At 52.9% G+C, this 101686-nt stretch carries 69 protein-coding genes, 1 tRNA gene and 1 pseudogene; 22 read left to right on the forward strand and 49 right to left on the reverse strand.

The genetic code is table 11. The features are described from left to right. The first annotated feature begins 294 nt into the window (after window positions 1–294). Window positions 295–945 (forward strand): transcriptional repressor LexA, encoded by a 651-nt coding sequence (lexA, locus tag B4B27_RS14270; protein WP_173382866.1) that lies wholly within the window; start codon window positions 295–297, stop codon window positions 943–945. 105 nt (window positions 946–1050) lie between these two features. On the opposite strand, the gene B4B27_RS14275 is transcribed toward lexA, so the two are convergent. Together B4B27_RS14275 and B4B27_RS14670 are read right to left on the reverse strand one after the other, a co-directional pair. Next, window positions 1051–2295, reverse strand: a complete 1245-nt coding sequence (locus B4B27_RS14275; protein WP_349678266.1) for a DUF1015 domain-containing protein — start codon at window positions 2293–2295, stop codon at window positions 1051–1053. A 99-nt stretch (window positions 2296–2394) separates the two neighbouring features. Next, a pseudogene (locus tag B4B27_RS14670) lies at window positions 2395–2880 on the reverse strand (DUF2062 domain-containing protein); the annotation flags it as partial. A gap of 101 nt (window positions 2881–2981) precedes the next feature. Between B4B27_RS14670 and greA the strand changes: the two are divergent. Continuing rightward, window positions 2982–3449, forward strand: coding sequence for a transcription elongation factor GreA (greA, locus tag B4B27_RS14280; protein WP_173382864.1), 468 nt, complete (start codon window positions 2982–2984; stop codon window positions 3447–3449). Then, window positions 3436–4260 carry a TatD family hydrolase gene (locus B4B27_RS14285; protein ID WP_290727346.1) on the forward strand — a complete coding sequence of 275 codons (825 nt, stop codon included), beginning with the start codon at window positions 3436–3438 and terminating at the stop codon, window positions 4258–4260. The genes greA and B4B27_RS14285 overlap by 14 nt, the downstream gene beginning before the upstream one ends. A gap of 9 nt (window positions 4261–4269) precedes the next feature. Here B4B27_RS14285 and B4B27_RS14290 read toward each other — a convergent pair whose 3' ends face one another. Next, window positions 4270–6294, reverse strand: a complete 2025-nt coding sequence (locus B4B27_RS14290) for a putative bifunctional diguanylate cyclase/phosphodiesterase (protein ID WP_290727347.1) — start codon at window positions 6292–6294, stop codon at window positions 4270–4272. Window positions 6295–6548: 254 nt separating this feature from the next. After that, window positions 6549–7898 carry an NADP-specific glutamate dehydrogenase gene (gene gdhA, locus B4B27_RS14295; RefSeq protein ID WP_072801230.1) on the reverse strand — a complete coding sequence of 450 codons (1350 nt, stop codon included), beginning with the start codon at window positions 7896–7898 and terminating at the stop codon, window positions 6549–6551. A 397-nt stretch (window positions 7899–8295) separates the two neighbouring features. Between gdhA and B4B27_RS14300 the strand changes: the two genes are divergently transcribed. Then, window positions 8296–9840, forward strand: coding sequence for an acyl-CoA carboxylase subunit beta (locus tag B4B27_RS14300; protein ID WP_290727350.1), 1545 nt, complete (start codon window positions 8296–8298; stop codon window positions 9838–9840). A gap of 73 nt (window positions 9841–9913) precedes the next feature. On the opposite strand, the gene B4B27_RS14305 is transcribed toward B4B27_RS14300, so the two are convergent. Together B4B27_RS14305 and B4B27_RS14310 are read right to left on the reverse strand one after the other, a co-directional pair. Next, window positions 9914–10699 carry an inositol monophosphatase family protein gene (locus tag B4B27_RS14305; RefSeq protein ID WP_290727352.1) on the reverse strand — a complete coding sequence of 262 codons (786 nt, stop codon included), beginning with the start codon at window positions 10697–10699 and terminating at the stop codon, window positions 9914–9916. Window positions 10700–10716: 17 nt separating this feature from the next. Further along, window positions 10717–13053, reverse strand: a complete 2337-nt coding sequence (locus B4B27_RS14310) for a hypothetical protein (protein WP_290727353.1) — start codon at window positions 13051–13053, stop codon at window positions 10717–10719. Window positions 13054–13192: 139 nt separating this feature from the next. Between B4B27_RS14310 and B4B27_RS14315 the strand changes: the two genes are divergently transcribed. Continuing rightward, a complete protein-coding gene (locus B4B27_RS14315; RefSeq protein ID WP_290727354.1) occupies window positions 13193–13420 on the forward strand; it encodes a hypothetical protein in 228 nt (75 codons plus the stop codon). A 56-nt stretch (window positions 13421–13476) separates the two neighbouring features. On the opposite strand, the gene B4B27_RS14320 is transcribed toward B4B27_RS14315, so the two are convergent. The 12 genes from B4B27_RS14320 to B4B27_RS14375 all read right to left on the reverse strand — a co-directional run bounded on the left by B4B27_RS14320 (window position 13477) and on the right by B4B27_RS14375 (window position 27382). Beyond that, entirely contained in the window at window positions 13477–14121 is a 645-nt protein-coding gene (locus tag B4B27_RS14320; RefSeq protein WP_173381989.1) for a hypothetical protein, read from the reverse strand. A 19-nt stretch (window positions 14122–14140) separates the two neighbouring features. After that, the gene (locus B4B27_RS14325) at window positions 14141–14809 is read right to left on the reverse strand and encodes a hypothetical protein (RefSeq protein WP_173381990.1); all 669 of its coding nucleotides are present in this window, start codon (window positions 14807–14809) and stop codon (window positions 14141–14143) included. Window positions 14810–14918: 109 nt separating this feature from the next. After that, window positions 14919–16376 (reverse strand): IMP dehydrogenase, encoded by a 1458-nt coding sequence (gene guaB / locus B4B27_RS14330; RefSeq protein ID WP_097035637.1) that lies wholly within the window; start codon window positions 16374–16376, stop codon window positions 14919–14921. A gap of 83 nt (window positions 16377–16459) precedes the next feature. Beyond that, on the reverse strand, window positions 16460–17014 hold the full coding sequence (pth, locus tag B4B27_RS14335; RefSeq protein ID WP_290727357.1) for an aminoacyl-tRNA hydrolase: 555 nt from the start codon (window positions 17012–17014) through the stop codon (window positions 16460–16462). Between the two features lie 37 nt (window positions 17015–17051). Beyond that, window positions 17052–18623 (reverse strand): fibro-slime domain-containing protein, encoded by a 1572-nt coding sequence (locus B4B27_RS14340; RefSeq protein WP_290727359.1) that lies wholly within the window; start codon window positions 18621–18623, stop codon window positions 17052–17054. A 12-nt stretch (window positions 18624–18635) separates the two neighbouring features. Continuing rightward, a complete protein-coding gene (locus B4B27_RS14345) occupies window positions 18636–19289 on the reverse strand; it encodes an FISUMP domain-containing protein (RefSeq protein ID WP_290727360.1) in 654 nt (217 codons plus the stop codon). Window positions 19290–19291: 2 nt separating this feature from the next. Then, a complete protein-coding gene (locus tag B4B27_RS14350; RefSeq protein ID WP_290727362.1) occupies window positions 19292–21112 on the reverse strand; it encodes a fibrobacter succinogenes major paralogous domain-containing protein in 1821 nt (606 codons plus the stop codon). After that, window positions 21112–22659 carry a PEGA domain-containing protein gene (locus B4B27_RS14355; protein ID WP_290727364.1) on the reverse strand — a complete coding sequence of 516 codons (1548 nt, stop codon included), beginning with the start codon at window positions 22657–22659 and terminating at the stop codon, window positions 21112–21114. Before B4B27_RS14355 ends, B4B27_RS14350 begins: the two co-directional genes overlap by 1 nt. 154 nt (window positions 22660–22813) lie before the next feature. Then, window positions 22814–23449 (reverse strand): 50S ribosomal protein L25, encoded by a 636-nt coding sequence (locus B4B27_RS14360; RefSeq protein WP_173364898.1) that lies wholly within the window; start codon window positions 23447–23449, stop codon window positions 22814–22816. A 36-nt stretch (window positions 23450–23485) separates the two neighbouring features. Continuing rightward, a tRNA-Gln gene (locus B4B27_RS14365) sits at window positions 23486–23557 on the reverse strand. Window positions 23558–23640: 83 nt separating this feature from the next. Continuing rightward, entirely contained in the window at window positions 23641–24525 is an 885-nt protein-coding gene (gene ispE / locus B4B27_RS14370) for a 4-(cytidine 5'-diphospho)-2-C-methyl-D-erythritol kinase (protein WP_290727367.1), read from the reverse strand. A gap of 34 nt (window positions 24526–24559) precedes the next feature. Beyond that, window positions 24560–27382, reverse strand: coding sequence for a DNA translocase FtsK (locus B4B27_RS14375; RefSeq protein ID WP_290727369.1), 2823 nt, complete (start codon window positions 27380–27382; stop codon window positions 24560–24562). A gap of 206 nt (window positions 27383–27588) precedes the next feature. Between B4B27_RS14375 and B4B27_RS14380 the strand changes: the two genes are divergently transcribed. Beyond that, window positions 27589–30648: a CHASE2 domain-containing protein gene (locus B4B27_RS14380; RefSeq protein WP_290727371.1), complete on the forward strand. Its 3060-nt coding sequence runs from the start codon at window positions 27589–27591 to the stop codon at window positions 30646–30648. 71 nt (window positions 30649–30719) lie between these two features. On the opposite strand, the gene panC is transcribed toward B4B27_RS14380, so the two are convergent. Genes panC through folK form a run of 3 tightly spaced genes read right to left on the reverse strand, consistent with a single transcriptional unit; the run spans window position 30720 to window position 32740 of the window. Beyond that, window positions 30720–31571 (reverse strand): pantoate--beta-alanine ligase, encoded by an 852-nt coding sequence (gene panC, locus B4B27_RS14385; RefSeq protein ID WP_173382000.1) that lies wholly within the window; start codon window positions 31569–31571, stop codon window positions 30720–30722. A 9-nt stretch (window positions 31572–31580) separates the two neighbouring features. Beyond that, entirely contained in the window at window positions 31581–32231 is a 651-nt protein-coding gene (locus B4B27_RS14390) for a deoxynucleoside kinase (RefSeq protein WP_173364894.1), read from the reverse strand. After that, window positions 32231–32740, reverse strand: coding sequence for a 2-amino-4-hydroxy-6-hydroxymethyldihydropteridine diphosphokinase (gene folK / locus B4B27_RS14395; RefSeq protein WP_173382001.1), 510 nt, complete (start codon window positions 32738–32740; stop codon window positions 32231–32233). The genes B4B27_RS14390 and folK overlap by 1 nt, the downstream gene beginning before the upstream one ends. A gap of 224 nt (window positions 32741–32964) precedes the next feature. Here folK and rho point away from each other — a divergent pair, with 224 nt between their 5' ends. The 3 genes from rho to B4B27_RS14410 are packed head-to-tail and all read left to right on the forward strand — an operon-like array spanning window position 32965 to window position 37052. Further along, entirely contained in the window at window positions 32965–34842 is a 1878-nt protein-coding gene (rho, locus tag B4B27_RS14400; protein ID WP_349678265.1) for a transcription termination factor Rho, read from the forward strand. A 47-nt stretch (window positions 34843–34889) separates the two neighbouring features. Beyond that, window positions 34890–35696 carry a pyrroline-5-carboxylate reductase gene (gene proC, locus B4B27_RS14405; RefSeq protein ID WP_173382002.1) on the forward strand — a complete coding sequence of 269 codons (807 nt, stop codon included), beginning with the start codon at window positions 34890–34892 and terminating at the stop codon, window positions 35694–35696. A gap of 18 nt (window positions 35697–35714) precedes the next feature. Then, complete coding sequence (locus tag B4B27_RS14410; RefSeq protein WP_173382003.1) at window positions 35715–37052, forward strand: sigma-54 interaction domain-containing protein; 1338 nt, start codon at window positions 35715–35717, stop codon at window positions 37050–37052. Here B4B27_RS14410 and B4B27_RS14415 read toward each other — a convergent pair. From B4B27_RS14415 to B4B27_RS14480, 14 genes are all read right to left on the reverse strand, one after another. After that, on the reverse strand, window positions 37018–38226 hold the full coding sequence (locus tag B4B27_RS14415) for a bifunctional diaminohydroxyphosphoribosylaminopyrimidine deaminase/5-amino-6-(5-phosphoribosylamino)uracil reductase (RefSeq protein ID WP_290727377.1): 1209 nt from the start codon (window positions 38224–38226) through the stop codon (window positions 37018–37020). The two genes, B4B27_RS14410 and B4B27_RS14415, sit on opposite strands and share 35 nt — an antisense overlap. A 30-nt stretch (window positions 38227–38256) precedes the next feature. Continuing rightward, window positions 38257–38706, reverse strand: a complete 450-nt coding sequence (locus tag B4B27_RS14420; RefSeq protein WP_290727379.1) for a rhodanese-like domain-containing protein — start codon at window positions 38704–38706, stop codon at window positions 38257–38259. A 23-nt stretch (window positions 38707–38729) separates the two neighbouring features. Continuing rightward, on the reverse strand, window positions 38730–40013 hold the full coding sequence (locus tag B4B27_RS14425) for a hypothetical protein (RefSeq protein WP_290727381.1): 1284 nt from the start codon (window positions 40011–40013) through the stop codon (window positions 38730–38732). Between the two features lie 45 nt (window positions 40014–40058). Then, window positions 40059–40805, reverse strand: coding sequence for a hypothetical protein (locus tag B4B27_RS14430; protein ID WP_290727383.1), 747 nt, complete (start codon window positions 40803–40805; stop codon window positions 40059–40061). Continuing rightward, complete coding sequence (locus B4B27_RS14435) at window positions 40789–42189, reverse strand: lamin tail domain-containing protein (protein ID WP_290727385.1); 1401 nt, start codon at window positions 42187–42189, stop codon at window positions 40789–40791. The genes B4B27_RS14430 and B4B27_RS14435 overlap by 17 nt, the downstream gene beginning before the upstream one ends. Before the next feature lie 73 nt (window positions 42190–42262). Next, window positions 42263–43183, reverse strand: a complete 921-nt coding sequence (locus B4B27_RS14440; RefSeq protein WP_173364886.1) for a M23 family metallopeptidase — start codon at window positions 43181–43183, stop codon at window positions 42263–42265. Between the two features lie 107 nt (window positions 43184–43290). Beyond that, a complete protein-coding gene (locus B4B27_RS14445; RefSeq protein WP_290727387.1) occupies window positions 43291–44907 on the reverse strand; it encodes an ABC transporter ATP-binding protein in 1617 nt (538 codons plus the stop codon). Then, the gene (locus B4B27_RS14450; RefSeq protein WP_290727389.1) at window positions 44904–45173 is read right to left on the reverse strand and encodes a PqqD family protein; all 270 of its coding nucleotides are present in this window, start codon (window positions 45171–45173) and stop codon (window positions 44904–44906) included. Before B4B27_RS14450 ends, B4B27_RS14445 begins: the two co-directional genes overlap by 4 nt. A gap of 12 nt (window positions 45174–45185) precedes the next feature. Beyond that, entirely contained in the window at window positions 45186–45644 is a 459-nt protein-coding gene (locus tag B4B27_RS14455) for a S24/S26 family peptidase (RefSeq protein ID WP_290727391.1), read from the reverse strand. Beyond that, window positions 45641–46558: a hypothetical protein gene (locus B4B27_RS14460; protein ID WP_290727393.1), complete on the reverse strand. Its 918-nt coding sequence runs from the start codon at window positions 46556–46558 to the stop codon at window positions 45641–45643. Before B4B27_RS14460 ends, B4B27_RS14455 begins: the two co-directional genes overlap by 4 nt. Further along, window positions 46558–47685: a nucleotidyltransferase domain-containing protein gene (locus B4B27_RS14465; protein WP_290727395.1), complete on the reverse strand. Its 1128-nt coding sequence runs from the start codon at window positions 47683–47685 to the stop codon at window positions 46558–46560. Before B4B27_RS14465 ends, B4B27_RS14460 begins: the two co-directional genes overlap by 1 nt. Window positions 47686–47700: 15 nt before the next feature. Next, window positions 47701–47841 carry a hypothetical protein gene (locus B4B27_RS14470; protein ID WP_173382013.1) on the reverse strand — a complete coding sequence of 47 codons (141 nt, stop codon included), beginning with the start codon at window positions 47839–47841 and terminating at the stop codon, window positions 47701–47703. A 136-nt stretch (window positions 47842–47977) separates the two neighbouring features. Next, the gene (locus B4B27_RS14475; protein WP_290727399.1) at window positions 47978–52285 is read right to left on the reverse strand and encodes an InlB B-repeat-containing protein; all 4308 of its coding nucleotides are present in this window, start codon (window positions 52283–52285) and stop codon (window positions 47978–47980) included. Window positions 52286–52497: 212 nt separating this feature from the next. Further along, entirely contained in the window at window positions 52498–53259 is a 762-nt protein-coding gene (locus B4B27_RS14480; RefSeq protein WP_290727400.1) for a Nif3-like dinuclear metal center hexameric protein, read from the reverse strand. Window positions 53260–53442: 183 nt separating this feature from the next. On the opposite strand from B4B27_RS14480, the gene metK reads away from it, so the two are divergent. Further along, window positions 53443–54633 carry a methionine adenosyltransferase gene (metK, locus tag B4B27_RS14485; RefSeq protein WP_290727403.1) on the forward strand — a complete coding sequence of 397 codons (1191 nt, stop codon included), beginning with the start codon at window positions 53443–53445 and terminating at the stop codon, window positions 54631–54633. Between the two features lie 87 nt (window positions 54634–54720). Here the strand turns inward: metK and B4B27_RS14490 are convergent, their stop codons facing one another. Further along, window positions 54721–56133 carry a glycine--tRNA ligase gene (locus tag B4B27_RS14490; protein WP_088658392.1) on the reverse strand — a complete coding sequence of 471 codons (1413 nt, stop codon included), beginning with the start codon at window positions 56131–56133 and terminating at the stop codon, window positions 54721–54723. A gap of 198 nt (window positions 56134–56331) precedes the next feature. On the opposite strand from B4B27_RS14490, the gene dnaA reads away from it, so the two are divergent. Together dnaA and B4B27_RS14500 are read left to right on the forward strand one after the other, a co-directional pair. Beyond that, a complete protein-coding gene (dnaA, locus tag B4B27_RS14495; protein ID WP_290727407.1) occupies window positions 56332–57660 on the forward strand; it encodes a chromosomal replication initiator protein DnaA in 1329 nt (442 codons plus the stop codon). A 10-nt stretch (window positions 57661–57670) separates the two neighbouring features. After that, window positions 57671–58738, forward strand: a complete 1068-nt coding sequence (locus B4B27_RS14500) for a CapA family protein (RefSeq protein WP_290727409.1) — start codon at window positions 57671–57673, stop codon at window positions 58736–58738. A 183-nt stretch (window positions 58739–58921) separates the two neighbouring features. Here the strand turns inward: B4B27_RS14500 and B4B27_RS14505 are convergent, their stop codons facing one another. Next, entirely contained in the window at window positions 58922–59905 is a 984-nt protein-coding gene (locus tag B4B27_RS14505; protein ID WP_173319773.1) for a diaminopimelate dehydrogenase, read from the reverse strand. Between the two features lie 374 nt (window positions 59906–60279). On the opposite strand from B4B27_RS14505, the gene B4B27_RS14510 reads away from it, so the two are divergent. The 5 genes from B4B27_RS14510 (at window position 60280) to B4B27_RS14530 (ending at window position 64752) form a co-directional block, all read left to right on the forward strand. Then, entirely contained in the window at window positions 60280–61413 is a 1134-nt protein-coding gene (locus B4B27_RS14510) for an FISUMP domain-containing protein (protein ID WP_290727412.1), read from the forward strand. 115 nt (window positions 61414–61528) lie between these two features. After that, window positions 61529–62671, forward strand: coding sequence for an LEPR-XLL domain-containing protein (locus tag B4B27_RS14515; protein ID WP_290727414.1), 1143 nt, complete (start codon window positions 61529–61531; stop codon window positions 62669–62671). A gap of 132 nt (window positions 62672–62803) precedes the next feature. Next, the gene (locus tag B4B27_RS14520) at window positions 62804–63064 is read left to right on the forward strand and encodes a DUF4160 domain-containing protein (protein WP_173555229.1); all 261 of its coding nucleotides are present in this window, start codon (window positions 62804–62806) and stop codon (window positions 63062–63064) included. Window positions 63065–63067: 3 nt separating this feature from the next. Further along, entirely contained in the window at window positions 63068–63304 is a 237-nt protein-coding gene (locus tag B4B27_RS14525; RefSeq protein ID WP_290727418.1) for a DUF2442 domain-containing protein, read from the forward strand. A 101-nt stretch (window positions 63305–63405) separates the two neighbouring features. After that, complete coding sequence (locus B4B27_RS14530) at window positions 63406–64752, forward strand: ATP-binding protein (RefSeq protein ID WP_290727420.1); 1347 nt, start codon at window positions 63406–63408, stop codon at window positions 64750–64752. On the opposite strand, the gene B4B27_RS14535 is transcribed toward B4B27_RS14530, so the two are convergent. Then, window positions 64749–65186 (reverse strand): dUTP diphosphatase, encoded by a 438-nt coding sequence (locus tag B4B27_RS14535; RefSeq protein ID WP_290727421.1) that lies wholly within the window; start codon window positions 65184–65186, stop codon window positions 64749–64751. The two genes, B4B27_RS14530 and B4B27_RS14535, sit on opposite strands and share 4 nt — an antisense overlap. A 236-nt stretch (window positions 65187–65422) precedes the next feature. Here B4B27_RS14535 and B4B27_RS14540 point away from each other — a divergent pair, with 236 nt between their 5' ends. Next, window positions 65423–65764: a P-II family nitrogen regulator gene (locus tag B4B27_RS14540; RefSeq protein ID WP_097034748.1), complete on the forward strand. Its 342-nt coding sequence runs from the start codon at window positions 65423–65425 to the stop codon at window positions 65762–65764. A 57-nt stretch (window positions 65765–65821) separates the two neighbouring features. Further along, the gene (locus tag B4B27_RS14545) at window positions 65822–67087 is read left to right on the forward strand and encodes an ammonium transporter (protein WP_290727425.1); all 1266 of its coding nucleotides are present in this window, start codon (window positions 65822–65824) and stop codon (window positions 67085–67087) included. 99 nt (window positions 67088–67186) lie between these two features. Here B4B27_RS14545 and trpA read toward each other — a convergent pair whose 3' ends face one another. Together trpA and trpB are read right to left on the reverse strand one after the other, a co-directional pair. Beyond that, complete coding sequence (gene trpA, locus B4B27_RS14550; protein ID WP_290727427.1) at window positions 67187–67936, reverse strand: tryptophan synthase subunit alpha; 750 nt, start codon at window positions 67934–67936, stop codon at window positions 67187–67189. Window positions 67937–68009: 73 nt separating this feature from the next. Beyond that, window positions 68010–69284, reverse strand: coding sequence for a tryptophan synthase subunit beta (gene trpB, locus B4B27_RS14555; protein WP_290727429.1), 1275 nt, complete (start codon window positions 69282–69284; stop codon window positions 68010–68012). Window positions 69285–69838: 554 nt separating this feature from the next. Between trpB and B4B27_RS14560 the strand changes: the two genes are divergently transcribed. Together B4B27_RS14560 and B4B27_RS14565 are read left to right on the forward strand one after the other, a co-directional pair. After that, window positions 69839–70726, forward strand: coding sequence for a hypothetical protein (locus tag B4B27_RS14560; RefSeq protein ID WP_290727431.1), 888 nt, complete (start codon window positions 69839–69841; stop codon window positions 70724–70726). Between the two features lie 34 nt (window positions 70727–70760). Then, window positions 70761–71744 (forward strand): FISUMP domain-containing protein, encoded by a 984-nt coding sequence (locus tag B4B27_RS14565; RefSeq protein WP_290727433.1) that lies wholly within the window; start codon window positions 70761–70763, stop codon window positions 71742–71744. Window positions 71745–71788: 44 nt separating this feature from the next. Here B4B27_RS14565 and B4B27_RS14570 read toward each other — a convergent pair whose 3' ends face one another. The 7 genes from B4B27_RS14570 to B4B27_RS14600 all read right to left on the reverse strand — a co-directional run bounded on the left by B4B27_RS14570 (window position 71789) and on the right by B4B27_RS14600 (window position 95197). Further along, complete coding sequence (locus B4B27_RS14570; RefSeq protein WP_290727434.1) at window positions 71789–73297, reverse strand: bifunctional indole-3-glycerol phosphate synthase/phosphoribosylanthranilate isomerase; 1509 nt, start codon at window positions 73295–73297, stop codon at window positions 71789–71791. 68 nt (window positions 73298–73365) lie between these two features. Continuing rightward, complete coding sequence (locus B4B27_RS14575) at window positions 73366–74961, reverse strand: bifunctional anthranilate synthase component II/anthranilate phosphoribosyltransferase (protein WP_073116215.1); 1596 nt, start codon at window positions 74959–74961, stop codon at window positions 73366–73368. Window positions 74962–75085: 124 nt separating this feature from the next. Continuing rightward, window positions 75086–76555, reverse strand: a complete 1470-nt coding sequence (locus tag B4B27_RS14580) for an anthranilate synthase component I family protein (protein WP_290727435.1) — start codon at window positions 76553–76555, stop codon at window positions 75086–75088. A gap of 366 nt (window positions 76556–76921) precedes the next feature. Further along, window positions 76922–77923 (reverse strand): type I glyceraldehyde-3-phosphate dehydrogenase, encoded by a 1002-nt coding sequence (gene gap / locus B4B27_RS14585; RefSeq protein WP_088637415.1) that lies wholly within the window; start codon window positions 77921–77923, stop codon window positions 76922–76924. A gap of 174 nt (window positions 77924–78097) precedes the next feature. Next, window positions 78098–80038 (reverse strand): hypothetical protein, encoded by a 1941-nt coding sequence (locus tag B4B27_RS14590; protein ID WP_290727437.1) that lies wholly within the window; start codon window positions 80036–80038, stop codon window positions 78098–78100. A 1-nt stretch (window position 80039) separates the two neighbouring features. Continuing rightward, window positions 80040–82226 (reverse strand): hypothetical protein, encoded by a 2187-nt coding sequence (locus B4B27_RS14595; protein ID WP_290727438.1) that lies wholly within the window; start codon window positions 82224–82226, stop codon window positions 80040–80042. A gap of 8 nt (window positions 82227–82234) precedes the next feature. Next, window positions 82235–95197 carry a calcium-binding protein gene (locus B4B27_RS14600; RefSeq protein ID WP_290727439.1) on the reverse strand — a complete coding sequence of 4321 codons (12963 nt, stop codon included), beginning with the start codon at window positions 95195–95197 and terminating at the stop codon, window positions 82235–82237. A gap of 3562 nt (window positions 95198–98759) precedes the next feature. Between B4B27_RS14600 and B4B27_RS14605 the strand changes: the two genes are divergently transcribed. Beyond that, the gene (locus B4B27_RS14605; protein ID WP_290727440.1) at window positions 98760–99125 is read left to right on the forward strand and encodes a hypothetical protein; all 366 of its coding nucleotides are present in this window, start codon (window positions 98760–98762) and stop codon (window positions 99123–99125) included. Between the two features lie 1035 nt (window positions 99126–100160). On the opposite strand, the gene B4B27_RS14610 is transcribed toward B4B27_RS14605, so the two are convergent. Both B4B27_RS14610 and B4B27_RS14615 read right to left on the reverse strand, forming a co-directional pair. Beyond that, entirely contained in the window at window positions 100161–101222 is a 1062-nt protein-coding gene (locus B4B27_RS14610; RefSeq protein ID WP_290727441.1) for an FISUMP domain-containing protein, read from the reverse strand. 35 nt (window positions 101223–101257) lie between these two features. Then, window positions 101258–101596 carry a DUF3467 domain-containing protein gene (locus B4B27_RS14615; protein WP_290727442.1) on the reverse strand — a complete coding sequence of 113 codons (339 nt, stop codon included), beginning with the start codon at window positions 101594–101596 and terminating at the stop codon, window positions 101258–101260. Between the last annotated feature and the right edge of the window lie 90 nt (window positions 101597–101686).

A 101686-nucleotide genomic window follows, 5' to 3' on the forward strand; every position in this document is an offset into this window, starting at 1 on the left:
AAGACGCACAGATCCTCGCCTGCGCGAGGATGACTGCAGAAATGCGGTTACCACATGACCAAATGGTGCTTTTCTAATGATAGACATACTCTTCGTTCCTTCTATCCAAAAAATATACATTTTTTTCTTTCGTTCCATATAAATTCAATGGTAAAGTATCCCCCACCCCCCAAAAAAGTGGTGATTTTCGGCAAGTCATAAAAAAATTGCATTTTTGTGCAGTGAACCTATTGACATTTGCCCAAATGTTCATTATATTTATGTAGGTAAACACCAAGCCATAGCGAGGTCCATATGGAAAACAACAGCAAGCGCAAAGAATTGACAGCCCGTCAAGAGGAAATCTACGAGTACATCAAGAAGTACTCCAAAGAAAACCGCATGCCGCCTACGGTCCGTGAAATCGGCAACCACTTTGAAATCTCATCGACAAACGGCGTCCGTTCCATCCTGGCCGCCCTCATCAAGAAGGGCTACCTCAACCGAGCCCCGAGGCTCAGCCGCGGTATCGAAATTGTCGACACCGACGGTTCCGCAGCCGAAACGGCACCGAGCAACACCATCGAAATCCCCATCGTTGGCCGAGTCGCCGCCGGTACGCCCATCCTTGCAGTCCAGAACCTCGAAGGTACGGTCACCATCGACCGCGATTTCCTCGCCTGCCGCTCCGACGTCTTCGCGCTCCGCGTCAAGGGCGATTCCATGATCAATGCAGGCATTTTCGACGGCGACCTCATCTTCGCCCGCCAACAAAAGACTGCCGAACGCGGTGAAATCATCGTGGCCCAAGTAGACAACGAGGCGACCGTAAAGTATTACCAACCGCTCTCCGACCATATCGAACTGCGCCCCGCCAACCCGAAATACCGTCCCATCGTCGTCAACAAGGGAAAGGACTTCTCCATCGCGGGCCGTGTCATCGGTGTCATGCGCAAGGTGAACTAACCCCCGACCAAAGACCAAGACTATAGCAAAAGCCTCCGCAATGCGGAGGCTTTAATGCTTTGACCCTGTTTCCTGCCCATCAATCCGGCAGAACCGGCACAAGCCTTAGTCCAGCGTATGGACCAGGAGGCCGTCGCGCAGCTTGGGCTCGAACCAGGTGCTCTTCGGCGGCATGATCTCGCCCGCATCGGCGATGTTCATGAGCTGGTCGAGCGTGGTCGGGAACATCGCGAAGGCACAGGCGCATTCACCGCTGTCCACGCGTTTCACGAGTTCGCCAAGACCGCGGATGCCACCGACGAAGTCGATGCGCTTGGAGGTACGCGGGTCGTCAATGTCAAAAATCGGCTTCAGCACGAGCTTCTGGAGGAGTGCCACGTCGAGGCTGTCGACCGGGCCCAGGTTCTTGAGGAACTTGTCCTTGAACGTGCAGGCGTACCACTTGCCGCCCAGGTACATGTTCACCTGGTTCTGCTTTGCCGGGTGCTGCATTTCGGCGAGCGGCTCGATATCGAACACGAGGCCCAGTTCTTCCATGAGCTGCTCCGGCGTGCGGCCGTTCAAGTCCTTCAGCACGCGGTTGTAGTCCAGAATCTTGAGCTGCGTGCTCGGGAACAGGATTGCGAGGTAGCGGTTGTATTCCTCCTCGCCCGTGTTCTTCGGGTTCTGTTCCGCGCGGTAGCTTGCAGCGCGGGCTCCGGCGGCACTGCGGTGGTGACCGTCGGCAATGTAGCTCACCGGAATCTCCTCGAAGCTCTTGCGGATGGCGGCAATCTCGGCATCGTCGTCGATAATCCAGACGGTGTGGCCAAAGCCGTCGCCGTCGCTCACGAAGTCATAGACGGGCTTGCGCTTGGTAACGGCACCGAACAGGTCGAACTGGCCGTTGTCGCGGTAAGTGAGGAACACCGGACCGGTATTGGCGTTGGTGTCGAGCACGTGGCGGAGGCGGTCCTCTTCCTTGTCGGCGCGGGTAAGTTCGTGCTTCTTGATAATGCCGTTGAAGTAGTCGGCGGCAGGCACGGTGCAAACAAGTCCGTACTGTTCGCGCCCGTTCATCGTCTGGCGGTAGACGTAGAGGCAGTCCTTCTTGTCGTGCGCGATGACACCCTCGGCAATCATCTTGTCGAGGTTCGCACGGGCATGCGCGTAGACCTTCGGGTCATAGGCGTCAACGCTGTCGTCGAGTTCGATCTCGGCACGGGTCACGCGCAGGTAGGAGTGCGGCAAGCCTTCGGCCATGGCCTTCGCTTCGGCGCGGTTCATCACGTCGTAAGGGAGTGCGGAAATGTCCTTGGCCTCGGCGGGGTTCACCGGGCGAAGGGCCTTGAACGGGTAGATGTGCATCATGGGCTTCTTTCCTTTGTGAGATTCCTTGATTAAAACTTCGTCCTCGGAGATGAGGTTGTGGATATAGCCGGTCTTGCCTTCGATCCACTTCTTCTTGCGGTAACTGACAACGAAATACGCAATGAAGAAGAAGATAAATCCGGTGATAGCGGCAACGATGGTTATACCAATCATGAAGGCGAGCAGGTGACCGGCGGCATTTTCCCAGAGGTTCTTGACAATGTCCAGGCAGTTGCGGACAGACATGCGCTCGAACTCGCCCAGAAAATCGAACTTGATCGGGTCGGGATCGACAATCTTGCAACCGATATAGTAGCCCGAGGGGTAGAATATGCCGAACTGGGTCACCGGGTTTGCAACGAAATCGGCAACGACACCCGGAACTTTCGGCAGGCGGAAAAGAGCGCAAAGAGCAACCGTGAGAATAATGGCCAAACCAATCGTGGGCCAGACACCGATAAACACGCCGATAAACACGGACCACGCCACCTTGAGCGCATCCTGCCTACGCGGGAACATACGGTTGTAATAGATTCTACTCAGCCTCTTGTATTTTGATTCCTGCTTTCTTCTCGATAAAACCATTTTTCCCTAACATCTTTTAAATTTCAGACCGCAAGATAGAAAAATTTACATGACGAAACAACCCAGAAAAAAGAAACTCCACAATTTGCTAAATTTGGGGCATGAAACACCTGATATCCAAGGAAGGATTCGACAAGTTCAAGGCCGAATGGGAACACCTAAAATACGTAGAACGCCCGGCCATGATTAACCAGGTCCAGGCCGCCGCAGCCGAAGGCGATCGCAGCGAAAACGCCGCCTATACCTACGGCCGCATGCGCGTCCGCGAAATCGACCGCAGGCTCCGGGAACTCGACCGCATCCTCGACGGGGCGCAAATTATCGAAACGGCAGCTCCAGACGACGGTTCCATCCGATTCGGAGCCACAGTCAAGCTACGAGACAAAAAAACGAAGCGCGAAAAGACCTACAGCATCGTCGGCGAAAAGGAAATTGACCCCCTCCAAGGCCGCATCAGCATGAAATCTCCCGTCGGAATGGCCCTCATCGGCAAGAAGCAGGGGGAAAGCGTCGAAGTGCAGGCCCCCAAGGGCAAAATCACCTACGAAATCGTGGATGTCGCGTACTAGAGTGGACGCCATGTTTATCGATACCCATTGCCACATCGACTCCTACGAGCGGCACGCCGGAGAAACCTTCGAGGCCCTCCTCGCGCGCCTCCGCTCCCCCGCCGCCTCCGAAAGCGGCCTCGCGCTTCCCGAAGCCTTTGTCCATGTGGCATGCGATCCCGCCGACTTCGCCCGCGGCCGCGAGCTCTCCGAAAAATACGGCAACGTTTATTCCGCCTACGGAATCCACCCGGAATACGTGGAAACGGAAACCGCGGCTGACGAGGCCCGCCTCCTCGAATACCTCGCCCACCCCAAATGTGTCGCCTGCGGCGAATTCGGCCTCGACTACCACTACGGCGCAGAGACGAAGGCCGCCCAGGTCAAGCTTTTCGAACGCCACCTCCAAATCGGCCTCCAGAGCGAAAAGCCGCTCGTGCTCCACCTGCGCGAAGCGGACGACGATGCACTTGCCGTCCTGTCAAACGCCGACCTCCGCGGCCACAAGCTGCATATCCATTGCTTTACAGGCACCCCCGAATTCGCAGAATCGCTCCTCGCCCTCGATGCGGAAATCTACATCGGGTTTACTGGCATCGTCACCTTCAGGAACGCCCAGAACGTCCGCGAAGCGGCAAGCCTCGTACCGTTCGACCGCCTGCTCCTGGAGACGGACTCCCCCTACATGGCGCCCATCCCCTTCCGCGGAAAGCCGTGCCATTCCGGCCTCATCCCCTTTATCGCGCAAAAACTCGCCGAAATAAAAGACGTGCCCATAGAGGAACTCTACAGGCACTGTCGCGAAAACACACGCAACTGCTACGGGATCTAGGGCAACACGCTAGGCGCGCACGACCTGCGCCAGTTCCCTCTCGGCAGCATCTGCCGCAGGAGCCACGGCAGAATCCCCCGCATAATGTAATTTCATATAGTCGAGCGCATCTTCCGGCGAAAGAGGCTCGCTGAAGTAGAAGCCCTGGATCTGGCGGCAGCCTTCCCTACGCAGGAATTCGAGCTGTTCCACCGTCTCCACGCCCTCCGCAATAATGCTCAGGTTCAAGGACTTCGCGATACCGATAACCATCTTCGCAAACGCGGCATCTTCCTCGTCATCCGCCACGTGGTCGATAAACGACTTGTCCATCTTGAGCGTATGCACCGGCAAATGCTTCAGGTAAGAGAGGCTGCTGTAGCCCGTGCCGAAGTCATCGATAGAAATCTGGAGGCCCATGTTCGAGAGCGAGCGCATGATGTCGGCCGCCTTCTCCACTTCGCACGTCGCCGTGTATTCGGTAATCTCGAGTTTCAGGTTGCGCGGGTTGAGGTGCGTCTCTGCGAGAATCTTCTTCACGTCGTCGACCATGCTTTCCATCGAGAACTGGCGCGCCGAGAAGTTCACCGCCACGCGGATATTCTCGTATCCCATGTCGACCCATTTCTTAGTCTGCTCGCAGGCCATGCGCAAAATAAGCGCCCCCATCGGAACGATGAGGCCAGTCTCTTCGGCCAGCGGGATGAATTCAGCCGGCGAAACGATTCCCTGCTTCGAATTGTTCCAGCGCACCAGCGCCTCGAAGCCGACAATCGCGTTGTCCGCGCCAATATCCACGATCGGCTGGTACATCAGCACGAATTCCTGGAACTGGATGGCGCGGCGGATCTCGTATTCGAGGCTGTAGAGCTTCATCGCCTTCTCGCGGATGCCTCCCGTCACGAACTGGATACTGCCGTGATTCACGCTCTTCTTGAGGTTACGGAGAACCGCATTCGCACTCGCAAGGATATCCTCGACGCAGTCGGCATCCGTATTCACGACCACCGCCATCGAGATGCTGATGAACAGGTCGCGGCCGTCGAGCTGGATCGGGGACTTCACCTTGTTGTGCAGCTGCTTGACCGTCGAGAGAAGCCCCGTCTCCTTGTCCGAGAGATCGACATCGTGCAGGATAACCGCAAAGACATCGGGGCCGATTCGCGCCACAGTGTCTTCTTCCTTGCAGAAAGCCTTGATACGTTCAGAGACAATCCGCAGGACGTTATCCCCGAAATTCATCGAATAGGAAGCATTGATGGAGCCGAAGCTGTCGATATCGAGCAGGACAACCGCCAACGTGCTGTCGTGCCTGAGCGAAGCCGCTTCCATGTCCGCCTTGAGCTTCTCGAGGAAGAACTTGCGATTGTAAACGCCAGTCAGGGCGTCCTGGTACACATAGAAGTAGTTCTGGCGTTCCACCGCCTTGCTGTCCATCGCGGTGCTGATAAACCCGATGACGCGTACAGGTCTGTTCTCGGCATCCACCTGCGTGCGGCCCGCGATAACCACCTGGTCGTATCCGTTTGCTCGACGCGACGAGAGGCGCAGCGTACACGAGAAATTGCCGCCTTCGGCAAGCGCCTTCGAAAGTACCGACTTGAATTCCGTCCAGTCCTTCTCCATGATGTAGGACTTGAGCGCATAGAACGAATCCTCGAGGCCGCCCTTCGCGCCCAGGAGTTTCGCCACGCGGTTGGACCAGTAGACCTTCCCCGTCGGGACGCTGTAGGTCCAGAACCCATCCTGCGAGACGTCGATCATCATCTGGAAAATCTCGTCCTGCTCGTGGAGGTCCTTCTCGAAATCGCGGACAGGTTCAGTTTCGACAGAACTCGGAATTTCAATGTCGTTGCGAATTTTTTTCCGGTTCAGCGCCGTAGGGAACCGGTAAAAAATCGACACATAAGCAAGGAACACGATGGCAAGCACATAGGGCACAAGCATCAGGTAATTGTCGGTAAAGTCAAGGATGCCGGGAATAAACGCCGCAAAAAGGACGCAAGCGAACAGAAGGGCGAAGCGCAATATGATGTTTTCGTCGAATAATTTCATTCCAGCACCAATGATAAAAAAATTAAATCAAAAATGTACAATATGGATTATTCCCAATAGAAACAAAATATTTTTGTAAGCAAAAACACGTTCCAATTTCAAGTATTCCAACTTGGAGTATAAGACAAGGGAGGGCGCTGCCCTCCCAAATAAAAAAAAGCCCCCGGCTTTTTGCCAGAGGCTTTTGAGAAAGTCTTTCGTTCAGGCGAAGCTTGAACGGGAGGGCAAACTTTGTTTGCCCGACTTAATCTCGCTTACACAGCGCCCTGCCACTTCATGGCATCGGCAACCTTGAGGAAGCCGGCGATGTTTGCACCCATCACGAGGTTGCCCTTCTGGCCGTACTTGACAGCGGCAGAGGAAGCAGCGGCGTAGATGCTCTTCATGATGCCTTCGAGCTTCTTGTCCACTTCTTCGAAGGTCCAGGAGAGACGTTCGGAGTTCTGAGACATTTCGAGACCGGAGGTAGCCACGCCACCAGCGTTAGCAGCCTTGGCAGGTCCAAAGAGAACGCCAGCCTTCTGGAAGGCTTCGATAGCTTCCGGAGTAGACGGCATGTTAGCACCTTCGGCAACGGCCTTCACGCCGTTAGCGATAAGGGCCTTGGCACCTTCGAGGTCGAGTTCGTTCTGAGTTGCGCACGGAAGAGCGATGTCGCACTTGACCGTCCAAACACCCTTAGAACCTTCGTGGTATTCAGAACCCGGAACCAGCTTGGCGTATTCGCTGATACGAGCACGTTTCACGTTCTTGAGGTCGAGAACGATGTCGAGGTTGATGCCGTTCGGGTCGTAGATGTAGCCGTTGGAGTCGGACATGGTCACGACCTTGCCACCGAGCTGAGTAGCCTTCTGGCAAGCAAACTGGGCAACGTTACCGGAACCGGAAATCACCACAGTCTTGCCCTGGAAGGAGTCGTTAGCGAGGTCCTTGAGCATTTCGCGAGTGAAGTAGCAGAGGCCGTAGCCAGTAGCTTCGGTACGAGCGAGAGAACCACCGTAGGAGAGGCCCTTACCGGTGAGAACGCCCACAAATTCGTTGCGGATGCGCTTGTACTGACCGAACATGTAACCGATTTCGCGAGCGCCAGTACCCTGGTCACCAGCCGGAACGTCCGTGTCGGCACCGACGTGCTTGCAGAGTTCAGTCATGAAGGACTGGCAGAAACGCATCACTTCGTTGTCGCTCTTGCCCTTGGGGTCGAAGTCGGAACCGCCCTTGCCACCGCCCATGGGGAGCGTGGTCAAGCTGTTCTTGAAGATCTGTTCGAAGCCGAGGAACTTCAGCATGGAAAGAGTAACTTCGTTACGGAGACGGATACCGCCCTTGTAAGGACCGATAGCGGAGTTGAACTGCACGCGGTAGCCACGGTTGACCTGAACGTTACCCTTGTCATCGAGCCAAGGTACGCGGAAAGTAATCACGCGTTCCGGTTCGACGAGGCGGTCTATCACGCCGTTGGTTTCCCAAGACTTGTCCTGTTCGAGGACGGGGTCGAGGGATTCGAGGAATTCGCGGACAGCCTGGTGGAAGAGGGCCTGGTCCGGATCACGGGCGACGACCTTGTCATAAACCTTCTGAAGGTAAGCATTCTTGATTGCCATTTTATATATCTCCGTTGAGAGTTTGGATTGTTAATGTTTTAACGTCTGTAAAGATAGCAAAGGGGCATGACAAATAGTGAAAAACGGGCAAAAATCTTCAAAAACTTACATTTTTGTAAGTTAGTATTTTGCAAGTTTTAAAAAGTTTGATTTTTCATAAAATTTAACGGCACAGGCAGACAAAAAACTACATTTTTGTAAGTTTAATATATAACGCACACAAACGAAAACAAAATTTTACAATCAAGATGCTAAAGAAGCATCCCCAGACGACGCAAAATGCCGTTTTTTTGCTTCTTATCGGGTATTTTTAAAACATATTCCTGTAAGCGAGACATTTTTCTACATTTACGCGCGAAACAAAAAAAAAGTAAAAATCCTTTTTACAGGAGCTAATATGTGGGATAAGTCTTATCTCGAGAAACTCAACGAATACAAGGAAAAATCCATTGCGGGCGGCGGCGCCGCACGCGTCGAAAAGCAGCACTCGCAGGGCAAGCTAACCGCCCGCGAACGCCTCGAAATCCTCTTTGACAAGGGCACGTTCCGCGAAATCGGTGCCCTCCGCGTTTCTACGAGCCTCGATTTGCCCGAATCCAAGCGCATTTTTGGCGACGGCGTCGTGACCGGCTACGGCAAGGTGAACGGCAGGACCGTCTACGTGGCATCGCAGGACTTTACCGTTAGCGGCGGCTCCCTCGGGTCTGCCCACGCGAAGAAGATTTGCCAGGCGATGGACCTCGCTCTCGAATCCATGTCCCCGTTCGTGTGCATCAACGACGGCGGTGGCGCCCGCATCGAAGAAGGCGTGAATTCCCTCGACGGCTACAGCGGCATCTTTACCCGCAACACGCTCGCCTCGGGCATCATCCCGCAGATTTCCGTAATCCTCGGACCCTGTGCCGGTGGCGCCTGCTACTCCCCCGCCATTACCGACTTCATTTTCATGACGGAAAAGACGAGCCAGATGTTCATCACGGGCCCGGGCGTCGTGAAGGCCGTGACCGCAGAGACGGTCTCCCCCGAAGGCCTCGGCGGTGCAGGCGTGCACTCCACCAAGTCCGGTGTTTCGCACTTTGTATGTAAGGACGACAAGGAAACCCTCGAAGCCGTGCGCAACCTGCTCAGCTACCTGCCGCAGTCGAACCTCGAGAAGCCTCCCGTCGCCGAGAAGTCCAAGGCTGTCGACAAGTCGAAGGAAATCGAGGAAATCGTCCCCGACAACTTCAAGAAGGGTTACGACGTGCGCAACGTCATCGAGACCTTCGCCGACAAGGAAAGCTTCCTCGAAATCCAGAAGGACTTCGCCCGCAACGTGGTCATCGGATTTGCCCGCATGGACGGCAACGTCGTGGGCATCGTCGCGAACCAGCCGAACTTCATCGCGGGTTCGCTCGACGTGGATGCTAGCGACAAGGCAAGCCGCTTCGTGCGCTTCTGCGACTGCTTCAACATTCCTATCCTCACGCTGGAAGACGTTCCGGGCTACATGCCGGGCACCAAGCAGGAACACAACGGCATCATCCGTCACGGCGCAAAGCTCCTGTACGCCTACGCCGAAGCGACCGTGCCGAAGGTGACGCTTATCCTCCGCAAGGCATACGGCGGCGCATACATCGCCATGAACAGCAAGAACCTGGGTGCCGACTACGTGTTCGCACTCCCGATTGCACAGCTCGCCGTGATGGGCGCTGAAGGTGCCGTCGACATCCTTCATAGGAAGGAAATCGCCGCCTCCGCTACCCCGGCCGAAACGCGCAAGCAGCTCATTGCCGAATACGAGGCGAAGTACCTCAACCCGTATATCGCCGCGAAGAACGGCTACATCGACGAGGTGATTTCGCCCGCGAACGTGCGCGACCGCCTGGCCACCGCCTTCGACTACCTCAAGAACAAGAAGAAGGCAAGGCTCTGGAGGAAGCACGGGAACATCCCGCTCTAAACAAAACTATTCAGCCGCAAATCAAGTTTGCGGCTGGAGCTCATCTTCGATGAGCATTCTATTCTAATAATTATTATAATATATCAACCAGATTCTGGTGGAGCAGGCCGTTTGTAAAGACGGCCTGTTCTGCATCCACGAATTCGAGCGGTTGCCCGTCGATGCGGGTCGACATTCCGCCGGCTTCCTCGACCATCAGCGCGATGGCTGCGATATCCCACGGATAGCTCATGGTCATCACAAAGCAATCGATGCGGCCGCAGGCTGTAAAGCAACCCTCCACAACCGCAGAGCCAAGGCACTTGACACGTTCGAAGGCTTCTGCCTCGCGTGCGAAGTTGCGGGAATTCTGCTCGTTAATCTTCGAGACATCGCCCACGTTGAAATCGCCGTTGCTTACGATGGCATGGACAGAATCCGCCTCGCGGCTCACATGGATCGGGCGTCCATTCATAAAGGCTCCCCCACCCTTCGATGCAGTATAGAGTTCACCGAGCTTCGGGAGGTTAATCGCCGCCACGAGCGGCTTGCCCTCGAAATGGAGCGCGATGGAGATGCCCCAGAGCGGGATGCCGCGACTGAAATTGACCGTGCCATCGACCGGGTCGATAATCCACAGGTAGCGCGGGTCCTCGCCTTCGATAAAGCCAGCCTCTTCGGTACGGATGCAATGCGTCGGGAACACACTTCGAATTCCCTCGACAATCAGCTTTTCGCTTGCGATATCGGCACGCGTCACCACATCCTTCTTGGACTTGTAATGCACATCGCCCAGGTTTTGTTGGATTTCAAGACAGAGTTCACCGGCGCGCTTCGCAAGCGATTCGGCGACAGACAAAAACTTTTCTATTTCGGACATTTTAAGGGATTAAAAATTTATTCTGGATAAGCGCAGCAGCGGAATCCAATCGTCGTGGACTTGTAGAAAGACGCCGCCAGGCGGAAAGGAACCTTCTCGCCCGTCAAGAACACCACCTTGATTTCTGACGGAACATATTTGAGTCCGTTCGCAAGCGTGTCGAGCCAGGCGTCGCCGCCCTTCCTGTATTCGGAATAGAGCGCATAGTCGGTACCGATGGAATTGCCGTTCGAATCCTGGACATCGAAGAACTGCAAAGTATCCTTGAAGTCCTTCATTGTCAAATAGGGTTTCTTCTCGTAAGGCGTCCGAGACGTATCGGCCTGGAACAAGGTATCAACCTTGGTCCCTTCTCGGTACAGGAAAATCGTATCGGTCGAATAAGCCGGGCGCGTAAAGTACGGGAAAGAACGGTTGGTGCAGTAGGCAAGCGACTCACGGTCGAGTCCGTTATAGATCTTGAAGCTGGACCCCTTCACCACGGCAACCGTATCTTCGGACTTGCCGATGACCCATTCCTGGTATTGGCCGGGCAGGTCGCGGATGCCGGCGGGGTTCACGCAGCGAGGATTGCGCTTGGAAATGTCTGCCGCGGAGATGGAATCGTTCGTCCCGACATTGCAGTAGCCGAAAAGGAAGGAACTCGCATCGACAGAAAGTTCGTTCAATACACCATACGAAAGCGAACCACCCGAGAGGCAGACAAGCTCCCAGTCGCGTTCGTTGCAAAGACTCACCTTGAATCCGCTCGCCGAAACAGCCTCGCAGGCGGCAACCGCCTCGGAGTGCCGCACGTTGACAACGAATTCGCCGGAATCGTTCCGGTGTTCGAACTTTTCCATGCAGAACTTCGACGAATCAGAAACGGAAACAGGAACAAACCCTTCCGGACATTCCAGTTCAGACGCGTGCGCGCCCGGAGAGACATAAACGGTATCGACCAACGCGGCGGAATAATAACCGGACTTGTCCTTGGAACGGATGCGGAAAACAATCGTGTCCCCCGGGGAAACCCAGCGGATGGTATCAGTCACAAAAATCCCCGTCGCGGAAGCCACCATGGTATCCCCATCTAGCGCATAGCGCTTGGAGAACCGCCCTGCGGCAAGCGTCGTGTCGTCATAAATCTTCCAGTTCTTGTCCAGGGCGCTATAACGTTCGATGATATAAGTCTGAACCGTATCATAGCACAGCGTAAAAAGACACGTATCCGGAATGAGGACGATGGAATCCGACTTGATTGGGTGCTTGACCTCGTAAGGATCGACGCTCATGCTCCAGAATATGCGGAGCCGGTTGTTGCTGTCGAGGCGCGCCTTTCCGGGGAAAAGGGAATCTTCAAGAATAAAGATGCGAGTCGGCATCACCGGAGCAACAGAATCAGTCGTAATAAAGAGCTGGTTAGTTTCAACCGTAGAAAGTCCTTCCGTCCCGGAGGAATTGCCTGCGGCATCCCAGGCGGACAGGCCAATCGTGTATTCGGACTTGGACTGCAGGCCCCTGATGACCATGCGGAAACGGTTGAGCGAATCGACATCGGCATCAAAGCCCTTGCCGTCGATTATCGACAGGCGCAGATAATTCTTGTCCTTGTCCGTGTGCGACACGGAATCGAACCAGACAGAATCCGTATTCGCGCGGATTCGCGAATGGCGCCTATAGAACTTGGAACCCGTAGAATCCACTCCGTCAGCCGTGGTGAGAATCACCTTAAGGTTACGCAAGTCCTCGTTCTTGTCTGCCGAATAGATAACCACATTGTAGCCGACAATTTCACCGGACAGCTCGGCCGGCTTGTAGAAATCCACCTGGTCCGTTGGACGGAACCATTCGAAAAGAGCCCCGTTCGTCCAGACAGAATCAAATATCGTCACGCGAGAAGGCGGCAGGTCATCGCCAAAATGAAGGAATACGCGCTGGACAGAGCCAGGATCCTTATCATCGGAATACTTGCAGAAAAGAGCCACCTGCAGGCTGTCGTATTTCCCGATGTATTCCTGCACAAGGTCGGTCAAGTCGAGCGTGTCGTAGTAACTCGACGTTCCCTTGGGATATTCGATAAATTGCGTCGCCTTGTCGATCTGTTTGGAGGAAACCGCTTTCGAGGTGTCGTCGACGACAAACGTATCGAGCCAGACGACAAGGCCCGAATAATGTTCACGTTCGATAGGATAATGGTAGCGGATACGGTAGCAGGCCGAAGAGTCCCCTTCGTCGGCACAGCTACGAAGGACGCTCATTTCCATGATTTCGCGGTCAAAAAGGAATTCTGTCCCTTCCTCTTCGTCGGAACAGGCGACCAAGGCAAAAAACAGGGCCGCAAACGCAAAAAATGTCGAGAAAATCTTCCTCATCAATCAAAAAGTAGCAATTTATGACACACAATATTCGCATTTTAGGCATAAAAAGGGCCAAAAAACAAATTTTTTCAAGAATATACGTCCTTTTTATGCGAATAAATTATAGATTAAGAACCAGTTAAAGAGGATGTTTATGAAGAAACTTTTAATTCCCGTACTCGCCATGACTGCTCTCGCCCTTACCGCCTGCGGCGACAGCGGTTCCACCAAGCCATGCCAGAAGCCGGTATACTGCTACAGAACAACAGTGGACGACCACAGAGTCTGTGATACCGACAAAGCCATTCTTGATGCCAAAGCACAAAAGGCAAAAGAAGAAGGCATTTTCAAGGAAGAATTCGAGGACTGCTGGGAAATGTAGCCCAACGGCATTTTTAACTAAAAAGCCTATCCCTGCGGATAGTTTTTTTTTGTACTCTACTGGACAAACAGCGGGGCTTCCTTAGCGAAATCCTCAACCATGTACCGGAGTGACGTTTCCCAGTCGCTCCGTGTAACGGCGAACATATAGCTGTTCCTCCCCCGTGCATAGCCATAGCCTAAATTCTTTTTCGTTCTTGCATCGTAGAAGGCATAAGTGCATTTCATTGTAAAATAGGAATAGGTCGTGGCCATCATCATTCCATTTGCAGTAGTGACATAACGGACCTCTTGTTCTCGACCAATCCAGGTATTTGTCACAACGAGATAGACGTCGGCATCCGCCTGAATATGATCGAAAGAAGGAACCATGAAATCCTTGTCCGCCAACTCACGCCTCTTGTAGCTTACCTCGTTAGGCTGGATCAGTTTCATGGAATACTGGGTTCCGTTTTGCGACCTCGTTATCAAATTTTGCTTCAACTCCGGGCCAAACCACTTCGCAAAATTAGACGTATACTCCGGCAAGTCGTCACTCAAATCGTCCGGCACAACCACCTTGGGCATCGTGAAGACAACCTTGACACTCTTGGGTTGAGGTTTACCCTTCCAGTCTTCATCTATGAAATAACGGGGGGCGCTACAGGCAGAAAGCATAATGCCTGCAATTAACGAGAAAAGAACAAGTTTGATTGAATTCATATAACTCCTAATATAAAAACTAGAAACGCGTAACGGGAGTATTGCCTAGGATTTTCAGCATCAGCTGACGCACGTTTTCGTACCAGCCCTGCTCCATCGCAATTTCCTCGTGGAAAACACTTTCCTCGAGGTGTCCGTACGCAAGCCGCTTGCCGCTTTTCACGTCGTAAACGACATAGTCGGCATCAATCTCGGTAGATTCACCCTTGATCGTGATTCCCGCGGAGGCAACGGAGGCCATTGCGGCGCCACCCGCAGGAACAACCATGACCGCTCCCACGGGAGAGCCACCAACGGTCCTCGAGCTCTCCGAAAAGACCATCTGGACGTTGTCCAGTATCATGTAGATATCGAAACTGTCCGACATCGCTTCGACCTTCGGAATCTGGACTTCGACACCGCTCATGTTCAGCGGTTCATGCGAAATTTTCTTCTTGGAAATTTTTTCCACCACGCACGGAACGTTCGAGTTGAACTGCATGGCATGATCGACCTTCTCCCTGAACCAGTCCGAAATCGGGTCCATCACGTCGGGTAAAGTTTCTTCATCCGAAACAGTGGGTTTCGTAACCAGGATTTTCATCTTCGCAGGTTTCTGGGTCCAGCCAGCATCCAGGAACTGGCGTTCCGACGAGCAACCGACACAAAGCAAGAACAACAGGAAAACCACAAACAACTTTGTTTTCATAAATAATCACCTTTCTGAATGCGAAATATAAAAAACCCTGTCGTAGTTTGTCTACAACAGGGTCGTTTATTTACAAAGCCATAAACTGAGTATACAACTCAGTCCTAACTTAGTCGCCAGTATGGTAGTTCGGGGCTTCCTTCGTGATGGTCACATCGTGCGGGTGAGATTCGCGGAGGCCTGCGCCCGTAATGCGCACGAAAGTCGCCTTCTTGTAGAGTTCGTCGAGGTTTGCAGCACCGGCGTAGCCCATCGCGGAATGGATACCGCCAATCAGCTGGTAAACGGTGTCGCGGAGCGGGCCCTTGTAGGGCACGCGGCCTTCGATGCCTTCCGGAACGAACTTGCGCGGTTCCTGCACGCCACCCTGGAAGTAACGGTCGGCAGAACCGGCCTTCATCGCACCGAGGGAACCCATGCCGCGGTAGCTCTTGTAGCTACGGCCATCGGCAAGAATCACTTCGCCCGGAGCTTCTTCGGTACCTGCAAAGAGCGAGCCCACCATCACGGCGTGACCGCCGGCAGCGAGAGCCTTCACGATGTCGCCCGAGAACTTGAGACCACCGTCGGCAATGATCTTCACGCCAACCTTGCGGGCCATCTTGCCGCATTCAACGACAGCAGAGAACTGCGGGTAACCGACACCGGCAACAATACGCGTGGTGCAGATGGAACCCGGACCGATACCCACCTTCACGATGTTCGCGCCGCACTTGGCAAGTTCCGCAACCGCTTCCGGAGTGCAGACGTTGCCTGCGCAAATCGTGAGCTTCGGGTATTTTTTGCGGACGGTCTTCACCATGTTGCGCACACCGATGTGGTGGCCGTGAGCCGTATCGATAATGAGCAGGTCGACGCCGGCGTCCACGAGGGCGGCGACGCGTTCAAGAGTGTTGGCAGAAGTACTGACAGCGGCACCCACGAGCAACTGGCCGTTCTTGTCGAGGCTAGCGTTCGGGTTGTTTTCGCGCTTCAAGATGTCAGTCATCGTGATGAGGCCCTTCAGTGCACCGGAGGCGTCCACCAGCGGGAGCTTCTCGATGCGCTTTTCGGCGAGGATTTCCTTCGCCTTCGCGAGGCTCACCTTCGGGCTAGCCGTCACCGGGTTCTTCGTCATCACGGAACTGATCTTCACGTTCATGTCGCTCACGGTGCGCAGGTCGCGGCTCGTGAGCATACCCACAAGTTTACCCTTCGAGAGAATCGGGAAACCGCTCACCTTGTTGCGGGCGCGGAGTTCAAAAGCGGCAGAAACCGGCTGGTCCGCATCGAGGGTCACCGGGTTCACAACGATACCGGACTGCCACCGCTTGACCTTGCGGACTTCTTCGGCCTGTTCTTCGACGCTCATGTTTTTGTGGATGATGCCAAGACCACCCTGCAGGGCGAGCGAAATAGCCAAGGGAGCCGTCGTCACGGTATCCATGGCGGCACTGATGATAGGAATGTTCAGCTTGATATTCGGAGCGAGCTGTGTGCTCACGTCGGTCTGGGCCGGCAAGACAGAAGATTCAGCGGGAACAAGAAGGACGTCGTCAAACGTCAAAGCTTCTGGCAAAAGTTTCATAAATTACCTCTTTTGCGCATAGAATATAGCAATTTTACACAAAAGAGGCCAGCAAAAAGACAAAAGAAATACGTAAAAAAAGACTATTTGCCATTGTAGCGTTCCATGCACTTTTCGATGCCAAGCTTAAAGTAGCATTCCACGAGCGCGGGGACTTTCGCGATGGCCTCTTCAAAGACCGGGCGGTCCTCGGGCGAAAACTTCGCCAGCACCCAGTTGGAAAGGTCGAACTTGGGCGGACACTTGCCCACACCGAAACGGATGCGCGGGAACTTGTCGCCCACGTGCTCGATGATGTTCCGAAGCCCGTTCTGGCCACCGTGACTGCCATCCTTGCGGCAACGGATGCGGCCTACGTCCAAATTAATGTCGTCGCTGAAAACCAGCAGGTGGTCCACTTTTACCTTGTACCAGGTCATCAGGGCCTGAACAGCCTCGCCCGAAAGGTTCATGTAGGTCTGCGGTTTAGCAAGCAGGCATTCCTCGCCCGCAATGTTCACCTTCATGGTGAGCGCCTTGTGTTCGCTCTTCCAGTCCTTGTTCGGGTCAGCAAGTTTTTCGACCGCCATAAAGCCCGCGTTGTGATGCGTATTAGAGTACTGAGTACCAGGATTTCCGAGACCGACGATAATGTACATGATTCAGATCCGATAAGGTTAAACCTAGAGAAAAGCGTTACGGGGCGTAGCGGCTAGACGCGACCTCGCCCAGGTTCGTCCGGATAAGGAAATTGGATTCGCCCGTCTGGCGCTTGGCATGGAAGAAGTGGAGATGGTGCCAGGTGTCATCGGCCCAGCCGGTCGCATCGGTCACACCGTCACAGTTCGAATAGTCAGCCAGGGGTTCACCCACATGGCAACCGTGTCCGTTCCGCGCAAGGACAAACATGTCGATGCTGCCGGGCGTCGGGGAATGCGTTCCGCCGAGGTCGATGGCCAGCACGCCGTCCACAAACACCCAGATGTCGTCATCGCCTGCAATTTCGAAAACTTCGGGACTGGGAACCTGGTTTGCCGAGCGGTACTTGAACTTCACGTAGCCCATTTCCGTAAATCCGAAATTACGGAGGTGATGCAAGCCAACATTATAAGGAGCAGCCCCGGCCGCTGCCATAGCCGCATCCGGAGACCTAGGACCGCCATTCACAAGCCATGCCGCGCAGAGAGCATCGGTACTGGCGTTCATCGCATCCTTTTGGTCGGGCGCATACTGGTAATCGTACGGCGGACAGGTAATGGAAAGCGACTGCGGCCCCCACTGTTCACACTGGTCCGTCGTGCATCCGCCATTCTCCTTCGTTGCCACCGACTTGAAACTGAGAGTAACAGCATCGACAACATCCAGAGGGAAATAGCCGCCGTTGCTGTAGTTGTAATCGATAGAATAGGCATTGGACGCATCGGAGGGAATCACGAGAGCCGTATTGGTGCGCTTAGCAAAGGAATTATCGTCACTATACCATTGGTCGAAGAACTGGTTGTCGCAGAGTTCGCCCGCCTTCAGGATTTTCACGCCGTCGAGCATGTCAATTTCACCCGTCTCGGGATCCGGGGTGAACGCAAGGTAGGGCTGCACCATGCCGGGAGTGTAGTACACGGGACTAGACCACATGACATCGGCACACTTGGAGCCACGAACCGCCGCGTCAGCCACCTTCACATAGCCATGACGAGTGCGTCCAGATTCTTCTTTGTCGGCACATTCGCCATACTTGAGCGTATCTGTCGCCGTCGTCCTTTGCAGGTAAGTCGGCAACATCAGGTTCGCCACATTCGGCAGTCCATCCTGGCCAATCCAGGCTCCCGTCTTGGAGTTGACGTTGCCGCAAGTCATATGATAAGCTTCAAGCGCATACCAGGAAGCATCGTACCCCGGCAAACCGGCATTGAGAATCAGTTCGCCACAAAGCCCTGACGTAGCACCCTTGAGTTCGCAATAATTATAGTCTCCCCTGCTCGCATATTCGCTGGAGAAATTCTCGAAGTCCGGGTGCGTCACCGGGAAATCGCGGATGACCAGGTCGAACGTGATACCGCCAGCCTCGGCCGTATTTACGACGGTCTCGGAACTGCTGGAAGGCGTGCCGCCATTCTGGGGATTGCTCCCATGATTCACGTTTTCGTCGGGGCCATTGGGGCCGCCGTAATTGCCGTGCGGCCTCTGCGGGTTATCGTTGCATGCCACAAGCAGGGCCGACATGGCAAGGGGAACGAAAGCAGAAAGAACAAAATTGCGAGGTTTTTTCATGGTACTAATTCTTTAATCCTTGACACAGCGGACAGAAAAAGCCTGTTCCATGTTAATGGGTTCAATGACAACAGATGCAACGGACAACGAACCGGAAATCATTAATGCATATGCATTGGCACCATCTTGTGTCGCGCTCCAAAAATAAGCATAAAAACCCATATCGGTATAATTATCGGCAAATCGTTTTTGTCCTGCAGGATAAGCATTAAAACCGGATGAATTATTTCCGTTCCAGTCATTCGATTTTAAAGACGAGGCATTTGCATCACCACCCGTATTCTTAATCAATATTTCAAACTCTTCAGCAGAAGGCAAATGCCAGCCATCGGGGCAGGCGGCCACAAAGGCATCTTTAAATTCGTACAATCTTCCTGCTACATCACAGTTCCAGTATTCGTTGTCGTAGCAATAGCTCTCGCCTGTATCAAAATTGAGATTTTCGGCCATCCATTCCTGGTCTGCTATATTAACGGTACTATACCAACGGCCATCACGTTCGTCCGTCATATATCCGTACGAGGGCAGAGGATTATCTTCCGTAGTCGCCGACGAACCGCTTGCATCATCCGGTTCGAATTCGTCCTTGATTTGCTGAGCATAGTCGGTACAGGCGCAGAAGCACATCAACGAGAAAAGGACAAGGATGTCAATCAACTTCGTCATAATCAGTCTCTAATGCAACGGATAGATTTTGATTCTTTCGTGTCATTGAGGAACATAGAAGCGGTATCATCGGAATACGAAAAACTCAGTGTATATACTCGATCCACATTTACAGAGGATGTCCAAAATAAGGTCACAGCGGTCTTAGAGATGAAAGCTTCGTTAGTGTTAATGTATCCAGCCGGCAGCACCGTAAATCCAAAATCATCAGTTCCGCCTTCTCCTTTCCCGGTATCCCACCAGCCAGTAGTAGATTTGAGCGTCTTCCCCGCTATCTCATAGCCGCCGGCAACCGTAATTAAAGTTTCGAATTCATCCTTCGACGGCAAATGCCATCCATAAGGGCAAGCGAGCTGCGCATCCTGCCATTTGTAAAGACGGCCATACGTATCGCAACTGGACTCATCGTCATTATAGCAGAGGCTGTTTTCCGTCACAAAATTAAGATTCTGCGCCATCCACGTCTGCGATTCGATCGTCACTGTTCTATATGTCCGTCCGTCGCGATCATCAAAGAGGTCTTCATCCTGGTAAAAGACAACAGATGAAGAAGAGGATTCCGCGCTGCTGGAAGAGCTATAATTTTCGCCATTCATAATGCAACGGACACTGTTTCCATCGGCAGAATCATATTCGCCATGGATTGAAGCATCTCCAAAGCGGTCTATTATCAGATTATATCCAGAAGTACCATTTGAAGCCTTGGCGTTGCTCCAGAAAAACGCCATTGAACCTTCGTCGGAGTAGTTTCCAGAATTCCCCCTAAATCCGCCGGGAAGTGCAGAAAAGCCAAAGGAATTTTTTCCCTCACTGTCTATCCAGCTATTCGTCGCCATCAGTTTCTCGGCCGCATTATTCCCCACCGTCGCAAGCAGAGTATCAAACTCTTCTGGCGAAGGCAGGTGCCAGCCATCCGGACAAGCGTCCTGTGCTGCAGTCCAAACATAGAGGCGACCGTATTTCTCACAGTAGCTCATATCATCATCATAACAATAACTGTCATCCATTTCAAATCTGAGATTTTCGGCCATCCATGTCTGCGAGCCGATTTCTATAGTCTTATAGGTCCGGCTATCGCGATCGTCAAAGAATTCCCCATACAGGTGTTGACTGGATGAAGACTTGGGCCCCAAGCTGCTTGAAGACAGATCGCTTTCTCCATAAAGGCAGCGTATGGAATAACCGTAATTCTTGCTCCCTTGATTCAGACGAACCTCATCATAATCACTGCGCATGATCAGGTAGTCGGCAAGGGTATCGTTATCCCCCTCGGTCGAGCTCCAGAACCCAGCAGTAAGGCCGATTCCATCAAAATATCCTTCATAGCCCAACAAGCCACCAGGTAATGCACCAAAGCCAAAGGAATCCGTACCATTACCCCTATCATCCCATAGTTTGGTATACTTGAGCACTGTCGCTGCCGTAGACCTGTCACCCACATTCTTTATCAGTATATCTATTTCCTCTTTTGTGGGCAAGTGCCAACCGGCAGGACAGGCATACAAAGCGGCATCCCATTTGTAAAGACGGCCATACGTATCACAATTCTGATAATTGTCATCATAGCAATAGGTGTCCACGATATAGTAATTCAGGTTTTGCGCCATCCATTCCTGGCCTGCAATCTTAACTGTCCGATATTCCTGGCCATCACGATCGTCCGTCATGTATCCGTACGAAATTTCCTTAATCTCATTAGCAGCCATGCTAGCGTCATCCGGATCGAACTCGTCCTTGATTTTCTGGGCATAGTCGGTACAGGCGCACAACAGAAGCGCAATCAATGCAAACAAGGACACTATGTAGAATCTCAAATTTTTCATCAGAAATCAATAATCATGAAAGTTGTAGCCAAAACGAAGCCGAACCCACCGACCCCTGTCATTATCCACCCGACATTTCGAATGGTCTGCGAAGACTTCGCCGCATCCATTTTTTCTTTATAGTTTTGCGAATTGGCATACTTGTATTGCTCTGCCGCATCAAGTTCGAAAACTATGCCCAGTGCAAGGCCTACACCCGCAATAACCGCCGACACAGGCAGGAGCCATGTCGCATGATCCATGAGGGTCCACGACGAGGAGCTCGTACTCACGTTCGAGGGAATGCTCGTCCCGGGTTCAGGTTTCGTTTCCGTATTGTCCTGGGCGACGCCACGACGTTTCCTCAGGGGCGCTCCGCCCGAAACGCTACCGCGGCCGCTGGATTCCTGCACGACGTATTCGTAGTCGACGGTCTCCCCGGGAAGCAGCGTAAGGTTGAGGGCAGTCCTGGAGGATCCCTCGCCTATCTCAATCTTCGAGCACAGGGGGACACTTCCTAGGTACGGAGTCTCGCCAACCGAGTTGTCGTTGACGAACACCGGGAGCTTGAGGGGTTCGCCCGAGGACTTGCTGGCCGAAAGCGAGATACCGCTCGCTATCGGCACAAGTGCTTCCCTGAAAGATTCTTCCTTGCCCTTGTAGATTCCGACCTTGAAAGAAGCGGGATTGTAGCAGCGGTGAGAAAGTTCCACGGAATGAACGCCCGGATCAAGTTCGATTTTTCCAGCCTTCACCTTGTTCCCGTCGAGGGTCATTTCCAGTTCATCGAGTGTGCCACCGCCATTGAGCTGCGGTTCGACAACGAGCGTTCCGAAGCGAGGCACGAGGTCGAGAGAAACTTGCTGGCCGTTCCCGGTTATATCGAAAGATCCTTCCGCATCCTCGTAATGATCAAGGACCGCCAGAAAACGATGCCTTCCCGATTCGAGGAGGATCTGGCACGGGGTCGAATTGCACTTCGGCACAGGACGCCCGTCGATACTCAAGGCTGCACCGGGAGGATTAGTCGAAACGTGTATCGCGAAGGACTGGTTGCCGGCCCCGTCAAAGCCAGTGCGGATAATCCCCTTCGCACCGCCGCGAACCTTCCTGAAGAACTCGGGAGCCTTCGCCATAATCACTTCGATCAAGGCCTCGACATCGGCACCCAGTCCGTTGAAGCTGGCGACCAGCTTGTTTGTGGACGTCTCATAGATTTCGGTGCTGATGGAGAACTTGGAGCCCACCTTACCGACACGCGCCTGGCAGATGAAATCGGCGGAAATATTCTTACCCGTTTCCACAAGGCAGCTGCCCTCGCAGTCCTCAATGGCCTTGCCCGGCGGAAGCATTTCCTGGATGTTCTCGCGGGTCATGATGGTGTATTCCAACTCGGCAGGGAGTTCCTTGACCGCCTCTTCACGAAGTGTATTCGTGAGATATATACGTTCCGAAGGAGACAAGAGGTCCTTGGTATCGGAGACTGTCTCCAAGACCGCAACATGCTTAGCAAAAGAGGCTCCCGTAAAGAAAGCCAAAACGAGAAAAATATGGATAAGACGGTTCATACCGCATAAATAAATTTTTTTTTGCAATAAAGCAATACCCAGCGGGCCCCAATGTGAACTTTTTGACACATTTTTCAAAGTTTCCTCCGTGCATGCGAAAAGGGCCCGCCACAAACGGCAGGCCCTTTTAAGCGCTTGTTCAAGCAATCCGAGATTACTTGGCTTCGGCAGCCGGAGCGGCAGCAGCGGCAGCGGCCGGAGCAGCTTCCGTAGCGGCAGCGTCGTCCTTCTTCTTGGACTTCGAGGTAATCGTGAAAATCACCGTGCGCGGGAGGCTGGCGAGTTCGCAACCTTCCGGGAGCTTGAAGGACTTGGCGTAGAACGTCACGTTCGTCTCGAAATCGGAAATATCCATTTCGAGGACGGTCGGGATGCAAGCCGGCTTGGCGGCGAGGTACAGGTAGCGGGTTTCCTGAGAGAAGAGGCCGCCCTGGGTCTTGACACCGACCGGAAGACCGGAAAGCTTCACCGGCACGCGGACCTTGACCTTGGAGTCGTCGCTGATCTTGATGAAGTCGATGTGGGTGATCGCCTGCGTGATGGCATCCTTCTGGTAGTTGTAAATGACAGCGGGATTGCCGGCCTTGCCGTCGATCTCGAGGTCGAGAAGGGTGTAACGCTTGCCCGGGGCGAGAACCTTGCGAACATCGATAGCGCTGACGCTGATATTCACAGACTCCTGACCCTTACCATAATAGACGGCCGGGATCTTGCCTTCCTTGCGGAGACGGGCGCAGTCGCGGCTCTTGCCTAGCACTCTCGAGGTTGCTGCGAGTTTTGTGAGTTCCATTGTAGACTCCAATTTGGTTTATTGTTAAAAGATTCATTGGGGTAGCTGGATTCGAACCAACGAATAACGGAATCAAAATCCGTTGTCTTACCACTTGACGATACCCCAATGGTGGGCGCAAATATAAAAAAAGAATCCCCTTTTTCAAAGGGGAAATGCGCTTTTCATGCCTAAAAAGGGCACTTTTGAGGCTAACCGTGCCAAAATTTTGTGAGGGCGATGTAGCGGGAGTATGCCTTGAGGGTTTCGGCGGCGGTTTCGGCGGTGGTTCTGTCGGCAAAGATTCCGAAGACCGATGCGCCGGAGCCGCTCATGAGGGCGACCCTCGCCCCGAGGTCCAAGAACTTGTCCTTCATCGCGGCAACGAGCGGGTGCTTCGGGAAAACAGAAATCTCGAAAGCGTTGAAGAATGCGCCCGAATCGAGCAGCGGCCCGCCGAAAGAACGTTCCGCATCGGATGCAGTTTCCCATGCGAGCTTGTAGCCTTCCCAGCGGTCAGGCCCGGACTTGGGTACTCCCGCATAGGCATCCTTGGTGGGGACGCTGTCGTGCGGGGTCGCGATAAGCAACACCTCGCCTGCAGGCAGGTCTAACGGGGAGATAAACGATAAACGTTCGCCGATGCCCTCGGCGAAAGCCGTGCCGCCTCTGACCAGGAAGGGAACGTCAGCCCCGAGCTTTGCCCCGACGCGTTCCAGTTCCGCAGGCGGCAACCGCAACTCCCAGAGGCGGTTCAGCGCGCGGAGCGCCGCTGCGGCATCGGCAGAACCACCGCCAAGGCCTGCACCGAGCGGCATTATCTTGTCCAAAAAGATATCTGCACCCAGGTCGTTGTTGCCCACATGCGAGCGCAATGCGACCGCAGCCTTGTACACGAGGTCCGATTCCACGGGGTATTCCTGCGGGTTGCTGTACTCCAGGTGGATTTCTCCGTCGTCGCGGGCGCTGAATTCAAGCGTATCGCCGACATCTACCGTCTGGAAAACCGTTCCCAGGTCGTGATAGCCGTCCTCACGCTTGCGGATGACATCGAGAAAAAGATTGATTTTAGCGGGAGCAAATTCTTTCATAGTCATTTCAAACTTCTCACTTCACACTACACACTTCACATTATCTAAAAGCGCCGGAGCGTTCGAGTTGCATGAGTTCGTCCATGCCGATGAGCATCGCGCGGGGCTTGGAGTTGCCTGTACTGCGGGCGCACAGGCCCATGCCGTAAAGCTGGTCCACGATCTTGCCTGCACGGCTGTAACCCACGCTGAAGTGACGCTGCACGGCAGAGGTAGAAAGGCCGTTCCCGCATTCGATGGCCCACTTGGCCACCTCGAACAGGAGCTTGTCCTTCTTCTCGTTCATTGCGGCATTGCCATCGTCGTCATCGCCTTCCCCGCCCGCTTCCTCGACCTCGAAGGTCTCGAGCTGCGGGTAACAGACGTTCTGGTTGCTACAGGCGTCGGCAAGTTTTTCCGCTTCCTCGTCGCTCAGGAATGCGCCGTGTACGCGCACCGGGTCGGGTGCATTCACCGCCTTGAACAGCATGTCACCGCGGCCAAGCAACTTCTCGGCACCGGCGTGGTCCATCACGGTACGCGCGTCCACCTGGGAGGCCACCTTGAAGCTGATACGCGTCGGCAGGTTCGCCTTGATGTTACCGGTTATCACCTTCACCGACGGGCGCTGGGTCGCAAGCACCAAGTGGATTCCCACGGCGCGCGCCTTTGCGGCAAGACGGCTCACGTTCTTCTCGATTTCCTTCCCGGCGACCATCATGAGGTCTGCCATTTCGTCGATAATCACGACGATAAACGCCATGCGGTGGCCGCGGTCCGTATCGGGCACGTCTTCGGGGAGCAGGCCTGCATCGAATTTCTCGTTAAAGCCGTTGAGGTTACGCACCTTCGCCTTCGCAAGCACTTCGGTACGGCGGTCCATCTCGTAACAGAGCCACTGGAGCGCCTGGATGGCGACTTCGGGCTTGGTAATCACGGGAGCGAGCAGGTGCGGAATGTTCTCGTACATCTTGAGTTCCACCGCCTTCGGGTCCACCAGAATCATGCGCAACTCGTCGGGAGTCTTGCTCAAAAGCATGCTCGCCATGAGGGCGTTAATGCACACGGACTTACCGGAACCGGTCTGGCCCGCAATCATCAGGTGCGGGGCCTTCGCCAAATCCATCGCAAACGGCTCGCCGGAGATATCTTTACCGAGGGCCATGATAATCTTGTCAGGCGTGGGCTTGAACGCCTCGCTCTCGAAGATGTCGCGCCCGAAGATGGTCTGCATCTTGCGGTTCGGGATTTCAATGCCCACGGCGCCCTTTCCAGGAATCGGCGCGAGGATGCGGATAGAGACTGCCTTCAGGGCCATCGCAAGGTCATCTTGCAACGCGCTGAACTGGCTTACCTTCACGCCCGGGCCCGGTTCCACCTCGAAACGCGTAATCACGGGGCCGGTCTCGCAGCCGACCACCTTCCCCTTCACCTTGAAGTTCTCGAGCTTTTCCTCGAGCATGCGGCCAATCGCATTGAGTTCCTCTTCGGTGTAGTCCGCAGGCTGCGGATCGTGCTTGTCCAGAATTTCATCCACCGTCGGAATGCGGTACGGGTCGTAATGCACCGTCGGGTCGGGCTGTGGTATCCCGTTAGCGGCACCACCCGTAAACGTGGTGCCCGAAGAAGATGTTCCAATCTGGTTCGGAGCCTCGTATGTCGGATCCTGTTCCATTGTCGGGTCGCGTTCCGCCTCGTCGCTCGTGACAATCTCGGGCATAAAGGTCTCTTCTTCAGAAGAAGCGTCGCCACCCGCAGCCAGCGTCGGCTCATCATCTTTTTCTGTTCCGGGGAATGCGGCGATCGTCGGAGCCACATCCGGTTGTTTCTGTCCAGCGACCACGGTCCTTTCAGATTCATTTTCTGCGACCACGGTGGCATCATCGCGCGTTTCGGCCGGCAAAGCATCGGGCTGAGTCCCACGAACAGCACCTTTCACCACAATCTTGTTCTGGTGGGCGCGTTCCCAGTTGAGCATTTCGCGGGCACGGCGGATTTCGGCAATCTTGTCCCTGATTTCCTTGATTTCGAGCGCACTCATGTTGCGGTAGTTGTCACGCAGTTGCTGTTCCAGGCGCAAGATTTCAGGATCTTCGCCCGTAAAATCGGGTTCAATCGCCTGGTCCGCAGCCACCGGAGCGGCGGGCATCGTCGGCGCAATCGTCGGAGCGACAGTCGACTCGTCCAGTTCTTCGCCGTTTCCGCGGGCCAACACTGGAGTTTCCATCCAGTTCTTGCGAGCACTAAAGGGTTTGAGCTTACCTTTATGCTTGAGCTTGAAACCGTCCGGTTCCTTGAAAATCGTGTCGTCGTCGAGGAACGTGATGCCCTTGCGCTTCGAAAGCCCGATATTCTCGCTCACCACGCCACTTTCGGTATCATCTTCCTCGGCGGTTTCGTCATCTTTTCCGCGCTTCATGAAGAGCCCTACAAGCCAACGGAATCCGCTTACGACAAAAGCAAAATGCCTCGGTCGCAACCCGAACGAGATGACAAGAATCAGAACCAGCCCCGCAAGAAGCAACAGGAACGGAGCCAGTGCAGACACATTGCCGAAAACGGGTTCCGCAATGTTCTTGCAGAAAAACTGGCCCACGATGCCGCCGTTCATCATCAACACGTCGCGGCCCAGCTGCGATTCTCCATAATTCTTGAGCGCAAGGAGACAAGCAAGATCAATCGTAAGAAGGCTCATGCCGACAGCAAGCCCTATCCCCCGCATCCGTACCGGACGGAGCGCAAGGCAAAGGCCCCAAAGCACAAGAGCAAACGTAAATGCAACAACAGGAAGTTTGCCGAAGATAAAGCAGAACGTTTCGGGAATCAGCTTGCCGAAATAAGGGCCAAGCCAGTTGCCTTCGGAGCCGCTATAGACAGAACTCACACAACCTAACAAAAGCACCAGGCCTACACCGACCAGAATCCATCCGCACAAAATAACTCCGAATGGCAAATCCCCAGGTTCGGTTTCCTTCACAGCCGACTTTGTTTTTGTTTTTTTACCAGAAGTCTTTTTCCGTTCAGCCAAAATACGCTCCTTCGAGTTTACTTACGAAATATAGTTTATATTCTTTTATTATTATTGACAGCATGAACAAGAAATTATTGAAAAAACTGAAGAAAATCGGCGTCGGTTCCGTTATTACTGCAGTCATCATTTTCCTCATTCTTTTCCTTGGTAACGCGCAGGATCCCTATGTCGAGGTGATGCGCTCTACCGCCGAAGACCTCGAGAATTTCTTCTACGACCAGTTCTTCAAGATGAAGACCGGCAAGACATTCGAAAAGCTTGAAAAGGACGGCAAGGTCGCCGTGAGCAAGAGCTTCGACCCGAACATCATGATCGTGGATATCGACGAGCCTTCCCTTACCAAGCTCGGCAACTACAACGAGTGGGACCGTTCCATCCATGCAAACGTCATCAAGAACCTGAGTGACGGCGGCGCATCGGCGATCGGCTTCGATATTCTGTTCAAGGACGCGGACTTCGGCGAGAAAAAGGCGAACCAGGCCATCAGCATCCTCAATACGGTGGACTCCACCAAGCCCTGGGATACGCTTTTCACGAGCATCCGCTCGCACTACAACTTCGACTCGCTCATGGTGAAAAACATCGAGGAGAGCGGGAATGCCATCGTCTGCTTCATGATGGACGAAACGACCTCGTTCAAGCACAAGACCATGTGGGAAAAACTTGCGAAATACGAACGCGCCGAGGAACTCGGGTTCGGTTCCACGTTCGCCGAATCGCAAGTCGATTCCGTAGAATATGTCGAAACGAAGACCCTGCTCGACAACATCTATCCCGAACTCGCACACGCAGGCGCGCAGATGGGTTCCGTGAACGCCTACCCCGACGATGACGGCGTCGTGCGCCACGTTTCGATGCTCTACCGATTCCCGAACCCCTACGTCTACCCCGACGTCCCCAGCCGCATCTATTCCACGATGTCGCTCATGACGACGCTGCACCTTTTCCACCAGAAGCCCGAGAACGTGGTCATCAAGATGGGCAAATACATCGACCTCGGCAAGCCCTTCGGCGTCTACAAGGACTCCACAGACAAGTTCCACGTCACCTACCCGCAGTTCAGCTACCCCATGTTCCTCCAGCTGCGCAATTTCCTCAAGAGCCCGGATGCCATCAAACGCGCGACAAACGAACTCGTCGACATCACGACGAAGGTCGCCGTGCGCAAGAGCGAAAACGGGAAACCCCTGTTCATGCTCTTCGAAGGCCAGTCCCTTGACGAAGACCTCTCTAGCACGCTTCTCAAAATCGCCGATACGATTGACGGGGACGAAATGAACGCAATCGGAGCCGACGAAGAAAAAGAAATTTTCGAAGGCGTCGTGATGAAGCGCGATACCGAGGAGGACGCCCCCGACCACTTCCTCGTGGAAGATTCCAACAATGACGACGAATTCATTATCACCCCCTACATCCTGAACACGATTCGCTATTTCAAGGATTCTCTCGAAAAGATTCCCGAGAACCGCACTATTCACTTTTCCATCGATGTTGACCTCCGCTACGATGCAGATGCCAAAACATGGAAATCGAATCTCGATATCCTGAGCGACAAGGTGCTCCAGGATATCGCCCGAACACCCAACAACAAGGTCGACAGCCTAAAGCCCGGTGAAGAATTCCGCTTCGGCAACCGCAAACGCGTCCCCATCGACAACTACGGCCGATTCCTCGTCAACTACATCGGCCGCTACAACACCGACCCCGAAATGCGTCCGTTCCAGCATGTCGCCTACTACGATGTCACCAACAACCGCCAGGACCCCGGTCTCTACATGGGCAAGGTCTTTATCCTCGGGTCCGCCGCCCCGGCACTGTTCGACTTTGTGCCAGGCCCGCACGAAGAAAACAACCCCGCCGTGCTTATCCACGCAACCATTATCCAGAACATCCTGAACGACAACTACATCGTAAACCTCGCGGAGCACTACCAGCAGATTATCGTCATCCTGCTCGCCATCGTGTGCATGCTGCTCGGCCTGTTCGTCCGCAGCTACATTTCCATCGGCATATCGCTTTTGATGATGGGAGCCTACGCGTTCATCGCGTTCCGCTATTTCCAGGGCGGCATCTACCTGGGCGTCTCTAAGCAGCTCCTCGCCATGCTGCTCACGAACGTCGCTGCACAGGTTGTCCAGTTCTATTTCGAAAACAAAGAAAAGAAGTTCCTGAACGACGCGTTCAAGCAGTATATCTCCCCCGAACTGATCGACGAGATGGTGAACAACGAAGTTATGCCCAAGCTCGGCGGTGAAAAGCTCAATATCACGGCCTACTTTACCGATATCGCAAGTTTCTCCACCTTCTCCGAAAAAATTGGTGACCCGAGTAAGCTTGTCGACCTGCTGAACGAATACCTGACCAAGATGACCGACACGTTGCTCCACAACAAGGGCACGCTGGATAAATACGAAGGCGACGCCATCATCGCGTTCTTCGGAGCGCCGATGCCCCTGCCCAACCATGCGCAGAACGCCTGCGACACGGCTGTCGGCATGCAGAGCGAACTCATGAAACTCCGCAAGAAGTGGGCCGTGGAAACCGATGAGCACAAGAACCAGAAATGGCCCAAGGTGGTCCACGACATGCACATGAGAATCGGCATCAACTCCGGCGACATCGTTACCGGAAACATGGGATCCGAAACCCGCAAGAACTACACCATGATGGGCGATGCCGTGAACCTCGCAGCTCGTCTCGAAAGTGCCGCGAAGCAATACGGGGCCTACATCCAAATTAGCGAGGACACCCAAAAGCACCTCGACGAAGGCCGTTTCATCTACCGTTCTCTCGACACCATCCGCGTGGTGGGCAAGAGCCAGCCGGTCCGTACCTTCGAACTTCTCGAGCGCACCGGATGCGAGAACGAAGCGAACCTCCTCAAGCTCGTCGAAATCTGGGAACAGGCCCGCGCAGCCTACCTCGCCATGGAGTGGGACAAGGCCATTGAACTGTTCACGCAGTGCCTCGACTACGAGCCCCACCATCCCGACCGCGACCCCGGCAGCAAGACGACACCTTCGCACGTCTACATCAAACGTTGCGAAAGCTACAAGGTCAACCCGCCTGTCGCTGCCGGCGAAACCTGGGACGGAGTGTTCACGGCCACCGAAAAATAATCGGTTCAAGGCCCCGAATACAAGAAGCGCCGGCAAATTGCCGGCGCTCTTTTCATATCCGATGGAACACGCTAGTTGAGCTCGATGTTATCGATGAGGCGCGTCTTGCCGAAGAACGCGGCGACGAGAATGACCGCCTTGTCCGACGCCTTGAGGACACCCGAGAACTTCTGGAGGTCTTTCTGGTTCACGACCTCGACGAACTGGACCTGGCCGCGGTTCAAGAGAATCGACTTCACCACGATATCGCGGAGTTTAGCGACACCCTTCTCGCCCGCGACAAACGCGGCCTTCGCATCAGCGAGACCCTTCGAGATTCCGAGCGCCTGGGTGCGTTCTTCTTCGGAAAGGTACTCGTTGCGGCTCGAAAGCGCAAGGCCCGACTTTTCACGGACAATGGGGACGCGCTTGATTTCGATGTCAAAGTTCAAGTCCTTCACCATGCGTTCGATGAGGAACACCTGCTGGTAGTCCTTTTCGCCAAAGTAGGCGCGGTTCGCCTTCGTGATGAGGAACAGCTTCGAGACGACCGTCAGCACGCCACGGAAATGGCCCGGACGGTAGGCTCCGCAGTAGAGGCTCTCGAGAGTCTCGTCGCGCACCATCGTCAGCGGATCGCCGGCCGGATACATCTCAGAGACGCTGGGAGCAAAAACAAAGTCGGCACCCAGTGATTCAGCCAATTTCGCATCCGCTTCGAGACGCTTGGGATACTTGTCCAAATCCTCGTTCTTGCCAAACTGAATCGGATTCAAGAAAACACTGACAACCGTTATATCGCAATCCTTTACCGACGCCTTGATAAGCGCCCCATGGCCTTCATGGAGAGCCCCCATCGTCGGAACAAGACCGATGGTCTTGCCGGATGCCGCGAACGGCTTGAGGGTGTTGCGAAGTGTTTCGATTGAATCAATGATTTGCATATAACCTTCTTAATTACTTTCTGGAACAAAATAAGTCGTTTGCTTGGGACATGCAGCAATGGCGTCGAGCACCAGCTGCAGGTGGTTTTCGTTGTGCACGAAATCGATATGGTCCGTGTTGATAATCAGGACGGGCGCATGCGAGTAGTGCCAAAAATGGTGGTCGTAGCGGCTCTGGAGGTCCTTCAGGTAGTTTCCCTCGATGGCTCTTTCCATGGGGCGGCCCCTACTCTTGATGCGGTTCAAAAGCGTGGGGATGCTCGCCTGCAGGTAGACGACCATGTCCGGTCGGGGAATCTCGTGTTCGATAGCCTTCGATACCTGCTCGTACATGGCGAATTCGCTGTCGGAGAGGTTCTGGGCCGCAAATATGGCATCCTTGTCGTAGGTGTAGTCGCTTACGAGCAGGTCGTGGAAAAGGTCGCTCTGGAGCGCCGAATGCTGAAGTTGCTTGTGGCGTTCGAGCAAGAAGAACAGCTGCGTCTGGAAGGCGTAGGGTTCCGGATTCTCGTAGAACTTTTCCAGGAAGGGGTTTTCCTCGTAATTTTCCTCGATACAGAGGGCGTTCCAGCGCTCGGCGATAATTCGCGCAAGCGTGGTCTTCCCCACGCCGATAACGCCTTCGATGGCGAGAAAGTGAACACCTTTTTCGGTCAGCATTACGGTTCCTCCGCTGTAATAGTACGGAACGGAATCTTGCCTTCGCTTTCGACGAGGATTGCAAGCATTTCCTTCACGGTACAATTGTTCAACGGGTCCACCCAGTCCGGCGCGATGTCATTCAGGGGGACAAGCACGAACTGGCGGTTGGGAATTTCGGCATGCGGAATCGTCGGCCGGCCGGCCATGACCTTGTTGCCGAAATAGAGCAGGTCGAGATCAATTTCACGGGAATTCCAGTGACCGCGGGGCTTGCGTCCAAGTACGACCTCGGATCCCTTGAGGTAATGGAGCAGGCGTTTCGGATCCCCATCGTACCAGAAACTCACGACCTGGTTGAAATAGGGACCTTGCCCTTCCGGACCTACCGGAGGAGTCTCGTAAATCGGGCTTTCAAGCCACCCGCCCGAAGATATGCGCGAAAGCATGTCCCGTCCTTCGGCAAGCCTACGGGAGCGGGGACTTAAATTGCTTCCTAGCGCAACAAAAACGCGGTCTAGTGATTCCACGTGCGTTAATATAGCTATTGCAGAAAAATTTTGAGTCCCGTTTATTCCTTTTTTTTGCCGGATAATCATCTTTTTTTCTTTTTTCCATCGAAAAAAGCAATTTTTATGACAAACATCATTTTTTTTTGTATTTTATACGTGAATTCCGAGGGAACCTCCGAGCGGGGCCCTATCTTCTGGAAAATTTATTCTACCCAACATCATACAAGCCAAAGGAACGAATAGTGCCTAGACAAAAGAAGGTTCAAGACGAACCGCAACTGCTTTCCGACACCATTGATTTAAACTCCCCCATCGACTACGAGAAACTCGGCGACCTAGCGCAGCCGATTCCGAGCGCCGAAGGTGCGGAACCCCAGCCCAAGCGTCGCGGCAGGCCCTCCAAAAAATCAGCCGAAGCCCCGGATCCCAAAGAATCTTCCAAGACAAAACAGCCGGCCTCCGAACAGGCCCCCGAACCGGCACCCGCGGCTGTCGAATCCGCACCCTCGGAACCGAAGGCAGAAAAAGCGGAAGCTCCTGCCGATACAACAAAGCCCGAAGCCGACCCGAACAAGGGTGCACAGGCAAACGGTCAGAACAACCCGCCAAACAACGGCCAGAACAATGGGCAGAACGGCGGCAAGTTCAACAACAATAACAACAACGGAAAGTTCAACAATAATAACAATAACAACGGGAACAACGGCAAGTTCAATAAGTTCAACAAGTTCAAGAACCGCCACAACCGTAACCTCCCGCAAGACGACTTTATCGACGAGAGCATCCAGCTTCCCCCGCCGCCTCCCGAAGTAGTGGCGGCCGCGAAGGCAAAGTGGCGCGAACTCCGCGGGCTCCCGATGTTCGAACTGCAGCAGCGCGCCGAAGAACTCGGCATCGAAGACTACAAGCGCATGCGCAAGCAGGCCCTCGTCTACAGCATCCTTTCTTCTACCGGTGGCGAAGAGACTCCCATATACACCGAAGGCGTGCTCGAGATTATTCCGGAAGGCGGCCACGGGTTCCTGCGCAACCCCGACCACAACTACCTCGCCGGCCCCGACGACATCTACATCAGCAGGAACATCATCCGCCGTTACGACCTCAAGATGGGCGACACCATCACGGGCCAGGTGCGCCAGCCGCGCGAAGGCGAGAAGTATTTCGCCCTGATGCGCATCGACACGGTGAACTTCGAAGCTCCCGAAAAGACGAAGCGCCGTGTGGCATTCGAATACCTCACCCCCATCCACCCGATCGAAAAGCTCAATCTGGAATGGAAGAAGGACGAATACAGCACACGCATCATGAACCTCTTCACCCCCATCGGCAAAGGCCAGCGCAGCATTATCCTCGCGCCCCCACGTACCGGTAAGACGGTGCTCCTCCAGAACGTGACGCAGGCGCTCACCGTGAACCATCCCGAAGTGAAGCTCATGGTGCTCCTCATCGACGAACGCCCCGAAGAAGTGACCGAAATGAGGAAGCTCATCGACCGCCTCAAGGACGATGCCACCAGGGCCGGCAAGAACATCCAGGCCGAAGTGCTCGCCTCCACGTTCGACGAACCGCCCGAGCGCCACATCAAGGTGGCCGACATGGTCCTCGAGAAGGCGAAACGCCTCGTGGAACACGGCAACGACGTGGTGATTTTGCTCGACTCCATTACGCGTTTTGCCCGCGCGAACAACGTTGTCATCCCGCATTCCGGCAAGATCCTCTCCGGCGGTGTGGACGCTAATGCCATGCAGCGCCCCAAGCGCTTCTTCGGTGCAGCCCGCAAGATCGAGAACGGAGGCTCCCTCACCATCATCGGTACGGCCCTCATCGAAACCGGCAGCCGCATGGACGAAGTGATTTTCGAAGAGTTCAAGGGTACGGGCAACATGGAACTCGTGCTCGACCGCCGCATCGCCGAAAAGCGCATTTGGCCGGCCATCGATATCTTCAAGTCCGGCACCCGCAAGGAAGAACTGCTGCTTAGCGATGAGGAACTGCGCCGCGTCTGGGTGCTGCGCCGCTACCTGCAGGATATGACCACCGTCGAAATCATGGAATTCATGCGTGACAAGCTCAAGCTGTTCGAGACGAACCGCGACTTCCTCACTTCCATGAATGGATGATAATTAATTGATAATTGATGATTGATAATTATTAAAGGATTATTGATATGAATCAGAAAATTTTCTTTGCGGGCACGGGCAACATGGGCGGAGCCATCCTGCGCGGGCTCCTGAATGCGAAAGTTGACCCCAAGTCCATCTTCTTCTTTGACCCGAGCGATGCTGCCGCGGCTGCGGTAAGCGCACTCGGCTGCGTCCGCGTGAAGAACTTCGCGGAAGGCGTCAAGAAGGCCGACATCACCTTCCTCTGCGTGAAGCCTCAGATTTTCAAGCTCGTCGCCACCGAATGGAAGAACGCCGTCAAGGCCATCAAGGGCACAAAGACCTTCGTGAGCATCATGGCGGGAGTCGCCCGCAAGAACCTCACCGAAGTTCTCGGCGCAAAGAACCAGGTGCTCCGCGTGATGCCGAACCTGCCGCTCACTGTCGGCAAGGGCACCGTCGCGCTCGCGACGGACGGCGTCAACGAGGCTACCCTGAAGGCTGCCGAAGAAATCTTCGGCAACATCGGCGTCACCTGCCGTGTCGCCGAAAGCCTCATGGACGCCGTCACCGGACTTTCCGGTAGTGCCCCCGCCTATGTGTTCGAGTTTATCGAAGGCCTTACCCGCGGCGGCGTAAAAGCCGGTTTAACCCGCGATGTGGCCCTCAAGCTCGCCCTCGGGACCATCGAAGGCAGCGTGGAACTCGTGAAGCAGTCGGGCAAGAGCCCGAGCGACCTCTGCGCGATGGTCTGCTCGCCTGCCGGTACGACGATTGCAGGCGTGGACGCCCTCGAAGAGGGTGCATTCCGCTCGAGCCTCATCAAGGCCGTAGTCGCCGGTACCGAACGCTCTAAGGAACTGGGCAAGTAGTCCCGGAACAAAAAAGCGATGTCCGCAATCGATCTGTTCACCAAGGAAACGGACACGTCCTCGTTCATACAGGACGTGCTTTCCTCGGTAAACTATTCGGTAGCCCTGCACGACACCGCAAACGCCTCAGAGGCAACGGCACCCATCGTCATCTGGGACCTTGATTCCTTCGCGGCCGACAACGAACGCGAACTTCCGAGAATCCACAGGGAGCATCCCGAAACGATGGTGCTCGCCTACGCCCACAGCCCGGACGCCTACAGTTTTGCGGGGAACTCCTACGACATCATCCTTTCGGTAGAAGCCGTACGTCTCCACCTCATGAGCAAGATAAGCCGCCTCAAGGAAATCCAGAAGGCACGGCTCATCTTCAAGGAACGCATGAGCCACCTCGTGGGCAAGAGCAGGGCCATGCAGGATCTCCGCAAGAAGGTGGAACGCGCCATCCTGCATACGGGACCAGTCCTTATCCAGGGAGAATCGGGAGTCGGCAAGGACCTCGTCGCACGCGCGATTGCCTGCATGTACGACAAGTTCGTGGTCGTGAACTGCAGCGCCATCCCGGACACCCTATTCGAAAGCGAACTCTTCGGACACACGCGCGGTGCTTTTACCGGAGCGCAGAACGAACGCATCGGGCTCTTCGAAGACGCTAACGGCGGAGCCATTTTCCTCGACGAAATCGGGGACATGCCGCTGCATGCACAGGTAAAGCTCCTGCGCGTCATCCAGAACAAGGAAATCCGCCCCATCGGCGCGAACAAGACACGCCATATCGACGTGCGCATCATCGCCGCCACCAACCGCGACCTCCGCGACGAAATTCGCGAAAAGCGCTTCCGCGAAGACCTCTTCTACCGCCTGAACGTGATTCCCGTGCAGCTTTCACCGTTGCGCGAACGCAAGGAAGACATCGAGGACCTCGCAAACTACTTCATAAGGCAATACGCGCCCGCGGGCGAACCCTACACGCTGTCGGAAGATGCGCTCGAGAAACTCCGCAACCACAGCTGGCCGGGCAACATCCGCGAACTCGAAAACGTCATCCAGCGTGCGCTGTGCTTTACTGCGCCCGGGACTCTCACGGCAGACGACCTGCAGATAGAACCCGCAGCCAGTCTCCAGAGCCAAGCACAGGGCAACATTTCTGCTTCGAGCTTCGAAAGCTACAACGATTTTCAAGATTGGCAGCACCAGGAAGAACGCACGTTCCTGATTGCAAAAATCCGCGAAAACGGGGGATCCGTGAGCCTTGCCGCCGAAAAGCTTGGCCTATTGCGCACGACCCTCTACAACAGGCTTTCGCGCCTGGGCATAAACGTCAAGGATTTTCGCCTGGGCGATAAAATACAGTAAGAACGTCGTGCCCCGCCATGTAGGATTCGCGGGCGACCAATTCTTCGGGCATATCAGGACACAAAAGGCCTTCTAGACCGGATTCTTCAAGCCGTTCTTCGACACTGCAGTCGGTGGAACGCCAAAGGTCGAGCCGGTCCCAGAGCCCGCATTCGAAAATCATGGAGGCCAGCTTGGCACCCGGTTCGACCATGAGCCTGTGCATGCCGCGTTTGCCCAGATCCTGGACCATGAATTTCCACCGAGACGCAAAGTCTTCGCCGAGCAAGCGAACGACCTCGGCTTTCGATTCGAGCGCAGGCTGTTCCACACAGGAATAGACCAGGGTCCGGGAATCGCCAAAAACCTTCAGGGAATCAACCTCGCAAGCCGTAAATTCGCGGTACGGCGCCCAGACGATTTTAACGGGGCTGTTTCCATGGACTAACCGAACATCAAGTCCCGGGTTGTCCGACAGGAGCGTCCCCGACCCCACGAGAACGGCATCGCTCATGGCGCGCAATTCATGGTTCCAGCAGTTGGCGGCCTCCCCCGTGATGGGAATCGGCAAATGAGCCCCGCCACGGCCAACGGCGCCCATGAATCCGTCCTGCGATATGGCCATTTTCACCTCGACAAAGGGAGTCGCGTTACGGACAAAATGGTCGTAGCCTTCGAAATAGCGTTCGACGTCGCGATAGACTTCGCGGCCCTCCAAAAGGGACTCGTCCGCCACTCCATGCGACGGCGATTGGCCGGAGGAAATCACCATGCAGCCCTCGGGACAGGATTCGTCGTCCCAATTTTCGGCCACATGCGCACGCGCACAGGCATCCTCGCCCTCGTAGACTTTTATTCCCGCATTTTCGAGAATGCCGCGGCTCTTGCCACGGACAACGGGATTCGGGTCCGCATGCGCGAAATAGACCTCGGAAATGCCGGCCGCGATAATGGCGGATGTGCAGGGGGGCGTGCGGCCCTGGTGACAGCACGGTTCGAGCGTCACGAACAGGGCCGCCCCGCGGGCGAGTTCGCCCGCGTCACGCAGCGCCATGACCTCGGCATGGGCCGAGCCGGGGCGCTGTGTCCGCCCCTTCCCCACGACAATGCCGTCCTTCACGACGACAGCACCGACAGCAGGGTTCGGTCGGCTCACCCCCACGGCAAAGAACGCCTCATCCAAGGCGAGCCGCATATAGTTCGTAACGTTACTCAATTTTCCGCGTTAGTTTTTCGGAAACGCCATGAACCCGCCGACCACGTTGAACACGCGCTCGTAGCCATTCTGGATCAGGATGTTCGAAACAGCCATGCTGCGCTTGCCGCTACGGCAGAAAATCAGCAGGTCCTTGTCCTTCGGGAACTCGGCGAGCCTCTGTTCGGCTTCCTGCAGCGGGATGTTCACGGAGCCTTCGGCGGTCCCTTCCGCCACCTCGCCCGGAGTGCGCACGTCAATCAGCATCGCGCCCGCCTTTTGCATTTCGAGCGCCTTCGCCCAGTCGATATTCGTAATCTGGGCCTTCGGAGCTTCGGGCGCCGGGGCCGGGGCTTCCTTCTCGGCCGGAGCAGGCTGGGCCGGGGCGGCTTCCGCCTTTGCGGCAGGCTTGGCCTGGGGGTCGTTGCAGCCGGCCATCATGAACATTGAACATGCAAGCATTGCGAATAGCTTTTTCATATCATACCTCGTTAAAAGAAAAACTAGCGGTGGTCCTCGAAATCGTACTGGTTAAAGAGGATGGACACGCCAAGGACAAAGACCGTTTCGCCGTTGGCGCCCTTGATGGGGACCATGTTATACATGATGCCCTTGCCGACATTGCCAAAAAAGCCCTTCCACGAGACGCTCCTGCCCGTATCGAAAACTTCCGTCAGGGCACGCATCATCATCGGGAGCGCCTGCTGGTTAACCACGGCATCAAGGCACTTGCCTATCGCATCGTTCGGGCTCATTATCTGGAAATCGGTCACGAAGGCCTGGTTACAGCCGCGCACGATATAGTTCGGGTCCACCCAGAAAACGCGGATATCCGGGAACATGAACATGGCAGAGAACATCGAATCTCGGTAATCCCCCGCATTGAGGACCGCATTTTCGAGAATCATATCCATGCGCCGAGCCGATCCCTGGAACACAAGGTTGTTCCGTTCGTCCGTCGTGAGGCTTCCTCGGAAGCTGTACCACACGAGAGTCTTCTCCGGGCCATACAGTCGCAGCTTGATCGATTCAAACGGGTCGCCCCTCGAACCGAATGTATGGAAATCCTTGACCCTCCTGTTCAGCATGGCGTTCAAGAGTTCCCAATCCGGTTCGGGCATCATCTCGTGGACATTCACGTAGCCCGTAGATTGAGGGATTACGCGGTGTTCCTCGTCGAGAAGCGGAGTCAGGAGCCTGAACTTGCGGTCCTCGACTTCGAAATTCCAGAGGAAGTCGCCCGTATTCTGCAGAAGGTTGTCGAGCCTGGACTGCAAGCGTTCGCGTTCCTTCCTGTTCTCGTTCTCTTTCGTGATGTTCCTGATAAAGCAGACGTAGTCCGTCTCCTGGACAGAAATATGTTCTACCACGGCCCTCATCTCGTACCACTGGATTCCGCTACTTTCCTGGTTCGAATCCAGCTTGGGCAAGTTGATGGAGAAAATGAACGACACATTCTGGTGTTTCTCGACATCGTCGAAGAATAGGGTCATCCTGGCCCAGTCCTTCGGATCCTGAAGGTCCTGGAACGAGCTTCCCGAGCTCAGGCGCTTAAAAAGGGGGTCCGACATATACATCGGAAGCCCGTAGAGGAACTCCATCTTTTGCGAAAATACGACGATGAATTCGTTAAGGTTGCCCGAAAAGCGCTCGTAGAGGTGCTGCCTGCGCATGCTGTCCTTCAAGAGGAAAACGCTAATACCGCAGACGACAAGCAGGATGATCGTCACCAGGAGGAGCACGATAATCCAGTTCATGCCAAATTCACTCGTCACCAATGCATTCATACAACACAAGATAGACAAATTTGGGACCCGTCAGCACGGCCAAAATCACTTGTTGATTCTTTTGACGGCCCAGACTCCGTTCCAGTCGCCGATTTCGTCGCGAATTCCGTGCTCCGCACCGAGCAGAAGCCCGCCCCATGCGACGGAAATCCCGAAATCGAGCCCAAAACCTGGAAAGGCATAAGAAGCCTCAATCGAAAAGACGCCAATCCGCACCGAAGTCCCAAAGGAGACGGACTCAAAGTCGCTCACCGCAAAGGCGGAAAAATTCCCAGTCGACTCCCAAAAGACTCCGACCCACGGAAGCGAAATCTTTTCGTCGACAAAGCCGCTCCACCAAGAAGACAGCGCGAACCGCCCAAGCCGACCGAGCAGGCCGAACTTCACGCGGTACCGGAGCCACGCCGCATCGCCCGGGACCCATTCGGCAACGGGCCCCCAGGCAGCCCCCGCCTTCAGCTTCCAGAATGAAAGCGAAGCCTCAAGCATGGCGTAGGATTGCCGGAACGTCGAATCGAGACTGTAGTAATCGTAGACGAAGGCCCCGCCCAGAACTCCCATTTTCCAGCTTGCGGACAAGGAGGCGGCGCGCTCGGAGGGGCCGGAGCCTCGCCACCAGGTCGAGGCCGCGAGGGCACCCCCGTGTGCCCCCGCAGGGTTGGAGTTCCAACCCGCCGGCCCCCCGGGAACTGCAGAAGCAAAACCGGCAAAAGAAACCGGCGATTCGAACGCGCATGCCAAATCCAGAAGCACGAGCACCGATGCCAACGCAATTCTACGGACGCAAGACAATTCCCACCACCTTCTCGTAATTTCCGGATTTCACACGGACATAGTTCACACCCACGTTCCCGAACTTCTGCAGCGGAATCTCCCGCCATACCGATGAATTCGAATCCGCATTCCCACTCCAGACCTTGCGACCGGCCGAGTCGAGCAAGCCCAGTTCTACGGCCGTTTCGCTCACCACGCGCACCCGCGGAGGCGGCCCCCCCATGCGGAAAATGCGACCCGAAACCGTAAACTCGACCGCACCGGCATCCCCTCCGCGCACCTTCCCCACAAACCCCGGCGAATTGTCGCCCCGGGAGGTCAGCGGGCTGAAACCCGAAGGACATTCGACCGTAGACTTGTCCCACGAGACGCTATCGATGGTGCTCGAATCAAAACAAAGCGACAGCGAGCCGCCCGCGTTGTTGAGGACGCCCATCTTTACCTGCGATATCTTCACGTCGGCAATGCCAAGAAAAGCTCTCAGTTCCAAGGAATCCTTCGTCACGAGAAGAAGCCCGCCCGGGCCGATGGAATCGGCGATACCGCCCAACGCACCACCCCTGCCACAGAACCCGAACCGCGAAAGCGAAAGCGGATGCTGCGACACGTTGTAGATTTCGACCCATTCGGGTTCCGGTTCCTGGGGGCAGTGATGCACCTCGGACACCACAAGGGGGGATTGCCCCGGAATAAACACGAGGGAATCCCACGAATCGTTCGCCGGGTAATCGTCTTCGGGAAGCCGCACCCGAATCCAGGCCGCCCCCTCCGCAGCCACCTCGCTCTCGAAACTTGTAGTCGACGGAAGCATTTCCGTTCGGCTACTCCCCCTTCCGAAAAGCCCCGTCCATTCGAGCGAGACGTCCGTCTCCCCACACCCCGTCAGCCCGCCCGACACGAAGAAGCCGTCCCCTCCCGGAGCGGCAGAGACCAAAACCGAAGCCACGCCGCAATCCTTTACGCCTGTCTCGAAGGCAGGGTTCGCAATTCCAAAAGTCGGGGCCGCAAAGTCCCAGTCGTCCGTCGATCCGCGCCTCTGCATCGACTTGCCCGGCTTGGGAATATCGAGTTCCACCGAATCGGAACAGGCCCCGGCATGCAAAGTCCAAACCGAGCCGCGAGAATTGGGAAGCGACGGCCGCAAGGGGGCGCATGCGACAGCGCTCCGTGCCGGACACGACGCGCTGTCGTGGACCAGGACGAGCCTGGTCCCCGCCGGGTAGGCGTATGCGCCCCGCGTCCCGTCCATCGAAATATATAGAGAATCGGCAGCAAAAGCGGAATCCAGCAGGATTTCTACGAATTCACCCTCGCTGTCCGGAACATCGGTCGGGTCCGGAAAGAACTCGACAAACATCGGGCATGCCGCAGCAGTCGCCGCCGCGAAAAGCATGTATTTCAAGATATCCCCCGAAGGGGTTTACCCCGCCCGCCGCCCCGAAGGGACGCCACCTATACTGGAACAGGCAAAGGTATCAGTCGACCGAATAGTCGCCTGGAAGAATATAGGCAACCGGATTCACCGGATGATCCCCGACCCAGACCTCGTAGTGGAGGTGAGGGCCCGTGGAGCGCCCTGTGGAACCCATATAACCAATTGTCTGGTAGCGCCGGATAAACTGCCCGGGCTTGACAATGAACATCTGCATGTGGCCATAGCGGGTCTTGAGACCGTTGCCATGGTTTATCGCCACGTAGTTTCCGAAAGAGGAACTGAACTGCGCAAGCTCGACGATGCCGTCCGCCGTCGCATAGATCGGGGTCCAGCGGTCGTTGGAAAGGTCTACCCCCTGATGCATCTTGCCCACCTCGCCCGTCACCGGATGGATGCGGGGGCCGAAACCGGAACCCACGTGACCGCGCGTCGGGGCAATAGAGGGAATGTAGCGCCAGCGGGACTGCTGCTGGCCCACATATTCGGAAAGTGCAAGGAAAGACTTGTTGTTGAGTTCAATCTTGTTCTGGAGGCGTTCAGCATTTTCGCGGAGCAGCGCCATCCTCTCAAAAACAGGAGAAGAACCGCGCAAAAGGAGCGAATCGGGGCCGATATAGCCGCCGGTGCCGAGCTCGCGTTCGGCCTCGTTCGGAGGTGTCAACGCGAACTTGGAATGAATCCTCTGCTCGTCCTTGAAAAACACGGAAGACGTCTGGTTCAGGTAATCGATAGAGTTCTCGATCTGGGCCATCTGCTTGTTGAGGTCCATGCGGCCCTTGATGACATGCTTCATCACCAGGTCGTAGCCGATGGTCGCACCGAGCTGGACAACCAGCAGCACCAGTCCGACGACGACGAAGGCACGGATAAAACCGTAACCACGGAACAAGAATTCGGGCAGATGCAAAGTCAGCGACTTCGATGAATTCTGGTAGTGGATGTTTGCCTTCACGAATTTCACGGGAACGAAGATAGAAAAAACGCCCTAAAAAGAAAAGTCCAGGACCGCCGCAATCACCCCAAAAGGGCGAAATCGGGCATCTAGTAATGTTTTTTTAACAGAAAGGCCTAAAAAGTAAGAATTTCGTCACAAAGGCCGGCGACAGTCCCGCGATGAGTCACGAAAAGCATCGTCTTTCCGGGATAGGCATCGAAGAGCCTGCGGAAGAGTTCGCGTTCGGTCTCCTCGTCGAGGGCGGAACCCACCTCGTCGAAAAGCCACACGTTCCCCGGCCGCAAGAGCCCGCGCGCGACAGCTATCCTCTGAGCCTGGCCCTCGCTCAAGCCCAGCCCGCGTTCGCCAAGTTCCGTGTCGAGCCCCTGGGGCATGTCGAGCACAAAATCGGCACAGGCGTCGTGCAGCGCCTTCCGCATTTCGTCCTCCCCCGCCTCCGGGTTCGCGAGCTGGAGGTTGAAGCGCACCGTCCCGCTCAGGAGCGTATTCCCCTGCGGCACGTAGACGAAATTAGAACGGGTCTCTTCCGAAATTCCGACCTCGGACGTGCCGGAATAGAGCGACAGGCGACCGCTTTCCACATGCGCAAGCCCCAGTAGAAGCCGGAAAAAGGTCGTCTTGCCCGCTCCCGTCGTCCCCATGATGGCCGTCTTGGAACCCGGCCGAAAATCGTGGCTGAAACCGTCAAGGACACCAGCACCATCGTGACCGTAGCCAAAACGTAGGCCTTCCGCACGGATTCCCGGTATACCGTCGAGCGTCACGCCCTCGCCGCAAACCGCTGGAGCACCACGCAGTTCCTGCAGTCGGTCGATGCTCGCCGTGGAATGCACCACCTGGGGTACCATGTTGAGAATCGAAAGAATCGGGCCCTGGATCTGCCCCACCAGCTGCAGAAAGGAGGTCAGCATGCCGACCGTGATTGCCCCGTCGCGAAGCCCGAGAGCGCCCCACACGAAGGCGAAAAGGTAGCCGAGCCCGAACGCGGAGCCCAGCGCGAAACGCGAGACCGTCGTAAAGCGAGTCCTTTTCAGCACCTTCGCCTCGAGTTCGCCCTGCATCTTGCCGAGGCGACCCGCCACCCAGCCTTCGCTTTCGAGCGACCGGAGCACCGCATTGAATTCCACGCCCTCCTGCACCTGCATCTGGATGCGGCTCTCGCGGTCGCGGATTTCGAGGGTCATGTTGCGCAACTTGCGCGAGACTAGCTTGCCGAGCACGATCGCCACGGGGGTGAACAGGAGCAGCGCCCAGGCGAGGCGGGCGTCGAACCAGCGCATCAGCAGGAACGCACCCACCAGCTGGAGCCCCGTCACAAGCATCTGCGGCAAGGTATCCATGGCCGTCGTCGAAACGGATTCTATGTCTTTCGAGAGCCTGGAGGCCACGTCGCCCGAATGGAGCTTGTCGCCGCCGTAGAGACTCCGCGAAAAGAGCCCCTCGAAAGCCTCCAGCCGGAAAGCATTCGACTTGCGGACCACCGCGGACGCCGTCATGTAATAAAAAAGGAGCCTGAGGACAATCCCGCCGACCACCGTAAGCACCAGGAAGACCACCATCCGGACGATATCGGTTTCGCTCCCCGTAACGATAGTCTCGTCGATAAAGCGCTTGCTGAGCCAGACCATCAGAAGCCCGAGAGACACGCGGCCGAGACCCGCCAAGACGCGGATAGCAATGTTCAGGCGGAATCCGCCCGTACTATTCCACAGCCACGCGAGGTATCTCATTCGAGCACGTTCACCTTCTGCCATTCGCCGACAATCGCGGCGACATCGGCAAGCGCCCGGGCGGCATCCACGTCATACTCGTCGCAAAGGGCCTTCGCGAGGTCCTCGGCCGTAAAGTCGCCCGCCGCGACCGCACGTTCCCAGAGCCAGGCCGCCGTCTCGTTCAGGCACAGGAGCTTGCCGAAGTCAAGCGCGCCGAGCCCCTCGCCCATGATAACCTTCTCGCCGCACACATCGCGCAGCACGAAACCTTTCTTAATACGCATAGAAAACTCCGTCTAGTTGCCAATCCGGTGGCAAACCCTATACAATTTAAGCAAAATCCTGCGGAACGGCAAAAGCGTCACCCACAATTTGGCGGCCATGCGCATCTGCGCTGTTCCGATCGGAATCCGTTTACCGCCAGGCCGCACCACGTGAGTCACCTTCGCAAGCACGCCGCTTACGCCACAAGTTTCGCGGCCGCAGAGGTTGCCGTCGCCCATGAGCGTCACGCGCTCGCCATCACGAGACACAATCCTGTGGACCACGAAGCGCCCAGTGTCCGTGCGGGCAAGCACCACGTCGAGCCTCTTCACCTCGCCGGGCTTCACGAGCACCACGCTGTCGCGGCCGCCCTCGATGAAGGGACGCATGCTACGGCCGTTCACGGGGAAAGTGACCTCGACACCCTCGTTCACGAGGCGGACCGCCTCCGAAAGGATAACGCCGTCGTCTATGCAGGTGCTCTCGCTCACTTGGCGACCGCCTCCACGCAAACCTTCGCCGCCTCCTCGTCGGGGAGACACTTCAGGAACCAAACCGGGACATTCATCGCAAGCCCGTTCTCCGTCGCATGGAGCCCGTCCGCGACGCCACGGTCCCAGCGCGCCCCCGAAATGCTCGTGATGAGGGCCGCATAGGCCTCTACGCCGCGCAGGCGCACTATCTTGTTGAAAGGAGCCTGTTCCAGGAGCACGATACCGCCGATTTCGGCCTCCTCGTTCCTGTAGCATGGGGTTTTGCCGCTCCACGGCGAGCCGTAGACCCGGACGTCCTTGGAGCCGTCCGGCGATTCAAAGATACGCACCACCGGGTTGTCGTCGTTCAGGAGATCCGAACCCGCGTTGTGCTTGAGCCAGAGACGCGCGTGCGTACTCTTTCCCGTGCCGCTCTTGCCGAGGAACATGTAGCCGCGGCCGCCGTAAGTGACGACCGCAGAATGGAAAAGCGCTGTCCCGAGGCTCGCCGTGGCAAGCGCGTAGAGTACCATCAGGGAATTGTTCAGCGCAAAGCGCGAGAGGTGCAGCACCGTCGGACTATCGCCACAAGCACACAAATAAAGCGTTGCCTCTCTATAACCGGGCGCACACACAAGCACGCCCGCCCTTTTCCCGAACAGGCTGAAGTCGAACACGGACTCGCCCGCCGCCGTACGGCCGCAGACGATGACATCACCTTCCTCTTCCTGGCGCGTATCCTCGTCATACTCCGGAATAGACATTCCAGAGGCCACCGACAATGTAAATATAAGAGAACATCCGTCATTCGGACTGCCGGCCGCGGTCTCCGCCACCTCGAACGGGGCGTAGTTCTGCATCTGGGCGAAGAGGGCCTCCCCAGCCTCTACACGGAACAAGTGGCCCGCAACGCGGAAGAACTTCGAGGCCATCAGAAAAACTCCTTGATTGAGAGCTTGCGCAACCTTATACGCAGCGGAATCGTGCGGAGGAAAAGCTTCCAATAGCCGACCTCGGCCCAGAAGGTCTCCGCCGCGTCGAAGGGGAACATGCGAAGCGAATTCTTGCGGTTCACGAGCCAGCGCATGACGGTACCCCTGTTGCGCTTGCCCGCATAGCGCCCGAAGTTGCCGCCCTTCATGACAACGTCCAGCATCCAGGCACCACGCCCGGGATCCGGCCTGCAGAGCATCTTCGAACGGTCGAGCCCGAACACGCGCTCCAGAAGCCACATCAGGGCTCCGGCCGTATGATAGAACCCAAACTTGCGAAGTTTCGCGGAGAATTCGGCGCGATCAGCCTCGGTCGCCTGCGAAAGCAGCACGTAGTAGTCCATGATCTGCCGCATCCCGATGCCGCCCGCGATAAAATGCCGCTGGATATGCGAAAGCTGCATCGCGAGCGCGAACTTCATCGGCGGCACGTTGAACCCTTCGGGAACCGGTTCCGATTTGGCAATCTCGGCATCCAGGAAACGCATGAGACGCGCGTTGCTGAACGGGTTACGGTTGCCCGACGACGGCTTGTAGTGGACCTCGACCGTTATCCCGTCCGCAGTCCGCGGCAGGTGAAGATGGTGGCTCGATGCCATATTATTGACGCGCGTGGCGACATCGTCGTCCTCGCCCGTTTCGGACAACAGCCCCATGCGACGGAGCAGGGCATCGACGCTTTCGCGGCCCCCCTCGACCCAGATGTCGATATCGCCACACTGGCGCATGAACGTATCGGGATAGAGGCGCGCGTTCGCAGGCCCCTTGAGGATGGCGCTCTTGCGGCCCTCCGCCTCGAACAGCCGGGTAAGCCGCGCCGCCTCGCGATTGATGAGCTTGTTTTGCCCCCTGACGGTCTCCGCCTCGCTCGCCCACTGGAATACGACGTCGAACGGCGGTTGTCTGTCCTTCGGCAACTTGCAGACACCGGCGTATGCGACCCCCAGAAGAGACTGCTGGGTCGCCATACCGTAGAGCCTGGTCCAGTCTTGTGCGGTCAGGACATGCGAGAACTCCCGCGGTTCGCCGAGAGCAACCCGCAGGAGATCAAAGAAACATTCGTCCAAACCGTTCGGCAATGATTAAGCTATACGATCCTGTTCGTGGGGGAAAAGGGATCCCGCTTCACAGCCAGAACCAGAACAATCAAGAAGGCTTGCTTGATGTTTCAGTTCAACCGACTCCATTTTAGGAGCAATGTATTCTTTCTTTTCTTTTTTCATTTTTTTCTCTTTGATTAAATTTTTATGACCTCAATTTCATCTTGACATGGAGGACTATCGCACAAAAGGTGAGAGCGTGGTGCCAACTCGACAACCTTCACCTTAGGCGAATAGTATTTCTTTTTTTCTTGCTGTTTCATTTTACAATGACTCTTTTACCGTTATTGTAATAGATTCCCTTTACTGTGGGCTTGCCATTCAGTTTGCGTCCCTTCATGTCAAACCAGCCATTCATCATCTTGACCTCACCTGTTTGAGTGTTCAGTCGAGCGATAGGAGTTGTCTGTTCATCTTCGTTACCAATAATAACAACATCTATCCATTCCGGCACATCAGAATTCTCTATAGAAGCCATAGAGGACATCGATTTAAAGGCACTTGCAGACATAGGAGCAGGTGCATGGTTAGGTTCCGGATCAGAAGAAGGTAGCGATTCGTAAATCAGGTAGGCACGCATAGGACGAATCCAAGCATCCTTACCAAACTTCGTAAATTTGCCAATCTTTATATCATCAGAGACATCATGTGCAGAGAAGGCGTAGACCTTTCCCAATTCAGGGTCACCTTCTCCCCAAACATGTTTTGTATACGTTCCCTTGAATGTCCACGAACAACCTTCCGCTTCATGTATTGTAGTGGAATCATGCATCTCGCTCGTATTGAATGTTACAGGGCCGTCAAATGTGAGATTTGCCTCCCTTGCAAAGAGAAGGTATGGCGTATTAGCAATCAACTGAGATGTTTTCACCTCGCTAGCGCCAGCAACCCATTTGCCGTTCTGTTTTAGCATACTAACACTATAAAAGTCAGCGCCATGAACCTTATTCGTATCTATAGAGAACGGCAGCACAACTGTCGAATACTTAACCAGCGGGAAGTTGCGGTTAAATGTTACATGATCAACAGTAACATCGCTCGGAATATCGATTTGCAGTTTAGCTTCATCATCAATTTCCGCAGTTGTTCCATCTTCATCGGTAGTGACAGCAATGCCACCATAGTTCACGACCTTAGCCTTGACAGAGATTGTTCCAGGAACATATTCAATGAATCCATCAAACAAATCCGTAATGTCATCATCACCATCCATAATGACTACATTACAGGATGCAGACACTTCCCCATCCTTGACATCAGTTACTTGTTCAGCAGAAGTTGCCGTAAGTGTATATCCCCATGGATTCTCGGTTGTGACTTCACATTCTGCACTATGTGCTTTGCCATCATATTCGAACACTTGCGATTTTGCAGTGACTGTAATCGTCGACAGAACAGGAGTCCACTGAGCAATGAGCGTCCTTTCACCGAAGGAATTCGCCGGGAATGTTCCTGTCAGCACAGAGCCAGTCTTGCTATCAAGCCAGCCGTCAAACGTGAACCCTTCACGAGCATTCGGAGTAGCAAGCGTAAGCTCGCCCGATTCAATCGTGAACGTGAAGGAAACATCGCCATCCATCGATCCGCCATTCACATCATACGTAGCAGTGTATTCCACCGCAGCCCACTTCGCAAAGAAGGTCGTATCACCAGTTGTGCCAGCAGCAATCGAAGCGACCTTGTCACCATTGAATTCGGCATTATTATACCAGCCATCGAATTCATAGCCATCCCTAGTCGGAGCAGCAAGTTCTGTTGCCTCTGCAGCCGTGTATGTATTCGGCGTCAGTTCTGCGGGTTCGCCATCTATATTGTATGCAATCGTGTACGGAACCGGAATCCACTTAGCGTAGAAGGTCGTATCGCCCGTAGAGCCCTTGACAATACCTGTCACGACATCGCCTTCGAAGTTTGCGTTAGTAAACCAGCCGCCGAAGGTGTAACCAGCGCTATCTGCAGGATTCCTTAATGTAATAGCATCATCAACAGTATACAAAGTATCACAATAAGGTTTATCCGTTCCTACATAAGTGATCTTGTATATCTTGTTCAACTTGGCATACAATGTCAAATTTCCAATCGTCCCAGATTCTATTTTCGTCACTTTCTTAGTAAACTGTTTGTCACTAAACCATCCCGCAAACCTATAGCCTTCAGGTGCAGAAGAAGCATACTTAATTCCCGTACTAGTAAGAACCGTATACGTTTCTGGATTCTTAGGGTCATTGACACATCCTTCACACACATAAGTAATCGTGTATACGATTGGATCGCTCCACGACGGGTACAGAGTCAATGCAGCATTTTCTTCATAGTTTGCACCAAATTCATACACCTTTTCTCCGTTCGCAACCGTCGCCCAACCAGTCTGAGCATATCCCTTGCGGTTGAAGTGACCTGCAGATGCAAGCGTAATGGGTAATCCATGTTCCTTGAACTGGTCCGTAATAGCACCCTGGGAACTGTTGTCAGCCAGATACATAATCCTGTACTGTTTCTTGGACCACTTGGCATAGAAGGTCTTGTCGCCCGTCGTTCCCTGGATTACCTGGGTTGCCTTGTTGGTGAAACTAGCATCATAGAACCAGCCCTCAAACACATAGCCTTCAACATCGGCCGGCGCCTTCAGCACAAATGCCGTATCAATGGTATACTTATCAGGATTTTCTCCCTTGCTCCCAACATTATTCATTACATAGGTAATATCGAAATGTTTGAGGCTCCATTTTGCATACAAGATTATGTTTTCATGGATTTCAGCACTAAATGAGTATGAGCTATTTCCTGCTTCATCAGTAAACCATCCGACAAATTCATAGCCATCGTCTGCTATAGGTTCGTCAGGTTCCTCAACAGATTCACCATCGCCGACACGAACATAATCCACCGTTGTTCTACCATGATGATTGGCATTGTAAGTCACCGTATATGTTTCAACGTCGGTCCATACAGCATATAGAATCTTCCCTTGTTCAGCAATAACGGTATCCAAGGAAACTGTGTCGCTTTCGCTCCCACCTTCAGTCAGAGCCCAACCGGTAAAATAAGACCACGTTTTGCATTCATTTTCCGACGCATACGTTTTGCAGCGAGCCGCCGGCAAATCTCCAAGACCTTCAACTGTAATGATTTCTCCTTTTGCTACCAGTTTCGTTTTTTCAACATCACCATCAGAGAAGGAGCCAGGAGCAACATTAAATTTAATTGTGTCGAGAAGAGCCCAAACGGCATAGAATTTTGCAGATTTGGAAACAGTCCCCAAATTTTGGAGTGATTCATTAGCATCGGCAGTTGCAGCCCAACCTTCAAAAGAGAATCCATTTCGTGACGGCTTGCCGACTTCGTTATCGGTAATCGCCATTCCGCTTGCCAAGTAAATATTCTTGGTTACTGCAGAACCGGCAAAAGCACCACCATTTGCATTGAAAATAATCTTGTAGCCGTCGGCACCGTAACCGTTCAAGGAAAGTCCTGTTTGACCTACGGACCAAGGTTCTTCTTTACAGGAACCATCCCCGTTTGTGCCATTCAAAGCGCAAGCAACGTTATCAGCATTGGTTTCATTGACATTTTGCGCGTCAGCATTCGCTATTGAGTTGGCTGCACTTGTAGCATTCTGTTGAGTACATTCGCCTTTCTTACTTTTACAAATTGTTCCTCCAACCCCATTAATGCCTGTTCCTTCAAAATAATTATTATTTGTAGTCAATTTTCCTGTAAAGACATTCCCTGCTATTCCACCAGTCAACCCCTCTGCCCCCGTATTTGTGAGACCAGGGCCAGCATACACACACGAAGAAACAGTAACATCAGTCTTTGTAATACCGATAACGCCACCAACGTAAGAATCACTACCACTTGTATGAATTTCAACAAGACTCAAACAATTTGATATGGTTCCCTTCTTGGCATTACCAACAATACCGCCAACGCCCTGACCATTACCCGTTGTCTTAATTGTTCCCGAAGCCATACAAGTATCAACTCTACTTGAACCTTTTTCACTCATCCAACCGACAACTGCACCTACAGAAATCTGGTTATCTGTAGTCAAGCCATTAACGGAACCCGCATTAGTAGCTGCCTGTATATTGACATTCTCAAGAATCAAATTCTTTATCGTGCCGCCACCAAGCACACCAACAAAGCCTAGATTTTGAGCATACTCTCCTTTTATCTGAGCAAGTTCTGACGCTTTAATGTAAAGATCATAAATTACGTGGCCGTTGCCATCAAAAATTTTAGTGTATTCAGTGCCCCCCCCCTTACCAGCAGCAATCGGAGTCCAAAGTTTACCGCCCAAATCAATATCGGCAGTCAATTTGGCATTGCCCCTAGTAAAATTTCCTTTATTGTCGGAACCATAAGCAGCATACCAAGCCAATTTCGCCGCATTGTCAATGATGTAGTACCCACCTATCGTACATGGTTCTTCGGTAGAAGTTCCATCCCAAACCGGATTTTCAGGTGGAGCATAGTCTGCAGCGCAATTAGCCGCAAACCCCTGCCCAACGAGCATCAGGCAGGCCGTACAAACTAAAATTTTAAATTTATTTACAAAAGGCATATAAACCTCCATTTTTGCTCAAATTTAGCAAATATTTGTAAAGATATAATAATTTTAAGAAAAATAACAGCATCAAAAAGAAGGCGTGTGAGAATCATCACGCGCAAAAGCCTTTTTACGGTCCAATCCCTTGCCAGACATGTGATTTAGGTCAAATTCCCTACCTGCCCGGTCGGAATTCACATTCCCTCTTTTTTTGGGGGGCGGACCCGCTAGATTTCGTTGTCTATGTCGACAAAACGGGCGGGTATCCCGAGTTCCTTTTCGACCTTCTTCGCAAGCGCCCGGACGCCGAAAATCTCGGTGCGGTGGTGGCCCGCAGAAACCAGGTTGAACCCGAGTTCCTCGACGGCGATAGGCACAGCCTCCTTGATTTCGCCGGTGATAAATGCGTCGCAACCGAGCGAGATGGCTTCCTCGATGCCGCTTGCGCCCGAACCGCTGCAGATGGCTACCTTCCGAACAGTCTCGCTACCGTACAGGAGGCTGTGCTGCACCCCATGCTCGAAAACTCCGCAGGCAAGGTCCACAAAGCCCTCGCGGGAAACAGGCTCGGCAAACTCCCCCACGACGCCCACGGTACGTTCGCCCTCGCGCATAAACCCTTCGAGCTTCTCGAGGCCGAGCGCACGGGCTATAAGCACGTTGTTCCCGATTTCCATGTGGCCGTCGAGCGGCAGGTGGTAGCCGTAAAGCGAGATGCCGTTCTGCATCAGGCGGCGCATGCGCTCGCCGAACTTGCCCACGAGCACGCGGTTCTCGCCCTGCCAGAACCCGTTCGGGTGGTGGACAATAATGCAATCCGCATGTTCCTCGATTGCCGCATCGATAAGCCTGTCACGGAAGGATACTCCCGTCACGATTTTGGTCACCTTGTCGGACGCCTCCACGCAGAGGCCATCCACACAGTAGTCCTTGAACGCGTGCGGTTCAAGAAGGTCGTTCAGCCAGCCGGAAAAATCAGATATGTTCATACCCAGAAAATAGCAAAAAAGAGAAAAATGACCGAACCGAACCTCACCCGCCCGTCCGGAGTTGTCAAACCTTATGCGTTTTTGTACATTTATGCATAGAAAACCAAAAAACGTTTTTTCAGCGCTTGGGGAAGCTCAAAAATGCGACTTTCTTTTCGGTGCTGTTAACAAAGGAGCCCAGCAATGGCACACTACCTATTTACCTCTGAATCCGTGTCCAAGGGACACCCGGACAAGGTTGCCGACCAGATTTCCGATTCCATCCTCGACGCCTGCCTCGCACAGGACCCGAAGAGCCGCGTGGCCTGCGAGACGCTCGTGAACACGGGCCTCGTCGTGATTTCCGGCGAAATCACCACCAAGGCGAACGTCGATTTCCAGGAAGTCGCCCGCAACACCATCAAGAATATCGGCTACGTGAACCCCGACCTGCAGTTCGACTACAAGGGCTGCGCCGTGCTCGTCGCGATGGACAAGCAGTCCCCCGACATCGCCCAGGGCGTGGATGCCAAGGCCGCCGACGGCAAGAAGGACGACAAGCAGGGTGCCGGTGACCAGGGCATGATGTTCGGCTACGCCGTGAACGAGACGCCGGAACTGATGCCGCTCCCGATCAGCCTCGCCCACAAGCTCATGGAAAAGATCCAGGAACTCCGCGAACAGGGCAAGATCAAGTGGCTGCGCCCGGACGCCAAGTCGCAGGTGACTGTGGAATACGACGAGAACGACAAGCCCGTACGCGTGGACACCGTCGTGATTTCTACCCAGCACGATGAATTCGTGAACGGCAAGGAACTCAAGCACGCCGTGATCGAAAAGGAAATCATCGAGAAGCTCATCAAGAAGGTCATCCCGGCCAAGCTCCTCGACAAGAAGACCCGCTACCTCGTGAACCCGACCGGCAAGTTCGTTGTCGGCGGCCCGCACGGCGACTGCGGCCTCACCGGGCGCAAGATTATCGTGGACACCTACGGCGGCATGGGCCGTCATGGCGGTGGCGCGTTCAGCGGCAAGGACCCCTCCAAGGTCGACCGCAGTGCAGCATACGCTGCCCGCTACGTAGCCAAGAACATCGTGGCTGCAGGCCTCGCCTACCGTTGCGAAGTCCAGCTCGCCTACGCCATCGGCTACAGCAAGCCCGTGTCCGTGCTGGTGAACACCTTCGGTACCGGCAAGATCGACGACCGCAAAATTGAAGAAATCGTCGCGAAGAACTTCGACCTCTCCCCGGCAGGCATCGAGAAGATGCTCGACCTGAGGAAGCCCGGCTACGTAGCGACAGCCGCCCTCGGCCACTTCGGCCGCACCGGCAAGCGCTTCACGTGGGAAAAGACAGACAAGGCCGCAGCACTCAAGAAGGCCGCGAAGATCTAATCCTGCGAAGCCGCAGAAAACGACATACGAAAGAGCGCTCCCGAACCGGGAGCGCTCTTTTCATTTATCCGTTACGGACAAACGCTATTAACAACCGAGCTTGGCGGACAGGTAAGCTTCGAGTTCGTCGATCTTCACCAGTTCCTGCTTCATGGAGTCGCGTTCGCGAACGGTCACGAAGCCCAGCTTTGCCGGATCGGATTCACCCTCGCCCACCGTGTCGAAGTCGACGGTCACGCAGAACGGCGTGCCGAGTTCGTCCTGACGGCGGTAGCGCTTACCGATGGACTGCGTTTCGTCGTATTCCACGTTCCAGCGGTTGAGGAGTTTCTGGTAGAGTTCTTCGGCCTTGGCCTTCACCTGGCCCTTCTTCACGAGCGGAAGAACGGCGACCTTCACCGGAGCAATCTTCGGGTCGAAGTGGAGAACGGTACGTTCGTCGTTTTCGAGCTTTTCGACTTCATAAGCGTCGCAGAGAAGCACCAACAGCAGGCGTTCCACACCGAGGGACGGTTCCACCACGTACGGAATATAACGCTTGTTCTGCACCGGGTCAATGTATTCCTGCTTGACCTTGGATTCGTTCTGGTGCTGCGTCAAGTCGTAGTTCGTACGGCTTGCGATACCCCAGAGTTCGCCCCAACCGAACGGGAATTCGTATTCGATGTCGGTGGTACCGTTGGAGTAGTGAGAAAGTTCTTCCTTGGCATGTTCGCGGAGGCGGAGCTTTTCCTTGTTCACGCCCAGGTCGTTCACCAGCCAATCGAAGCAGTACTTGCGCCAGAAGTTGTACCAGTCAAGTTCGGTGCCCGGTTCGCAGAAGAATTCCAGTTCCATCTGTTCGAATTCGCGGGTACGGAAGATGAAGTTACCCGGAGTGATTTCGTTACGGAAAGACTTACCGATCTGGCCCACACCGAACGGAATGCGCGGGCGGACGTTATCGACAATGTTCTTGAAGTCGACGAAGATGCCCTGGGCCGTTTCCGGACGGAGGTAAACCTTGTTGCCTTCGCCTTCGATCACACCGATTTCGGTCTGGAACATCAGGTTGAATGCGCGGGGCTTGGTCCAGTCGGTCTTGCCGCAGGTCGGGCATTCGATCTTGTTGTCCATCATCATCTGGTGGACTTCGTCAAAGTTCTTGCCGGCGCAGCAGCCTTCGCCGAGCTTGTCTTCCAAAAGCTGGTCGGCACGGAAACGTTCGTGGCAAGCGAGGCAGTCGACCAGCGGGTCAGAGAAGTTGCCCACGTGGCCAGAGGCCTTCCAAACGCGGGGGTTCAAGAGAATAGAACTGTCGAGACCGAGCACGTCCTGGCGGCTGGTGACGAACTTCTTCCACCAGAGGTTCTTGATGTTGCGCTTCAGTTCCACGCCATACGGACCGTAGTCCCAAGTGTTGGCGAGGCCATCGTAAATTTCGGAGCCGGGGAAAATGAAACCGCGGCGCTTGCAGAGGGAGATGATGTCCTTGAGGGCATCCTGAACTTTCTTTGCCATTATGTAATCCTTTATCGGCTAAATCAAGCCGGACTAGGAACCTACCTGGATGATAGGCCCTGACGGGGGTCAAATATAGTTTTTTTGAGGACTTTTCCTCTACCTTATCAACATTTTACTCTTTTTTACTAGATTTATAGGCCTACTTGTTGATAGATTTATGATGTCCGCCCCTCACGGACAAGGAATAGAATATTTATGCAGATCGACTGGGAAAGATGCCTGAACTACTTGCGCGGAATGCTCTCCGATTCCGTCTTCAAGACTTATTTCGCACAGACAAAGCTGGTGAACCAGACTGCCGGACACACAGTGATTTCCGTGCCGCCCGGACTGGACACCAAGGTCTACTCTGCCTACAAAGAACTCATCAAGCTCGGATGGAAGGACGCGACGCACCTGGACACGCCCATGGAGTTCGAGTTCCAGCCGCAAGAAATCGCACTGCAGCCCGCACAAGCCACTAGCGACAACAGTTTCAAGGACTTCCTCAAGCCGAGCGTCCCGCTTTCGGGGAGCTTCCGCTTCGAGAACTTCGTGCCCGGCGACAAGGCGCAGCTCGCATTCAACGCGGCCATCGCCGTCGCGAAAAACCCCGACGGCACGCAGTACAATCCGCTGTTCATCTACGGATCATCGGGACTCGGCAAGACGCACCTCCTGCAGGCCATCGGCAACTACATCCTCGAAGAAGACCCGACCAAACGCGTCTGCTACCTCACCAGCGAGGATTTCTCGCAGCAGTACATGAAGTGCCTGCGCGAAGGCCGCGTCACCGAAATGAGCGACTTCTACCGCAACGAGGTCGACATCCTCCTCATCGACGACATCCAGAACTGGACGGGCAAGTACGAGACGCAGAACGAGTTCTTCCTGATTTTCAACGCGCTGCACCAGGCGGGCAAACAAATCGTACTTACCTCCGACGCGCCGGCGGGCGAAGTGAAGAACCTCTCCGACCGCCTCGTGAGCCGCTTCGCCTGGGGCCTCACCGTGGACATCCAGCCGCCCGACGTCGAGACACGCGAAGCCATCCTCCACAAGAAGGCCGAAGAACGCCACCTCGAAATCAGCGACGACGTGCTGCATTTCCTCGCCGAGAAGATTGCGAGCAACGTCCGCTGCCTCGAAAGCGCCATCATCAAGCTCACGCTGCAGTCGAGCCTCATGAACCACGATATCGACATGAGCATTGCGCAGAAAGTGGCCGCCGAAATCGCGCCCACGCTCCGCCGCCGAGTAAGCCTCGACGCCGTGCTCCACGCCGTCTCGCAGCATTACGAGGTGCCCGAATCCAAGCTCACCGAGCCCGGGCGCGGCACCAAGGAAATCTCGAAGGCGCGCCAGGTCGCGATGTACCTCATGCGCGAATGTTCCTCCATCAGCCTCCAGAGCATAGGTTCGCGCTTCGGCGGCAAGGACCACTCCACCGTCGTCCACGCCATCAAGAGCGTGAAGAAGGAGATGGAGACGGACGCCGCTTTCGCACGCCTCATCGAAGGCCTCAAGAATTCCATCCACGACTAACGGAATCAAGATGAATTTATTCAAAGCCACCGGAATCTGCCTTGCGATGAGCGCAATGGCAGCTTTTGCCGAACCCGAAACGCTTACCGTCATCGGCGTCGGCGACATCATGATGGGCCTCAACTTCCCCGAAGAAAAACCCGTACTCCCCAAGCAGGACGGCGAGCTCGTGTTCTCCGAAGTGAAGGACATCCTGAGGGATGCCGACCTCACCACGGGAAACCTCGAAGGCGTGCTCATGAACAAGGGCGGGCTCCCGAAGCCCTGCTGCCGCTCCACCAAGAAGTCCGGCAACTGCTACTGCTTCCGCTCCCCCGAGAACTACACGCGCCACCTGCTCGACGCGGGATTCGACTACGTCAGCGTCTCGAACAACCATTCCGGCGACTTCGGCAGCGATGGCAGAATCTGCACGCAGCGCGCCCTCGACGAAGCGAAGCTCGCCTATGCAGGATTCGAGAAGAGCTGCGAATACAAGATCCTTGAACTGAACGGCGTGCGCTACGGCTTCGCCTCGTTCTCCGTGAGCAGCGGCACCCTCACCGTATTCGATACAGAAAAGGCGAAGAAGACCATCGCCCTCCTGCGCGACTCCTCCGACATCGTCATCGCCACGATGCATATCGGAGCCGAAGGTTCCAAGTACACGCATATTACCCGCGAATCGGAAACATTCCTGGGCGACAACCGCGGCAACCCCTACCAGTTCGCGCGCCTCGCCATCGATGCCGGAGCAGACATCGTATTCGGCCACGGCCCGCACGTGCCTCGCGCCATCGACCTCTACAAGGGCAAGTTCATCGCCTACAGCCTCGGGAACTTCGCGACCTCCACCAGCGTAAACATCCAGGGCGTCACGGGATACGCCCCCATCGTGAAGATTACCATCGACAAGAAGACCGGCGACTTCAAGGAAGGACAAATCTACTCGTTCATCCAGAAGGGCAACAACGGAGATCGCAAGCCCAACCGCGACGACAAGGGCGCCTGCATCAAGCTCATGAAGGAACTCACCGAACAGGACATTCCCGAATCCCCCATCCAGATTGCCGACGACGGAAAGATAACGCTCAAGTAGCCGCGGTTAGCAATAGCAAAGCGCGACACGCCTATACAAAAAGCCCCGGACCAAAGTCCGAGGCAATTTTTTACGATTGTCGTCACCGATTTTCACGGTTGTCATCCCCGCGCAGGCAGGCGGACAGCACTTAGCACTTTAGTGCTTAGTGCGCATGGCCACCAAGGTGGGGATCTAAATCGATTACAGGCAGTGAGCGCGGAGGTCTTCGTCGCTGAGCGTGCTGAGGTATGCAGGCGGCACGTCGAGAACGGTCTTGCAACCGGTCTGGCCGTTAGCCTTCATGCGGAGAGCGGCACGGGCGTAAGCCACGAGGACGCTCGTCGTGAATTCCGGGTTGGAATCGAGCTTCAGGCTGTATTCGATCACGTGGGTGTGTTCCTTGTTCATGCCGGTCTTGCCGGTACGAATCACGAAACCGCCGTGAGCGAGGCCGCTGTGGTTCTTGTTGAATTCTTCTTCGCTGATGAAGTTGACGGTCGTGTCGTATTCGTCGAAGTAGTTCGGCATCGTCTTGATGGCGTTTTCGATATAGGCCTTGTCGGCACCTTCTTCGGCAACCACGTAAACCAGGCGCGTGTGCTTCTGGCGGGTGGTGAGTTCCGGCATGGAACCGCTACGCACGGCTTCGAGAGCGGCTTCCACCGGGCAGGTGTACTGCTTCGCGTTCTTCACGCCCTTGATGCGGCGGACAGCGTCGCTGTGGCCCTGGCTAACGCCCTTGCCCCAGAACGTGTAGTCCTTGCCTTCCGGGAGGATGGACTGGGCATAAACACGGTTCAGGCTGAACATGCCCGGGTCCCAACCCACAGAAATCATCGCAATGTTGCCGGCAGACTTGGCGGCAGCGTCAACGGCAGCGAAGTGCTGCGGAATCTTGGCGTGCGTGTCGAAGGAGTCGATCACATTGAACATGGCGGCGTACTTCGGGGTGAGCACCGGCAGGTCCGTAGCGGAGCCGCCACAGATGATGAGCAGGTCCACCTTGCCTTTCCAGGCTTCCATTTCAGAGACGTTCAGCACCGGAACGCCAGCCGTCTGGATCTTGACCGTGGAGGGGTCGCGACGGGTAAACACGGCGACCAGTTCCATATCCGGAGCCTGCTTCACGGCGCATTCCACACCGCGGCCCAGGTTACCGTAACCGAGAATAGCAATCTTTGCCATAACAATATCCTTGTTAAAAATTTTTGCGTAGAAAATATAGGAAAGTAGGCAGTAGGCAGTAGGCAGTAGGCAGTGAATTTCATGTAAAAATTATAGGGAGTAAAGGGGGACGCCTCCCCCTGGCTTCCATCGTCAGTCTCCGTGACAAAGGTTACTGAGTGGCACACTGAGCTTGCCGAAGTGCCTGCCGAAGGGCCGCCACCCTCTCGAGCGGGCGCGGCACCCCCCGGAATGCGTAGACACGGAGGAATTTGTTCAAAATTTTTACTATTTTTTGGATAGAAGGAACGAAGAGTATGTCTATCATTAGAAAAGCACCATTTGGTCATGTGGTAACCGCATTTCTGCAGTCATCCTCGTGCAGGCGAGGATCTGTGCGTCTTGTGTTTGCTCTTGCATTGACGCTTGCGCTTGCCGCCTGTGATGACGACGAGAGCAGTTTCGTGCGGCCGGGGGAAGATTCCTCGTCGAGCGTCTGCGAGGACTGCGACGAATCTTCATCTAGCGTCATCCTGAGTGGCGATAGCCACGAAGGATCCTGCAGCAGTTCTGAAAAATCATCGTCTAGTAGAGAAAATGATAAATCGTCGTCAAGCGAAAAAATAAAAAGTTCGTCTAGTAATAAGGTTGTCTCTAGTTCGAGCGAAAAGCAAGAGTCTTCTAGCAGTAGCTCTGTAAAACAATCTTCTTCGAGTATAGCCTCTAGTAGTAGTTCCGTCAAATCGTCGTCATCGAGTGTAAAATCTAGTAGTTCTGTTGTTTCGTCTTCCAGTAAGGATGTTGCGTCGAGTAGCAGTATTTATGTTCCTTTTGATCATTCAAAAACTCTTGGATACCAAAAATTTGATGAAGATGGGTATAAGACATTCAGGGATCCGCGTAATGGCCGCAGTTATTACTACATAACGATAACTGGTACAGATACCGTGCATAAAATAGCTTCTGTGACAGTAATGGCTGAGAACCTGAATATCGGTATCGATGTGCCCGGCAGCCAAGATCAGAATGACGACACCAAGATAGAGCGCTATTGCTACAACAACGATACCACCAAGTGCGACGAGTTCGGCGGCCTCTACCAGTGGGCCGAAATGATGCAACTGCCGAGCCGTTGCAATACCGAAAGCTGTGCCGATTTGATTCAGCCGAATCACCAGGGAATCTGCCCCGATGGCTGGAGGCTGTTTAATTTTAACGACTATGTCATCATCATAAATGCGGATGGCAACGATGATGGAGTCAAGGGAATGCGCTCCACATATGGTTTCAGTGGAACGAACTACAGCGGGTTCTCCCTAGTTGGCGCTGGATTAAGGGACCCTGAGGGAGGTGTGTTTAAATCTCTTAAAAAGGTTGCTTTCTGGTTTTACCCGCAAGAGCATAGTTTCGATGTGACTGTATACGCAACGGGTGGCTATGTATCTGGCTCAAATGAGCGAGCTCCGCAACCAGATGATGGGGATTTAAAAACATATGGCTTCTCCGTCCGTTGCGTGAAGGTTGAATAATCACAAATTTTGACACAAAGTACAGCGCACCTGGAAGTGCGCTGTACTTTGTATATCCCAAATGGAATTTTTTTCAAATTCCACACAAAAAGTTTTAACTAAAAAGGCGAAAATCATGTCCAAGAACGTCAAGTCCAACAACAAGAACACCAATAAGTCTGCTTCCAAGGCTAAAAAGTCCACCCGCAACAATTACAAGATCGAATCTCTCGAGCCTCGCTTGATGATGGATGCCGATCCTGGATTTGATGTAGAGCACTTGAATGATTATGCGGAACAGATTGAATCTATCTCTGGGAATATGGGCGAACAGGTGTCTGCTGCTGTCAATTCCATTGAAGGTTTCGAGGCTTCTAAACTTGGTCTTGCGGAATCTGTCGGCTCCTTTACCACAATGTTTGGCGAAAGTGTAGACACCCTGAAAACGACTATTGCGGACAAAGTAAATGACGTGCTTACTCAGTCCTTGGATATGGCCCGCACTGCTATCGAGCAGGCGAATGCCAGCCTTGAACAAGGGGTTGAACCTATCACCAAGCTTAGCCTTACGAAGCTTGTGGATACCTATGTGAAGAATTTCCTTGAAAGCGAACAGGGCGAAGCGTACAGGGGACTCACGTTCTCTGCGGAAGGTTCCAAACTCACTGTCGGCATTGACCTTTCCGAGACAAAGTCTCTTGAAAACCTCGGCGTCGATCTCGGTTCCTGGGGCAAGGTGTCTGTGGACGGCTCTGCCAATCTTTCTGCAGCTGCCCAGGCTTCTGTTTCTGTTGAATTGGACAAGGATGGCAGCGGCACGTTCTTCGATAGCGACGATGATTTCGAAATCACGGCCTCGCAAGTGGGAAAACTCGAAGTTTCTGTAGATATTCCCGGTGCCAGCGCCAAGTTCATGAACCTTTCTGTTTCTGAGGTCGAATCTGCCGACGAACCTAGTCCGGACTTGAGTCTCAGTTACACGCCTGACGAAGGTGTGACCAAGAATGTGGACCTGGAATTCAAGGTGGAAGAAACTGGAAATCTCCCGTTCTTTGTGGCTGGTGACGGTATCTTGAAGGTGTCTACCATAGACGGGGAACTCGATGTCCAGGTTCCCGAGTTCAAGCTGAACAAGGACTTCTCCTTGGGAACGGTGCTCAAGGCTGTTGAATCAGTAAAGATAGAAGACTTGGTATCGGCCCTTAATAATAACATAGGTGATCTTCCTTCTGGGGTGTCCGAATTGTCTTTTGTCCAGGAAGGGCACCCGTTTCCTTGACCACCCCGCGCCCAAGCACCCCGAAAAAGTCCATTTTTGTCATAATCTGACATGGCAATTAAAGTATATTTGTTCGCAGACACTAAACCACAAACCTCGCCTTTTTATGCTTGTAGGCGAAAGGAGTAAAAAATGCCAGAATTATGCCGTTTTTTGGGCATCGTCATCCAAATGTACTTCAACGATCATATGCCTCCACACTTCCATGCGATATATAATGACTTGGAAGGTGTCTTCGAATTATCTACATTTGAGATGTTGGAAGGCAATCTTCCGGCAAGGGTCAAAGGTCTTGTTGTCGAATGGGCAACTCTTCATAAGCAGGATTTGCTAGATAATTGGAATTCTTTGACAAACACCGGAGAATACAAGAAAATCGATCCACTGGTCTAGACTATGCTTCACGTGATTGACGCAAAATATATTGGCGATTACAAGATATCCGTCGAATTCAACGACGGATGCTGTTTCGTCGCCGATTTTGAAAGTGTCATCAAGTCGGACCACCGCCCGATCGTGCAACAACTTGCAGACATCAATACCTTTAAGGATTTCACGCTGCAAGCGCACACAATCACATGGTCAAACGGAGTCGACTTCGCCCCGGAATTCATCAAGAGCCTTAATTTTTGACAAAAAATAGCAAAAATTATATTGTATTTTTGACAAAAAGTTATATATTTTTATTGTATTTTTGACAAAATGGCTAAAAAAGGCCAAAAACGAGGTTTTTGATGGACTTGAAGCGCAAGAGCGAGAAACACATTCGGGAATGGCTCAAAAATAGCCAAAAGAAGGCCTTGCTCGTAAAAGGGGCCCGCCAAGTGGGGAAAACCCACGCCATTCGGCGCGTTCTGACCGCTGAAAATGCTGATTTCTTTGAGATAAACCTCATCGAAACCCCTGCCGCGGTAGATGTTCTTGCCGCAGCGAAAACCGTTGACGATTTTGTTCTAGGTTTTTCGGCCCTGAGCACGCAGAAACTGGAAAAAGGCAAGACAATCATCTTCATTGACGAAGTCCAGAAATACAAGGAGATGATTACCAAAATCAAGTTCCTTGTAGAAGAAGGGAGTTTCCGATATGTCCTGAGCGGGTCGCTTCTTGGAGTGGAGCTGACGAATCTCGATTCTGCGCCTGTAGGCTACATGACCACGGTAGAAATGTTCCCGCTGGATTTCGAAGAATTCCTGCAAATCACGAACATCGATGACAACATCATTTCTAGTTTGCGCTCGTCCTTCGAAAACCGGACGCCCGTCATGGATGCGGTAAACCAGAAAATGCTGGACCTGTTCACGCGCTACCTTATCGTGGGCGGCATGCCGGAGGCCGTGAGCAACTTTGCGGACAACAGCAACTTGAACGATGTCATGCGTATCCATCGCGACATCCTGAGTCAGTACAAGCTCGACTTTACCCAATACGAAACAGAAGACAAGCGTTTGTTGCTGACAAACGCTTACGAACTGATTCCTGCGGAACTTCTGAAACAGAACCGCCGGTACATTGTGACGGACCTGAAAAAAGGGCTCCATTTTGAGCGTGTACAAAGTACATTCCTCTGGCTGAAAAACGCTGGCGTCGCACTTTCTGTTTTCAACAGCACCGAACCGAGAATTCCATTAAAGCTGAACGAGAAAAGCAGTTTGTTTAAGCTTTACCTTGCGGATGTCGGCATGCTCACTTCGGAATACGGGATGAACACGAAGTCCATGCTGCTGACAAAAAATCAGAACCTGAATGCCGGCGGAATCTACGAAAACGCCATTGCTCAGGAACTCTATTCAAAAGGGTTCCGGCTTTACTATTACAATTCAAATCGCCTGGGCGAACTGGATTTTGTAATTGAATACAACAACCGAGCATTGCCCATCGAAGTGAAAAGCGGCAAAGATTACACCATCCATTCCGCCATGAACAACTGTCTTGCGAATTCCGAATACCAAATGCAAGAAGGCTTCGTCTTTGCAAACTGCAATGTTTCCCGAAAGGGAAAGGTGACGTATCTGCCCATCTACATGGTCATGTTCTTGCAGCAAGATTCAGAACAGATTGTTCTAGACAAGATTGAGTTTTAACAGATTCCCGTGCTGCCGAAGCCGCCGCGGTCGGCGCCGTCGAGAGCGCCTTCCTCGAAGGTAAGCGTGGGCTGCTGTTCCATGATGCGGAACTGAGCGATGCGGCTCCCCTTCTCGATGGTCACGTCGCGAGTGGCGTACACCGGCATTTTCCACCAGTCGTTTGCGCCACAATAGCTCGAATCCACCACGCCCACGGAATTCGCCTGCAGAATGCCGAAGTTCTTGAACGTGGAACTGCGCGGGGCGATATGCGCCTCGTAGCCCTCGGGCAACTTCATCGCGACCCCCAGATGAATGAGCCTGAACTCCCCCGCCTTGAGCGTCACGGTCTCCGCCGCGGCGAGGTCAATCCAGTCAGACTTGCCACCCACATACGTGAGGCGCGTGATAGAATCGTCGAGATATTGAATTTTAATCGTCTGTGAGGCCATAAACCAAATATACATTTTTGTCTGCAGTCGAAAGGTTTTACAATTTCAGCCATAATTTCAAATTCCGTAAAACAAATTTTTGAAAATTTCATTCGGCCATCCAAGGAAACCGGTCGTCTTTTTGCGCAAAAACGCCGTAATTTCAAAAAATTTTCCATATAAATCCAAATTGGCACGCTCTTTGCATAGAAGGGGTGAATTCCAAAATTCCTTGGAATCAAACAAGGACAAAAAAAATGAAACTCGTTACGGCCTACATCCAACCCGAACGACTGAATCTCGTGAAGCAAGCGCTTTACGAAAACAACATTTTCAAGATGTCAGTTACCAACGTGCTCGGCTGCGGCCAGCAGAAGGGCTATAACCAGCGCTTCCGCGGCGTGGTGACCGAGGTGAACTTGCTCAAGAAGATTTGCCTCAAGATTGCGGTGAACGATGACTTTGTGCAGCCCTGCATCGACGCCATCATCAAGGGCGCGCGCTCTGGCGAAATCGGTGACGGAAAGATTTTCGTCACAAGCCTTGAACAGTGCATCCGCATCCGCACCGGAGAAACGGGCCCGGAGGCAATCGGTTAGACGAAAGAACGGCGCTCCGCGCCTACAGACAAAAGATTTATTAAAAGGATTTAAAGAATGAACGAAGTTACACAAGTCGTACCTGTCAGCGACGCAATCTTTATGACAGAAAACATCTGGATCATGATCAGCGCCATGCTGGTGTTCATCATGGGTCTTGGATTCGCCTGCGTTGAAGCGGGCCTCGTGCGCGCCAAGTGCGCTGCCAACGTCGCCTTCAAGAACATCGCGGTCCCCGCCATAGGCATCACGATGTACGCCCTGCTAGGCTTCGGCCTCATGTATCCGGGAACCTTCAACGGGATTCTCGGTTTCGCGGGCTTTGGCATTGGCGACTGGGCGAATCCGGCCAGTTTCACCTCCGCCTACAACGGCCACTTTACTTTGTTTGCAGACTGGCTTTTCCAGGCAATGTTTGCAGCGACCGCAGCAACGATTGTCTCGGGCGCCGTGGCCGAACGTGTGAAACTCAATTCCTTCCTGGTCTTCACCATTGTCTACGTGGCTTTCGTCTACCCGATTGTGGGTAGCTGGACATGGGGCGGCGGCTGGCTTTCGACCATCGGCAAGGCTGGTTTCCACGACCTGGCGGGTTCTACCCTCGTGCACTCCGTGGGCGGCTGGGCGGCTCTCGCCGGCGTGATGATTCTCGGACCCCGTATCGGCAAGTACGTGAACGGCAAGGTACACGCCATCCCGGCACACAACATTCCGCTTGCAACCATCGGTGTATTCATGCTGTGGTTCGGTTGGTGGGGATTCAACGCAGGTTCCGCACTCAGTGGCGACCCGAAGGCTACTAGCTGGATTCTCGTGACCACGAACCTCGCCGCCGTCGCGGGTATCATTACCGCGACGCTCACGAGCTGGATCGTCTCGAAGAAGCCCGACGCCACCATGGCGCTGAACGGATGCCTTGCCGGCCTCGTGGCAATCACTGCCGGTGCAGACGTGGTAACCCCGCTCTCTTCCTGGATTATCGGTGCCATCGCTGGCGTACTCGTAGTCGGCGCAGTATTCATGTTCGACCGCCTTCACTTGGACGACCCGGTCGGTGCCCTCTCTGTTCACCTGGTGAACGGCGTGTGGGGTACGATTGCCGTGGGTATCTTTGACATGACGGGCGATTACAGCGTGCTCACGCAGCTCATCGGTGTTGCCGCCTACGCCCTGCCCTGCTTCGCCGGCGCTAGCCTGATTTTCTTCGTCATCAAGAAGACAATGGGCCTGCGCGTCACGGAAAGGCAAGAACTCCGCGGCCTCGACCAAAGCGAACACGGACAAGAATCCTACAGCGGATTCCAGATCTTCAGCAACATGTAAACTCCCACCAAAAACCAAGAACGACCCCGGCAATCGCCGGGGCCGTTTTGTATTTAGATTCAAATTCAGTATTCGAACGAGACCGTTTGAATTCCGATTTTATCCGACAAGTTCGCGGGCCTTCGCTTCGATTTCGGCGATGGCTTTCTTGCGGCCTTCAGCGGTATCTGCGTTGGCGAGGACGATGTTCACGAACACGGAGCCTGCAACCACGGCATACACGTGCTTGCTGAGCACCTTGGACTGTTCGCCGTTACGGATGCCGAAACCGCCGAGAACCTTGGCACCGCCCTTGCCGACCGTGTCGATAAAGTCGAGTGTCGCCTGGTCAATGGTAGTTTCGCTGCCGGTCGTACCCGCGCGAAGAGCGGCATAGATGTACTTGAAGCCCTTGGATGCCATCGTTTCGAGGCGTTCCTTGGTCATGCTGGGTGCCGCCACCGGGATGTTTTCGAGGCCGTGTTTTTTGCAAGCTTCAGTCAGGCCTTCGTCGCAATCGAACGGCAAGTCCGGAATGATGCATGCGGAAACACCCGAGTCCTTGCACATACGTACAAAGTTGTCTATACCCGGCGTAAAAGCAAGCGAGCCGTAAGTCATGATGTAAATCGGCGTTTCGGGGTGGCGTTCGTGAATCTTCTTCACGATTTCAAGACCCTGCTTGGTGGAATAACCCTTGTCAAGAGCAATGGTCGATGCCGTCTGGATGGCCGGACCGTCGGCACTCGGGTCACTGAAGGCGAGCTGGATTTCAAGGATGTTCGCGCCACCCTTCACGAGGGCGTCGGCGATGGCGATAGAAGTTTCTGCGTCCGGAAACCCGGCAATGAGATGAGACATTAAATTCATAGTGATAACTCTTTGATTGAAATGTTCTAGTGAAAAGTGAAATTATTCATCATCAATTATCATTTATCAATCATCAATTATTCATTATCTCCGCGTCGTGGATGTCCTCGTTGTTGTCGAGGCGCTTGAGTTCGGCCTTCAGGAATTCCTTCCACTTTTCGGGGCGGAATACCGGGCTCGTGATAAAGATGTCCTTGTCGCCGCGGCCACTCATGTTGATGACGAGCGCCTTGTCCTTCGGGAGTTCCTTCGCAATCTTCATGGCGGCGGCACCTGCGTGCGCACTTTCGAGCGCAAAGAGAATGCCTTCATTGCGGGCAAAGAACTTCACGGCTTCCAGAGCTTCCTTGTCGAGAATGCTCGTGAATTCCACACGGCCCGATTCACCGAGGGCGGCGAGTTGCGGCCCGATTCCCATGTAGTCGAGACCTGCCGAAATGGAGCGGGTCGGCAGCGACTGGCCGTCTTCATCGATGAGGAAGCGACTCTTGTAGCCCTGCACGATACCTTCGCGGCTAGCGTTGCCCGTCATGCGGGAAGCGTTCTCGCCCACGTTCGGGCCGATGCCACCGGCTTCGGCACCAATCAGGCGCACGTTCGCATCGTTAATGAACGGAGTGAACACGCCGATGGAATTGCTACCGCCTCCCACGCAAGCGACAACGGCCGCAATATCGATGTTGCGCTCGGCAGCCTGGCGCTTGACTTCTTCACCGATAATCGACTGGAACGTACGAACGATATCCGGGAACGGAGCCGGGCCGAGAGCAGAACCCAGCACGTAGTGAGTGTTCTTGAAATTCGTGGCCCAGTCGCGCATCGCCTCGTTCACAGCATCCTTCAAAGTGCGACTGCCGCTCGTGACCGGCACGACCTTCGCACCGTACATTTCCATGGTCGCCACATTCGGCTGCTGACGGCGAACGTCCACCTCGCCCATATAGACAACGCATTCAAGACCAAGTTTTGCGCAAGCGGCTGCGGTGGCGAGCCCGTGCTGACCGGCACCCGTCTCTGCAATGATGCGGGTCTTGCCCATCTTCTTGGCCAAGAGGCACTGGCCGATGGCGTTGTTTATCTTGTGGGCGCCTGTGTTGGCAAGGCCTTCGAGCTTGATGTAAATCTGGGCGCCACCCAACAGTTCCGTTGCCGTCGGAGCGTAATACAGCGGAGTCTCGCGCCCGATGTAATCGCGTTGGATGATTCGGAGTTCTTCGAGGAATTCCGGATCGTGGATGTACTTGTAGAAAGCCGCTTCGAGGTCGTCGAGCGGGCGGCGGATGATTTCGGCAACATACTTGCCGCCGAACTTGTCAAAGAAACCGTTGTTAGAAGTTGTGGAGGTCATAGGGTTTGTGAGCAGTGGTTAGTGGTTGGGGTTAAAAATCTTGGTTATGGGTAAAAATTAAAGGCCTTCGGGAGTCCGAAAGCCTTATTCATTTATTTGTTGCAAACACTTGATGAAAACAGCAAACCGGACTCTATTTCGTAGAGCCCCACCACCAACGGTTGAAACGGATTACTGCATTCATCTTCATGTACCCAAAATTAGGAATGTCTCTTTTTGGTGGCAAGGGGTGGTTCGGAGAAAAAAGAAAAAAAAGAAGGCTTCCATCACCAGGAAGCCTTCTACTAAACACTTGATGAAAAGGCAAGTCCTGAATCCCTTTTCGTGAGAACCCTGCCGCAAGCGGCCAGAGCGGATTGCCCGTTTCATCTTTATGTTATGCAATATATATACTAATTCGTTGTCTGTCAATAGGTTAATGTCATATTTTTGTAAAAAAATCTGTGATAATCCTCATTTTTGAGCTTTTTTGCAAAAAAAACTCCCGCTCGGGTAAACTTTTGTTTATTTTCAATACTTGAACAATCACCCTATAAAAAGAAAGAGCAAAATATATGAAGACGCCCCTCAAATACACGCTTACCCTTGCAGGGATTATGATGTTTGTCGCCTGTGGCGATGATAGCAGCAGTTCTCCGGCAGCTAGCGGAAACAAATACATCCTTCACGAAGACAAGCAGACCTTCGGCATCATTCACGACCGTTGCTATGTCAGCGAAAGCAACACACGCTGGGACGAGAACGTGGACACGTCCTGGTACCACTACAAATTTGTCGGAAACAAGCTAGTCGTATTCGCGGACGGCAACACAGCCGACAAGCATTACGAATGGAACGGAGAAGAGGCCGAAGACTCGGAAAGCAGCCAAGTAATGGCCGGAGGCAACAAAGGCAACATTTTCGGGACATGGAAAACAACTACGGAACGCTGCCGCTACGAAGATGGCGAAATTGACTGCGACAACAATAAAGAAGACGAAGAAAGCAACTCGACAATCTACGTTCTGGATGTTTCCAAAAGCAATCTTACCATGTCCTGGGAAATGGAGAAGAACTATTGCCCGGCAGAAGACCTTGAATATGATATTGAAGACCTCCTCGATTACAACGATGTAGAAGAGTATTCCGTATCATCATCCGATTGCAACACGGTCAAGTTCAAGGCGAACGGCAAGTCCGTGACGGCAACGATATCCATGAGCATTGACAAGGAAAATGTCGCTACGAGAGAGGTCACCTACACATCCGGAAGCAAGACCTGCCTATCTAGTTTCAAGAAGGTAAGCAAGATGCTGCAGATTCCCGAATCCCTGTGCAATGCCGATGACATGAGCAAATACATGAAGAAAACGCCCGGCTATCCTCATAAATATCAAGTCGACAACGACGAGGAATTCTACCCATGCCTTTCTGACATGCTCGGTGTGGAAATCGAATACTAAGACTACAACGCGGCGATAAACACAAGAGATTTATATGGACGCAAAATCGCTTACTTGCCTAGTATTTTCACTTATTGCAGGCGCTTTTGCCCAAACTGGCGAAGGCGTTCCTTTTACTGATTCCAGGGATGGAAAAACATACGGCACCATAGAGATTCGATTCCAGCCATGGATGACGGCCAACATGAACATAAAATTGCCAGGAAGCTTCTGCTACGAAAACGACGAGAGCAACTGCGAGCAGTTCGGTCGCCTGTACACTTGGGAATCCGCACAGAAAGCATGTCCTGAAGGCTGGCATATTCCAACATTCGATGAATGGAAAGAGCTAGTCGACAATGGTTCCACCATCGAAAACGAACATGAATACTGGCGAGGCTATGACGCGCTGCACATTCCCAAGTTCCTCGGAGGATTCAAGAATGCCAAGGGCAAGTTTGAATTAAAGGGAGTCCGCGCCGACTTCTGGACCGGGACCGAGAAGGACAAAGGCAAAGCGCATTATTGGTTCTGGAGTCAATCCTCCAAAAAATTCGGCAACGCCGATTATTCCAAGAAAGGCGCCATGTCAGTCCGATGCGTCTCTGATTGTCAAGGCGGTCAATCCGGTTATTGCGACGGGACTATGGCACGTGCCGAGTGGTGGGCGGATTTCCAGAACAGCCGTGTTACATCGTGTTTCAATGGCACAAACATGGGTGCTTCCGGGTATGAAGGAGAGCATTACGTTGTCAAGAACAACGGAACGGAATTTGATTGCATGAATTTATGCCCCGACGATAACGAAGGTCCTACATGCTTGGAAAATTCAGACCTTGTCGTCAAGGCAAAAATCACCAACAAGGGTTTTGCAAAGGCACTGAACGATAAAGACAACCGGGTTTTCTTCAAGCAGGACGACAACAAGAAAATACAGGTCTGCGTGTCAAAAGATTCAAAAGACATTGACGGTTTTTGTATCCCGCTCAATGATGCTGAAAAATTTCTGACGCCCTTGGCAAAGGAATTATTGAAGTAATAAACTTACAAGACCCTCCAATGGAGGGTCTTTGCATTACGGAATTATTCGACCGACAACTTTTCAAACAGCGCCCGCAATTTCTCGGGGTCCTTGATTCCGGGAGCGTCTTCGACACCGCTGGAGACATCGATAAGTTCGGGGTGGAACTTTTCGCAAATTGTGCCGACATTTTCGGGCGTGATGCCGCCGGCAAGCCAGAGCGGGATGTCTCCTGCTTTTTCGCGAAGCAGGTTTTCGGGAATGGTCTTTCCGGTGCCGCCGGGAATGCCTTCGACTTTCGCATCGAGCAAGATGCGGGGTTCACCGTGGGAGCGGAGGGCCGAAACTTGTTCGAAGTCAGAGGTTTCGCCTACGCGGGCAGCGCAGTAATGCGCATAGTCGGCGTCGGCAGGAGGCGTAATGCCGTGGAACTGGACTGCGTCGAGAACACCCTCGCAGGCGAGCCTGATGGCGGCTTTTCCCTCCTCTGAATTCGGGTCGGTAATGACACCGATGAGGAGCGGAGATTCCCGCCTGCGCGGGAATGACAAATTAGAGCGAATTTTTTCAGCGAAACTGCGCACGAATTCTTCGGTAGTCAGGCGTTTGGTGTTGCTGAACACGAATCCCAGCATGTCGGCACCCAGGTCGGCAGCTAATAGGCCGTCTTCGACCCGGGTGATGCCGCAGATTTTTACAAGGGGACGGCGGGTAGCGCGTCGTTCCGCGAATTTTTTCCAGAACTTGCCACGAGCATTTTCGCGCCCGCTTTCGAACGCGGCCACAACTTCTTTTGCGAGCGGCGGATTCTTGGCAACCGCCTCCCCCACGAGAATTCCCGTAAAGCCAAGGCTACGCGCATAGTCGGCGTCGGCCGGCGTGTGGATACCCGATTCAAAAACAGCTTTCGCCGGGAGCCTGCTACGGACGCTTGCGGGGACCAGCGGGTCGGTGCGGAACGTAGCCAGGTCGCGAGAATTCACGCCTGCAACAATCGTCTTTGCGGCATCGGCTCCGAGTGCGCTCGTGACAACAGAAAGTTTGCGGAAGTCGTCCTTTTCGCGGACTTCTACAAAAGCCTGCATATCGAAAGACTGCGCCCGCTTCGCCATGCGTACAAGCTGCTCGTCATCCAGAATACGGGCAATGAGGAGCACAGCATCGGCGCCGCAACGGTGAGCGATGTCGATTTCGTCTTCGTAGAGCAAGAAATCCTTGCGGAGCACGGCGCAGGCGTGTAGCCCCTGCTGGCGGCGCTTTTCCATCAGGTCTGCAACCGCAATCAGGTCGCGGAGCGAGCCTTTAAAGAAATTGCCTTCGGTGAGCACCGAAACCGCCTGGGCATGCGCTTCGGCATAAGTCGTCGCGAGCCCTACCGGATTCAGATCCGGAGCGATATCGCCCTTCGAAGGCGATGCTCGCTTGACCTCGAGAATCGCACCCGCGTTGCCGAGGAATTCCGTATGGCCAACGCGACGCTTTTCAGGGATTTCGATGCCAAAGTTCAGACCCAGCCGTTCGATGTCGGCTTTGCGCATGCGCACGATTTTTGCAAGAATATCTTCGCTCATGTTTTTGCCATTGTCATGACCGGTGGATCCTATCGGCCTGCGGCCTCCAGGATGACAGGGCATCTCCTTTACGAATTCGTTGCAGCCTTGACTTCCTCGATCTTCTTCAGAACGGAGCCGTCTTCCATCGCCTTCATGGCCTTGTCGAAGCCTTCCTTGATGCTGGCCGCCTTCTTGCTGATGTAGAGGGCGGCACCGGCGTTCAGGGCGCAAGCGTACTTGATGCCCGGGCGGCCCTTGCCGTTCAGCACGTCGAGAGCGAGGTTGAAGTTGTCGACTCCCGTACCGCCGGCGAGGTCTTCGGGATCCACGGAGGGGATGCCGAAGTCCTTGGGGTCGATGCGGTAAGTCTTGTACTCGCCATCTTCCAGGATTTCGGCGATGGTCGTCGGCACGCACGGAGAAATTTCGTCATAGCCGTCGTCACTGATGGCGACCATCACGCGTTTTGCGCCGAGGGCCTTCGCCGCCTTGGTGAACGGTTCCAGCACGGTCGTGCTATAGACGCCGAGCATCAGGTACTTGGCTTCGGCCGGGTTCGTGAGGGGGCCGAGCAGGTTCATGATGGTCTTCACGCCGAGAACGCCACGAACCGGGCCCGCAAAGCGCATGGCGCTGTGGTAGACCGGAGCCATCAGGAACACAAAGTTCGTCTTGTCGATGACGGAGGCCGCCTTTTCGGGAACCATGTCCAGCTTGAAGCCTGCGGCCGTGTAGAAGTCGGCGGCACCGGACTTGCTAGAAACCGCGCGGTTGCCGTGCTTTGCAATTTTTGCGCCACAGCTTGCAGCAATCAGGCCGGAGAGCGAGCTCACATTGAAACTGCCCTTGCCGTCGCCACCGGTACCCACAATGTCGGTGAGTTCGTCGCCGCTGTAGGGGAACTTGCGCTTCTTGCTGCTCAAAACCTTCGCGCAGCCGGCGATTTCATCGGCAACAGGGCCCTTGCTCGAAAGTGCGGTAAGGATTGCGGCCATCTGGCGTTCGTCCATGATGCCGTCGGTCAAGTCTTCCATGAACATTTCGGCGGTTTCGCGGCTCAAGTCCTTGCCTTCGGTAAGCGTGTTCAAGATCCCACGCACGTCAAGCGGTTCGCGACGGTAGTTGAGGAACGCCTTGAAGAATTCGTCGGCACGGCCACTGGCGATAGATTCCGGGTGGAACTGCACGCCTTCAATCGGGAGCGTCTTGTGGCGAATGCCCATGATGTCGCCGTCGGTAGCGCGGGCGGTCACTTCGAAATCCGGAGAGAGCGTCGCTTCGTCAACGACCAGGCTGTGGTAACGCGTGAAGATGTTCTTCTTGCCGATAGTGCGGAAAAGTCCCTTGCCGTCCAGGTCGATTTCTTCGGCGATGCCGTGCTTGATGAACTTGGCCTGCACAATCTTTGCGCCGAAGGCATAACCGATAGCCTGGTGGCCGAGGCAAACGCCGAGAATCGGGAGCTTGCCCGCAAAGTGCTTGATAGCTTCCACGGAGACGCCCGCATCTTCGGGGCGGCCCGGTCCCGGGCTCACGATGAGGCGGCTCGGGTTCAGCTTTTCGATGTCGGCGACGGTGCATTCGCGGCTACGGAGCACGCGGATTTCTTCGTTAGTGATTTTTGCAAGCGCCTGATAGACGTTGTATGTAAAAGAGTCGTAGTTGTCGATGATAATGATCATTTTTCTAATCCGAATTTTAAAAGGTTTGTAGTTCGGGGATGTGTCATCCTGGAGAGTCCGTAGGACTCGATAGGATCCATGGACTCTATCGCCTTCGGCTCCAGAGTGACAGTAATAGGAAGGTCTAATTTTCCCCCTCCAGTACGGCTCTGATTGCTCCGAGCTTTTCGTTCGTTTCTTCAAATTCGCGGTCGGCGTTGCTGGCCGCGACAATGCCACCACCGGCCTGCAGGCTGATGGTCTTGCCCTGCTTGAGGCAGCAACGGATAGCGATGCAGAAATCCAAGTCGCCGTCGGATTCCATGTAGCCCACCGCACCGGCATAGAAGCGACGCTTGACTTTTTCGAGGCCAGAAAGGATTTCGATAGCGCTGATTTTCGGAGCGCCGCTCACCGTACCTGCCGGGAAGCTGGAACGCAGCACTTCAATCGCCTTCTTGGTCTTGGAAACCTTGCCCTGCACGTCAGAGACCAGGTGAATCACGTGGCTGAACTTTTCGCATTCCATGTACTTGGTGGTTTCCACCGTACCGGCTTCGCAGACGCGGCCGAGGTCGTTACGGGCCAAATCCACGAGCATCAGGTGTTCGGCGCGTTCCTTCGGGTCGCCCTTCAGGTTCTTCATCAGGGCTTCGTCTTCGGCATCGTCCTTGCCGCGGCGACGGGTACCTGCAATCGGGTGAATCGTCGCAATGCCTTCACGCACACGCACGAGGCTTTCGGGCGAGGCACCGATAAACTGGTGCGTACCGTAATCGAGGAAGAACATGTACGGAGACGGGTTCACCGTGCGGAGCCTGCGGTAAATATCCAGCGCCGCGATGTCGCTTGCAAACTGGATGCGGCGGGACGGTACCGCCTGCACGATGTTGCCGGCGACAATATGCTTCTGCAGGGCTTCGACCTTTTCCACGTATTCCTTGCGGGACTGTTCCAGGTCGGTCATCGTAATGCCCTTGCCGTACTGCGGTTCGGGAGCGAGGTAGCTGAAGTCCAAATCCGCGAGGCGGGCCTTCACGTTCTCGATGGCCGCCTTCAAGTCAATCTGGTGCTCTTCATAGTTCAGAGCGAACAAGTGAAGCTTTTCGGTAAAGTGGTCAAACACGATGTAGATGTGACCCACCAGGAATTCCGCTTCGGGAATGTTGAGTTCGTCCACCTGCGGGGCAAGGCGAATGGTATCGCAGCGGGCGCAGAATTCGTAGCCGAGGTAGCCTACGCCCGAAGAGGGAATCGGAATCTGGTTGGGCGGCACCGTGTTTTCGGCAGAAATCAGCGTGAGGGCATCGAGAATATCGCCCTCGCCTTCCTTGAGGAAGGTGCTTTCCTTGCCGTCAATGATTATGCTCACGTCGTTGTCGTTCTGGCGCAGACGGAAGCCCTCGTCCACCATCAAGGTGGAGTAACGGCTACGGCCGTGCGAGAAACTCGCGGATTCAAAGATGGCCTTCGCACCGAGCTTCTTGCCGAGCGAAAACGGGGTGTAACGTTCACCGGGCAGTGCCACGTAGATGCTATCAGTACGCGGTTCGTAGCCAGGCTGTTGGGTGATGTGGTTGGCCGGTTTGTTCGGCGACTTTGATATGTTGGTCATTTTATCCTCTGGTTTAAAACTTTTTCCTAGTGTTCGGGTAGGCAAAGGCTTGGGTCCCGGAGGATTTCAACGATTTTGGTAAAAGAGAAAGGCCTCCGCGAGTCCGGAAGCCTTTGCTTAAAATCTTGGGTGATTTGCGACAAATACCGGGCTCTATGTCAGAGTCCGCGCCACCAACGACGGTTGAGAGTTGCACATGTCACAAAGTTCATCATGCCACAAAGATACCTAACGAAACATATGTTGGCAAGGGATAGCACCGAAAAAAAGAGAAAAAAATTTCAACCCGCATCGATATATAAGATACTTTAATATATAAAGAAGGCCCCGCCGAAGCGGAGCCTTCCTGTAAAACTCGCTAGAGAATTACTTGGTGATGACGCGGGCCATTTCGCAAACCTTGTTGCTGTAGCCCCATTCGTTATCGTACCAGGCGCAAACCTTCACGAAGGTCGGGTCGAGCTGGATACCAGCCTTGACGTCGAAGATGGAAGTGCGAGCGTCGTTGCGGAAGTCGGTAGAGACGAGAGCTTCGTCGGTGTAACCGAGGATGCCCTTGAGTTCGCCTTCAGAAGCTTCCTTCATGGCCTTGCAGATTTCTTCGTAGGTAGCCGGCTTTTCGAGTTCGGCAGTGAGGTCGACGAAGGAAACGTCAGAGGTCGGAACGCGGAGGCTCATACCAGTGAGCTTACCGTTGAGCTGCGGGAGAACCTTGCCCACGGCCTTAGCAGCACCCGTAGAAGACGGGATGATGTTTTCGAGGATGCCGCGGCCACCGCGCCAGTCCTTCTTGGACGGGCCGTCGACGGTCTTCTGCGTAGCAGTAGCAGCGTGAACGGTGGTCATGAGGCCACGCTTGATGCCGAACTTGTCGTTGAGGACCTTGGACATCGGGGCGAGGCAGTTCGTGGTGCAGGAAGCGTTGGAGATGATGTCCTGACCAGCGTAGGTCTGGTGGTTCACACCGTAGACGAACATCGGAGTAGCGTCCTTGGACGGAGCGGACATGATGACCTTCTTGGCACCGGCCTTGATGTGGGCGCGAGCGAGCTCGTCGGTCAGGAAGAAGCCAGTGGATTCCACGACAACGTCAACACCGAGGGCACCCCAAGTGATGTTGGTCGGATCCTTTTCGGCGAACACCTGAATCTTGTTGCCGTCAACGATGAGGAAGTTGCCTTCAAAAGACACGTCGTGCTTGAAAGCGCCGTGCACGGAGTCGTACTTCAGCATGTAAGCGAGGTAGTCAACGTCGAGAAGGTCGTTGATACCGACAACCTGAATGTCCTTGGAGAAGTTTTCCACAGCAGCGCGGAACACCATACGGCCGATGCGGCCGAAACCATTGATACCGAGTTTGAGAGCCATTATTGGATCCTTTTGTTTATTGTGAAATTGCTACCCACCTTCTGGGTGGTGCTTTGCTGGCGTCAAAGATACAAAAAACCGAGGTCTTTGTGTAGTAGAAATGTGAAAAATCGACTTTTTACCCCCCGAAGACCTCCTTGAGGAGCACCCTCGACCGGCAGGGGCGGTTCGGGACTAGTTCCCGCTGAACCCGAGCGAATCCTCAAGCCACGTATCGGTGCGCTGTACCGAAAGCCTGCTCTGGTAAGCCTTTCTGCCCGCCCGATGCTGCGCCCAGCGCACCGAAAGGGCGGAAAAGGGTCCAAGGTGCCTGAACGCCACGGCAAGCGCGTTCGGCAGGTTACGGCGCAGCACATCGTCTTCGAACGAGGCGTAGTGGCTCACGCTCCCCGGGTCGCCCTGGCGTGCCGAACGGCCGAAAAGCTGGCGGTCAATGCGCGAAGAAGGGTTGCATTCCGTCGCAATAACGTGGAGCCCGCCGATTTTCTTGACCCTGTCCGGAATCTTGATGTCGGTACCGCGGCCGGCCATGTTCGTCGCGACCGTAATGGCCCCGAACTTGCCCGCTTCGGCCACGATGGCAGCCTCTTCCTCGCAGCGAACCGCATTGATAATCCGGCAATGCAGGCCCTTCGATTCGATGGCCGAGGCAAGGTATTCGCTTTCGTCTATGTCCTTCGTGCCAATCAGGATGGGGCGGCCCTTCTCGTGCATGCGGATGACCTCCTTCACGATGGCGCGGCGCTTGGCGTCCTTGCTTGCGAAAGTCTTCAGGTGCGACACCTTGCGCTTGCTCTTGCGGTGATTCGGGATACATACCACGGCAGCCCCGTATATCGTCCAGAATTCGGCGGAGGCCTCCTTGCCGGTACCCGTCATGCCCGAGAAATTCCTGTAGAGCCTAAAGAAGCGCTGGAAGCTCATTCGCGCCTCTGTTTCCTTGAGGCCGCTCATTTCGAGCCCTTCCTTGATTTCTATCATCTGGTGCAGCCCGCCGTTCCACGAGCGCATGGGCATCTTGCGGCCTGTCGATTCGTCGACAATCACCACCTTGCCCTCTTCGACAACGTAATGGCGGCCACATTCGAACAGCTCGCGGGCCACAAGCGCCTGCCGCACCAGATCCTTCAAAAAACCGGCACGGGCAAACGAAATCTCTTCGCCGATATCGTCCAGGCGGGATCCCATATCGACAACAAAGCGTATGGTGCGGTTCTTGTAGTCCACCTCGTAATCCGTACGGCGCTTCAGCTTTTCGGATACCTTGTATGCAAGGCGGCACGCTTCGTTGAACTCGTCGTTCTTCTTTTCGCGCGAAATAATCAGCGGGGTCACGGCCTCGTCAATCAGCACGTTGTCGGCCTCGTCGACTATGGCCGTATAAAGCCCGCGCTGCACCAGGTTCGACTTCAGGCGTTCCATATTCACGGTCGTGGCGCAAACGAGCCGCTTGCCAAAATCCTGAAAATTCCCCATCGCAATCCGGTCGCGCAAAAAATCTGCCAGCACTTCTTTCGCCGTAGAATAAGTCACGTCGGCCGAATAGCCCTCGCGCCTCTCCGCAGGCTTCATCGTACCCGTTACCGCCCCGACGCTCACCCCGCAATACGAATAGAGCGGCTTCATGATTTCGGCATCGCGTGCAGCCAGGTAGTCGTTCGCCGTAATCACGTGGCACGGGCGCTTGCTCCAGCCCCGCACGGCGGCACACATGGCGGCCGTAACCGTCTTGCCCTCGCCAGTCGACATTTCGGCGACATACCCGCGGTATAGCGCAAGCGCTCCCGTCAACTGCTCGATATACGGCCGATACCCGAGAGTCCTCGACACGGCCTCCTGCACCAGGGCAAACGACTTCAGGAGAGCGCTCTTCGCGAAGGGGCGCTTGAGTTCGGCCTGCATGTCGGCCATGCGCTTTTTCAGGGAGGCATCGTCGAGCTGCGTAAACGAACGGCTCCACAGGTCGATACTCCGGGCATCCTTCAAAAGCCCACGCAGCACTCCCCTGCGGCCCTTGAACTTTCCGACCATCCGCGACATCAGGGCATCGAGGCCCGTCGGGATTTTTTTCACTTGCTTGCAAGATGTCAGTCGGTAGTTATCGGTAAGGTTCATATTACATCTTGTAGTACTTTTGCAGGGCCTGGCGCGCCTTGCGGATTCCCTGCAGGGCAAGCGGGGTATCCTTCAAATGGAAACGAATCTTGCCCGAACGGCCGTGCGCCCAATCAATGCCCGACAGTGCCGCATCGTCCTTGTTGATTGTCGCACGAACCAGGTAGACGGGTTCCGCAGTACGTTCGCCATACCCATCCCCCACATCGGCCGAGGCGCGCGTCTCGATTTCGCCACCGCCGAGCCACCCGAGCGCAGCGGAAGGCAAGCGGTCACGCGCCGCAGGAATAGCCGAAACGCTATCGACAGGGATTTCGGTAAAGGCGTCGCCACTGAGCCGCACCGAAACCTTGCGCGGCTTTTCCGTGAACAGGCGAGAGACCTCCTCCTGGCTCACTACCGCCAAAAAGTCAAACGCGGTCGTGTCGAGCACCATCCCCATCGAATCGCCACGCTGCATAAAGCGGCCCACGTACTCGTCCGGGTTCTTCACGTCCCAAATGCCGTCCATCGGGGCCACAAGCGTCAACTTGTCGCGGTAGCGCAGCAGGTCGCCCAGTTCCTGCCTCAGCACGCCCAGCCGCTTTTCGAGCGGCAGCATATTTTCGGGAGCGCGGTCCAGCGCCTGGTAGTAGGCCTGCACGGCCTCCCTCACCTGAGCGCGCTTCTCCTCAATCGAAAAATCAAGTTCGCGGTTTTCGAGGACCATCAGCGTATCGCCCTTCTTGACCTTCGCCTTTTCGCCGCGGAACACACCGGCAACAAGGCCGCCCTCGCCCACCGTCGTGTTTTCGTACCGCGCCGCCTCTATAACGCCGGGAGCCTTGAACGTGTCGGGAACGGGCAGGTAGAACAGCAGCGATATGGCACTGCCGAGCACCAGAACCGTCACGAAAACGGCTCGGTTACGCACCAGCGCAAGCCCGGGGCTTGCGAAGATGTACTTGAGGAACTTGCCCACCGGCATAATCACCATCGTCAGGCAAAGGAGGGCCCCCATGATAAACGAAAGTATCAGGTAGTGCTGCGAGATGGTGACGATGAACCCCGTAAATAGGAAAATCCTGTAGATTGACGAAGCGACTCCGTAAACCGAATAAATCACGCGTTCGAGCCAGGTCTCGGCAACCGCCTCGGCATCGCGCTTGAAGAACACGTAACGCTCCAGCAGGTACTTGAGGTGGCGTACCGAATTCTGCTGCAGGTTGGGCATGTCCAGCAAATCGGTCAGGATATAGTAGCCGTCGAATCGCATGAGCGGGTTGATATTGAACAGCACGGTCGAGACCGAAGCCATTATAACAACGTTGTACGCAATGTTCTTGGCGAGTCCACCGCCAAGGTTCGCCCAGACAATCAAGGCGACCGAGGCGATAAAGAATTCCGTGAGCATGCCCGCGGCCCCCACCAGAGCGCGCCTCGACTTCTTGCGGAACGACCAGCTCGCCGTCGCATCCACGTACGGAAGAGGCACGAGCAGCATGAACATCACGCCCAGCGTGTGCACCTCGCCCCCGTAGCGCTTGACGACGCTCGCATGGCCGAATTCGTGCAAGAGTTTCACGAACACGGTACACACGTAGACCCAGCCGATATTCGACGGCGAAAGGAATCCCGAACTCTGGTCCTTGAGGGCATCGAAGTTCTCGATTCCGTATGTCGCGGCGACGATAACTGTCGCGAGCCAAACGAGCGCGAAAGGCTTGCTCAGCAAGAAGCGGATAAGCCAGCGCAGCTTGTTGAGCAGGGCATCGGGGTCGAACAGCGGCACCTTCAAGAAGAAGATGTTCAAGAGCGAGGCCTTGACCTTCTTCTGCTTCTGCTTTCGGTTGCGCTCGAACAGCTTTGCGCCATCGTCCACGCCCGTGTACATGAGCATGTTCGCCTGGTACAGCTGCGCAAGCATCTCGATGACTTCGCCCTGGCCGGGCATCTCGCCTTCGCTACCCTTGAGCATGGCGCTCCACACCTCACCCACCGTCTTGTCGGGCGAAAGGCGCGACACGAAGTCGTATGCCCCGCGAGGCAATCGGTAATACTGGTTCGTAAACGGTTCGTAAAGTACGTACCAAAGTACACCGCGGTAGGTCTGCCTGTGGACGCGGACACTCGCCCTGAGGGAGATCTTGCTCCCCGCAAGGCGGTACCACGACTCATGGAATATCTTGCGCTGCTGATCGAGGACCATAGAACAGATTACCGATGAGCAACAGTTGCCATGAGCGAGATGGAGTCTCTAGAAGTGATTCTCAAGACAATCTTGTGTTCACCCACGACAGTTGCCACATCAGGAATGTCGAATTCTGCATAGTTCTGCAAATACACCGTCGGGTCAGTCTGCTGACCATCCCAGGTGACAGACAGCTTATGCCTCGTGTTGTCGGAGCAGTTCAACTGCAGGAAAACGTTCGGATGGTAATACTGGTTGCCCTCGTCCCAATCCGTAATCACGATTTCCACAGTCTCGCCGGCAGCAATTTCAACCAAGGTCGAAGTTCCTTCCTGGTCAATCACCACCGTTCCGTCGTCTGGAGCCACAACCGGAGGCGTCGGCGTAGAGGCTTCTCCACTGCCCTCTTGCCCGTCGTCATCGACAATCACGGGTTTCGGCACCACAAGCTGCGCTGTGCTGTCGGAGCCCTGCGACGTGAGGTTCCTGCCTTCGCCAACATCGATGGTATCCTTGCGGTCGTTTTCGTTCGACACGGAAGTATCGATACCCTGGATGTGGTTCTGGTCGAGCCGGCTCTGGAACTGCCACTTGTTCGCGTTGTCGTTGTCGAGGTAGTTCTGGTGCTGCGTCGTGTCGATGGTATGCTGATCGAGCGCAATCTCGGTATTGGGAGTGAACACGCCCAGCGGGTTGTTGTGTTCGAGCACGAGGTTCGCACTACCGCCGAGGGCGATATCGTCGCCAGCGCCCATCGTGATGTCATCGGCACCTTCGCCACCCACGACAACGTCGCGGTCCTTGCCCGTCGTGATCGTATCGTTGGTCGAAATCGAAGTCACCGCATCGTGTTCGATGGCAACAGACTTGGCCTCGATAACGCGGTTCTTGAACTTCGATACATCCGCGACATCGGCATCGTAAGGAACATCCATGTCGAATACGAGTTTCGCGTCGTCGCCATAGACGAGGTCCTTGTCGTGATCGCCGCCGAGGTCCGTTTCGCCGGCATAGCGGCCATCGCCCGATACAACCTGCACCGCCGAAATCATCGGGAGGTTCTTCGGATGCTGACCGGAGCTCGTGTAGATGTTCCTGATGCGGATATCGGCGACATCGCCCGACACGCCGCGGAACACCACATAGTTGCCCACCAGTTCAAGGCGCGGAGCCGCCGAATCATGGGCCGACTCGTTCAAAGCCATCTGCAGCATGCGTTCGGCTTCGGTCTGCGACGAGCAGGTCGCCTCCTTGTAGTCGCCGTCGAACTTGTGGCCCGTCCAGTCGTTCAGGTAACGGTATTGAGACTCGCCATTGTGACCCGTAAACTTCACCTGGTACAGGTAGTTGTACGTATCGGTATCGTTGTTGTCGCCACCGAGGTAGATGTAGAGGTCGTAGGTCGAAGAAACCGTATTGTTCGAATTGCTCACGAAGCTGTTCATGTTCTTGAACTTCAGGACAATCTCTTCGCTCTGCTGTGCCGCAAGGTAGGTGTTGAACAGCTTCGAGTTCGAAGTGTCACCATCCAGTTCATCGTAGTTCTCGATTGTGAAGCTTGCGACGGTCTGGCGCTGCCCGTGGTTCTTGCCGTAAAGCTGAACCTCGACACCCTCCTCGACAGCATACGGATTGCTTGCCGTGGGGTTGTTCGAAAGGCTGTTCATCTTGTTGTTGTACTCGGGAGAGGATTCCTGACCGCGCACAGATTCCGATACAATGACGCCACGGTCGTTGCGGTAGAAGTTGTGCCAGTCGGTATCCACCACGACGCCTGCCGCCTCACCCTGCGCAATCGCGTCCGTAGAATCGGAATGCTCGCGGGTAAAGTTGATGGAGAGCACGTTGATGTCGTCCAGCATCGTGTCGGCGGCCGCAGTCGCCTCGGCATTGATCGTATCCGCCCCGACGCCGCCCACAACGGTATCGTTGCCGTTGCCGGTCTTGATGAGGTCATCGTAAATCGCATCGATGTTCGTGATGGCCACAGATTCCGCAGTCGAGATGGTCGAAGCCGTAGATTCGTCGCTGTCGCGGTCGGTAAGCAGAATCTTCGCGTTGTCGCCGAAGACAACGTCGTTGTCGTGGATGCCGTAGCGTTCGTCACCGAAGGTGGTGATATCGTCGCTGCCGGTACCGCCCACCACGATATCATCGCCGAGGTCGGTACGGATGGTATCGTTACCGCCGAAATCGATATCGGTCGTCGCGGCGACATCCTGCTTGTGGAGCGTGCCCCTGACCTGGATTGCGGCAATGCCCGGGAGGTTCTTACCATTCTGGGCACTGGCATCCGCTTCCTCGATAACCACGCGGATGCGGTCGGCAGCAACGCCCTCATCGACCGTAAACACCACGTAGTTCGCTTCCATCGCGGAAGCGGCCGTTTCGGCAGTCGAGCGTTCGTAGGAACCATGGAAGTTGTGGCCAGCATTGTCCTTCACATAGAAGGTCTTGATCGGATCTTCCGAATCGTTTGTATACAAGCTCACCTTGCGAACGCTGTTGTCTGCCGCAGAATGAGAATCCGGGATGTCGAGGTACACCACCACCCTGTAGCTGGTGAAGTACTGGGCAAGGCCGTCCATCTGGACATCGAGTTTATTTTCACACTGGGCATTCGGGGCTGTCGTCATCAGGCCCGAATTCATGAGTTTCGCGTTCTTGTCGTACTGCGCATTCCAGAGGCCAAGGTTGTAGGCCTGCAGGTTGATGCGGTTGTCCGTACTCGTGTTGCGATGGCTCTCGATGCCGCCGTAGCTCACGCTCACGCCGCTTGCGCGCACGCGGGTTTCGTCGGCAGACTTTTCGCCCGTCGCATCGAGGTTATCCATGTTCACGACTTCGCGGTCATCGTTGCCGTATGTACCTGCAAGCGAGCCCGAGATGTTGTTCCAGTTGCTGCTGCGGTAATCGTCGCCGTATTGTTCATTGTACGCACCGACAAAGTCACCCGCATTGAGGCCCGTCTGCGAAGCGCCCTGGAAGTTGAAGCTGAGGGTCGCCTCTTCGTAGACATCCGGGACGTTCTGGCGGTCGCCCACCTGTTCGAACGCCTCGTTCGCGTTGCCGCGGAATGTCGCGTAGGCGTTGTCGCCGAACACCACATCCTGGCCGTTGCCCGTCGTGATATCGTCAGAATCGAGACCGCCAAAGACAACGTTGTCACCATTGCCAGCCTCAATGTGGTCGGCACCGGCAGAATCATCGTCAATGATCGAGACCTGCTCGTCCTTGTCGATTTGCTTAATATTGCGACCTTCGTTGGTGACCATCAGCGCATTGCGGTCGGTATCCATGATAACCTTACCGCCATCACCGATGATCGCATCGTTACCGGCACCCGTGTAAATCCAGTCCTTATCCGTACCACCGATAACAGCATTCTTGCCGTCACCCGTACTGATGAAGTCCTGGCCACCGATGTCATCGGTCTTGCTTTCGGCGTAGAGGCGCGTTTCTTCAATGGTGTAGCGACCACCGTCACCAATAGCAACGTTGTCGGCACCCGTGATGCGAATGGAATCACCCTTCGCGCCACCCATAGCCACGTTCTTATCGCCACCGATAACAATGTTATCGACATCGCCAATATCATCGCTGGTGGTTTCGACAATGTGCATACCTAGGCCGAGCTTATCGCCATAGACAGCGTTGTCGTTTTGGGCGTTGTTATACAAGACGCGGCCGTTATCGCCAAGGGCAACGTTCTTATCGCCACCAATGACAATCACGTCAGCCTTGTCGCCACCGATGACCACACTGTTCGTGCCGCCGACATTTATGAGGTCGATGCCGTTCTGTTCGTTGCTATCGTCCATCGAGCGGATTTCGCTGGCATCACGGTTCACGCCGTCGGTCTGCAGGCGATATTGCGGCTGTTCATTAGTGTCTTCTTCCGCACGCTTGTCAATTCCCGTCGTGTAGTCGAGTCCGCCATTGCGGCTGCCGTCTCCGTCAGTAGAACCGAGAATGGTTTCATGGACATCCTTACCGTTCACCTGGCCATTTTCGTAGCGGACCTGGCCACGGTCACCGAAGGCTATGCCACCCTTGTTCATGGTGATATAGTCGTCGCCAAATCCACCGAACGCCACCATATCGTTGCGAGTGACATCCGAGCTAGAAGCGTCAATTCTGTCGTGGCCCGCCTGAGCGTTGACAACCAACTGGCCATCACCTTCAAAGCGATAGGCAAAGCTGAGAGACACAATCTTCAGACCTTCGGACAAAGTAAAGTCACGAGAAATCTTGAACGTATTTGCAGTCAGTTCCGTCACAAAGCGGCGTTGCACGCTGCCATCGCTCATCGTGGCGTCAACAAAGATTCCGTAGACATAGCCATTTGCGGCAGAAGTGAGACTAGATTGCCAAGCCTGGAAAGTGGTCATGCGATTTTCAAATTCAGTAACATCACTTTCGGCCATCGCATAGCTGTAGGCAAAGCCAGCAACCTCTTCTGCAGGTGTAGTCTCTTCGTCATCACCTTCGACGGCTCCTTCGCCACCTTCCGTAGCCTCGCCATCACCTTCGGTATCCGGTTCATCGCCTGTTTCAACATTATCGTCGCCAGTTTCTTCTTGAACCGGAGCAACCTCGGCAATAACGCCAGAGCAGATAACGTTGTCTGCACTTGCCACATCTGCCTTGTAGCTGTTTACGCGGATGTAATCGTCGAATTCAGCCTGGAAGAACTCGAATTCACCGATATATTCGCCTTCGGCAAGGATAAAGTCATACTTGACTTTGAAACCCTCCGTACTTGAGAACAAACCATCAACTTCACGACGCTGGATTCCAACGACATCGTAACCTGTTTCCGATTCACTATTCAGTTTGCGAATTTCCGCCTGCACGTAAACAGTGACATCCGTAACATCCCCGATTACACTGATTTCAGAACCATCAGCAGGAATCAAATCATATTTATAGGCACCAGAAGCCTCAATATAATTTGCACCATTCGTCAAGTTATCCGAGGAGATTTCAGCCTTTCCAATCGAAATACCGAATGCCGCATCACGATCCTTGGCGTTGCCAGTATTCACGACGGTATAAGTCCTGAATGCATCCTCGCGGTAAAGCGTCTTGTTGATATCAACAGTATCCTTACCGGTACCGAGGTTGTATTCAGCGTATTCCATCTGGGCAGCGGTGATACCATTCGTATTGTCTAGTTCCCCATGAGTAAAGCGCAACGCATGAGTATCGTAAGAATCAACTTTTCCTTCAGCTTCGTTACTGTCATTTGCCTTGAATTCATCAAGAGACGACCAAGAATCCGCATCGCTCTTCTGGTTGTTTACAAACAGACGGTCAACCGATGCCATTTCATCGACAAACAAGGAATCCCTATTGACGGAAATCAAGGCGAAATTCGAGCCACTACTCGGCAAAGGTAATTCTTCTTCGAATTCAAGGACCAAATAGAACTTATTTGGGTCCTCAGTATCGGGAACAACGGATGCCGATTCGATACGAGACCATGCCGAAGCAACTGTAGTTACAGTTTTCCAAACAGGGTTGCTTTGCGTACCAAAGTTATCTTCTCTTTCATTAGTCCACTTAAATGACTTATGGTCAAATTGAGTGTAGAATTCCGAAGATGTCAAGTCATCCTTCCACTCTATTCCAACAGACAGCAAAGCAGCTTTCTGTTCATCTGTAATTGTAGACAAATCAATAGCAATGGACCCATCCATCAATTCAATCGGGAGCAACTTATTCTGCTCAAAATTATTGAGCTCATTATAGTTTGCTGCCTGTTCCGGTTTCTGGCCCTCCACGCCCGATTCAATCACATGCTTATAATTAAGCATGGCCGGCTCGCCCATATTCAGGTTCATAGACTCGCCATAACCATAAGCATATACAGGGCCATCAATATCTTCAATCCTTTCGTCTTGTTGCGGGACCTCCGTCAAGCCATAGTCATCCACCTCGCCGTCCGCAACCGCACTTACGGTAATGGTTCTCACCAAAGCCGTACTGTCGAAGCTCAGAATAATCGAACCATCGGCCGCCGTCTCGAATCCAGCACAAGAAATGCTCAAGCGCTGGCTCTTTTCATCGGCATTAGAATTTGCGAGCAATTCGGTCGGAGAAATTTTGACAAAGACCTTCTTGCCATCGGCAATTGTCCCATCAAACGTAACATTGTAAGAAACGCTATTGAACCCGCTCCCTGCAGTTTCTGCTATCGCAGTGTCATGAGCATCAATCTTCAGCATTCCTCTTTGCGTTTCCGCTTGTGATGTTGTCGCCGCAGCATTTTCAAGCTGTTCCCAGACATAGCTTTCCGGAAGCGTCGCCTCAACAGAAACAACACCATGAACCGTCATCGGTTGTTTTGTAATCGCATTATAGAACGTAATTACATTGCCGTTTAGTTCATAGAAGAGCTTAGAACTGTCCGAGTAACCACAAGAAACGCTCTCGCCACCAACCGTCACCGAAGAAACACTTACATCTTCGTATGCAAGGGACAGCCTAGAATCATCAAGTCGAATATTCTTAGAACGAACGTTAATCGTAAGTATACCGCCCAAAGGCAACGATTTACCAATCGTCACGGCACCATCGGCCACTATAAAATCGGTATTCTTCTGCCATTGCTGGAGAACTCCATTGACATAGAAATTCAACACAACGGTATCCAAATCAAGGTCCTTATCAGAAATCGCATTCAATTTGAACGATTGATTCGAACCAATGATAAATTCTTCAGTATAGGTCAAAGGATAAGCAGCAAAACTCGTTTGAGCATTCGACTTATTTTCACCCTTGAAAACCAAGCCTACAGAATTTACAGACTTCGTCAAGACGCTCTTTGCGGACCCAACGCACACTTCGCTAGTAATCGCAATCGATTTGCGAACGCCTTCTTCCTCCAATGTATCTGCAAGCGCCCTGACAAACACCCGTGCAGGCTGGTCTGCCGTCGGATGAACCGTTATGGTAGTCCCCCAATTCACTCCATCTTCACTCACCTGGAATCCGCGGTCACCGCGGTTAAAGTCCATTGTTGAAAGAATAGGCGCACTTACCGTAACGTTAAGCGTCTTACCATTTTCAAGTCCAGCACAACCGACAAAGAACGATGCAACATCGCCTTCCTTTTCTAGGAACACATCCGACGATTCCGAAATCTGATAATCGGGCAGGGCATCCGTTCCAACATTCTTTACGATAAACACAGCCGCTTCCGTATCGCTATCCACAACCGTAAAGCTTTCGTCTATCGCACCATTCGATTTCAAACCATCAATCAGGTTTTGATCCAATTCGGCCTTCTGCTCATCTGTCAAGCCTTCGTCCGTCAGGAATTCATACTTGACGTTCACACTCTGGCCATCCGTATTCGCACTACGCAGTGTTTCCACCTGATCAAGGCCACCCATGCTGAAGGTGTCATTGCCCTTGCCACCGTAGAGTTCAGTCATGTCATCGGCCTTATTGCCAACCACATGGAACATGTCGTCACCAGCCGCGGCATCGAATTGCGAACTTTCGACTCCAGATGCACTGATGGCAATCAAATCACTCAGCATGCCTTCCTTTGTCACGACGAAAACATCATCGTTATCGGTTCCGCGAACTTTCAGCGTATCATCGCCCTTGCCACCTTCAATAAGAACGGCACCGCGTTCAAAAGCATCCCCAGAACCATCCTTACGGAAAGAATACATGCTGAAATTGTCGTTATCCTTTCCACCGGACATGCTAAGCGTGCCCACATTATTCAAGGCAACAAAGTTATCTTCGCCCGATCCGCCTTCCAGGTTCAGAACTGTACCCGAAGAAACACCGTCGCTAACATAGCCTTCCTCGTTGTTCTTCTGAGTATTGAATTCATCTATCGGCTGAACTTCAGCAGCATTTCCAGGCTTGCGTTCTGAATTGTAAATCTGACCCACGTAGAAATTATCATTTCCCGCACCGCCATCGACCGTTGTCTTATGGGCGGTTCCATCCACATAAATTTGGTCGTTTCCACCATTGGCGTTTACATTCAGCGATTCAATGCCGGCAGTGTAGTTGACTCGCTCTATATTGGAATTCAAGTTGCTTGTAATCGCAACATTTGCCTTCGAATCATCATCCAATAGTTCTTCATTCATCGGCAACAAGGCAACAAGGCCGAGATTCTGATCCTTATTTTGGCGCAAAAGCAGTCGATCAACGCTTTCCGTTCCCTCGACAACAAGCGTATCTGCGCCTTCTGTTCCGGAATCCGTTACGTTGGCATAATTCGTTGTACTATCGCCCATCAGTTTCACAGTCACCTTGTCGCTGCCATCCTGACCATCGACAAAGTCCATGCCCGGACCGGTCTTTATCGTATCGTTGCCACCCTTCGAATTCGAGGTCGCATTGGCGAAAACAACACCATGAAGCCCGAGATTATCACCAAAAACAACCTTATCTTTAGCGTTATTTTCATTTACCAATTCATCGGCATCTACGTCTGATGTCCCAGACTTCTTTTTATAATCCGTTACACCGTTATCACCATAAATACTGTCATTACCGGCACCACCATCAATGATGTCATCGCCAGAACCACCATAGATGATATCATTATCAATACCTCCCTCAATGGTGTCATTTCCGGCATCGCCGTCGATAACGTCATTGCCAATACCGCCATAAATGTTGTCGATGCCGCCTACAGCATCTCCAGAATCGCTGCCATCATCGCCAAAGAGAAGGTCATTACCGTCATCGCCGTAGATGGTGTCATTGCCATTCTTCGAATCACCCTGAACATCATCTTCTGAAATTTTTGTCAAATTTCCCTTTAGATTTGCAAGCGCATTTCGTGCATAATCATCAAACGCAAATTGACCAGCATTTATAGATGTTCCATCCTTGAGCTGAGCATCAATAAATTCCTGACTGAACGCCGCCTTCGTATTTGAAGCATCGACAGCAAAAGGTTCAGTAACATCCTTGGAGTTATTTTCTATTCTGTCGCCGAAGACAATGTCCATGCCTTCGCCACCATGGATAGTATCGTCTCCGGAGCCGCCAAGAATGCGATCATGCCCCATTTCGCCGTAAATCTCATCATCACCGGCGCCACCGTCGATATGGTCATTGCCACCGCTGCCATAGATTACGTCATTGCCCTTCCCACCGATAAGTATGTCATTACCGCCATCAAGCCCCATATCCGTACGGTCAATGGCCAATTTTAAACCATCAGCCTCAGTTTGTTCATATACGATTCGTCCGCCATCGCCAAATATGTAGTCGATTCCATCGCCACCATCAATCTGGTCATCTCCAGCACCGCCAAAGATGAAATCCATCTTGGAACCGCCAAGAATGACATCGCCACCGGAATTCTTCGCACCGACATTCGCCTCTGCGGAGAGAGATTCAAGAGTAGCACTTGCTCCCGAGCCTTTCCAAACAACCTTTGGAGCAGCAACATACTCATCACCGAAGATGATATTCAAGCCCTGCGCACCAATAATGGTATCTCTGCCCGCTCCGCCTGTAATGAGGACATAATGTTTACCGACCATCTCAAGCTTAGACAAATCAATGTAATCGTCGCCGTCTTCACCCTTTATCTCTATGTTGAAATTGGCCTTCCCTTCAAGGACAATTCTGTCATTGTCCTTTCCTGCAGGAATATAATACGTTCCCGTCTCATCGATTTGAGTTTCATGGCCATAATCATCCTTGATTGTATTGCCAGTAATGGTCATATGTACATACTCGCTACCATCTACAAGCGGATACTTGCCATCATTGTCAGAAACACGGCTCGACGCATTTTCACCCACATTCGCGACAACATCGCCGTTTTCCTGCTTCGTATTCATTACAGGCTGATCCTTGTGCGAATACTCGAACTTGAACAAAGTCTTGTCACCCGTAATGTTCCATTCCTTGGTGTAGAACAGCAAATCGACATAGGCGTAAAGTTTTGCCGTAATCTTGCCGTTTACATCAAATATGCCAAACAGACCTTCTTCATCGAACAAGCGCGTAATTTCGTTCAGGCGAATCTTTCCGTCCTTGTTCGGGTCATACAGGTTAAAGCCCACATTAATACCGACACCGCCACCGACACCGGCACTTACACCCGCATTGAGTTCTGCAGCCGCAGTCAAAGCTCCATGGAACGAAAGTTCATCGATGTCAGCGCCGTCGCGAAGATCGTTGACATAGAAACCATTCAGCAAGCGACTAAAGTCCTTATAGTCGCTGCCAACCCATTGACGAATACCGAGCGTATCGTAGCCAAAGCCGAGATCGATATCGGCACCGAGAGAAAGGCCAATTCGAGCCCCAAGCGGCCCATAGATACGCACAAAGGTGCTCCAGTCAAAATTGAAGGAGAGCTTGGGCATATCGTATTCGACCAGCATGATATCCTGGCCGAGCAACAGCTTGAACACATCAGTCGGGTTATCCCAAACAAAGTGCCATGCACCATCGCCCACATTCAGGCCGGCACTCATCATAGACGAAGATGCTTCGCGGGAAACAGACGAGAAATCTCCACCCTTTACACCATTCTTGTCAAAAAGATAGGTATTTAAAGTTTGATCTATGGATGTATTTGATGCTGTTCCATTTAATAGATTAAGAGCAGCAGAATAACCGGAGGTCGTTTCACCAATCAATTTCAAACTTCCGATATCAATCTTCAAATCCTTATCGCCAAAAGCGCTAATCTTCTTGCTGATTTCGATAAGGTCCTTTACGGCATACACCATACGGTCATCGAACTTGCCCTTGCTGAACTGTTTCGCGAGGCTGAGCGGCGTATAGGTAAAGCCAAGGTCATCGAGAACAGGGAACGGTGTCGTGAGGAAGTCGATAAGCGGTTCGAGCGGTTCTACGACCTTCTGGATTTTGGAGACAATAGGTCCAAGCACACCGCTGATAAATGTCCCCATGTCCAATTTGAAATTGTTAAATCCAAGAGCGGTAATTCCATCTTCTGCATTCCAGTGGAAATCAAAATTGCCAATCAGGTTCGGGAATTTAGGAGCGTCCCCCACCTTGTTCAAATCACTTACAATACCGACCGTAATGTTCGGCGAAATATCAACAATGGCATCGTAATTGAAACCAATATTTCCTAACGAAAATTTCGAAAAATCAAGCTGATTTTTCCCATATACAACAGTTCCGGGCTTTCCATCCTCACCAAGCGTTCTAGTGTCGCTGTTTAAATCAACACCAAAGTCAAGGGATACCGGATGCGAGCCTTCGGGGAATACCATTTTCAATCCAAGTCCAGCCAAGGAGCCCATAATGTCACCTTCGATTGCGACATTGGCGTCAACCTGGACTTCATTGCCATCATTGAAAATAAAATAGAATCCGTCTTCGGAAACACCAAAGCCAAAATCAAGGCTCCATCCCAAGCTCAAGTTCACACCGGCATTTGACTTGAGGCCAAGTCCCGGGAATCCCAAATCGAAACCGATATCAGTCCCATAGGAATAATCATCACCTATGCTGAGGAACCATTCCGCATATTTTTTACCATCATTATTCGTCCCTTGACGATAGAACGTCTGATTATCTGTCGTTGCTGACGGAGTCCAATTCTCTGTCAGGCTTCGCTTGTCGATATTCACCGCATGCAGATATGCGCCAAATAGTTCATTCAACTTCTGGGCGACCATTTCAGCATTCATGCCGGTCGATTCGTATAGGAAGTTCGATAGCGGTTCAAGGACCTTCCTCTTGAGGTCGCCCAAGAAGTCAACACCACCACTCAAAGCGCTACCTACAACAGGGACGTCCCTTACACTGCTCATCATGCCATTGTTCAGACTTGCTTCAAGCGTATCGAACAACTTGTTAAATCCGGTAATGGCCAACTTAATCTTTTCAAACCAGCCAACATTACCCGTAATAAGGTCCTGAATACCCTTGTAGACTCCCGAAAAATCAGCAACGATTTTACCTGCACTATCGGAATAAGTAGAGTTTGTAATTAATTTAAAGAAATCCTTCGGATTCAAGCTTTCAAAGGAAATTAATCCAGCAGGCTTGTCGATATCGTTAGAATCATCGCCATCATTTTTATTCTTCCAATAGTTAATGTAATTGGCAATAACGGTACCAACAGACGTTTTAGCTTCATCCGCTGTTTTTTCAACACTCAATTCGCCATTATCACCAATACCAAGCAAGATATCGCCCAAGGACATATTGCACACGCTTATCGGCAACTTACCCATTATAGCGACAGGAACGGCAAAATCAAACGGAACATTAGCTAAAACAGATCCATCTCCTGCCTTAGCCTTCCATTCCTTCAAAGACATTCCATTTTGTCCTATAGTTCCCATCAATGCAGCCTTGGCACAAACATAGGAATCACTCTTATTGGAACCAACGGTAATCAAGTTGGCAAGCAATTCCGTATCAGCGATATTATCCAGTCCTAGGTTGAACGAAAGTTTTTCACCGACAATATTGACATTTGCGCCAAATTCAATAGCCTTATCAAGACCTATGTCAAACGTTCCTGTTCCAAGGATAGCCTTACCGCTAAAGCTGACCCAAAAATCACCGGTCACCTTCAAGTCCGCATTGCCACTAATGCCCTGATTATCATCACCGAAACTGAATTGATGGACAGTATCAAATTTCTTATCGATATTAAAGCTAAAGAAAAGCTCACTACCGACAAGCGATATTTCGAACGGATTCGCTTTTTCCAAAACGCTTCCAACACCATCATGGGCCAGAAGTCCAAAATCCTTAAGATACTTGTTAAGGCGGTCGTTGAGTCCCTGCAGGCTAAAGACCTTGTCCGTACGCAGCTTGGTCACAATATCGCGGATATTATTTGCAACATCCACAAGGTCGCTTACCGACTTATTGATGACAGGAATCTTGACATTCGACTTCTTTGCAATATCACATAAGCGTTCAACAAGACTATCAAGGATTGCAAACAGGTCTTCTGCGGAGAAACTTCCAAACTTGCTTATAGCTTTAGACACTATAGCATCAAGATTATTACTAGCATCAAATTTTCCATCATTCCCAAGTGAAATTTTAACTTGACCAAGCCCCTCACTTATGTTATCACCAATATCAACAAATGAATCTACATCTAGCTTTAGATCCGCGTTAGCTTTTACGGATGTATCTGGTGATTGCAATTCGTAATTTTGCACAACGTTATCTTTGACAGCGACATTCGGGTCAAAGACATTCAAGTCAAATGTTGCTTCGAAGCCAACAGAACCAGAAGCAACGAGATTTACATCAACAAATCCAACTGTTGCAACGGCACCGCCCATGTAACGGAAAACATTTGTCGGATTCGTTTCCGAAGTCAGTTCTTTCTTGTCTCCTTCCGAGAACTTGTTCAATGTCAATGTAACCGTAATATTCTTTTTTGTCGCATCAGCTGGATCAGTAATTTCTTGTTTTTCGACACCAAGAATTTTGTAATAATCACCAGCAGTAGTCTTGACAAGACCATTCTCGACAAAATTCAAATTCTCACTAGATATCAGAACAATCTTGTTTCCATCCGGAGTCACATTGGAAGCGGTAAACTCCTGTCCGATTTTCAGACTAGCGTTGGCATAAACGTTTAAATTCGCACCAGACGTAAAATCAATCAGTTTAGACCAATCGATGCCGAGTAGCGCCCTACCAACAATTCGATAATCGTTGTCCGCATATTTGACTGCTTTTTTCGCAGTAAAGCCCAATTTATCAAGAACTACACTAGAGCCCAAGTTCTTTAGTTCGAATTCACTTTTTGACCGGAACTCCAAATGATCCCAATAAACATATTTACCATCAACAATGACTGGATTACCCGTTTCATCTTTATCAAAATATTCCAGGGAGATTCCCAATCCGTTCAATTCATTATTAATCTGTTCAACGACATCATCAATTGTCCAGGTTTTATTTACAGGAATGGTTCCGTCGCTACCATCAGTTTTTCCCAACGTTTCGAAATCAATCGGCGTTCCGCCGACATCGAAATCATTCGTTCCTTTGTCAATAAGAGACGAACCACAAGACCATGCAATAGTCGATCCCTCAGCAACAGCAAACACAATCTTATCGCCCTGTACGGCAACGGAATTAATCCCGGATACCTTAGCTTTATCTGCCGCAGATATTATCGCTTGAGCTAAAGTTGTCAGATCCCGGCATTTTTGCGTATCCAAATGAATTTCTGTCGAATCTACATCAATAGTCAAGAATTTATCAGAGCTTACCACACGATAAATTTCCGTCACAGGGGATTTAACGGCAACATTTAATCCAAACGTTCCATCGCCATTATCAACTCGTTGAGATTCAAAAATCCCATTAAACAAAGCGTCTAATTCTTTTTGTAAAAGATTTTCTTGTTTCTCAATAATACCGGCATCGTAGGAGCCATTATAATTTTTAAATTCAATTGTTTTTGTTTCTTTCAGGATTCCTTCATCATTAACAAGAGCATATTTTTTCAGCTCTTTACTATCCCCTTTATCTTCAATTTCATAATATTCATTCACAAGATTTACAGGAGAAATGCCTAGATAAAAACAACCATCTACGCCCACAACATCTACGCTAAATTGGCTTCCTAATGTTTCTGCTTGCAGGATGAGCTCCAGTGTCGATTTCGCACTATCAGCATCACCCCGCTTACTATATGCCGTATTCAAACCAGTTATTTGAGACGCATCAAAGAATTTAGACTCAGTGAATTCAAGTTTATTTTGATTTAACGTATATTTTTCAAGCATCAACCCATTATTATTTCCAATTACGCCTGTCTTTTTAAGCGTATTGGAAACACGCATATACACTTTAGCCGAACCAACCATCAAATCATATTGATGTTCTTCGGAGACCTTATTCTCATCATACCCCTGAATTCGCGAGGGGTCGCAACCGAATCGAATCGTATACCCGCTACCAGATGTCGCATCCTCAACGCTCACGACATACAGGCCAAACGTATTCATTATGGTCCTATTTGCGTCAACGCCAAGACTACCCAAACCTAGATCTATAAATTCATCATTACGTTGCAAGTTAAAATACTGATTGAGTAAATCTTTTAATTTAGCCTTTTCATCCGTCTCATCAGAAGCAATAATTCCATCATTTATGAGTGCGTCCAACACCGTTTTCTTAATCAAAAGAGTTTCACTTATTGAGCCTTTTTTGTTTTCAAAAGCAAGAGACAGGCTGGTCCAAGATGTCGCATCCGTAATATTATCCGTCTTGGTAGTCTGCAATGTACTTCCACCGAGTCCCAACTCCGCATAGGCCTGTTGATTTTCAGATGAGCTCAATTCAAATTCTTTATCTCGCGTGATTATAACTCTGTTATTTTCTAAGTATGTGCCCACACTACTTTTTTCCGTAGTAAAAGTTTTCCCAATCAGCACAACAGAGTCAACGGTTTTATATATTTTAGCATTTTTATCGTATTCAAGAACGTCAAATTTAGCCGTTCCATTAAAACCACCATTCAAATCCGCTTCATAATATCTTTCGTTCGCCGGAAGATCTTTTGCAGTCGGCTCCAGCCCCCAAAAATCTTCAATTTTTGTTGGATTAGCAGGATCATCATTTATTTTTTCATGGCTAAAATTCACATCAAGAGAGAATTTTATTCCAGCAGAACCATTGGCAGAAACGGCCCCGTATGTTGAAACATTTGCAAAACTATTTCCAAGAGAGTCAACTAGATTCAGATCTAACGTCTTAAGAATCTCAAAATTCAGTTCAAAAACTAAGCTATAATGGTCAAAATCAAACAAAGATTTATCTTCAAGCGATTCAAATTCAGCCTTTGTTCTTTCAATTACCGTCTTATCATTTTTATTTTCACCTATATACTTCAACAAGCAATAATCAGCATGCGTAAGTTCAAAGGCGTCACTCCATGCGTCATTGAATTGACCTACAAATTCTTCCACGCTGTTGAAATTTGCAACCAGAGAAGCCCCATCAACCTTAAAAAGGCCATTTATTTCCTTGTCCGTACCATCTTTTAACTTAACCTTACCACTACCAATCACCGCATCAATTTTTGCAATAGAATCGGCAATCAAGCTACCAGCAGAATCCCCAAGGAAATCGAGTTTCACCTTGTCTTCAATCAAATTGCGGAGCGCCGTTCTCAAGGAGTTTAGGTATATCGCAACATTGTTTGCAAGGGTTTCTCCAGACAAGGCGAGATATTGTTTGAATTCTTCAGGGAATTCCCATACACTTTCGACCATATTGAAAGTAAAATCAGAATTCGAAACATTTACAATTTCTACAGGACCAGATTTGAGATTGGCGGTATCACAATGCAAAACAAGGGTTGAATCTTTCAATCCGCTCGCATTTGCTGATATCGTGTAGGTCAAGTTTCCTTTAAGATCAGATGCAAAGAGACCCAATTGCAATTCGGCATCAACCGACTTACTCATTTTAATCGTAAAATCATTAAGGCTTATGTCATCAAAGCAAAGTTTCCCTTCGTCATCAAGCCATACATTCACGTCTATTTTTAACGTGGCGTTGAGATCAAAATTTTCCAGTTTGAACAGTTTAAAATCTATTTTCTTTGAGAAATTTCCCAAGTTAGGCGAAAATTCCAAAGTCAACGTTTTTTTATTGTCTTTATCGCCAAGGGTCAACTCCGTTAAACCGCTAGCAACAATTGACGAACTTGAATTTGCAAAAATCATTGCAAAATCAGTTGCGCTATTAGGGCCATATATTTTTATCGAATCAAAAATATTTTCGACTGTGGCCCTCTTTTTTTCAATGAGAACATCAAAGAAACTCTGTAAATCGCCAAACTTCATCTTGCCAGTTTCTACAATCCCATTCAAGGCAAGAGACGCACGAGCCCAATATTCATCAAAGGATTTCACAAGATCCGATATTTGTGCTAAGCTATAGTCCTGGGCATTGCCATTTTCGTCAAAAAATGGAATACTGAATTCATTCAAAAAAGGCAATTTTTTCGTATCTATCGATCCAAGTAATGCGGAAATAGACTTCTTCAAACTGACTTCAGGGAAATCGACCTCAAATTGACTGCTTCCAGAAGGCTTTGAAATCTCAATAAACTTCCCGGCTTCCAATTCAAACGGCAAATTCGAATTGGCAACATCCAAAGAGAACTCAAGGTCGACTTCGGACGAAGTGTTGCCTGCAGTGTAAGAAACCTGCAAATCTGTTTTCGAATCATCTTCTTCATAAACAGAAACATTCATGAAAGAAGCACCAGCACCAACATTGGGAACAGATACAGAAATGTTGTTTACGGATGCGCTAAAATCAACATCGTCGCCGTCACTTAAAAGAGTCCCGTTATCATCCTTGTCAAGATCAATGGCAACGGACAGGTCTGCCGAGGCATTCACTGCGAAGTTCGCACCATCCGCATTCAGACCAATATTCGGCACCTTCCATTCATCCGTATTGACTGGCGAGCCATTATACTTAAAGTTGACCTTTATGGTATCTTGCCCTTCCTGGACAAAAGACAATTCGGACACCCCAGAAGGAAGATCACCTATGTTATTATTAAGGGCCGATACCAAGTCTTCTATCTTTACTGATTCAACAGCCGATTCAAAAGAAGATAGATAGCTACTATAGATACCCTCAATCTTCGTTTTAATAGTATCACCGGCGTTCGAAATCAGCTCCGAAGCGGAGTCCAGTTTAGAATCGAGGCCGAGGCTCGATAAATCCAAATTGGAAATCGAACTGATGCTGTTGTCGACAACCGTAGAAATGCTTTCTATCTGGTTGCCGAATTCCTCCAGATTGACATCCGCATCCATCATCAGGCGCGGTTCAAGCGATTCAATCTTGTAGTTGTTACGAGTGTTTTTCTTCTTGTTGACCTTTTTGGACATACGAACCCCAATGGGCTGTTCTAGACAGCCCTGTTTATTTGTTAAAATTGCTTGTTTAGATTAACGGTTATTCAACCATCACACAACGGACAGAAAAGCCATACTTCTTATTCGAACGTAATGTAGGATTCTTGTCCATATAAGCAGATGTTACCGAACTTAAGACTTCTACATCCGAGTATTCATCCAAATAAAACCAATACGCAGTCTCATTTAGCTCTTCAAACCCACCCTCATCATTACGAGCCCCAGCACCGACTAGGCTGAAACCAGTATCATTACTACCACCGAACCCAAACGTGGAGCGAGTTCCCTTTACTCCATCCTTATTTCCATTACTGTTTATGATAAATTTGAAATCATCGGCCGTCATCAAGCGCCAGCCATCCGGGCAGATTCCCTGATGGTTCGGCTTGATCTGGTCGGCACAACTCTTGGTATTGCATTCGCTGGGCAGCTGCATCATCTCGGCCCACTGGTACAGGGCTCCATAGCGGTCGCACTTCGTGGTATCGTCATCATAACAATAGCGCTCAATCTTAGAGTCATCTTTTTGGTCTTTAAAGCCCCAAACCATTTCTCCAACATTGAGGTTTTCGGCCATAACTTTTAGCGACTTGCCGTTTGCTTCCATTAGGATGTAATAGTACTCACGCCCATTTCTGGAATCTACAAACGTCGCGTACTTATCCTTTAAATCTCCATTCAAAGGAAACCAATGTTGATACGCTTCACTACTTGATGATTCCAAGGAACTTGAACTCGACTTTGCAGAGCTGCTGCTCGATTTTGCAGAGCTGCTCGAAGCAATGCTGCTACTCGATATCGATGAAGACGACTTAGCAGAACTGCTGCTCGATTTTGCAGAGCTGCTCGACTTCGGTGCAACGCTGGAAGAAGACGACTTCGCTTTGACGCTCGAAGAGGACTTCGCGCTGGACGAAGAGTTCGACTTTACCGAGCTGCTGCTGGCATCGTCGCAGTCCTCGCAGACGCTCGACGAGGAGTCATCCCCCGGCCGCACGAAACTGCTCTCGTCGTCATCACAGGCGGCAAGCGCAAAAGCCATGGCAAATGCTGCCACAGCCCCAACCAATCTACTCAATGGTGCTTTTCTAATGATAGACATACTCTTCGTTCCTTCTATCCCAAAATTATTAAAGTTTAAGCCTTTTTGGCGGCGGGTTTCGCTGCGGGAGCCTTCGATGCGTCGGTCTGCACGCCGATATCGATGGTGCCGAACTTGGCCTCGTAGGCCTTGAGCGTCGCGGCGAGCATGATGGCAAGCCTCTTTGCGGTGTACGGGGTCATCACCACGCGTTCGGCGATATCCACGTTCACCTTGCCCTGCCCCATGCTCCATGCCTGGTTCAGGCCAAGGAGCATCATGATTTCTTCGCGGCCGCCCACCACGTTGGTGGCGTTCACGTAAAGGCTCTTCATGTTGGAATCGTTCCACACGACTTCGGGCTGTTCATTCTGGGCTTTCTTGTTTTCGGGCATATAAAATCTCCAATATGGTTTTTGTTATTTTGTTGTAATTTTAGTAAATTATTTTGTCCACTATTTAATAACAGACAAAATATTTATTAC

The organism is Fibrobacter sp. UBA2449 (assembly GCF_002342555.1).
GTDB lineage: Bacteria > Fibrobacterota > Fibrobacteria > Fibrobacterales > Fibrobacteraceae > Fibrobacter.

What these genes read in the sequence shown, in the direction of transcription:
- B4B27_RS14575 (WP_073116215.1), bottom strand. Translation starts at nt 74,961, where the DNA reads ATGATCATTATCATCGACAACTACGACTCTTTTACATACAACGTCTAT.
- lexA (WP_173382866.1), top strand. Translation starts at nt 295, where the DNA reads ATGGAAAACAACAGCAAGCGCAAAGAATTGACAGCCCGTCAAGAGGAA.
- B4B27_RS14320 (WP_173381989.1), bottom strand. Translation starts at nt 14,121, where the DNA reads ATGAATTCAATCAAACTTGTTCTTTTCTCGTTAATTGCAGGCATTATG.
- B4B27_RS14595 (WP_290727438.1), bottom strand. Translation starts at nt 82,226, where the DNA reads ATGGTCCTCGATCAGCAGCGCAAGATATTCCATGAGTCGTGGTACCGC.
- B4B27_RS14425 (WP_290727381.1), bottom strand. Translation starts at nt 40,013, where the DNA reads ATGAATGCATTGGTGACGAGTGAATTTGGCATGAACTGGATTATCGTG.
- B4B27_RS14500 (WP_290727409.1), top strand. Translation starts at nt 57,671, where the DNA reads ATGAATTTATTCAAAGCCACCGGAATCTGCCTTGCGATGAGCGCAATG.
- B4B27_RS14520 (WP_173555229.1), top strand. Translation starts at nt 62,804, where the DNA reads ATGCCAGAATTATGCCGTTTTTTGGGCATCGTCATCCAAATGTACTTC.
- B4B27_RS14285 (WP_290727346.1), top strand. Translation starts at nt 3,436, where the DNA reads ATGTCGCGTACTAGAGTGGACGCCATGTTTATCGATACCCATTGCCAC.
- B4B27_RS14420 (WP_290727379.1), bottom strand. Translation starts at nt 38,706, where the DNA reads ATGAAAAAGCTATTCGCAATGCTTGCATGTTCAATGTTCATGATGGCC.
- B4B27_RS14610 (WP_290727441.1), bottom strand. Translation starts at nt 101,222, where the DNA reads ATGTCTATCATTAGAAAAGCACCATTGAGTAGATTGGTTGGGGCTGTG.
- B4B27_RS14480 (WP_290727400.1), bottom strand. Translation starts at nt 53,259, where the DNA reads ATGAACATATCTGATTTTTCCGGCTGGCTGAACGACCTTCTTGAACCG.
- B4B27_RS14275 (WP_349678266.1), bottom strand. Translation starts at nt 2,295, where the DNA reads ATGATGCACATCTACCCGTTCAAGGCCCTTCGCCCGGTGAACCCCGCC.
- B4B27_RS14505 (WP_173319773.1), bottom strand. Translation starts at nt 59,905, where the DNA reads ATGGCAAAGATTGCTATTCTCGGTTACGGTAACCTGGGCCGCGGTGTG.
- B4B27_RS14450 (WP_290727389.1), bottom strand. Translation starts at nt 45,173, where the DNA reads ATGCGTATTAAGAAAGGTTTCGTGCTGCGCGATGTGTGCGGCGAGAAG.
- B4B27_RS14615 (WP_290727442.1), bottom strand. Translation starts at nt 101,596, where the DNA reads ATGCCCGAAAACAAGAAAGCCCAGAATGAACAGCCCGAAGTCGTGTGG.
- B4B27_RS14445 (WP_290727387.1), bottom strand. Translation starts at nt 44,907, where the DNA reads ATGAGATACCTCGCGTGGCTGTGGAATAGTACGGGCGGATTCCGCCTG.
- B4B27_RS14470 (WP_173382013.1), bottom strand. Translation starts at nt 47,841, where the DNA reads ATGAAAAAAGAAAAGAAAGAATACATTGCTCCTAAAATGGAGTCGGTT.
- greA (WP_173382864.1), top strand. Translation starts at nt 2,982, where the DNA reads ATGAAACACCTGATATCCAAGGAAGGATTCGACAAGTTCAAGGCCGAA.
- dnaA (WP_290727407.1), top strand. Translation starts at nt 56,332, where the DNA reads ATGCAGATCGACTGGGAAAGATGCCTGAACTACTTGCGCGGAATGCTC.
- B4B27_RS14570 (WP_290727434.1), bottom strand. Translation starts at nt 73,297, where the DNA reads ATGAGCGAAGATATTCTTGCAAAAATCGTGCGCATGCGCAAAGCCGAC.
- B4B27_RS14545 (WP_290727425.1), top strand. Translation starts at nt 65,822, where the DNA reads ATGAACGAAGTTACACAAGTCGTACCTGTCAGCGACGCAATCTTTATG.
- proC (WP_173382002.1), top strand. Translation starts at nt 34,890, where the DNA reads ATGAATCAGAAAATTTTCTTTGCGGGCACGGGCAACATGGGCGGAGCC.
- B4B27_RS14300 (WP_290727350.1), top strand. Translation starts at nt 8,296, where the DNA reads ATGTGGGATAAGTCTTATCTCGAGAAACTCAACGAATACAAGGAAAAA.
- gdhA (WP_072801230.1), bottom strand. Translation starts at nt 7,898, where the DNA reads ATGGCAATCAAGAATGCTTACCTTCAGAAGGTTTATGACAAGGTCGTC.
- pth (WP_290727357.1), bottom strand. Translation starts at nt 17,014, where the DNA reads ATGTACATTATCGTCGGTCTCGGAAATCCTGGTACTCAGTACTCTAAT.
- B4B27_RS14355 (WP_290727364.1), bottom strand. Translation starts at nt 22,659, where the DNA reads ATGAACCGTCTTATCCATATTTTTCTCGTTTTGGCTTTCTTTACGGGA.
- B4B27_RS14315 (WP_290727354.1), top strand. Translation starts at nt 13,193, where the DNA reads ATGAAGAAACTTTTAATTCCCGTACTCGCCATGACTGCTCTCGCCCTT.
- ispE (WP_290727367.1), bottom strand. Translation starts at nt 24,525, where the DNA reads ATGACTATGAAAGAATTTGCTCCCGCTAAAATCAATCTTTTTCTCGAT.
- B4B27_RS14415 (WP_290727377.1), bottom strand. Translation starts at nt 38,226, where the DNA reads ATGCGGCTCGCCTTGGATGAGGCGTTCTTTGCCGTGGGGGTGAGCCGA.
- panC (WP_173382000.1), bottom strand. Translation starts at nt 31,571, where the DNA reads ATGCAAATCATTGATTCAATCGAAACACTTCGCAACACCCTCAAGCCG.
- B4B27_RS14560 (WP_290727431.1), top strand. Translation starts at nt 69,839, where the DNA reads ATGAAGACGCCCCTCAAATACACGCTTACCCTTGCAGGGATTATGATG.
- B4B27_RS14290 (WP_290727347.1), bottom strand. Translation starts at nt 6,294, where the DNA reads ATGAAATTATTCGACGAAAACATCATATTGCGCTTCGCCCTTCTGTTC.
- B4B27_RS14580 (WP_290727435.1), bottom strand. Translation starts at nt 76,555, where the DNA reads ATGACCAACATATCAAAGTCGCCGAACAAACCGGCCAACCACATCACC.
- B4B27_RS14475 (WP_290727399.1), bottom strand. Translation starts at nt 52,285, where the DNA reads ATGCCTTTTGTAAATAAATTTAAAATTTTAGTTTGTACGGCCTGCCTG.
- trpB (WP_290727429.1), bottom strand. Translation starts at nt 69,284, where the DNA reads ATGACCTCCACAACTTCTAACAACGGTTTCTTTGACAAGTTCGGCGGC.
- B4B27_RS14345 (WP_290727360.1), bottom strand. Translation starts at nt 19,289, where the DNA reads ATGACGAAGTTGATTGACATCCTTGTCCTTTTCTCGTTGATGTGCTTC.
- B4B27_RS14380 (WP_290727371.1), top strand. Translation starts at nt 27,589, where the DNA reads ATGAACAAGAAATTATTGAAAAAACTGAAGAAAATCGGCGTCGGTTCC.
- B4B27_RS14525 (WP_290727418.1), top strand. Translation starts at nt 63,068, where the DNA reads ATGCTTCACGTGATTGACGCAAAATATATTGGCGATTACAAGATATCC.
- B4B27_RS14535 (WP_290727421.1), bottom strand. Translation starts at nt 65,186, where the DNA reads ATGGCCTCACAGACGATTAAAATTCAATATCTCGACGATTCTATCACG.
- B4B27_RS14360 (WP_173364898.1), bottom strand. Translation starts at nt 23,449, where the DNA reads ATGGAACTCACAAAACTCGCAGCAACCTCGAGAGTGCTAGGCAAGAGC.
- B4B27_RS14590 (WP_290727437.1), bottom strand. Translation starts at nt 80,038, where the DNA reads ATGAACCTTACCGATAACTACCGACTGACATCTTGCAAGCAAGTGAAA.
- B4B27_RS14390 (WP_173364894.1), bottom strand. Translation starts at nt 32,231, where the DNA reads ATGCTGACCGAAAAAGGTGTTCACTTTCTCGCCATCGAAGGCGTTATC.
- B4B27_RS14530 (WP_290727420.1), top strand. Translation starts at nt 63,406, where the DNA reads ATGGACTTGAAGCGCAAGAGCGAGAAACACATTCGGGAATGGCTCAAA.
- B4B27_RS14350 (WP_290727362.1), bottom strand. Translation starts at nt 21,112, where the DNA reads ATGAAAAATTTGAGATTCTACATAGTGTCCTTGTTTGCATTGATTGCG.
- B4B27_RS14305 (WP_290727352.1), bottom strand. Translation starts at nt 10,699, where the DNA reads ATGTCCGAAATAGAAAAGTTTTTGTCTGTCGCCGAATCGCTTGCGAAG.
- guaB (WP_097035637.1), bottom strand. Translation starts at nt 16,376, where the DNA reads ATGAAACTTTTGCCAGAAGCTTTGACGTTTGACGACGTCCTTCTTGTT.
- B4B27_RS14310 (WP_290727353.1), bottom strand. Translation starts at nt 13,053, where the DNA reads ATGAGGAAGATTTTCTCGACATTTTTTGCGTTTGCGGCCCTGTTTTTT.
- B4B27_RS14565 (WP_290727433.1), top strand. Translation starts at nt 70,761, where the DNA reads ATGGACGCAAAATCGCTTACTTGCCTAGTATTTTCACTTATTGCAGGC.
- B4B27_RS14340 (WP_290727359.1), bottom strand. Translation starts at nt 18,623, where the DNA reads ATGAAAAAACCTCGCAATTTTGTTCTTTCTGCTTTCGTTCCCCTTGCC.
- B4B27_RS14460 (WP_290727393.1), bottom strand. Translation starts at nt 46,558, where the DNA reads ATGGCCTCGAAGTTCTTCCGCGTTGCGGGCCACTTGTTCCGTGTAGAG.
- B4B27_RS14540 (WP_097034748.1), top strand. Translation starts at nt 65,423, where the DNA reads ATGAAACTCGTTACGGCCTACATCCAACCCGAACGACTGAATCTCGTG.
- B4B27_RS14410 (WP_173382003.1), top strand. Translation starts at nt 35,715, where the DNA reads ATGTCCGCAATCGATCTGTTCACCAAGGAAACGGACACGTCCTCGTTC.
- metK (WP_290727403.1), top strand. Translation starts at nt 53,443, where the DNA reads ATGGCACACTACCTATTTACCTCTGAATCCGTGTCCAAGGGACACCCG.
- B4B27_RS14490 (WP_088658392.1), bottom strand. Translation starts at nt 56,133, where the DNA reads ATGGCAAAGAAAGTTCAGGATGCCCTCAAGGACATCATCTCCCTCTGC.
- trpA (WP_290727427.1), bottom strand. Translation starts at nt 67,936, where the DNA reads ATGAATTTAATGTCTCATCTCATTGCCGGGTTTCCGGACGCAGAAACT.
- gap (WP_088637415.1), bottom strand. Translation starts at nt 77,923, where the DNA reads ATGGCTCTCAAACTCGGTATCAATGGTTTCGGCCGCATCGGCCGTATG.
- B4B27_RS14515 (WP_290727414.1), top strand. Translation starts at nt 61,529, where the DNA reads ATGTCCAAGAACGTCAAGTCCAACAACAAGAACACCAATAAGTCTGCT.
- B4B27_RS14325 (WP_173381990.1), bottom strand. Translation starts at nt 14,809, where the DNA reads ATGAAAACAAAGTTGTTTGTGGTTTTCCTGTTGTTCTTGCTTTGTGTC.